Origin of the sequence: Methanobacterium subterraneum, assembly GCF_002813695.1 — an archaeon.
Taxonomy (GTDB): Archaea; Methanobacteriota; Methanobacteria; order Methanobacteriales; family Methanobacteriaceae; genus Methanobacterium; species Methanobacterium subterraneum.
The window spans coordinates 2,402,594-2,515,817 of record NZ_CP017768.1; the positions used below are offsets into that span (position 1 = coordinate 2,402,594).

The window sequence follows — 113,224 nt, forward strand, 5'->3', positions numbered from 1 at the left end:
CTTCCACTTCTTTCCGGGTTTTACTAATTTCATCCATCTTAGCACCCTTGTAAGTGATGAAGATTTTTTTGGAGGTTTCATCCATGACCTTCCTTATTCTGAGGGCCTCATCAGTTTTGGCGAAGTCCCGGTGTGGAGCGTTAAAATAAAGATCTTCCTGAAATTCCTCTTTAACTCTGCGTGCACCAATTTCAATCAGTTTTTCTTCCAGAACACCCTTATCTTGAGGTACATGGGCTTTAACTTCCACTTCGATCATGTTAAACTCCTTTTTGTGGTGCTTAAAAATTTAATTGATTATATAAATCCAAAATTATCCTACTCTTCTTTCTATTGAATTTCGTATATAAATTCGGGCATCTTCAATTTGAGTTAAATAATTATCTACCATAGTCTCGATAATTTCATAAGACTTTATTTTGGTGTTTCTCTTTTTTAAAATGGATTTTTTCTTTTTAATTCTCTTTTGAACTTCTTTTGAACTTCTTTTGGAGGTTTCTTCTGGTGAAGGTTCCAATTCCTTTATCAAAAGCAGATATTCTTTTCTAATATTCCTTATATCGGTGCGAATGTTATGCCGCATCTTTTTTAAAATATTTTCATACTCTTCCAATTCATTAAGGGTTTGCATGGCCTCTTCAATGGTTGAAACATCTATTTCCATTCCGTCAATTCCAATTTCATCGAGTTGTTGTTGGTATACTTTGGGACCAAACATAATTACTCCTCACCACAGGGATGAATCCAATAAAAATATATATCAATTCTTAGATGGTATTATATCCAATATTATTTAATATGTTTAGTTTGGCTAGGGGACCATAGGTTTATTAATGTGAATTATTTTACACATGTTTAAGAAAAACTTATTAATTCTATTCTGTCCAAGCTTTACAGCAGAGAATTGAGCTATGAATTTTCAGGGGTAAAATATATCATCAATAGAATTTTTCAATAACCAAAATCAGGAAACTAATATATATAGTCATGAACAAATCTAGATGATAAGTGAGATTAATGAGTCTTTTTATAAAAAATTGGTAGTATAAAACTAACTATTTTTATGTCCAATTCACGGTCATTTATATAATTTATATAAAGCCTTTTATAAAAGAATAAAAAGCACATGGTTATACAAACAACCATGGGAGGATGTTAGATGACAAAAGTTGAAATCAAAGTGGAGAACATAGTGGCTTCCGCAACGCTCGGAAAGTCCGTAGACCTTCCCCAAGTCGCACCAGCGCTGGAAGGTGTAGAATATAATCTTGAACAATTCCCAGGATTAGTCTACAAACTTAAAGAACCTAAAACCGCAGCCCTCATATTCGGATCCGGTAAATTGGTGTGCACCGGAGCCAAGTCCATAGAGGACTCTAAGAAGGCTATACACATAGCAGTAGACAAGATGCGCACCCTTGACCCTGATATACCCCACGAATTCGAAATAAAAGTCCAAAACATAGTTGCTTCTGCAAATTTAGAAAAAACTCTCAATTTGGAGGCAGTAGCCCTGGACTTAGAAAACACAGAGTACGAACCTGAACAATTCCCTGGATTGGTTTACCGATTGGGTGAACCTAAAGTAGTATTACTATTATTCGGGTCTGGAAAGGTAGTATGTACCGGTGCAAAAACAATAACAGACGCACAACTTGGTGTAGAAAAAACGAAAGAAAGGTTATCTGAATTAGATTTATTATAATTCATCTTTTTAAGTAGTATTTGGTGATCTTTTGATTAAACTTATCGCATTTGATCTTGATAACGTCCTAATTGACGGTGAAGTCATAGACGAGATGGCAAAATTGACTGGAGTAGAAGAAGAAATTTCCAAAATAACCAGTCAAGCAATGGAAGGAAAAATAGATTTTGGAACAGCCCTGAAACAAAGAGTTTCACTCTTGAAAGGAGCACCTGTTGAAGATATCAACAAGGTAATGCTGGAAATTCCCCTTATGGAAGGGGCAAAAGACAGCGTTAAAGAGCTCAAAAAGAGGGGTTACAAAATAGCAACCATAACTGGCAGTTTTGATTGTATTGCCCAGCGCATGAAAGACGAACTTGACCTGGACTATGTGTATTCCAACACACTCCAGGAAGAAGATGGTGTTTTAACCGGTGAAGTAACCGGTCCGCTGATAGATGGCTCTAAAAAAGAAATTCTTCAGGAACTGATGAAACTGGAAAAACTATCAGCTGAAGAATGTGCTGCAGTGGGTGATGGTGCCAATGATGTTTCCATGCTGGAAGAAGCAGGTCTAGGAATAGCATTCAACGCTAAACCAGTCCTAAAAGAAATAGCCGACGTCATCGTTGAGAAAAAGGACCTAAAAGAGTTACTGGAAATATTTGATGAAGGTTCAGAAAAAGCTTCCAAAAAGGCAGAAGAAGAGCCTAAGGAGAGCTTCCCTGAACTTTTATCCAAGAAAAAGGATCTGGAAAAGACCCTCAAAGAACTCACAACTAAAAGGGACAAGCTAAATGATGAGGCTAAAGTCTTCCGTCAGGAACGTGACGAACTTAACTCCCAAATAAGAGGAAACCTGGATAATGCCCTGAAATACAGGGATGAAAGGGATCAGATTAACCAGGAAGTTAAGAAGTACAAAAAACTACGGGATGAAGCCCATCAGGCCTACAAGAAAATGGAATGGACTTCCGGAAGAAGGGAAGCTGTCCAGATTGAGGATGAAATAAAACGTCTGGAAAAAACCATTGAAACCCGAGTTCTGGACATCCGAAAAGAAAATGAACTGGTTAAAAAGGTTACGGATCTTCGTAAAAAGCTTCAAGGTATGCAAGAAGACGAAGAAAGTCGTAGTGAAGCTTTAAAACACAAAGAAGTTTCTGAAGGCCATCATGCTAAAGTGGTGGAGTTATCGGACCAGGCACAGGAAACCCACGAGAAAATGCTGGAATACTTCCGCAACATCGATGAAATCCGTAACCAGGCAGATGCCGCCCACCAAAAGTTCATAGAAACCCGGGAAAACGCAAACAAAGTCCATGACGAGGTTAAAGCCACCTTTGGTAAAATAAGGAAAGCCAACAAAGGTATGGACCGAGTTAAAGCCAAGGAACGAAGTGCCGAAGATGAAATCGTGCGTAAGAAAAACTCTGAGGAAAAGGAGAAAGCCGAGGAAATCTACCGTAAGTTCCTAGAGGGTAAAAAAGTTTCCACCGAGGAATTACTCCTCTTACAGAAACACAACATTGTCTGAGTTTGCCTCAGACACATCCTCCCCTATTTTTTTTTTATTTTTTTGTGAATTTTTTTTATTAATACTTATCTACCAGTTTAAAACAATTAGTATTATTATTTATTAATCCAAATTTATAATGGATTTTTAGAAATATAAGGTCTGGTGAATTAATGACCCCTAATGTTAGCACCCCTATAGTTAGTAATGATATTAAAATCGCTGCACTTTTAGCAGCTACCATAGCTTCATTTTTCACACCTTTCATGGGTTCATCAGTGAACATAGCCCTGCCCTCCATTGGACTGGACTTCGGTGCAGATGCTATAATCTTGAACTGGGTAACTAACGGATTCTTGCTGGCAGCAGCCATATTCGCAGTACCATTCGGCCGAGTGGCGGATATCCATGGTATGAAGAAGATATTCACTTATGGTATCATCCTGTTTACTGTGGCTTCACTGTTATGCGCACTATCTCCCACTGCTTATACTCTGATTGGTTCAAGGATACTTCAGGGTATTGGTTCGGCAATGATCTTTGTAACTGGACTGGCCATAATCAGTTCAGTCTACCCGCCCCATCACCGTGGAAAGGCCATTGGAATTAACGTAGCCGCAGTTTACGTTGGATTATCATTCGGCCCAGTTTTAGGGGGGTTGATGACCCAGTACTTAGGTTGGAGAAGTCTATTTTTATTGATGATACCATTCGGGCTGCTGGTTACCGCCATTGTATTCTGGAAACTCAATGATGAATGGGCTGCATCCCGGGGAGAAAAATTTGACTATGTGGGTTCCATACTCTACAGTTTAATGCTGTTCCTGGTGATGTACGGGTTCTCTAGCTTACCACAGATAGACGGATGGGCCATGCTAATACTGGGAATCGTGGGATTTGTTGCATTTATTAGATGGGAACTCAAGGCTAAAAGTCCAGTATTCAATGTCAGATTGTTCAAAAACACTGCATTCACCTTCTCCAGCTTAGCAGCACTTATAAATTACAGTGCCACGTTCGCTGTAACTTTACTTCTGAGTTACTACTTGCAATTCATTAAAGGGCTGGAACCACAGGCCGCCGGACTTATCCTGGTGGCTCAGCCCATAATCATGGCCATTACCGCTCCAATTGCCGGTAGGATGTCGGACCGTTTCGATGCCCGGCTCATTGCCACCACGGGTATGGCCACTGTTACCTTGGCCCTCTTCACCTTAACCTTCATCGACGGTAACACTCCCCTCAATGATATAATCATAGGATTGGGAGTTCTGGGACTGGGATTCGGACTCTTCTCATCCCCCAACACCAACGTGATCATGGGATCAGTGGAGCGCAGATTCTACGGAGTGGCCTCAGCCACAGTGAGCACTATGAGACTCATAGGCCAGACCATGAGTATTGGAATAGCCACCCTGGTCTTTTCATTATTTATTGGAAGGGTTCAGCTAACTCCTGACCAGTACCCCGCGTTACTGGAAAGTATACAGCTCTGTTTCGTTGTATTCACTGCCCTGTGTTTTATAGGGGTCTTTGTATCCTGGTGGAGAGGGGAAAAGAAAGATGTGGAGAATGGTGGCTGAAGATGACCAAACATCTTCCCCACTTTTTTTATCAAATCCAATAAGACCAAAAATTGTATTTACCTATTCTCTCAAATCCCCCTTTTAACATGAAAATTAACTACTCTAAAATTGGACTAACCTTAAACCTAATTGGAGTTGCCCTTTTCATTATCAATGCATTAGATGTTTACTTAGGACATGGCTGGACACATGGAAAAGGATTCCAGATATTGGGGCTGGGGTTAAGGTTATAGGGGGAGTAATGTGGGTGAAATTCTGTTGAAATAAATTCCAAATTAAAAAAACCAAATTAAATAATGGAGAATGTTTAAGATTCCGCCAGAAATGAATTACCCTCTTCTTTTTCGATCTTCATGATGTTATCAGCAGCATCCTCCAGATCCGCATCATGGGTAACAATAATCATCTGGGGTATAATGGACATTCTTTTCAATAGATCAATCAGTTCCTGCCGACGATAGGCATCAAGGTGGATGGTGGGTTCATCCAGCATGATCATCTCTAAACTACCTCCAGAGAGTACCTGGGTTATCCCCAACCTCAGAGCAAGGGCCACTGCTATTTTTTCACCCCCACTGATCATGTCCAGACTGCTTTCACCACCAGGACCATAGATAGTCACATCGTAATCCTCATCCAGTCTTACATCGGAGTATTCGAAGTTGAACTTCTCAAACAACTCCCGCGTTTTCTCTTCAATAAGCGGTCTGGATAGGTTTCTCAAATCCTTCTGAACACCATCCTTACCATAAATATCCCGGATAAGATTTAAAAGTTTCAAAAAATCCTTCAAATTCTTTAATTCTGTTTCATATTCCTGGAGGGAGTTCAGTTTCTCTTTTATGGTTTGGATAGAATCTGATAGTTGGTGGAGTTGGCCAACTAGTAACTGCTTCTGGCCACTGAGATCCATCAACTCCTCGTTTTTCAACTCCCATTCCTTCTTAACCCTTTCATGGGATTCTTTATTGTACTTGGAATCTTCAACCACTTTTTGGACTTCTTTCAACTCTTCAAGGGTATCTAGTATTAGCCTCTGGTTTTCATCCATCCGTCGGAGGAGTGAGTCTTTCTGGCTGATTTCACCCATTAAGTGCTGGTATTTTTTACTCAAATCTTCCAGGTAAGCTATTTCTCCAGGGAGGTTTTCCATACTGTCCCCGGCAATTTCCATGAGAATGCTGATCTTCTTCTTCAACTCTCTTATGGATGCTTTAATTTCATCTAAACCGGACAAATGTTCTTCATAATCTCCAAGGGATTCCAGAGAACCACGAGCAGCTAGATACTTCTCATAATTTCCTTTAATATCCTGAAGTTTAGATTTATTCTGGGCAATATCCTTTTCAATTTTCTCCAGGATAACCATCTTCTCATCCAGTTCCTTGAGATTGGAATTAATGTTTTTAATTTCCTGCCGGTTTTCATCCACGGATTTCAGATATTCATTCAAGATCCCAAGATTTATACTTTGAATCCGGAAATGCTGGGTGTCCAAGTTCTTTTTTTTATCCTCAATTCCTTTCAATTTTTCCTTCAAAATCTCAGATCTTTGATGGTTGTTTTCTAGTTCCGACTGGTAATCTGTTATCAGTTCATCTCTCTTCTGAGGAGTGATGGTAGATTTACAGATTGGACAAAGCTCTTTAACCCGTTCCAGTTCCTTTATAGGTTTATCCAGGTTCTCACTTTTAACTTGCAGGTTTGATAATTCCCTTTTTAACTCCTGAATAGATTCAGAAGCATCCTGGATTTCCTCCTCTAATTGAGGTTTGAAGGTGGATAAATGATCCTGGAATTCTTCCACAGATTCAAATTCAGTACTCAGGATCTGGTTGTTTTTTTCTAGAACACGATTTATCTTCTCCAGGGACTGGTTGATTTTAACCTCAACTTTGGACCTTCTTTCTCTGTACTGCTGAATAAGTACGCGGCTTCCTTCAAACTGGTCCTTGGCATACTGCAAATTATTAATTTCATCGTCTAAACGAGAGTAATCATTGTAATACTGTTCATTTTCATTCAAAATATCTCTAAAATGTTCAATGTCATCCTGGATCTTAACTATTTTTTTTTCATCTTTTTGCAGATCCTTTAACTCTTTAATCCTATCCTGAAGATTTTTTAAAACTTCAAGTTTCTTTAAACGTGGTTTCACACGATTAATTTCCTCTTCTTTAATGATAATTTCACTTAACTGGTTATCCAGATCTTTTTTGGTTTTTTCAAGCTGTTCAAGGAAGTCTGTCTTGGATTTCAGGATGGTGGTGGATTTTTCAAATTCTAGACTCCTTCTATCTAGAATTTCCTTCTTTTCCCTGAGCAGATCAGATTCAATGATATTTTCCTCTCTTTTAAGATTGATATCTTTAATTTGGATGGATAATTCCTTTTGCTTATGTTTTTTGGTCTGAAATTCATCCTTCAAGCCTTCAGAGGATTCTATCCTGCCCTCTAGTCGGATTTTTTCTTCTTTGTATCTGTCCAGGATGATTTTTATATTTTTCCAGGCCTTTTCCAGGGAATCAATACCCAAAAGCCTTCCAATCATTTGCTTCTTTTCTGATGAAGTTTTCTCAATGAGATCAGCTATCTCTCCCTGCCGAACATAGACTGCGTTGAGGAACAGATCTCCATCCATATCCAAAAGGTTTTGAACTTCCATTGTCACCTGCCTATCTCCTGAAACTAGTGACTGGAATCTTCCACCCTCTTTAATCTTCATAATGGCTTTAGATGATGTTTTACTCCGTTCCCGCAGTACCCGGTAGGTTCGACCATGGCTAGTGAACTGGATCTCTACGGACATCCTTTTCTGGCCAATGGTTATAAGTTGTTCAATTTTTTTACTGGTGTATTGTTTAAAGAGTCCAAAACTCACTGCTTCCAGGATACTGGACTTACCCGCACCATTTCCACCTAATATTATTGATATGCCAGTATCAAAATCGATACTGGTATCCTGGTGAGATTTGAAGTTCTTCATATGGAGACTTTCAATGATCATATAACTCCTCGTAGAAATTCCGGACCATATCTTCTGCAGTCTTTAGATCACCATCAGATAACTCTCTCAAGAGTCCGGTTGCCAGTTCATTAATCTGCTGGTTGTTAAAATCCTTGAGATTATATTCAATCATCTTTTTAATATCCAGAGCTTCTTTCCCATCTTCAAAAGGATTTTTTTCATCTTCAACTATAGTGGGCCGGTAGTTAGACCTCAGTGCCAGGCATGAATCTGATAAAGCCTGATTTAAAGTTTCATAAATCTCGGAACGGCTGAAATTTCCCCCTTCCACAGTCACCATTAGCATGGGCTTCTTTTGAAGGCTGTTGATATATTCATTAATTCGTGATAGCTCATCCTGGAGCCGGCTGTACTTGATGGTTTCTTTTATAAATTCCCTGGGAAGTTTAAGGTCAATATTTTCGATTTCAGGCATATCTCCATTGATATCCACCAGATAAAATCCTTTACCGTTCTTTTTATAACCTTCAACCTCGTTGGATCGCCATATCTCTGTGGAACCAGGGTATGCCAATTTCCCCTCCCCAAAGTCATCCACCACCCTTTCGTGGATGTGGCCAAAGGCACAGTAGTTGAAACTCTGAGGCACATCCCCAATTTTAAGCTCATATTCATAGGGAATGTAACGATCGATTCCCTGATGAAGCACCAGAATTCGCTTTTCATATGTTTTGGAGGACTTTTCAATATCTTCCAGGCGTTCAATTAATTGTTTGGAATGGTACTTGGATGTGTAGGGTGCACCCCCAATGAAAACATCCTTTTCGATATAATATGGGTTACGGGGACTTATGAGATTCAAACCAAAGTCTTTAAATAAAATTTGGGGGGAAGGGCATTTTTACGCATCACAACATCATGGTTACCGGCAATGGCATATATTGGAATTTTTGCTTCTTTCAACCTTAAAATACCCTTTTGTGCAGTTAACAGGGCCCTGGTTGGGGGTCTTGAATACTCGAATAGATCACCAGAGTGAATGGCAAAATCAGGCCTTTCACTTACTACTTCCTCAATAGCCTGATCAAAAACCTCAAAAAAGTCATTTTCCCGTTCTGCAAGTCCATACTGGCGGTAACCCATATGAGTATCAGCTAAATGGGCAAATTGCATCAGTAATCTCCTCCCAAATCCTCATATTCCATTTTCTGTTCTTCAAGGAGTTTTTCCTCTTTTTTATGGGATTTTGACCATTCCTCCACAATGTTAAGGTCTCCACCTGTGATTTTCCCCTGGAATTCATCTATCTTAATCAGGGTGGGGATGCGAGTCATTAAACCCAGCACTATGGCCTCCCCAATATTCAGGGAGGGAAGTTGAGCTATCAGGTCATCACTCAAACTTTCACTGGCCCGTTGCACATGGCTCTGGTCAGTGGGCTCCACCAGGCGCAGAATTATCATATTATTAGCTTGGGAAAGGGCATCGGAATCCAAGGATTTAGGGCTCTGGCTCACCAGACACAGTCCCACTGAAAACTTACGCCCCTCACGGGCAATTCTACTTATCCACAGTTTAGATTCTGTTTTCCTATTCTGAGGAGCCAGAATATGGGCTTCTTCCAGGATCAAAAATATGGGAAACTCCAAACCCTCCCCACTTCTTAAAAACTCTTTACGGCTCTTTAAAACGTTTCGGAGAATATGGCTAACCACCACATCCGAGGCAAACTCATCCACCGAACCCAGATCCAGAATATTAGCCTTCCCCACCTTCAAACTGCCAATAATATCCTTTGCCTCCAGACTGAGTATGTTCCCGTATTTATCCCGCATATGGTCCAGTTTGTTTAAGACATCGGCTATTGATTTTTTATCCCCGGAATTAGTGGATTTAGCCTCGGGATCCTCGGATTCAGCTAACCATCCTTCTAATTTACTTATGATTAGGGTAATGAAATCTTTACCAGTAGTTGAACTCTGTATTAGGCTGTTACGCGCGGATTTATATGCTTTTAAAAAGTACCTTTCCTGGACATAGGCATTGGGGGGTATGTTGGCTAACTTTTTAATCTCACCAAAGGAGAGGTAGAGGGGGTTGATCTGGGGATGCATTACATTAACCTTATCCTTCCCAAAATCAGTGTTCACATACTCGGAGTGCATGTCAAATATCAGAACACTCCCATTAACCTTCAGGAGGCCATCTACAATGACTGAAACTGTATTTGACTTCCCGGCACCGGTCATGGCCAGGACTGCCAGGTGTCTGGTCACCATTTTGTTGATATCCACTTCTATACCCACTTCTTTCTGGGTTATGAGGTTTCCAAGTTTCAAACCATACCGGTCCACCTTGAATATCCTCTTCAGTATCTGTGAATCAGCAACCTGTATCTCGGTTCCTGGTGGTGCTGGTGTACGGGGAATGCGAAGATCATCATTAATATCTCCCAGTATCTTAACTGTTCCCTTTACGTAATGGTCGTCACCTTCAATTGCCTTAATTTTTTCAATGGTTAAAGGGTCGTAGATTTGATCATTAATGGAAACACTACCTCTTACCAGTGATTCAATCATCCCCAGCACGTTTTTACCATCATATTTAAGGGAGACGTATGCACCCACCCTGGGCATTTTCTTGGACACGAAACTCAAATCCACCAGTGAGGTTTCACCTATGCATCTTCCAATAACTTCATTCATTTAACATTTCCCTCCCACTCTTCTCCAGGAACCCAATTATCTTTGAAAGGTTCATAAGATCATTTTTACGGATAACCACGTCATTATGAGCTTTTTTTAATAATAAAGGATATCCTTCGGCGCTGATCTTCTTTATACTTTTCAGCAACTCTTTTATATCCTCTTCAGTAGCGTAGTACGGTAATTCAAACTTCAGAATGTTTTTATGATCCTCCAGTCTGGCATAGAAAATAGTAAAGATCAAACTCTTCAGAAAATCATTTCTAACTGGGAAATCCCTTTTAACCCCGGAGACATTGGAATGTCGGGGTTGGGAATATCCCTGTTTCTTACTGTGCATATCAAATATAGCCATGTCCGGTATTTTCGAACCAAAGTATTCAGTACTGGTAGATGTTTTGGAGATTGCCACTATTTTTTGTTTTTGTTCCATTAGCGTGCTGATAACCAGCAGGTTCTCCAGGTTTTCCAGATAGATCATTGGTTCTGGGTTGTCTTTAAATTCTGATGCAATCAAATCCTCAAGTTTTGAGGAGGTTATTTTCACATCAGAACTCCTTATCTCTTCTTCGAGGATGGGTAGATATTTTTCCCTTATCCTCTCTTTCACCTGTTCTTTGAGTTCTCTTTCAATGGGGAATGGTCTGATGAGGTTCCCTAAGATGGATCCATCAAAGAGGAATAAATCAACATCATATTCTGCAAACATCCTCAGGGCATTTTTAATTTCAAATATGCCCATGTAACTCCTTAAACGGTCATCAACATATTTATGATGGGATATGATATCGATCTCAGAGCTTTCAATCCTTCCAAGGCCATGGGGGGTGTGTATTATGCCTTCTGCATCAATGGCATAGAATATGAATGGTAAAAATTTACGTTTATTTATGCTACCATCACCGGCAGCAATACTCACCTCCTGAGTATTTTCTTCCAGGGGGTGATCAACCCATTGCCTGGAAGCATCTACTTGGGAGTATCCAATTTCCTCTACTTTTTGTTGGATGTCATCTCTCTTTTTCAAGGCCTTTTCATAAAGTGAATCCAGCATTTAATCCTCCAAAATAAATATAAAAGGTTTTTTGTAAGTTTTTGGGATAAATAAGCAGGTAATAGTAATTGAGCATCACCAATTATATGTAACTCCTTAATTTAAAACTTTATTTATTTAATAGGGAGGAACCAAACTATAGATATGAACATCCTCACATCCCAACAGAAAAGGGTCTTAAACGGCATCAAATACTTCAGTGCAGAATACCATGGAGGAGTTCCCTACAAAATCCTGAAACTGGACCTGGACACAACTGAAGAAGACCTTAACCCCATTTTAGAATACTTGGAGAAGGGAAATTACATATCCCTCCAGGATGGTGTAATTCTCCTGGAAGAAAACAGGGGCAGTGGTGAAGGCGGAGCTGTTCAAGGAGAGACACAGTTAAAGGAAATCCCTATAGTGGATTCTTCAAAGGTAACCGTTGAAGATACAAGTTCACCAGACAGTGATCAATGGGCCATGGACAATGCCCTAACTTCAAATACTGAGGACATGGGTATTGGTACTCCTGATGTGGAAAATAGGGATGATAATGATCAGCCGGCGGTTGGTGTAGAAACTCCTGAGGGTATTGTAGAAATAGAAAAGGTTCTCCCTAAGGAAGGAGAAGCTAACCTCAGCAACGACAAGGATGATGAGTTAACAGATGCTCATGAAGAAGCAGTAGAAGTTGAACTGGAGGAACAGTTCTCGGAAAAGGAACTGAAGGCCATGGAGTTAATTCAAAAATTGGTGGATGAATCCGGGAACATTTCCAGGACATTGCTGGAGGGCACTTTCCTCTACGCGGAATTGGAGTTAAGCAGCATCGGCATGTACAATCTGGTAACCTCCCTGGAAAATAAGGGAATTATAAAGAAAATTAAGCTTACTGATGGGGAGTACTATAGGTTCACTCCTTAATTATCATATTATAAACTAATTCAGATTTTTTTTCTTCATAATCCCTTATTTTTGATATTATTAAGGATTATAATCTAATTCCAACGCTATACATCCTATTTTGATATATAAATTCTATTTTAATTTATGGTATGCTTTCTAAACTATAATTAAATTACAAATACACTTAATCAATATTATTAGGGGCATAATGGTAGTTTATTCAATTATTATGTCCATTTATAAGGATTGAACTCCGATGGGGGAATATACATCACCTCAGCATAACCCTTCTTCAAGAGCTCCTGGTTGAGGTTCACACCACCCACGTAGACCACGGCCAGTGTACGGTCATACTTGTCCTTGTTCTTAGCATCATCAATATCCAGGCCCACGGTTTTACCCAGACACATATTTTTAACGTATTCCTTGGCTTCCTGATAACCGGAATCTCCCCTTTCTGGAGTGTTAACCCCTACAAAGCGCACTCTACCCACTCCCTCCACATCTATGGTATCTCCATCCACCACCTTGTAACACTTACCACTTACCTCCGCGTGGGGACTGTTGGAGTTGGATGAACTGGTGGTAGTGGTAGTGCTTGGAACTGCAGTGGAACTGGAGCTACTGTTATTGGAAGATGAAGGTGTGTAATTCAGTGGATCTAAGTCATCATGGGTGCAACCAGAAACCGACACTACTATGATACATAACATAAATAAAACGTATACTCGGCGCATATTTATCCTCTTAATACTAGTTTTTCAGAATCAATCAGTTTCTTTTTAATTAATAAGATGATTTTATAACATATAAATTTACTTCCCTTTATTTCCATTAGTAATTCTTTCATTGGTAATTCGTCCACATGTATCCATATTTCGGAGTGGAGATCCATACTCGATGCAATTAAATGCAATAATAATCTAACCATTACCCATGATACTGGTAACTGGAGGGGCAGGATACATAGGCTCCCATGCCAATAAGGAGCTTAACCTGGCAGGATACGAAACAGTGGTTCTGGATAACATGAGCTACGGACATGAGGACTTCCTGAAATGGGGAGTCTTTGAAGAAGTGGATCTTGGTGATCTGGAATCAATCCGGAATGTGTTCCGGAAGTATGAGATAGAAGCAGTGATGCACTTTGCAGCATTCACCTATGTAGGGGAATCAGTGGAAGACCCCCAGAAATACTACCTCAACAACCTCCGAAACACCCTGAACCTCCTCCAGGTGATGAATGAATTCAAGGTGAAGAAACTGGTTTTCTCTTCAACCTGCGCCACCTACGGAAACCCCCAGAAAATACCATTAACCGAGGACCACCCCCAGGACCCCATAAACCCCTACGGCCAGGGTAAACTCATGGTGGAAAAGGTCTTAAAGGACTACAGCTCTGCATATGGGCTTCGTTATGTTTCCCTCCGTTACTTCAACGCTGCCGGTGCGGATCCAGAATGTGAAGTGGGGGAAAGACATGACCCGGAAACCCACCTCATACCACTCATACTGGACGCTGCCATGGGTAAAAGAGAAGATATTAAGATATTTGGAACTGACTACCCCACACCGGACGGTACCTGCATCAGGGATTACATACATGTCACTGATCTAGCTGATGCCCATATAAAAGCCCTTAAATACTTAGAATCCGGGGGAAGTAGTGAAGTATTCAACCTGGGAAACGGTAATGGATTCTCAGTCCGGGAAGTAATAGAAGAAGCCAGAAAAGTCACCGGAAAAGAGATAAAATCCACTGAAACTGATAGGCGACCGGGTGATCCTCCTGTCCTGGTTGGAAGTTCTCAGAAAGCCCGAAACATTCTTAAATGGCAACCCCAATGTGATGACTTGACTAAAATCATCAGCACGGCCTGGGAGTGGCATAAAAAGGATAATTAAAATGAATAAATGATTTTGATTAATTAAATGATTTTGGCAAATTATAATAAGATATCTGGATATTAAAGATTTTTTAAGGATTCCTTAATTCCAAGGATTCCTTAAAATGGTATTCATTTTATAATATTCTTCAAATACTCCCTTAGCTCCTCACTAACTGCAGGATCCTGCAATGCAATTTCCAGGGAGCTTTTAAGCCATTCCACATTGTTCCCAATATCATACATTTTCCCATCAAATATATGGCCGTATATATTGTCCAACTGTCTCATGGCATCAGTTAACTGTATCTCCCCACCCACACCTGGTGGCACTTCCTCAATATGGTCGAATATCTCTGATTCCAGCACGTAACGTCCGGTTATGGCTAGATCAGATGGGGCATCCTCAGGGCGGGGTTTTTCCACCATATCCTCGATTTTATAAACAGAATCTTCAACCTTTTGGCCCTTAATTATTCCATAACGTTCAATCTTATCATAGGGTACTCTTTCAATGGCAATGGCAGATGCATTATACTTTTCATGCACGTCCAGTAATTGTTTGGTGCAGGGAACTTTTGACTGGCTAATGGTATCTCCTAAAAGCACGGCAAAAGGCTGTCCATCAATATGTTTCTTGGCGCAGAGTATGGCATCCCCCAATCCCTTCTGTTTCTTCTGCCTCACATAATAAATATCAGCCATTTCAGATATGGCTTCCACTTCCACCAGGTAATCCATTTTTCCACAGTTACGTAGGGAGTACTCCAGTTCAAAAGAACGGTCGAAGTGATCCTCAATGGATCGTTTTCCTTTACCGGTGATAATCAGTATGTCATCAATTCCAGAGGCCACAGCCTCTTCCACCACGTACTGAATGGTTGGTTTATTGTAAACTGGTAACATTTCTTTGGGCTGGGCCTTGGTAGCCGGTAAAAACCGGGTTCCAAGTCCTGCAGCAGGTATAACCGCTTTCATAATCTTGCCTCCTTATTCTCAGGTATGCCCAGCATCCAATCCTGAATTATTTTACTGGGACTTGTAATTAGATAATGATGAAGTTTTGAGTGTAATTATAAAACTATTCCAATTTATTCCAAAATAACCTTTGCGCATTTAACATTGTTTTCCACATAGTAAATATCCGGAAATTAGTCTTCCTATGATTTTGATGATGATGGGATGAGTCTTGACTCCTACGATATTGGTATGGGGCCTTGAATTTCATTCTCCTCACCTTACTAGAAGACCATCAATAGTAATGGTTAATAAGAGAGAGATATATAAAACTTTCCAAGAAGAATTAACGGTGTATTTATGATTGACGGCGTAAAAATAAAGAATCTCAAAGTCATCCCTGATGAAAGGGGCTGGCTCATGGAAATATTAAGATGTGACGATGATATCTATCAGGAATTCGGACAGGTTTACCTGACCACAGCCTATCCCGGAGTGGTGAAGGCCTGGCATTTACACAAAAAACAGACTGACAACTTCACCTGTGTTCACGGTATGATGAAGGTGGCACTCTATGATAGCAGGGAAGACTCACCCACCTATGGGGAAATAAACGAATTTTTCATAGGGGACAGGAATCCAATGCTAATAAGCGTACCTCCACTGGTTTACCATGGGTTTAAATCAGTGGGTGATGAAACCGCCTTCTTTGTAAGTGTTCCCACGTTGGCCTTCAACTACGATGAACCGGATGAATACCGCCTTGATCCAGACACTGATGAAATCCCCTATGATTGGATACTGGATGAAAACAAAAAACACGGATAAAATTGGTGGTTTAATGAAGATTCTAATTACCGGTGGTGCAGGATTCATTGGATCCAACTTCGTGCACCATCTATGTGAAAATGATGACTATGAAATAGTGGTCCTGGACAAGTTAACCTATGCTGGTGACCTGGAAAACCTCAATGGAATCCGTGACAAAATCGAATTTGTCAAGGGAGCCATAGAAGATGAGGAGCTGGTCTCCCACTTAATGAGGGATTGTGATATGGTGGTGAACTTCGCTGCCGAAACCCACGTGGACCGATCCATTGAGGATCCTGGAGTATTCGTTAAAACCGATGTTATCGGAACCTACAACCTACTGGAAAATGTTCGAAAATACGATGTGGAACGTTACCTGCAGATATCCACCGATGAAGTCTACGGAAGCATAGAATCAGGTTCATTCACAGAGGAAAGTAATCTGGACCCTTCCAGTCCCTACTCAGCCAGTAAAGCTGGTGGAGACCTCCTGGTAGGGGCCTACTGGAAAACATACGACACCCCAGTGATCACCACCCGGAGCAGTAACAACTTCGGACCCCGCCAGTACCCGGAAAAACTGATACCACTATTTATCCTAAACGCAATGCAGAATAAATCCCTACCAGTCTATGGTGATGGGAAAAATGTCCGGGACTGGATATACGTAATGGACAACTGCAAAGGAATAGAAACTGCCCTCCTTAAGGGTAAACTGGGAGAAGTCTACAACATTGGTGGGGGAAACGAGAAGAACAACCTGGAAATAACCCGCCTCATACTGGAACTACTGGACAAACCAGAAAGTCTGATAACCTTTGTGGAAGACCGTTTGGGTCATGACCGGCGTTACTCACTGGACTCAGCCAAGGTAATGAAACTGGGCTGGAAGCCAGAGTATTCATTTGAAGATGCATTAAAAGAAACTGTCAAATGGTATAAAGAGAACTACTCCCGTTACTTAGAGTAAATATGTGCTATTTAAAAAGCACAACACATTTTTTTTTAATTTCACTCTTTTGATAAGAATTTTTCAAGAATAAATATAATGTTCTAAAATTTAATAAAATTCTCTAAAAGTTTGTGAAAATCTTCTTCATCCATATCATATATTAAAATGGTCTTCTGCCGGCTTTTATGTCCGGCAACAATGTCGGTTTCATGGCCGGTAAGGCTTGAGAATTCTTTCATGAGTTCCTTGTTGGCTTTACCCTTGGTGGGGGGTGATTTGAGTTTCACTTCCAGGGTTTTCCTCCACTCATTGTAACCGGCTATCTGGAATTTATCCGACTTAGGGGACACTTCTATCATCACTGTTATCCCCTGGGGAGTGGTTTGAACTGCCTGCATAAAATAACATCCTGTATAAATCAAACGATTTTATGTATCCTATTCTAATTTCTATTATTTAATTACTTAAAACCATTAAAATAATTCTCAAATACTGGGAATACCTCGGTAATAATTATTAGTTTATTCTCACTTTAAAAAGGTGCTTTTAAACCATTTAAATAGGGTTCCACTCACTAACGGTAACCTTTAAATAGGGTAAGTGAGAGAAGATGGTATGCTTCACTCTCTTGTGTGAGAATTAGCACAGCAGGGGTGGTCGAGCGGTCAAAGGCGCTAGGTTGAGGGCCTAGTGGGTGAGTCCCTTCGCGGGTTCGAATCCCGTCCCCTGCACTTCAAATAAACTAATTTTTATAGGTTGGATATATTTTCTAAACATTTTTTAGACTTTTATGGTTACTTTTAATGATTTTCCATCTGCCAGATCCCTTACCAGATCCTGATCCAGATCCAGGGCTGCCTTATCAGCGTGTATCATCAGGGTTCGGCTGCAGGTGTAATCACTTTTCCGACAAACCATGTCGGTGGGATGATCCAGGGAGAGTTTGGGATGCCCGTATCCGGTTATAACATCCTTTGAATTTTCAGTTTCCAGTATAACCTGAATCTTGGTATCTTCGTCCTGGATGGCCTCTTTCATCTGTGAGGGAAGGTCATTTAAGGATACTTTTGATGACACTCCCACAATACAATCCGCTGCCAATCCTATTTCCTCATCCTGGGTCACTTCGAATGTGGTTCTGTGTTTGGAAGTTACGTTATGATGTCCATGTGCTTTGAATGTGTATTCCATTTCTTCACCGTGATTTTTTTTTTATTGATGTTTTAGGTTTTTATAGGTTTTTTTTAGTTGGGATTTAATGATTTTAACTATTTGCAGTCAATGAATAATTGCTTAATTGATAGTGATACCTTAATGATAATTGATTAGTGTGAAGATTATAATAATTAAGAATGAGTTAAATAATCCAAATAATATGTTTCAGGTGTTCCCATGAAGATCAGATGTGTAGTCGATAACAGGGCAGGATTCAAATCAAGTTTATATGCAGAGCACGGATTTTCCTTACTAATAGCGAAAGAGGGTAAAAATCTCATGGTAGATACCGGGAAGACTCCCTCAGTTTTAAAACACAACATGGACCTCATGGGAATCAACTCCGTGGATAAAGTGTTGATCAGCCACGGGCACAACGACCACACTGGGGGCATATCTGCCATTATGGATAGTAAAATCAATGTTAAAGCTGATGAAACCAAATTCTTCATCCATCCCGAGGCAATGGGTCCTAAATACGCTGTGGAACCTGGTAACCAACGTTACATTGGCTTTCCTCAAAATATTAACCCGGAAACTCTTAACCTGGAATGGGTCACTGAGAATACCCGAATAAATGAGGATATGTGGATATTCAACCAGGTGGAAGATCATTCTGGTTTTGAACCCATACCAGAATATCTGAGGGTTAGGGAAGATGGGAAATGTTTACCAGATAAGTTTAAGGATGAATTGAATCTGGTGATTAAAACAGATAATGGACTGGTTGTAATTTCAGGCTGTGCCCATAGGGGTATAATCAACATTCTCTATTCGGTTAGGGAATACTTCCAGGATGATATATATGGTGTTATTGGAGGATCACACCTAATGGACGCTCCTGGGGAGAGGATAGAAAAGACAGTGGAATCATTCAAAAAACTGGACCCCGAAATCATTGCCCTAGGTCATTGCACAGGTTTTGAAGGTTTATGCAGGTTTAAAGGGGAATTTGGTGAGAAATTCATCCCACTGGACTCTGGTGCTGAAATCATGATCTAAAGCCTGAAATCATGATCTGGATTTATGGATGAGAGTCGTTATATGGTCAGAAAAACTATTTTAAAGGGAACTTACTGTCTTTTAATAGACTTAAATAGAAATGAGTCTATAGGGATTGGTAAAAAGGGAGAAATCCAATTTAAAAAGGGAGTTTATGTCTATGTGGGTTCGGCCCTCAACTCGTTGGAGGGAAGGATCAGAAGACACCTCCGGAAGAATAAAAAGATGCATTGGCATGTGGACTACCTGTTGGATAATTCAAGTTCCGGAATAATTGACGTCTTCTACAATGCCGATGGTGTTAAACACGAATGTGAACTGGCCAAGGAGATATCAATTAATGGGGGAAAGATTGAGGGTTTTGGTTGTTCTGATTGTAAATGTCCGGCGCATCTATTCTATTTTCAAAATGAGTCCCAGGCTACTTTAAACTGCCTGGAAGGGTTTAAAAAATTAAAATTAGAGGTTAAAACACTTGAAGATCTCGATTAAATATTTCTTTTTGAAATTATCGATTAAATGTTTTTCTTACTGAAATCCCCGGAAAAATTCATCAAATTCATCAGCATCCATTGGCTGGGGGATCACGAAGTCATCATTTTCTAAAACGGCCTTTGATAGTTCTCTGTATTTTTGGGCCTGTTCAGATTCTGGGAACTTCTCCAGGACGGTCTTGGCATGGATTTCACTCTGCTGAACCAGTTCGCTACGGGGAATAACACCTATAACCTTACTACCAATCTGGTGGGCGAATTCTTCCACAATCTCCAGTTCCCTGTGAATACCTCTGCAGTTACAGATAATACCTCCGAGATTGCTTTTAAGTTTCTTTATACCTTTGGAGATGTTGTTTGCTGCGTAGAGGGCCATGTATTCGCCGGAGGTGACGATGTACACTTCATCGGCATAGTCCTCCCTGAGGGGTACTGCAAATCCTCCGCAGACCACGTCACCTAGTACATCGTAGATTATGACGTCTGGGTCCCGGCTGAAGACTTCCAAGTTCTCCAGGAGTTTCATGGCTACAATAACTCCCCTTCCTGCGCAGCCAACTCCCGGTTCGGGTCCTCCGCTTTCCACGCACATCACTCCACCGTATCCTGGGAAGAGAACATCCTCTTCCTGGGCATCCCTTTTTTCTTTCAGGATATCTAGGATGGTGGGGATCCTTCGCCCCACCAGGGTACGGGTGGTGTCTGCTTTTGGGTCGCATCCAATAACCAGAACATCCTTATCAGCGGAGTAGGATGCTGCCAGGTTGGAGACAGTGGTGGATTTTCCAATGCCTCCCTTACCATAAATAGCTATGTGCTTGCTCTTACTCATCCCCTCACCATGGCTCCGATAATGTCTCCCCTGGTGACGATGCCCACCATGTTCCCCTCGGCATCCACCACTGGCAGTCGTTTAACATCATGGGTGTCCATGAGCTGGGCAGCATCGGAAATATCATCCTCAGGTTTGATGGTTATGACTTTTTTGGTCATAATTTCCCCGATGAGTAGGGATGCGGCTTTGTTCATGTCTTCGGCTATTTCATCCATTTCGTATTTCATACGTACTGGTAGTTCGATTAAGTCGAGGGGTGATGGTAGGATCAGTCTGATGTGGGGGGAGTGAACCTCCAGGAGTCGCATGATATCACCTTCACTGATGATTCCCACTACTTTGCCTTCCTTATTCACCACTGGTGCTCCGCTGATCTTGTTTTCACGTAGGCTTCCAGCCACGTCAATGATGCGATCGTCTGTTTGGAATTTGATTACTTCTTTTTCCATGGCGTCCTGAATTTTCACTTATATCAACTCCTTTTCCATGAACAATTCTCAATTTATTACCATAAACCTATGCTTTTTATTTTAACACACATCTCTATTAGTATGACCTTACTTGGGATATAATTTTTCTATTTTTTCACCTCAGTTTAGATTTGATTATTTCTGGTTTTCATCAACTCATCCGATATCTCCTACTTGGATGTGTATGTTCCCTCCCAATTTACAGGCTAACCTTCATCCATTCCCAATATTTTCAAGGAAGCTTTCAGATATTTGGGTCTATAAGGTGATCTCTATGTTAAGTCCTGCATCCGTTGTATTTAATTAACTCATCCGGGTGATGTAAAATTTACTAGCGAATGATTTAAAAAAAATTCGGTGAGAGATAGGGGTGCAACTTTAAAATAGTTTAACTGATGTTTGATGGTAACCCCACTAAGGAATTTTTTTTTATGAGGCGTGAATTAACCTTTTAATGGGTAGTGAATTAATCTTGCAATGATTGGGTAGTGTAACCCTTAAAGTGAAAAATCACAAAAAAATAGTTGTGGTGAATATTCTATTTATTCCTTTTAATTCTCCGGTAAATGATATCTCCAGGGCGGACCTTCCTGGTAAGCAGAATTCCCACATTCTGTCCCTTCTGGGCTTCAAATATGTCCCGGTGATCTATTTGCATTGATTCCACCCTTTGAATGATGGATCCCGTGGTAGGTCCCTGTACTATAATCTCATCCCCTACTTTCAGGGGATTCCAGAGCCTTGTTTCCGCAGCATTAACCTGTGAATAATAATTAACCACCTCTCCCACATCCTGCTTGGTGTGGGTGGCCTGGTTGTAGCTACTGGTCTGGTAAGGTGTCTGGAAGTAGAATCCAGTGTCAAACCCACGATTGTAAACCTTTTGAAGATCATTTAACCAGTGATCCTGGAATTCCCAATCACCACTCTGGTATGAATCTATAGCTTCCCGGTAAACCCGGGTTACAGTGGCCACGTAATCCGCAGGCCGGGCCCTGCCCTCAATCTTAAAGGAAGATATGCCAGCCTCCATGAGTTGGGGTATGTGCTCTATCATGCAGAGATCACGGGGACTTAAAATATGGCCCTTAAATCCATTGATCTTATCTACTCTTCCTTTACTATCACATGGACTATTACTCTCATCCAAACTTGCCCCATCCCCTTCCAAACTCTTATTTTCATCCAACCCCTTATTTCCTGCTAATCCAAGGGATAATACATCCCCATCATCTGAAACCAATTTCCATTCCTTCCTGCAGGGCTGCAGACATTCTCCGCAGTTGGCATTCTTCTGGTAAAGATAGGAGCTTAAAAAACATCTTCCAGAAATAGCCAGACACATGGCTCCGTGGATAAAGACCTCCACTTCAAGGGGGCTGTCTTCAGTCATTGCTCTAATATCCTCTAAATGTAATTCTCGAGAGAGAACCACTCTCTTAACCCCCAGTTCATGGAGGAGTTTCAAAGATTCAGAATTGGATACATTGGCCTGGACACTGAGGTGAACATCAATACCAACATCCCTGGCGATTTTAAGAACCCCCAGATCAGAGGCGATTATGGCATCAGCTCCGGCAGATTTAATTTCAGGTAAAACAGTTTTAAGATGTTCTATATCCTTATTTCGCATCACGGTGTTGGTGCAGACATAGAGTTTAACTCGGTGATGGTGGCAGCGTTCTGCAGCCTGATTAAGGTTTTCCATGGAGAAGTTGGCAGCGTGGGCGCGCATGTTATAACCATCTAACCCTATATAAACTGCGTTAGCCCCGTTATTGAGGGCTGACTCCATAGCAGCAAAGTCCCGGGCAGGGGATAGTAATTCTACCATTAAAAAACCACCATATCCATAAAAAATCAGCATTTATAATAATTTATAATATCCCTATTAGATTTGTTTTAATCAATAATTTAATAAATATTTGAATAATTTATCCTGTTTATTCATCATTAAATTAAATATAATTGAACCTCAAATACCAGTCCCCAGAACCCAGTTTAAAAAAATCTAAGTCTGCAGGGTTTAACACCTGCAGGATTCGTATTCGGCAATATCTGCTGGTAATTCTGTGGGGTATTCTCCGGTGAGGCATCCCAGACACAGTTCGTTCCTGTTGATCCCTATGCATTCCACCAGGGAGTCTACGCTGAGGTATCCCAGTGAATCAACACCCAGAGTTTGTCTTATTTTTTCCACAGCTTTATCTGAAGCTATGAGTTCTTTGTGGGTGGCCATGGCAATACCGTAGTAACAGGGGGAAGTTATGGGTGGTGATCCTACACGTAAATGAATTTCCTTCACACCTGCTTCACGAAGCACCTTCACCAGGGATTTGGAGGTTGTACCTCTAACTATACTATCATCCACCAGTACTATGCGTTTACCTTCCAGTTCTGATCGTATGGGATTCATTTTCAGTTTGACTGACATTTCCCGTTCTTCCTGGGTGGGCATGATGAAAGTACGTCCAATGTAACGGTTTTTGATCAACCCCTCCCCGTAGGGGATGCCTGAGGCACGTGAGTAACCTATGGCTGCGGTGATGGCTGAGTCCGGCACGGGCATAACCACATCCGCATCCACCGGGTGTTCCTTACAGAGATATTTTCCGATGTTCTTTCTAACATTGTATACAACTCTCCCATCCAGTATACTATCTGGACGGGCGAAGTAGACGTATTCAAACATGCAATGGGCTCGGGGTGTGCCTGGATTTTGGGGGATTTTAAAACTGTTCACATCATCGTTGATGATCAGTATTTCCCCGGGGTCAACGTCACGAACATACTGGGCACCTACCACGTCAAAGGCAACTGTTTCCGAGGCTACCATGGTAATTCCATCTTTTTGTCCCAGTGATAATGGTTTGATGCCGATTGGGTCTCTTACCACCATCAGATCATCGTTAACCAGTAGAACCAGTGAATAGGAACCAATCAATTTTTGGGAAACAGTTTTAATGGATTCCACCATGTCCTGGTTTTTGGAGTATTCCCGGGTTAAGAGGTGACAGATAACTTCAGAGTCAGTGGAGGATTGGAATTTTATTCCTTCATTCTCCAGGTCTTTCCTGAGTTCCATTGAGTTGATAATGTCTCCGTTATGAGCTATAGCAATGCTTCCCATGTCGAATTTATTTATAAACGGTTGGGAATTTTGAATTTGTGATTCGCCTGTTGTAGAGTAACGTACATGGCCTATTCCCACATTCCCATCCAGCCCTTCAATGTTACCATTGTTGAACACGTCACAGACCAAACCCATACCTCTATAGGTGCGCATTTCTTCACCATTATGGGCGGATATGCCGGCAGACTCTTGTCCACGGTGTTGTAAAGCGTATAGGCCGTAATATATTTCTCTGGAAATGTTGTGGGACTTATTATGGGAATAAGCACCTACAATACCACATTTATCCTGCACTTAGAATTCTCCCTTTATTATCTTGGGTATAGGTAATTTTCTAAAAAGAGATTGAAAAATCCATAATTAATACACTACTCTTTGAGTAAGTGTGGGCTGAATCTTTCATCACCTATTTCTTCCTTAAGATCTTCAATTTTTGAATCGTAAAAAATGAGCACCGTTCGAATAACTTTTAACCAGTCCGCTGCATCCTTCCGAGAGGGGGCAGCTATGAATCCCTGCCCTAAAACGATGTTTTCTGGTTTAAATTCGCTGGTAATAAAAGTAATATTTTCTTCTTCATTTAAGGTTTCATTAAAGGTTTCCTTCCACAGTTCACTGAGGGAGAATCTTTCGTAAAGAGTTTTATTAATTAAAATTCCGTACTGATTCTTCACATCAGCGTAACGCTGTTTAGTAACCTTAAACTCTTCCTGGAGACTCTGCTGCTTCAATTTGAGTCTTTCTTCTGAATCAGCAAGTTCCTGGTTTTTGTTAACCAGTGTATCCCGTTCGGAAGAGAGATCCTGAATTTCCTTATTTAATTCTTTAATTTTATCTTCAGAGTCTTTAAGTCTATTCTTGATTTCTCTGAAGCGTCCCAGATTGGCGATGGATAATAATCCAGAACGAATAATGGCATTTTTAATTTCCCTTCTGATAAGAACCGGGTCAATATACTCCACGTCATGTCCGAAGGGGAGTTTCATTCTTTCTATGTGACCCACTTCTTTTTTGAGAACTTTTTGGTATTTTTCAGCCAGTTCTCTTCCAGGGGCATCCACATCAGTGGCTATTAGAACAATATCTGCACCGTTAACTGCTTTTTTAGCTATTTCGGTGTTGGTGGTGGGAATAATGGAGGAGATGGTTATATGGTACTCCGCTCCCAGGGCAATGTTCTGTAAAGCCCGGGAAACGTTTTCCACGTCTGAAGCTCCTTCCACGATGATGCGCACATCGATGGGATTTCTCATTTCCATCTACTTCAACCTGTAACCATTAAGCTTTTTGTTCTGCCAGCTGTAGGTCCTGACCCTTTTGGATCTTCCAAATCCACAGGCTGCACAGTAGCGCTTCCTGGCATTGTATGAGTTCTTCCCACATCTCCTACAACGGATATGGGTTTTTTTATTACGTTTACCAAATGATGGTGTACCTTTCAATTTAATATCCTCCTAATACTATCTCCCGGTTAATTCAACCGGTACTTAAATTCATCCTGGTGATATGTATACAATGTTATCCCCACGTATGAGGACCACACCTAATCTCCTTGATGATTCGCCGCTTTCTAATTCTTCGGCGTCGTTTAGAACTAAATTCATATGCATATCAAAGCTTTCAAGAACTCCGCGGAATTCTCTGCCACCTTTAAGTTTAATTAACACTTGAGAGTTAAGGGCTCGACCTAATACGTCTAATGGTCGGGATGTATTTACATTCTTCTGTACACTCACTATTATCACCTTTCCTATACCATGAATGTTGGTAAGATTTATATTTAAATGTACCGCCATCAAAAATATAAAAGTGAGAATGGAAACTAGAGTTAAGGGTGAATTGTAATTGAAAATTAAAAAAAGATACCATCTGAAAAAAAAGAAACTAAAGGAGTTTCAGGCTAAACTAGGTCCTTACAGTTCATTAATACCTGCCAAATCCAAGGTAGAAATTTTAGAAAGTGATCTGCCGGATTTGATTCTGGTAGATGGTGATCCGCTCATCATAATCCTGGATGGGGAGCCATTCCCCACCCTGAAAGGGGCCCTAAAGAACCCCATTGAAAGTCATATGGTGGTGGTGGATATGGGGGCAGTGAAGTTCATGGCCAGTGGGGCTGATGTGATGTCTCCCGGTGTTGTGGAAGCTGATTCCCAGATCCAGGAAGGTGATACAGTCATCGTAGTGGATGAAAACCATCTTAAACCCCTGGCCATGGGAACTGCCATCATATCTGGAAAAGAAATGGTGAATAAGGATAAAGGTAAGGCGGTGAAGACCTTACACTTTATTGGGGATAAGATCTGGAATTTCGATGTTTAAGGCAGGATTATGTCAGATTAATGGCATGGATAACCTGTTATCATTTGATTCAGCATAGTTAGCTACTGATTAAAGGTCATGAACATTTTATAATAAATAAGGGGGTAATACAATAGAAATGTGGTATATATTCACAGGGGTGCCTCTTTTAAGTGCGTTAATACATTTTTTCTTAAGTAAAAAACCTAAATCAATAAACCGAATAACCGAATTGTTACTATTATGGTATTTAGGTGTGGGTATTGGTATAGGATCCCTTTTCAGTGGCCTGGTACAGGTTTTAAGCCCTGAAATAGTGGCTCAGTCTACCGGATGGGGTTATTCGCCATTCCTGCGTGAGGTTGGATTCGCAAACATTTCTTATGCTGTTTTAGGGCTTTTAGCAGTACGTTTCAGGAATTTCTGGACACCAGCCATTATTGCTTATGCTATATTCATGTGGGGTGCAGCCGCAGGTCACATATATGAAATACAGCAGACTGGCAACCTTTCCTCGGGTAATGCGGGTGCAGTTCTATACATGGATATTCTAATGCCTGTATTCCTGATAATATTACTGATAATTTACCATAAAACTCAAAAAAATAATAAATCCTCTTAAATCGTAGTATAACAGATGGATAACATGTATTAGGGAGTATATTCATTCAGTAAGGGGAAGATATTCATAAAAATAGGAGTCAGTGAATGATAGAACTTAGATACTCCTCTGGTAAGCTACTTTCACCAGAGGTTCATAAAATAGGCATCATGGCCATTGGTTCCCATCTGGAAAACCATGGAGCAGCACTCCCCATTGACACAGATTCTAAAATAGCATCTTATCTAGCATTCCAGGCTTCTATTCGTACTGGTGCCAAGTTTATAGGAATCTTATATGCTGCAACTGAGTATGACTATGTGAAACATGGAGTTCACATGTCTGCTGATGATCTGGTGAAAAAAGAACTTATCCCTACCCTAAACAGTGCCAGGAATAATCTAAATCTTGAAGCAGTGGTTCTGGTTAATGGACACGGTGGTAATATGCCAATCAAAGATTATCTGGCTGATATTGAAAAAGAACTTGGTATTAGGATCATCTTTAACAATCGTATTGTGGAAATTGAGGGACCACACGCTGGAACCGGAGAACTTTCCATGGGGGTGGTTCTGGGAATGGCCGATGAATCCCGTCTTAATGAACACTGCCAGTTTGAGGAATACCCTGAAGTGGGAATGGTTGGCCTTCCGGAGGCACGTCAGCAGAATAAGGGTATTGATGATGGGGCCTGCCAGGTTGAAAATGAGGGTATTGTCGTGGACCTGGAAGTAGGGGAAAACCTGCTTGAAACTGCTATAACTGACATTGTTAAGGACGTTCAAAGTATACTAAATTAAGCTGGTGGCTTAGGATATTGTCTGCCAGTAAAAACTCCAGTTAAATTGATTTATATCCAACAACACCAATACATTACTATAATAAGGATTTACTCTAAGTGACAATTGATTGAATTTGGAAGAGGTGTTAAGATGTTTTGCCCCAACTGTGGAACTGAAGTTAATGGAAAATTTTGCCCAAATTGTGGAGAAGCAATGGAAACAGTAGTTGAAGAACCTGTTCAAAGCCCCGAAATACAGCCATCACCAGCCACTGCACCAGCAGCTGGTTCGACCAGTAAGTACTCGGTAAACGATTTCATCAACAAAACCATGGAAAAAAATGGTTCTGGTGAAACATTCGAGATTGAAAACAACTATCTGCTGAACATAAACCTCAATGGTCAGGCCTGGTCAAAAAAAGGAGCAATGGTTGCCTACACAGGGGATGTGAAGTTTAAAAGAGAGGGAACTCTCGAACATGGATTAAACCGTTTCGTTAAAAAAGCAGTGACTGGAGAGTCAAGCACCTTAATGAAAATGAACGGCCAGGGTAAGGTTTACCTGGCAGATCAGGGAAAGGAAATCGTTGTTTTGAACCTTCAAAATGAAAGGATCTACGTTAACGGGAATGATTTACTGGCCTTTGAAGAGCAGATTGACTGGGACATAACCATGATGAGTTCTGGTGTGGGAATGTCTGCAGGGGGTCTCTTCCATGTGAAACTGGAAGGAACCGGTATGGTAGCTATAACCACCCATTTCACACCAATCACTCTGGTGGTAACTCCAGACCAGCCAGTGTACACGGATCCCAATGCCACTGTAGCCTGGTCTGGTGGCTTAAGCCCATCAGTTAAGGCTGATGTGGACTTTAAAACCCTCCTGGGAAAAGATAGTGGTGAAACATTCCAGTTAAAATTCCAGGGTCAGGGCTTTGTGATAGTACAACCCTTCGAGGAGTTTTAGGGATAAAATTCCTTTTTCTATTTTTTTGTGATTCAACTTTTTTTTTTTAAGGTGGTAATGAGGGCAGGGGATTAAGGGTTGTATAGAGATCAGGAAACCCCTATAAAATTTAAGAAAATTATAACTATAATATAAAACGTATAATTATTCGGGGAGAAAATGAAAAAATCCCAAAATCGAATTAATCCACGTTTCAATGCTTTTAAAATAGCTTTTATTTATTTTGTTATTAGCATAGCTTGGATTATTGCTTCTGATCAGATCCTAGTTATGACTACGGCTAACAGTCAACTATTCACGACCCTGGCCATATTCAAAGGGAGTTTTTTTGTTATTCTCACTGCTATTTTGATATATTTATTAGTTTACCGGAATCTGGTTTCTATTAAGCGTTCTGAAAAAGATTTAAAGGAAAGTGAAAGGAAATTTCGTGAAATCTTCAACAAGGCCAATGACATGATCTCGGTTAATGTCATGAATGAAGACGGAATTCCGGGGAAGTTCCTGGAAGTTAATGAGGTGGTCAGTAAGAGACTGGGATACACAAATGAGGAGTTACTAAGTATGACTCCATCGGACCTAGTTTCCCCTGAAAAATCAGATCTCATCCAAGTAAACGCTGAAAAACTTTTTAAAAAGGGACAAAACACCTTTGAAATAGTGTTGGTGACTAAAGATGGAAAAGAAATACCGGTAGAGGTTAACAACCACTTCATTGATTATAATGGGAAAAGAGTTAGTCTGGCAGTTTCTCGTGATATAACTGATCGTAAAAAATCAGAAGAACAATTAAAAGCATCTTTAGGAGAAAAAATTGTTTTACTACGTGAAATTCATCATCGGGTTAACAATAACCTGCAAATCATCTCCAGTTTGTTCAATCTCCAATCTAACTATGTTGATGAAAATTCTAAGGATATCCTGATGGCCAGTCAGAGTAGGGTTAAGTCCATGGCCATGATCCATGAAAAACTATACCAATCACCGGATATGACCCGTATAAATATGAAAGATTACATAGAAAGCTTTGTTTCAGGATTATTCTCATTATATATGGCGGAAACCACGGCCATTCATCTTCAAACAGATCTGGAAGACATTGAAATGGGTATTGATACTGCAATACCCGTAGGATTAATCATCAACGAACTGGTTACCAACTCCTTGAAACATGCTTTTCCCGCTGGAAATGAAGGAGGGATAATTGAAATTAGTTTTAGAAAAGAGGGTGAACTATTAACCCTGAAAATAGCGGATAATGGTATAGGGCTACCTGAAAGAAGAAAAATCGAAACTAAAAAAAGTCTTGGCTTACAACTTGTATCTAATCTTGTTAATCAGTTAGATGGTACAATGATGGTTAGCGGAGAAAATGGAACTGAAGTAAAACTTCAATTTGAAGAATTAAAATATAAAAAAAGACTTTGAATTATTAATAAAAATTTACAATATAAAAATATTAACCAAATGAATTTTATTTATATAAAAAAGAGGTGTGTTTATATGGCCAAGGTAATCAAAAAGAAAGGTTCCATTGAACCATTTAATCCGAATAAAATTAAAGGTTCACTTCAGAAGGCAACAATCGATGCAGGATACAGTCTGGAAGAAAAAAAGGACATTATTAACCAGGTATTTACCAATATTAATAAAAAGATCGATGAAACTGAAGAAATTAAAAGTGAAACCATTAAAATGTGCCTATTGACTGAATTAGATAAATGCGAGCCATATATAGCTAAATCATGGCGCAGATTTGATGATAAATACAAATCAAGATAACTTAGACGCAACTAAATTTTCCAATCATAATTCTGAAAATAGGGGTGGAAAAACTTGGGGATGGTTGATTTATATCCGCAAATATTCAAGAGGAAGTCCATTAGAAATTATGATCTCACCCCACTAGAAGACAGTGTTCTAGGGCCAGTTGTTGAATCTATTAACAAATTGGAACCTTTATATGATGATATTAAAGTAGATCTGAAGATCATAACCTCTGATAATGTTAACCCAAGGATGATGAAGAAGGCACCTTATTATATTGCAGGGTTTTCAGAAGATAAAGAGGGTTATAAAACCAATTTAGGTTACATGCTTCAACAGATGGATCTATTCTTTTCAGCCAATGGTTGGGGCAGTTGCTGGCAGGGGATCCCCAAGCCTAAGAAAAATATTTTAGAAAGTTCAGATCTCAAATTCGTTATTTTAATGGCATTCGGAAAGGCAAATGTACCCTTACACCGAACCAGCACTATGGAGTTCAAGAGAAAACCTCTCAACAAAGTAAGTAACATTAAAAATGAAGGATATCTTGGGGCAATATTGGAAGCAGCACGCCTGGCTCCATCTGCAACTAACAGTCAGCCCTGGTTTTTCAAAGGTGATAATCATGTAATTCATGTTTATTCATTTAAACCAAGTATTCTAAGGGCTATCATACTAAAAAAATATATCCCCATTGATATTGGAATTGTGCTTTATCATTTGAAGAGTGCAGCTGAACATTTTGGTAAGAACCCTGAGATTATTTTCGATGAAACTGGAAATGAAAACTCTCCCCATGGATACGAATATGTAACCAGTATGATAATTGATTAATTCCATAAATTAGTTCAACAATTACCCAACTTATTATCAAGAAAAATATTAAAATAAGAAATTATTCTCCCTTTAACAGGGATTTCCGTGGTTTAGGTTGTCTTAAAATCTAAATAACCCTTATGATCTGGTTTGTCAATCCACATTCCAAAAGGTTTTAACTTCTCCGGCTATTTTTCTACCTTGTTTACGCCCCGCTTCAGCAGATGCTGCTCTAAAATCAGCATCAAGGGGATTTGGTCCTTTAGATTCCAGGGTTTCTTCATCGGGGGTGATAACCATTACTTGGGAACCAGATTGCTTTAGCTGAGTCAGTTCCTCTTCAAAGGTAATGCGGTGCATGGTGGGTCCCATTGCCGGTGCAGTCATACTCGGTTCAGCCACAAGGATAATCACCAGATGGTAACCCTGGGCTACATCGGCGTTGGTACCAGAACTCATACCTCCATCAATGTACCGGTGACCATTGATAGTGGTGGGGGGATAAATACCAGGGACCGCTGAACTGGCGGATACAGCTAGAAGGAGCGGAACACCTGAATTTCTATCAAAATTAACCCATTCTCCAGTTTCAGCATCAACAGCATTTATTATAAGTTTTATTTCTGGGTTCCATTCGTGAACTGGAAGTCGAGAAGCCATCATTTCCAATCTTTCTTCTTCACTCATGGTGGGTGTGGCCAGTGCGGCTTCTCCAATGCGTGCTCGTGCAGTTTGAGAGTTCGGCGAGCTCATAATTGCTGCCGCCATCATTTGTCTGAATTTATGCCCATCGAAATCCAATGGTCTTTCCAGGGTTTCATGGATTGGTACCAGTTGGAGATTGTAGAGTTCTTCTAGGCTGAGACCGCTGGCGATTTGAGCCCCTACACTGGAACCAGCTGATGTTCCCACGACAAGTTCCACATCAGTCACATCCACACCACTTTCTTCAAGCCCGAATAGAACGCCTAATTCCCAGGCTGTTCCGGTGATTCCTCCTCCACTTAGAACCAGTGCTTTTGATGTTTTCTTATTGGTATCATTCATCATTCTAACCCCTTAACATTTATTTCACACATTTAATGGATTGGTATGATCACAATTTTTCTCCATCTAACTGGAATAAACCAACGTTCCGAGTCTGTCTGAAATTAACCTACAATTCTATTACCAACAAATTATTCTTATTATTTAAGTAAACCACTTTCGTTCAATGTAAATCATAATTTGCCATCATATACTAACTAAACCAACTTCATAGTGTAAATCGCAATTTCCCATTATAAAACTGGGTTAATCTCCTATTTCCCGGTATTTGTCTGCAATTTCAGCAAATGAATGTGCAATGTAATGTACCTGTTCCTGGCTGAAACCATAGACACTGCACTTGAACCACTGGGTCTGGCCCCTTTTGATCCCCACAATGTTCCTCTTTTTCAGTTCTTCATAAAGATAAAAACCTTTACGTGGATGTTTATCTGCTATACTATGGAAAAATGGGGTTTCAAATCTTACCAAGTCATGTTCAGTTGGGCGCACACCAATTTGCCGTACTCCACTTATTTTTTCCATTTCTGAAACAAAATAGCGTGTTTTTTCAACTTCAACATCCCATTTATCGACACGGTCTATTAAGTGGGGTAAGGATGCCATTAAAGTTGCAATTGGAGCTCCACGGGTGGTGCATCCCAACATCTCCAGTTCCTTCACCTCATGCCGGTTGGATCTTTTCAAAATCAGATCCGCCCATTCATCCTGTACTCCCAGAATGCCTATGGGTCCAGAGGCAGCCATACTTTTATGACCACTTCCCACCACGAAATCCACATTCCACCCCTTAGAATCAATAGGCATCCTCCCCATGGAATAAGCACAGTTTAAAAGGAATGGGATACCTGCATCATGTGCAACTTTACCAACACCCCTGGCATCAGTAACATTACCATAATCCCCATCCACATGGGTTAAAAGAACCAGACTAACCTCCTCACCCATATCATAAAGTTCATCCAGGGTTTCCCGGTATCCTTCCGGACTTATACGATGTTCAGGATAACCACTGCTGGGGACTTCCACGATGTTAAGCCCATTACGTTCTGCTGCCAGGTGACTGGTGTAATGGGCATTACCATCAACTAATACGGTGTCTCCGGGCTGGCAAATGGCATGCATAACTGCAAATTTACCTTCCCTTGCACCGTGAACAGTTCGAACATGATCCACATTAATAAAGCAAGCCATATCCTCCAGAAAACCACTAATGGAGGGTCTTGGCACTTGATCCAGACGACCTGCACAGTAATCACAGACACTGTAACCATCGGAAAATTCGTATAATGCTTGGCGTGATTCAGGTGGAAGCACCCCCCCACGCTGAAGGGGGTTTAGATTTAGATTTTCTCTTTCTGTTTGGCGATTAAGGGAGTAATTCTGACATTTCATATGAATTCACCATTTTTATTTAAGATAAAAAATTGATTACAACTTAATTGAGGCTGAACTTGATATGTTATACTATTTTTTATCTCAATTTAACATTTCATTAACCCATTGTGAACATAACTTTAACTTATACTCATTCTCTTTTTTGGTTCTCATAATATTTTCCCAGAAAAAGAAAATATATATGGGGGGGGGTCTCCAAAAATAAATTAGGAGAAGAGTGGTTAAAGAAAAAAGTATGGGGTCTATTTTTTGTTAAAAGTTTTTTTAATCTTAAAGAGTACTCCGCCAGGTTTTTACCATCTTGGTAACTACCAGTTTAACTAGGGATGATTTTTTTCCGAAAACAGTTAAATCCCCTTTGATGAGTGCTTCTCTCACGTTTTCTTCACAAGTGATGATCCCTGCATTGCCAATTTCACTGGCAAAATGAGCGTCACTACCTGCAACCATAGTTAAACCATTTGCGTTGGCAAATTGACTGGCTTTATTATTGTATTTTTGACGTAAACAACGTGAATTGAAGGTTTCCACACAGTCTACCAATTTAATATCCTTTTTCCCAGGATTAATACCATTCCTTCGAATACCATCAAAGGGGTGGGGAAGAACTGTAATCCCGCCCTGCTCCTTAATCTCCTCCACCACTTCCTGGAATATATGGGATCTAATCTCATCAGACAAAAATAGGCCAATAACTTCCCCACGTTCTGTACTTATTTCTGATCCAACAATAACCTCAAGGTCATCAGTTTTGTATTCCTTTGCCCTTAAAGATCCATTAAGGGTGTCATGGTCAGTGATGGCTATTCCAGATAATCCTCTTTTTATAGCAGTTTTAACTAACTTTTCAGGTTCTATAATTCCATCAGAAGAGTATTTGGTATGGGTGTGGAGGTCAAATTTCATTTGCATAGCCACCGGTTAATAACTGTGATTCATATTAGTTTTTTTATTTTGAATTATTATAAAATGGAATAAAACTAGTGAAAATACTAATTTAATTAATTAAAATTAAAAAAATGAGAAAATATGGTGGAATTGAGAGTTATACCATTATTCCCATATTTTTATTGGTTTTTTCAATGGATTTAGCCGGGTCTTCTTCCATCTCCAGCATGGCACGGATACAGTCCACATTCTCAGGGACCACATCTGATTCTTGATGTATGGCCTGCATGTAGAAGAGTTCACCGTCCTTGACATTTAGAGACTCTTTCCACACCGCTATTTCGAATAAGTCACTTCTTGACCTACCTAAATCCCGTGCACATTCCATTATCTCCGCAGTTGAACCTAATCCTTTCTCGGCTTCCACTAAAATGACTCTGGGGGTTGCTTCCAGGGTATCGATTACATCATCCACCGAGGGTGTATTTTCCAGTTCCACCATGAGGTTGTGCTGGTGCATGAGGGTGGTGGGTACCAGTAGAGCCATGGTGGTTATGTCCAGGTCGTACATCACGGTCTGCACATCTGGGCCGTGGTGACTGGGCACAGTTGGAGGGTTGGGAACGATGGCGTTTATAGGGCCAGATTTAACCTGTCCAGGGTCAGCTCCACGGCGTACCATAACTGCCCTAACCTTTTTAATACCACAAAGATCATCTATTGGTTTTAATGTTCGGCAGAGACCAGTGGTGTTGCAGCTAACCACCCTTACGTAGTCTGCACCCCAGTTATCCTGGTAGTTGGCAAATGAGTTGAAAGATTTCCCAATCTGCTCGTGTTTTTCACCGCCCTGGAATATACCCTTAACTCCTTTTTCAGCATAAACTTCTTTGTTTTTAGCACCTATTCCTCCAGGCGTGCAGTCTACCATAACATCCACTTTATCATAGAGATCATCAATGGTTCCAGTTACTTTTATTCCTGCATCTTCAAATAATCCTTCTCTCTCCGGTGCACTTATATAGAGTGGGAATCCCTTTTCCACTGCCATCTGGGCTTCAAAGTTAGGAGTTCTCTTGGTTACTCCCACGATCTGCATATCATCCTGACAGGCGACTGCATCTGCTACTCTTTTTCCAATAGTACCGTATCCGTTTATCCCTACGCTTTTCATAATAAAATCCCCGTTATAGTATTATATTAATTCTATCTTTCTTTTTTGGAATATAATAAATTTTATGATATTAATTTTGAAAATATACAAGGACCATAGGGATTATTCGTCAATTAAAATAACTATAATCTATTATTGTAGTAATATAAAGCTTTAAATTAATTTAAAGATTGAAAACAGAATAAATTCCTGGGAAAAAGAAAAAAAATTTAGTATCAGCCTTTTTTTATTAAAAGACTGATTTGATTTGGAGTGTTTATTCCATTGCATCGAGTTTTTCAGGTAGGTATGTGTCAACCACGTACTCCAGTCCGTACTTAGAGAAGGACTGCTGTTCTGCTTTTTTCCCGATCTTGAGCATCTTCTTGATCTCCACCTGCCAGTGTTCATCCTTGTAACGGGGGTCCTTGGAGAGTTCTTTAAGCCTTAAAACATCAATATCTTTAAGGGGGTCGGTGGGAAGATCGTAGTTGATGATATCCGAGGCGGTAACCCCTAGGAACCGGGCATCTGGTGTTGCCAGCTGGTGGTTCACATGGGCCAGTTTGGCACTCCCACTGATGATAACCATGGCGATGTGGAATCCCCATGGGTCTCCGTCGTTACAAATGTAAACTGGGAGGTTAAGCTCTTCATTAACCCTTTTAAGAAAACGACGAGTTGCACGTGCGGCCTGGCCTTTCAAACCCACGATGAGAGTGTCAAATTTTTTGTAAGCATTTTCCTGTACCAGCCTGTGGAACATCCCCATGGTTTCCACGGCAATAACTCTTCGCACATCATGGTCAACGAATTGCACATCATCTATGGTGGGTGATATGGTGTAACCGGATTTACCAGATCTCAGGGCGTTGATCTCCACATCATCTTCCTGCATAGTGATTTTACCGTATACTGATGCCCCGTCTTCTTCAGGCATGAGGCCCAGATCTTCACGGGTCATTCCCAGGGTAACTTCCAAGTCTTCGCCCACGATGTTGGATTCCTGCTGGTCTCCAAAATCTACGTCCCATCCTTCAGAGACGTAGTACATCTCCCTTAAAGTGGCGGTTTTGTTACGGCGGACCAGGTCCTTGCAGAAGTTGGCAACGTAAACCATCTGGGCTATTTTAGTGATTTGTTTAACATTACCCAGGGATCGTTTCCCGTAACGATCTCCCAGTACGTAGTAACGTTTTTCAGTATCGTAGACTATGTTGGATGTTCCTCGGGAGGGAACTTTAATTGCTGGGACGTTGTTCTGTTGGACATCTTCCAGTATTATATCGCCCAGGCTTTTGAGTTTGTTAACGGCAATATCTTTCTTATTCATCTTGAACCACGCCTTCGTATTTTGATCTGCGTGTAACTTTAGCTAGCACTACATCGTATTCTGGAACATCTTTCTCGGCAAGCACTGCTGCCTCACGGATTATAACTGGAACCAGGTTTTCAAAGATCTTTGAACGCATTTCTTCTTCTTTTGCAGCTTTTTTAGCACGTATATATTTCTGCATGCTCCTGGCTATCTTCATGGTGGCTTGACGGACCTCATGGAGAATATCTGGCTCTGGGGCCACACTCTGCTTACCAGTGGAAAGGTAAGGTACGTTAGTGGAAACGATATTCACAAAAACAGTTATCGGGGCGTTATCCAAGTCTCTAATACCGTAACGTTTCCAGTCCACACTTTTAAGGGCTTCGGTAATGGCACAGCTACCCTGGTCAAAGGCCAGTGGAACCCGGTTGGCGAATCGCATGATCTCTGCCTTTCTCTGATCACCAACCATTCTTCCAGAATCTCCACCATAGCTAATACCTGCTTCTATGATGAAGGAAACACCTCCACGGAATGTTTTTGGCTTCCGGGTGGTGGTGGCCACGAATTCCGGATTTAAAATCTCCCTAATTCCCTTTTCTATCTGTTCTTTACCTATGGGTATGAGACCAGAGGTGGGTGGTGCCATGAAATCCATTTTGGCGAAGGTTTCCACGATCTGTTCGGCTTCCTCCCATTTCATGTCCTTGGGACGTTTGTTAAGGTCAATACCAGTGATCTCCTGGATCTCATTCACCCGTTTGGTGGACATCCTGGACAAATTACTGGTTAAAAGACTTCTGAAACGGCGTTTATCCGTATGTTTGGCCATGAATATCAAGTCATCAGCAGTAACTCCTTTAGGGTGGGGGAGTACTTCCTTAGGTAAAGGTGGGATGATGTCTGCGGCACGATTGAAGATGTATTTATGTCCGGTGGGGTCTCGGAAGGTGATTTTGGTATGGGGGTTGGCGATCATGGTCCGGCGGATGTACTCGTAGGCTCCCTGTTCTGAGAGGGAATAGGAGACATCTTTAAAGTGCAGTTCAAGGGAAACCCCGGTGGATTGCACTTCCACATCTTTCCTTTCTAAGACCAGCCCTTTGTTAGTTTTTACATCCATCTTAAAGGTCATTTCAACTCCTTTAAGCCGGTCACCCTCTTGATAACCAGATATAACCTTGGCTGGTTTACCAGTGGTCATTTGTGATAATAAAACACATCCACTGCACCCTAATCCCTGTTGACCACGCGACTGGATGTTCCTGAACTTGGAACCGGCGAACATGGTACTGAATACCTTGGTAATGAATGGCTCGGGGATTCCAGGTCCATTATCGGTGTGTCTAAGTATGTAATGATCTTTATCTAAACGTTTGAGGTCTATTTTTATTTCAGGGAGTATTCCTGCCTCTTCTGCAGCATCCAGGCTGTTGGTGATGAGTTCGTGGAATACCATAGTCAGGGACCGGATTTTACCGGAGAAACCCAGCATCTGTTTGTTTCTTCTGAAAAATTCTGATGCAGTAAGTTCTTTAAATTCCTCAAATAGTTCAGCTGCTTCTCGCTCCAAACTATGCCTCCTTTAAAATTTATTAATAATCCATCCTGATTTTGAATGGATTTTATTTTAGTTGTTATGTCTGTTGATTATCAACGTGGTGTATATTTTAATATTAAATGGGTGGGCCCATTTTTATTTCTCTTAATTTCATTTCCTGTTTTTTACGTTCCAGGAATGAGTAAACTGTTTTGTGACGGGCACCATCCAGGATCATCTCCACGGCTTCCTTGGCAATTTGCAAGTGTTCCATCTCTCCAATTAGGGAAACAGTTTTACCATAGATGGAAACATAGGTCCCGGTCATTTCAGTGATGATGTCTCTGGTTTTACCGTCTTTACCAATAATACGGCCTTTTTGCCTTAAAATAGCCTTTTTAGATTTCCCTACATAATCGGGTAGGTTGATGATTTCCAGCATCACATCATCATCAGTTAGTTTAAGGGCTATCTCGGGGTTAAAACCCCTACCAATGGCTTTAACCATGAAGCGAGCTTTCCATACTGCTAATGGGTCTTTAGCATCATCTTGTGGGGATATGGCTATGCTTCCGGCTTCGCTGTCCACATCAATACATGTTTCGGTGGTTTTTTCAATGATCTCTTTGGTTTTTCCGTGTGGTCCAATAAGTACTCCCACTCTTTCCTTTGGGATTTTCAGATATTCTGTGTTGGGCAAAATTTCACCTCGATTCCTAATGATATTACGTTATCCTTTAAGATATACTTTTCTATCCTCATAAATCCATAATCTTTCTTTTAATCTCATCATGGGATATTTCAATACCCATTTTTTTAAAATCTTTAATTAAGTTCTCTATATCCCGGTTTAGAAGCTCCAATGATATGGGATGATCAACCACTAAACCTTGGGACAAGTCTATTATCACTGGTTCATTTTCCTGCATAAGGATGTTAAAACCAGACAGGTCCCCATGAACCAGTTCTGCATCATTATAAAGCTTTTTAACATAATCTATTATTTTGTCAGCAACGTATTGCGGGTTGGAAATTTTTGACTGCCTCATTAAGCGTGAAGGGCTACCATTATCATCACCAATGAATTCCATAACCAGTACATTGTTTTTGGCAACTATTGGTTTAGGAACCCGTACTCCTGCCTCAGCTGCCCGGTTAAGGTTTTTAAATTCCTTTAAAACCCAGTTATTAATTAGCTGACGTTTACTATTGCTTCTAACATTGAAACGTGGGTCTCCCTGGATGTAGTACTGCATTTTCTTAAAATCCGATGTGGTGACCCGGTAGATTTTAACTGCAACTATTTTACCTTCAGAATCGGTGCCTTTAAAAACATTCGCCTCTTTCCCGGTGCTTATAGCACCATTTAAAAGGTGGATATACCCTTGATTAGCCAGTTTATACAGGGTTTTGAGGGTAATCCTATCAAAAACTTCACTACCCACTCGTTTATCTTCCACACTCTTCAGGCGTTTAACTTCTCTCATCTTCTGAAGGTTGATGTCTGATTTGGTTATTGGAGATTCCATAAAGAACACATCATTATATTCATTTAGAGTTGTTATTTCAAAGTTTCGAATCAATGGATGTATAACTGTGCTTTATGTGTCAAATGGAATAAAATAATGAAATAAATTCATAACTTTCGTAAAAGCTAAAAATTCATTTCGCAGTTAATCCTTCTAAAAATACGATTCAAGTTACAATGGAAGTCTTTTTCCTTTTGAAAAATGAGTATGTTCATTTTTAATGAACATTGGATTATAGTTTGAGGAATCCGCGACGTTCCAAGTAGTTTGACTCAGTTCTGGTATATCTCCAGATAACATCAGCTTTTTCATCACTCTGAAAAGCCCATGGTTTAATTAAAACAACGTCTCCTTCCCTTATCCATATTCTTTTTTTCATTTTTCCAGGAATACGGCAAAGCCTTATTTTACCATCGGCACAGCGCACTTTAAGTTTACCATGCCCCATGATCTGTTCAACTACTCCTGGTATTTCTCCCCTTCTAGGAGACCTTACCCTTCGTACTTCATGTGTTTGTGGACCGCGATTATTTCCTCTACTCAAATACTCTCCTCCTTTTATTAAGAATGATAATAGATAAAAGATCAATATCTGATTATAATTAGTATCACTGAATTTATTTTGATATGTGTTGGAAATTTTCCAATTTTTGATTATATCTAAATACTGGTTACTAATTGGCATTACTAAATGATCATTTAACCTTCTTTTTTATATTAGTGTTTTGATGTATATAAAAAAGAGCATTTTGGTTTTTTTTGAAAAGAAATCTTAAATGAATTGAATGTTAATCATATCCCACTAATGGAATATAATATGTTTGATGATTTAATAATTAATATAAATCATTTATTTAAATATTAAATTCAATTTTTCAACTAAAAATAATGTTTAATTAAGATATGATTTTTATAGAATAAAAAGACAGTGTAAACTGTGAAATTCCGGTGAATTTAATTCGAATATTAAATTAATACATTAAACGAAAAAAATATCCATGGAAAATTACTTTAATGGAAGAATTGAGAACTTATATAAGTTATATTAATTAGATACCAAAAAAAATATCTGTTAATCTGGATATTAATTGGCATAAATTAAGTTAACTTGTATACTAATCTTCTAATTAGTAAAAACCTTATAATGTTAAAATTGATTTAAGAAAAATTAGAGTTGAGTTGAGAAAATGGCAAAAGTGAAAGGAACTAAAAAAAGAACTAGAGCAAAACATGCAAAACCCGGAAACAAAAGAGGAAGAGGAGTTAAACATTAAAATTAAATAATATTAACCGTCAGAGTATTAATCCACTGCATATGGGTAAGTTCATATGGAAGTCTCGCAACGGTTTTTTGAATTTTTCTAAAGTTACTCCTAATTCTATTAATGTAAGTTTGCCGTGAGAGACAGTGATCTCTCCATTAACTTACATGAACCTGAAAAATCCTTATTTTATTGTAATATTAAATAATTTCCTTATTTTATTTAAAAGCATTAAAATTTTCTGATTGAATTTTAAGTATAGGCTGATTCATTTATAAAATTCGCCCAAAAAAATTTATTTTTAGCCATTAAATTCATAATTCCTTTTAATTAATTGATTCAGATTATGCCCTTTTAATGAGTAATGAATTATACTAATCTAGGGATGGGTTTATCTATAAAAAAAATAATATAAATGACAGAAATACTTTCAAATCCAGTTATGAGGTTGTGTCATGGGTAAAGAATTTTTAGATCTAATGGATCCAGATGATGTGAAACAAATTATAGGCTCCCTGAACATTGGACGAAGGGTTGAAACAGTTAATCTGGGTGATGCTCATCAACGAGTACTGGCGGGGGATGTTTACTCCACCATTGATCTGCCTCCCTTTGACCGAGCATCAATGGATGGATATGCTGTCCGTGCCCAGGATACATTCGGAGCTTCCGAGGATGACCCAATTACTTTAACATTGATCGAGAAGATCAGAGCAGGAGATGTGCCTTCTAAAAAAATAAAAAAGGGAACTTGCAGTGAAGTGGGTACCGGTGCGCCTATGCCAGAAGGCTCTGATGCTGTGGTAATGGTTGAAGTAACTGATATCCGGGAAAACAGAGTGGAAATACTGGAAGCAGTTACTCCCGGAACCAACCGGGCCCTCAGGGGATCTGACATTGAAAAGGGAAAATTCTTACTATCACTGGGCACCCTTCTAACCGCGGATAAAATAGGGGCTTTAAGTGCAATGGGGTTGAAAGAAATTCCAGTTTTTGCAAAACCAACTGTTGCAGTAATTTCCACGGGGAATGAACTGATAAAGCCTGATGAAGATCTTCGACATGGGAAGTTATACGACATTAACTCAGAATCCTTAGCTAACGCAGTTAAATCATGCGGATGCGTACCATTAGCTTCCAATATAGTTAAAGATGATTATAAGTCTTTAAAAAATAAAATTAATGCATATAAAAATGCTGATATTATAATAACTTCGGGAGGAACATCAGCTGGTGCAGGGGATGTGTTAAGTCAGGTGGTTGAAGATATGGGGGAAGTTCTGGTCCATGGAATTTCAGTAAAGCCTGGTAAACCCACCTTGATTGGAACTTTACCTGGCGAAAATGTTGATGTGGTTCTTTTTGGACTTCCAGGATACCCAGTATCTGCTTTAATGATCTTCCACGGATTCGTAGCCCCCTTTTTAAGGGAGATTGCCGGTGTTAAAGAACTCATGGAAAAAAGAGATGGATTCCTGCTCCCATTATCCCGGAGATATCACTCTGCCCGGGGAAGAAGCCATTATGTCCTGGTGAAAATAGAAGAAGATATTGCAGATCCCATATTAAAGGATTCTGGTGCAATAACTGCCCTGGCTGAGGCTGATGGTTACTTTGAAGTTCCCAAGAATGTGGAAATTATTGAAAAAGGTGAACAAATAAAAGTCATGCCTTTATCTGGTCTTTAGAAATCACATTAAGTTCAATTTTTGGCTCCTAGCAAAATCTGGATCCAAGACGGAATTTATACTTACCATAGCTCCCTATATTTTTCCCTTAAAATTAATGAAAATAATTTCTTCTCAATTTTAGTGTATTTTCTAATTTTAGGTTAAATCTAATTTTAATATAAAATCAATAAACATCGAAAAGATCCCCTAAAACTACTTTTTTATCAGTTTCCACCAGATCCGGGATTTTACCAACTGTCCCTGCTGATTCTCCCACTACCACCAGAACACCCCTAAGGTGCTCCCGAAATTCTTCGGCTTTAGCCAGGCAATTCTCTACCAACTCAACCTCCCCCTGGCCAGTGGCCCCATTGGCAATGGATGTAGCCAGGGCATCGGCAACACTGGCCGAAGAAGCAAACACAGTAACGGAATCTGCCTGGCCAAAACTAATTGAATGCCCCACTGTCCCGGATGAGGTGCAAATTCCCATAGCTTTTTTTCGGGGTTTGATCTTAAAACCGATCCTCCCAGAAAGGGATGAACTACCAGCATATAATCCCATTATCACTTCTTTATTAATTTTAAGGGCAATATCTCCCCCATTATCCACTATGGCATGTTGGGCATCGTGATTCAGTAGAAAATTCAGGGTGAGTTGGGATATTGTCCCCGCCACAGCAGCCATAGGTCCTACGCCAGCTTTACTTGCCGCATCTCCCATCATCTTCACTATTAAAGGAGTTTCAACAATTTTTAAGGGTTCCAGGCTTGTTTGGAATCCTGGATTCATTCGAATGTAACTTTTCAGTTCTTCCCTACACTTAGTGATAAAACTAAGTAGATATGGGGGTTCAACATCGGCTGTAAGTAATATGTTGGTTTCCTGGATCAGGATCCTTTTCTTTATCATTACCTAACCATTAGTTCCCGAATACAGATAAACTATTTAGATTGTGAAGTTTATACTACCCTAAAAAGTATTTATGATAGTTGTAAAGATGAAAAAAGTTTTCATGGAATGGTGGTATAAATACAATGTTTAACCGAAAGAATAATTCAAATCCAGGGGAGAGGGTAGTATTCCAGACCCGACCCAGATTTTTGGCCAACCTGAAATCAACCATTCTTAAATTAATAATCATATTACTGATATTTTACTTTTTCAGGAGTATAATGGCAGTAGCAATAAATCTACAAGAATATTTAGTGCAGATGGTGCAACTCCCCCTGATTCAAGCTACTTTCTACATTCTTGTGCTGATTATGATTCTGTTAATGTTATCCATAATCCTGGATGTGGTTTTGTGGAAGAAGAAGAAGTATCAGCTCACCAACCAAAGAGTGATCATTAAAAAAGGATTGATCAGGCGGAAAAAATCATACATACATTACAATAAGATCCAGGATATTGATGTCTATCAGGGTATCATGGACCGGATATTCTCAGCGGGAGACATAGAAATTTATGGAGGTCATGAACACACTAATATCCTCCTGGAAGATGTTCCCAATCCACGGGAAGTGGAAGACATAATTGACCGGCTTATGGGGGGTGAAGAAGTGGATTTCAAACCCCTACGAAGTAAAACATCCCAAAAATCCATTATTGAAGAATACGACCAAAAGTTTAAAAGATAGTCTGGTGAATATTGGAGTGATATGCCCAGGAATAGGTGTAGAATTCTGATTATTCCCAATTTTTCATAATTTTAATTTTACCTATTTTGAATTACAGAAATAAACTCTAAATAAAACTCATAATCTAAGATTGACATGAAAAACTATGACGTGGCAGTGGTAGGTGCCGGGCCAGTGGGCTCAACATTCGCCAGAATAATGGCTGAAAAAGGCTTTGAAGTAGCCATCCTTGAGAAAAAGAAGGAAATTGGTGTTCCACTTCAGTGCGCAGGCCTGGTGGGTAAAAGAATCAAAGAAGTAAATGTTTTGCCCAATGAATTCATCATTAACCCAGTTCACGGAGGATTTCTCCACTCGCCGGAAGATACGGTACTTTCGGTTAGTAAAGGAAAACCAGAAGCATACGTTCTGGACAGAGTAAAATATGATCAGTTTTTAGCTCATCTTGCAGAAGATTCTGGAGCGGAAATCCTCCTAAATCATGGGGTTGAGAAGATAGATTCAGTTAATGGGGTTATAAATCTTAAAAATAAGGAAAAAACCAAAATATCAGCAGGAGTTGTGGTTGGTGCCGATGGACATTCATCAATTGTTTCAAGTACCTTTAACCCCCTAGCAGAGTCTTTCCAGGCCGCCCAATACCTAATTGATGTGGGTGAAAAATGGTTTCAGACAAATTTTGTCCATCTTTATGTTGATTCTAGATTATCCCCCGGGTTTTTATGGGTTATACCCTTATCTGAAAGCACAGCCAGGGTGGGACTATTTGCTGATGCCAATTATCAGCAATTAACCATAATTCTCAACGAACTATTGAACAAACGCTCTGAACTTAGAGGAGCAACCATTTTAAAGAAGTATTATGGAGTTATACCCCGACATGATCCTCACAAGCAGTTGGTTAAAGATAGGGTTATTCTACTGGGTGATGCGGCATCCCAGGTTAAACCTACCACTGGCGGTGGTCTTATTATGGGATTTACCAGTGCAGAAATAGCATCAAGGGCAGTTTCAAAGGCACTGGAAGTTGATAATGTGGAAATACTTACTGATTATAATAAACAGTACCAGGAACGATTCAAAAAAGAGTTGAAAGTACAGTTAATGGTACACAAGATATTCAAATCCCTCAATGATGATAATTTGGAATATATGTTCCAAAAACTGAAACAGGAAGGTGCAGAAGATATTATCTCCCATTATGGGGATATAGACACCCAATCCACTCTGGTTAAGGAAATGTTCAAGAGGGGTATTATTTTTTCTATTCTGCCTAAAATGCTATCCTGGAGGATATCCAGCCTATGGAAATAGCTCTATTACTATCCAAGGAACACCCCACTCTTCCCCTGGCAGAGGTGAGAGCAGTTTTAGAATGCGAGGGGATAAAATACTACATTAAAGAAAAACAGGAAGGACTTTTAATCCTGGAAATTCCATTAGAATCTCCAGAAAACATGTCAGGGATAATTAAAAGACTCTCTTTTACTCATGAAGTATTTCAAATTCTTATAGAGGTTGATGAAGAGCAGTTATTGGGCAAAACTAAAGAATATCCATGGGATAATATTGTTAAATCGGATTATGCAGTCCGTGTTAAAAAAATGGATAAAAAATCCCACTTCAACACTTCAAAACTAGAATGGGAAATGGGAAGTATTATCAAAGACAATGTGGCCTCAGAAATAAGGGTAAATCTGGAGAATCCTTCCACTTTCATTAGAACTGTTTTAATAAATGGCAAAGCCTTTGTGGGACAACGCATGGGTCAAATATCTAAAAAACACTTCTTTGACCTAAAACCCCATAAAAGACCATTTTTTTATCCGGGATCAATGAGTCCTAAACTGGCCCGGGGCATGGTAAATTTAACCAGAATAAGAATGGGTGAAACATTGCTGGACCCCTTCTGTGGAACGGGTGGAATACTTATTGAAGCAGGAATCATCGGAGCCCGGGTCATAGGGACTGACATAGATTATAAAATGGTAAAAGGAAGTATAGAAAACCTTCAGCACTGTGGAATTCATGATTATCAGGTTTTCCAGGAAGATGCCCGGAAACTGGAACTTCCCAGTAAGGTTGATGCCATAGTAACCGATCCTCCCTATGGTATATCTGCATCAACCCGTGGAGAGAAAAGTCAGGATCTATATCAACAATCAATGCAATCTTTACAGGAATTACTTAAGGAAGATGGCCATATGTGCCTGGCTACCCCTCATTATCTGGATCTGGATGGGGTGCTGGAGGGTACAAAATTTAAAATAATAGAACAGCACCACATAAGAATGCATAAAAGTTTAACCAGAGTCATATCAGTCCTGGCTAAAATTTAATACAAATTTATCTCATAAATTTTAAAACAGATCTTCCAAACAAAGGTCTGGTACATAAAACTCTAATTTAATATAAAAATCTCTAATTACACATTTTTTAAATCACTTATGAATTGGTGATCCTTATGAAAGCCAGAATATTTGATACCACCCTTCGTGATGGTGAACAAACCCCGGGAATATCCTTAACACCGGATGAAAAGCGTTTAATAGCTAGAAAGCTGGATGAATTAGGAGTTGATGTTATTGAGGCTGGTTCGGCTATTACATCTGAAGGGGAGAGGGAAGGTATTAAAAAGGTAACTTCTGAGGGTCTTTCAGCGGAAATATGCAGTTTTGCACGGCCAGTTCAGGCCGATATTGATGCTGCACTGGAATGTAATGTGGATAGCATCCACCTGGTGATTCCCACCTCAGACCTCCACCTGGAATACAAGCTGCGTAAATCAAGGGAGGAAGTGAAGACCATGGCTGTGGAATCAACCCAATACGCCATGGATCATGGTTTATTGGTAGAATTATCAGCAGAAGATTCTACCCGTAGTGATATGGACTATCTCAAAGAAATATTCAATGCAGGCATAGATGCCGGGGCAGAACGTATCTGTGCCTGTGACACGGTGGGAATGCTCACTCCTGAACGTTCCTATGAATTCTACAGCCAACTGGCAGAATTAAAAGCCCCATTAAGCGTACATTGCCACAATGACTTTGGACTGGCTGTTGCAAATTCATTAAGTGGGTTAAGGGCTGGTGCAACCCAGGCCCATGTAACTGTAAATGGAATAGGGGAAAGGGCTGGTAACGCATCCCTTGAAGAACTTGTGGTTTCCCTGTATTCATTGTACGATGTTAAAACCCAAGTGAAACTCCAGATGTTATATGAAGTTTCTAAAATGGTGGCCAGAATAACCGGAATATATTTACAGCCCAATAAGGCCATTGTTGGTGAAAACGCATTTGCACATGAATCAGGAATCCATGCCGATGGTGTGATGAAGAAAGCGGAAACTTATGAACCCATAACGCCCGAACTCGTGGGGCACAAACGTCGTTTCGTTATGGGTAAACATGTGGGCTCCCATATAATAAAAGAACGGATCAATGAGATGGGATTCCGGGTTGACCAGGAAAGATTCTCCCAAATATTCAATCGAATAAAAGCACTGGGAGACATGGGAAAATGCGTCACTGATGTGGATTTACAGGCCATATCTGAGGATGTAATGGGAGTAATGGCAGAAAAACCAGTGGAACTCCAGGAATTAACCATAGTATCTGGAAACAAGGTGATTCCCACGGCATCGGTAAAACTAAAAATCGGGGATGTAGAAAAATTAGAGGCTGGAGTAGGTGTGGGGCCGGTGGATGCTGCCATTGTTGCCATCAAAAAATCCATAGCTGATGTTGCCAATATAGAATTTGAAGAATATCACGTGGATGCCATAACCGGAGGAACTGATGCACTTATTGATGTGGTGGTAAAACTTAAACACGAGGGTAAAGTGGTAAGCGCCAGAAGCACCCAACCCGACATTATAAACGCCAGTGTAGAAGCATTCCTTGCTGGAATAAACAAAGTTTTAACTGATAAAAAGCTTAAAGAGTCTGGGAAGGATTAAATAATCTGAATATTAATTATTCCCATTAACTTATTTTTTTTAGGGTGAAAAGTTCATTTTAAAGGAGATTCATTTTAACTATTTACATGTTTAGTAACATATCCTGGAGAATTAGAATGGACAATGCAATAAATCAACACAATTTCATGAACCATAATATACAGATATCTGGTTTTAAAGGGGAAATAACCGACACAAAAGAGATAATGGATTATTTAATGGATATTAGTGTAGAATGTAACAGTGGGAAGTGTACCATTCAACTAATAAATGCTCGGGGCATAGCTGGGGAGAAACATATCTTACAGGCAACATTACAGGCAATTAAAGCCTTTGAAAGGAATAAAAACATGGCAAAAGACCTGGGACTTGAGATATGCGTCCGAGCATCTGCTCAGAGGCAGATATCCAGAGCGCTTAAGATTTTAGGTATAGGCAATGGAAAAATGGATATATGTATGGTGGCAGTGGACTGTGATGAACAGGTCCAAAAGAAGGTGGGAGAAATTCTGGGTGAAAGAAACCACCAAGTTCTAAAGCCGGATGTAAATTCACTGCAGGAATTGTATGAGATTTCCCCCGAGGAAATAGAAAGCGCAGGAAATATTGAACGGGTTATGCTGGAAAGAACCGCTCTTTTAAATCTTGAAATATAGATTTTTTTGGAAAAATTCATTTCTTACCATTCAATATCATATATTATTCATTATTGAATGGATTATCAAGGATATTTGCTATGATTCCCGCTATTTCCAAGAGATTATCCTTTTTAAGACATTGAATATCCAAATTTTTAATTTCTAAACATACGCCCGGCTGATTCATCCGATCGTAACGGGGGCAAGTGCTGATCATACCTCCGCCTTCCACTTTTAGGGTTGATCGCAGTGCCTGGCCAATTTTTTTAGGGTCATCATGGGGAATAGCAATGTTAATTCCCCTCTTATCAGGGTGTAAAACAGTTTCAATTTTCTTTTTCAGAAATTCACAAGCCTCAATGGTTTTAATCAAATTCAGAGGGGCTTTTTTAATCTCTTCTACCAGGCCAGCACAGGTCACTGGGCTGCTTTGGAGGGTTTTTAGGATGAAACTAGCATCATTAAAGATTCTGGGATTATTGGTGGATATGAAACCACCATTACCCAGGTTAATTATCTTTGGGGATCCAGTGGATGCCACAATGATATGGGAATGATCACCACAGGCCAGATTCCTTTCAGGATCGCCCACTGAACCAGAAGCATCTTCCACCAGAATTATCCCATTATCTTCACAGATTTCATAGATATCCTTAACTGGTTGTTCAACCATGTAACCCGCAAAACTGGTTAAGAAAAGAGATTCAGGGCTCTTAGTTTTTAAATGTTCTTCCAGTGTTTCTGGTTGGATAACTCCCATCACTGTAGGTATATGAACAACTTCAAGCCCGTAAAATTCTGCTATCTTCTGAAATCCACTCCAACCCCCCTGGTCTGGAATCATAACTGACCCCTTCATAGTGCTCATGGCTGCCATAATGGCTGCATTACCACTACCCAGTACCCGGGCGTGTTCATGGTTTGTAATCTTTTTTATACTTTCTTCGGCAGTTTTTTTAAACTCATTACTCCTGACCCGGTTTCCAAGCTCTAGAGAGGCATCACACATGGCCTTCCTGGCTTCTGTTGATGGCATTTTAAAGAAGAGTTCCATTTAATCACTTTAAATCTTCAAATATTGAACATAACCGATAAATTATAATTTTACCAGTGTATTTATTATTTTTTAATCATTTAAATCCTTATTATAATTACTTAAATTCACCAATATTAACACCAATACTAAATTAAATCTTTAAATTCCGTTATAATTCAGGTTTTCCTATAATCTCTTATTAAACTATCTCTCATCATGATTTAAAGTAAGAATCCAGGGTGGTCTGTCTGGACCGGAGAATATCTTGCAATAGATCACTTCTTTTTATGAAACTATTAATCGGAAGTTTCAAACGGGTGTCAATATAGGTAAGAGCACTCTTCATATCCTCAAATTCCAGATAAGGTTGTGCCATGGCATTTCTAACATTTTCCCTAACATTAAACACACCAAGGGGCACATATCCTGAGTAAGCCTCCCTAAGCACAATCACTCCTGCCTGGTGTTTCTCATGGGCTAACGCCTCTAAAACTGCCATTTTGCAAGTGTAATAACATCCTCCGACCCTAGAATACTCTTTTTTACCATTATAGTTTTCATAATCTGAGAATATGAGTTTTTCCTTCCCTAAAACTTCTAGAAATGCTTCCATCCATTCATATTGCCAGGGTGTGGGGAGTAAGAGCACTGCATAATAATTCTGCAGGCTCTGGAATTGGTAAACCCGATGAACATCCACTAAATCGTAGTGTTTCACTTCCTTAAGTAACTGATTCCCAATGGTACTGTCACAGGCAGTGATGGACCATCTGGTGGGAACCAGGCGTCTGCACTTATCCACACCCATAGTACCCACAGAGAAGGCCTTTTGCATATGGGAAAAAGGCACATCTTTTCGGTGCAAATCCATAAGTGCCTCCCGAGCCCGGAGATCAGTATCATAAAATACCTTCTCCAGTTCACGATCCCAGCGGACGTTATCAATCTCAAACTTCTCTAAAATAGCACTTGGTCCATGTGGGGCCTGATATTCGCTAAATGAAACACCCCTTGGTTTTTTCCAGAACTCAGCTTCACTATCAATGGATCCTGAAGCCAAAGAGATTTCCTGAAGCTTTTCCACCATCCGATTATCCAGATCAGTGATTCCAATCATCTTCTTTCCCCGAACCAGACTCATACGGTAGGAAATAATATCCTTCTGGCTTTTATCACCAGGAATCCATGCTTCAGGGGTGTCCATGATGGCCGTGTCACCGGATACTGGGGAGATCATGGGCCCTGCGTATACTTTAGGATAATTCCAGCTACCTATAAATACCGAGGGTGGTGTGCTTCCCTCCAATTCCTTACCCACCTCAACTGAGGGTATCTGGAACTTGGAAGTCAGCTTTTTAAGGTAACTTTTCTTACCCATCATAATATTTAGATCATCTCCCCTTTTTAAAAAGATTTTAGTCAGCAGATGAGAACTAATAATCAAACACTGGCATATAACCAGCTAAATCAGTAATAACATAATCTTATTAATTCAATTAAACTCACCTTCAGGGATATCCACAAAAATATTCACTTACTATAATGAATGTTCAATGTTTTTATCCCATGTTTGCGTGTAAGCTATAATGAATTATTATTTAACCTTTCGCCGGACAAGGTTAAGTGAAGCAGAATTCATGCAATAACGCAGACCAGTGGGTGCCGGACCATCATCAAACACATGGCCAAGATGAGCTAAGCAACGGGCACAAAGAACCTCAGTACGCACCATAAACAGGCTACGGTCGGTTTTGGTGGGGATGTTTTCAGGGGCCACTGGTGTCCAGAAACTAGGCCAACCAGTCCCTGAATCGAATTTGCTCTGGGAATCAAACAGATCAGTGCCACAACATACGCACTGGTAAATCCCATCTTCCTGACAATCATGGTATTTACCGGCGAAGGCCAGTTCAGTTCCATTTTTCCTGGCAACATCAAACTGTTCAGGAGTTAAAATATCTTCCCATTCTTCATCAGTCTTCACAACTCTTTCAACAAGTTTTATCTCCTTGGAACTTGCAAAATAGATAGGGATAACATCTTTTTTATGGGTTTCTTTTTTCATAAGTTGCCTCATAATCCTATATGATTTATAAACTGATAATCAATGGATTTTATAATGATATTATATTATTATTCTATAACTTTAAAGACTTAAACTAAACGAAACACTAAATTTTCATGAAATTTTTTGGAACTTGAAATATTACTTATCCTTAATTCTAATTTAAGGGCTTTTTCCAAAAAAAATTGAAATCCCCGAATTAACAGATGTATTAAAGTCGGTGTAGATCTTCATGGATGCTAATGAAAAAAGAAAGAAGGATAGGGAGAAAAGGGGGAAGATATCCCTGAAAGACACCTTACCCAATGTTGATTATTCAACGGAATCTTTAATTGAAATGTTAAAGGCAGATAATTCCCAGGAGAGAACTATTTCTGCAGTTATACTAAGGGATAGAATGGATAAAACCGCAATAAATCCCCTATGCATAGCACTGGAAAATGAAAAATCTCTTTATTCCCGGATTGCAATATCTGAAGCTTTATCTAATATGGGAGAACCCGCTGTGCCTTCCTTGATAAAACTTTTGGGAAAAATTGGTAATAATCAAGAAACAGAGCTCCCCACTAAATATTTTAAAAAAAAGAGCTTTCCACTAGTAAGAGACATGGCAGCCAGGACTCTGGTGAACCTTGGCAAACCGGCAACTCCATATCTAATAACTGTTCTGGACTATGGTAATGAATTCAAAGCTCAACAAGCCATTGATGCTTTAGGGGGAATTGCAGCCAAAACTGATGATAAAAGAGCATTACCCGTCCTGATAAAGGCTATTGATACGCATCATGATGAGAAAATCACATTTTGGAAAATAGTCAGGTCTTTAAGTGGTTTTAAAAATGATAATGGAGTAATAAAACCCCTAATCTTGGTTTTAAGAGGGGATCATGATCCTCCGATTATATGGGAAGCCCTGAGAAGTTTGGGTCAGATTAAAATTACAACCCCTGAGATTGTAAGCATTGCTGAATCATTTACCCATGACGAACACTCTGAAATAAATATAGCTGCTGAAAATACATTAAATATCTTAAAACGTTGCGAATAGATGGAGGCACTGTTCAAAGAATTTTATTAACATTTATTACAGGATAAATCTCCACATCACACCTTCTGTTCATGAATTATATTTTGGGGAATATAATTAAATACATTCTTGGTCTTGGCAGCAATAGGAATCGTTTTACCTTTTTTGACCGATGTAATAAAAACCATTGGATCTATTACCATTCATGGTGTTAAAAATAGTTTTTTCGAAATAAAGTTTTTTATAATCTTTGGTTAATCTTAAAATATGTTCAGTGGTGTGATGTCTTAAAACGACACCTTCTGGAAGTTTAAAAACTCCATAAACTCCATATCTATCTTCATATTTTTGGTAACGATTTAGATTTCTCTCATCATTATTTAGGAGAAAATCACTAATATACAAGATCCCATGGTCATTTAAAACCCTTGAAATTTCCAGAATCAATTCTTGCTGATGTTCGGTTTGGATATTACTGGTTAAAACTCCAATAAGGAGCACTGCATCAAATGTGTTATCTGGGAATGGTAGATCATCTCCGTTATTCTTGACCAGGTTAAGATAGGGGTGCAATTTTAAACCTCTCTTAATCATGCCCTGGGAGAAATCCACACCAGTCAAATTATTAAAACCATTTTCATGAAGTTCTTTTAGGGTTCTCCCGTAACCGCAACCCACATCCAGTATATCCATTTCCAGGGCTGCATATTTTTTAAACTTTTCCATGGGGAAAGGGGTGGGGAACTCTTTTTCCTCTGCCATTTCATCCCAGTATTTTTCCTGATGAGAAATTTTCTTATCACTCATATCATCCAGCCACCTTCAATTAGTTACCAGAGTTAGATTCAAAAAATATATCATATTCTAAACATGGTAGCAATCACCCTGTTCTAAAATTAACTATCTATTTTTTAATCTAAATCAACTCATTTTAAATCTTAATTACTCCTTTAAGTTCTAAGTTAATTAATTACAGATAAATTCATATTTGATTCTTGATATTTTTTTTAATCTATTTATGGGGCTAAATTAATATAAATTAAAAAATAAGAATGAACTATTTAAAAGGGATATTGGGGTTAAAATCTTTTTTTATATTCCAGCTCTTTGAATTTAACGATGAACCGGGTCCCATTATTAGTGTGCATTTCGATTTCACCATCTAATTGATTAACCAGATTATTTATCAGCTGAAATCCAAGAGTATCTGCTTTTTCAAAATCAACGTTTTCAGGAATTCCAATGCCATCATCACTTATCTTCAAAATGAATGAATCACCATCCCTCTTTAGATCCACAATGATCTCTCCTTCCTGGTGATGGGGGAAGGCATGGTTAACTGAATTGGCCACAATTTCATTAATAAGAAGGCCCAGGGGGATGGCGGTTTCCAGTTCCATGTTAATATCTTCCAAATTAACTGTAAGTTGCACACGTCCAGGATCACCAATATGGGAGGTTAGAAGCTCTTTGGTAAGATTCCGGATATATTCTGATAGATTAATGTGGGTGAAGTCCTGTGAACTGTAAAGTTCTTCATGGATGAGGGACATGGTTTTAACCCGGTTCTGGCTGCTTTCAAAAATCTCCATATCCCTTTTATCCTTAATATGTTGACTTTGCAGGCTCAGGAGGCTGGAAATGATCTGCATGTTGTTTTTCACCCTGTGGTGAAGTTCCCGTAATAGGAGCTCCTTCTCTTCCAGGGATGTTTTTAAATTTTCTTCAGCAGCCTTAAGGGAATGAATATTGGTCATACTAAATACCACACCATTATACTGATTTTCATCATCGAATAATGGATTTCCCAACGATTCAACCCATATGTAATTACCATCAGCCCTTCTGAATCTATGCTTCACTTCCCCTGGTAAATGGGAGATAGTAGCCTCCATGAACGCTGAGCTAACTTTAATCTGATCATCGGGATGGGTTAAATTAATAAATTGGTGTACGTTTTTACCCAGTATTTCACTGGGATCGTAGCCCAGAATAGTTTTAATGGAGGGACTGATATACTGAAATGTTCCATCTGAATCGATCTGCCCCACCACATTCAGCATGTTATTGGTGACAAGACTCAGGAGCTTTTCTCGTTTTTTAAGCTCTTTTTCAGCAATTTTATTCTGTAAAACAACAGAAGCGACGTTGAGGATGGGTTCTACAGTGTTGATGTTCAGTGGGTTACCTTTTTTTTTGGTTATTATGTTAACACTACCGAACATCTCACCCTTAAGGGAAAAACCCATTACATAGGTTTCATCTATACCAAATGCTTTTTCAAGCATATTATATGTTTTCTGTGGTAATTTACCTGCGGTGATGTAATATAAGCCATCATCCACCTTCTGCAACTTACCATTGGATAAGAAATTTTTAGCTTCCTGATCTAAAGTGTCTCTGGGAAAATGGAGATCTTTAATTTTCACCCCTGTTAACTTCTCAGCAAGGTCAACCATTCGATTCGTGGTTCCTATCACTTTATATACTTTTAGACTATCAGAATTTTCATCATAGGTAGAAATAATGATATAGGCATCTTTAACCACTTCCTGGAGTTTTTCCAGTATGTAATCGTAGATTTCTGATTCAGTGGGGAGACTCAATAGTTCCATCACCAGGGGTGATAAAAATTTTAAAGCATCCTGAAAAGGTTTATTTTCAGGTTTCAACAAATTAAAATCAGCCATATTCTCTTCTAATTCAGAATATAAATTCCTATATTTCTTTATTTCATCAATCAGTTGTTCTTTAGATCTTTCTTCATCATTCATGGATGATCATTGTGGGGGGAGATTTGTCAATAAAAATCTATAATAATTATATAATCTCTTAATATTATAATTATCGCCATCTCCCGGGAGATTCATTTAAAAATAGAATATAATATGGATTTATTAATTCCAAATCTCAGTGAAATGTGATAAATCCATTCAAAGGTAAAAATCTTATCTAAAACCCACGATTAATTAAAAATTATTTTAATCAACAGCGTTTTCTCCTCTTTCTGTTGTTCTGATTCGTATAACATCTTCTACTGGTGTGATGAATAATTTTTCGCTGACATCATCTGTTTTCACTACTTCCAGGGCCTGAATAGCATACTCAATTTCGTCCTGTTTAATGATCATCATCATCTCTACTTTTGGGGGTAATTCCATTTCATAAGTACTGCAACGGTAGGTTTCCATTTTCTGGTCACCTTTGTCATGATATTTAATATCGATAGTTGTTAGATTGGAAAAACCGAACTTTGCCATGGAATTTTTCACATTATCCAGTTCAATTGGGTGGAAAAAGAATCTTAATCTGTAGAAATCTGTTTCTAACGGTGTAGGGTTATCGTATTCAAGGGTTGTGTTGTTTTTGTGGGGTTCATTTTCGTAAATTTTGTTAACAAAGTTTACATTGTCTTCATCAGCTTGGAGGTCATTGTTGGTTTCTCTGGTTTGGTAATTCTCTAGTTTTTCATTTTCTTTTTTATAAGTGTCAATTAGTTTCAATAACATTTTCAGGCCGTCTCTTATACCTATTCCTTCCCGTGCAATGGTAGGGATAATTAAAACACCTTCAACATGAGTATCCATTTCAAATTCACTGAAATTATCTCTATTGGCGAATAAAACATGGGATATGTTCTCACCAGCAATTAAATCAATTATTTCCAGGTCAGCTTCAAAAATACCAATACTGCTTTCTACAAAAACAATAACCCCATCCACTTCTGATAATACCTGTTTTAGGGACACGAAATCAGGATAGCCTGGTGAATTGAATAAATAATTTTTCCCACCATCAATGCGAATTCTTCGATAATTAAAAATAGATAACTCAACTTCTTTGGGGGAGGAGTTATCACTAAAATAACTTATTATGGTTTCAGAGTTTTTGATGGAATTATAATTACATAAAATTACTATATTTTTAGCATTTCTTTGAGGTTCATTTTCCAATTAGGTCACCTTATCATGATTAATGTGTTAAAAATTTAAGAGGGCATTCAATTTTATGGGGCAAATATTATGGGGCTATTTTTAAGGATTAAACTTAGTTAAGGGCCTGTTAGACTTTAAATAAGCATGGGGGAACTAAAATCAAAAAATGGATGGAAAATATTAGCAGCCCTAATTGCTTTTTTTAAATGATTATTCCGGTTCCATTAACTCCTTAATAAGGTTATGATTTCAGGATTGTTTTTTTACTAGGATCTGACTTTCTACCACTCATTTTCATTGGTTCCAGGAAATCAACCCCCTAATGGAATACGGAAGCATACTTCCGATCAAACTGTTTGGATTTTTTTCCTTATAAACTTATCCTAACATTCATTCAAAAATCCAGAAAAATCACAATATGCTCGATAAAATATTATTTTCATTAAAATTAAGACATATTGAATATGAGGGTGTTACATTATTAGTTTTAGGGGTTAATTAAAAATAAAAATATTAGAAAAGAAAAAATTAGGGATTAAAGTCATGGAATATGATAAATTGGAGGGGATATGTTGTTAAGCAAGTTCAATGGTGCTAGGTGGCTTATCACTCACTGAAAGAGACACGTGGGTGACTTCTGGAATTTCAGCGGTTATTCTCCGGGATATTGTTTTCACCATTTCCCATGGAAGTTCTGGAACATCAGCAGTCATAGCATCCAGGGATTCAACCATCCTAAGGATTACCAGATATCCATAGTCCCTTATATCTCCCTTAACTCCTGTAACTTTGGTGTTGGTGAGGACTGCGAAGTACTGCCACAGTGTCTTATCCAAACCCTCCTTCTGCACTTCATCTTCCACAATGGCGTTGGCTTTGCGGGATATCTGAATTTTCTGAGGGGTTATCTTCCCAGCTATGCGTACGGCCAGGCCCGGGCCAGGGTAGGGTTGCCGGTTCACCATCTCCACAGGTAAACCCATTTCAGCCCCTATAATTCTTACTTCGTCCTTGTAAAGCTCCCTTATAGGTTCAACAACTTCCAAGACCATTCCGTGGGGCAGGGCAACGTTGTGATGAGATTTAATATCACCGTGGCTTTCGATCCAGTCCGGGGCAATGGTACCCTGCACCAAATATTCAGCACCTACCTTCTCAGCTTCCCTTTCAAAAACCCGGATGAAAACTTCCCCAATGATCTTTCTTTTCTCCTCGGGGTCTTCCACTCCTTCCAGTCTGCCCAGGAACTCTTCACTTGCATTGACGTATTTCAAGTTAAGCCTATCATGGAAAGTTTTTTGAACATAATCAGCTTCCCCCTCACGGAGGAGACCATGGTCAACGAATACTGCGGTTAAATTTTCTCCAATAGCGTTTGAAACCAGAACTGATGCTACTGAACTGTCAACACCACCGGATAAAGCAATTATTGCTTTTTTATCCCCGATAGTTTTTTTGATTTCATCTATGGATTCTTTAATAAAAGAAGACGGATCTAACATGTTTACCACTTATTCTCTGAATAATCTATACATTTTTTTTTAATCAATTTTTTGAAATTAAGCAACATACCCACTTTATTTCCTTACTTTAATTAATATTCCATTTAATTAGTACTTTTTTATAGGCATTGGATAATGAAATGAATTAAGCATTGTTTAAGAGATGATTTGGGAACTAAAACGAGGGTGATGGGTTAATCCCAGTTTTATGATTAGGAATTGCACATCACTTATGTTTAACGGGTTTTGGAATAATTCTGGCAAACCTCATAAAAATTCTCAAAAAGCCTTGGCCCTTCAGGGGTATGATATACTTCAGGGTGGAATTGTATCCCGTACAATGGTTTTTCCTGATGTTTCATGGCTTCAATATCACAGATGGGTGATGATGCCAGAATTTTAAATTCAGGAGGGAGTTTGGTAACTTCATCTTTATGGGAAGCCCATACATCCAGTTGAGGTCCCAGTCCCTTGAAGATGTCGTTTTCATCCTGAATGTTAATCTGAATCTGAGCGTAACTTTCCGAGCCAGCAGAACCAATCTCGCCTCCATAAGCCTGGGCTATAATTTGATGCCCAAGGCAGATGCCTAAAATGGGGTAATCCAGCTTTTTGACGTATTCTATGCTATTTGCAGATCTTTCCACCGAGGGTCCGCCTCCCAGAATCAAGCCCAGAGGTTTTTTATCCTCAATTTCCTCCAGACTGATGGTATTGGGCACCAGCTCGGATGGTATTTTCAAGTAGTGCAGGGTCCGGTGAATACGATGATTGTACTGTCCGTGATTATTAACCACTAATATCATTTTATTTATCCTCTTATTAATTATTTAATTAATTTAATTCCTATTTTGGCCTTATAATCTGATTTAGGGCACATTCATTGAAACTTCATATAATATTATATGCTCCTAATTCTATTATATTTAAATTACAAATAGGTGGTATACCAGCTTTTTTTAATTAATTAACCATTTTCCAGCCGGGCAATTCTTATATGGAAATATTTTTATGTTAAAATGGCAATATAGAAAAATATGGAACTTCGAGATATCTTACTCATACTGGTGGCCCTGGTGCTGGCAGTGGTTTTCTTCTACTTATTCATATGGTTACTTCCAGTTATAATTATACTGGTGATAGCCTATGTCATATATATATTTTTGAAGGGATCCTGAGATTATAATGAGCATTTCGCTTTAAATGTCCTTGAATTTCAGAATCTAGTGTTTACTTTTATTAATTTTCTAATAAACCCATTTATATTTCAAATGGGTATACCGGTGATACAATGAGAGAAACAGAAAAATTCAGAGGATTAAATGGAAACCTGATGGCTTTCAAGAAAGAAGTAGAAGACGCAGACAAAGTAACCTTTGTAGGAATTCCAGGTGTTTGCAGCCCCTTTGCAGAACTTTTTGCCTATGTAATCAGAGATAAAGAATCTGTTTTCGTGTCCAAAACTGATCTGGATACAACTCGCAAAATTGAACGCACCCCCTTGGGTATGCAGTTCACAGAAGAAGCAAATCCAAGTAGCAGTGTGGTGGCTCTTTTAGGTGGGCTTTCAATGCCACAGTACGAGGTAAATCTTGCCGATGTACAGGACATGGTTAAGGAAATCCTCAAACCAGGTGGAAAACTCATAGGGCTATGTTATATGAATATGTTTGAGAAAGCAGGTTGGGATGAGAAAATAGACTTTGACTGTATAATTAACGGTGTTCTTAACGGGGAGATATATAAAAGGGATTAATGGGCATTGTAGATAAATAAATTAAGACAAGATACAATACAATTCAATTAACATCTTTTTATTCAACATATTCTTAAATTGGATTAAATTTTTATTGAATGAAGGGATGACTAAAAAAGGATTTGATTAACATGTTAGGTCTTTATTCACTGGATATGGAGAAAGGTCTCCTTTATGAGACTATAGTCACCACCAAAAACCCGGATGGAACTCCCAACGCAGCACCAATTGGAGTCATCTGTAAAGCGGATGATGAGATCGTTTTCTATCTCCATAAGGGATCCAAAACCTTTGACAATGTGCAACATGAAAAGAACTTCCACGTGAACATACTAAATGATCCCATGGTTTTTGTAGAATCCACCATAGGAAATCTGGAAATTGCCGAATTCCAGGCTGATGATGGAGGATTCTTTATTAAAAGTGCTGAGGCCTTTTTCAGGGCTGAAGTCACCCATGAAAAACTGGTTCAACATAAGGATCATCTGGGAACCTCCATCACCAACGTGATTAGGGCCAGGGTTAGGGATGTTGTAAAAAACCAGGAACATGTCCAACCATTAAACCGGGCCATTTACGGGATAATCGAAGCCCTAGTGTATCTCAGCAGAATAGATATTGTATCTGAAGATGAAAAAAAGGCATACCTGGATCAGATAAGTGAAATCTCCCGGGTTGTGAACAAGGTTGGTTCTGAAGATCATAAACAAGCCATGAAGAAGATTTTAGAATCCCTTGAATAATAGTATATTTTAAATCCATTTATTATTTGGATGGAATTATCTTTGGATGGATATATGGGAATAAATTACAAGTACGCCCAATATTTATCTGATGTCTTTATTGAATTAAAAATAAAATTCCTTTCGTCTTGCTTCCAGTAAATATGGTTCTTTACCCAGAAGCTCCGATGCTACTAATATTTCACCCATTGATTCTTCCTTCACAGTCTTTATAAAATCAAAACAGCGAAGATCCCTTAAAAGATGATGATCAACTACTACCTTTGGAATTTCCTGGCATATTTCAATCAGATTTTTCTGTGCAAATTCCACATCCTCTTTTTCCAGGGCAAAACCCTCCAGATAAATTGGTGGACCGCTTAAAATTAGAGTATCCGGGTTTTCATTGAGTATAATTTCCTTTGCTATTTCTGACATAGGCCCCTGCACATCAGAGGCGTGCATTAACTTCTGGTTTTCCCATTCAATGGTGGTAGTTATAACAAAGCCCAAACGGCTTCCTTCAACACCGTGGGGGATGGCTTCTGAAAATCTAAGGTGAGTATCCCCTACTTGGAATGAATTACCATCGGCATAATGGATGTCCCGAGCTCCTAAATGTTTCAAATTCTTCAAAAAGTCCCTGGCCCGTTTTTGTTGACTTTTATTTATATGGGATGTGGGGTGTTTTATGAATAATTTTTTCCCCTGGTACATCTCCTCAGCATACTGGGGTGATGAGTCCAGGTATCTTCCTAAACTAAAGGGAGTGAAATGATCATGATGGTAGTGGCTGGTAGTCAAAATATTTGCCTTTGCAGCGTATTCCTGCACCCTGGCTCTGGTTTCATGGAGTGCGTCGAATTCATCCTTCCAGGGAGGGAATCCAAACCTTTTGGGGGCTATGGATGTCCCGGGGTCAATGAGTGTCCTCTGGTCAGTTTCCACGAAGGTGGCCATGGACCTCACACCCATACTTTCAAAGGCCAGTGGTACAATATTCATTCAAAATACCCCTTTTTGCACTGTTCTGTTGATTTTCATTATTAATTTGAAATCTACATTTTTCATTATTAATTTAACTTCGGCTGATTCATTTAATAACATCCACAAACTGGAAACTTCCCACATCGAATAATCCCTGATCACTGATTTTAAGTTGTGGAATCACCAGTAGTGCCATGAAGGACATGGTCCTGAATGGTGAAACCAGTTTACAGCCCATATCCTTAACCACTTCATGTAACAGGTTCATCTGGAGAGATACCTCATCTGCACTCATGGTGCTCATGAGACCGGCTACTGGCAGTTTAAGAGAATGAATATCATCATCACAAACTGCAACCAGCCCGCCTCTGTTATTTTTAAGGGTGTTAACTGCCAAAGCCATATCTTCACTACTGGTACCAACCACGATGATATTATGGGAGTCATGGGCCACACTGGATGCAATAGCACCTTTATCAAGACTGAAACCATTCACAAATCCATTGGCCACGTGATTATTTCCGTATCTTTCCACCACTCCAATTTTCAGAACATCCTGTTCAGGGTCTGCTTTTAAGGCACCATCCACAATCTCTAAATTAGCTTCAGATTCCTCGGTGAGAAGCTGGCCCTCCATCACTTTAATAACTCTCACTGTGGCATTCCCAGTTCTCATGGGATTTATTTCAAAATCAGATGGTTTTAATGTCTTTAAATGGAATGTATTTTCTATGGGGAGTGGTTTGACATTGAAAAGAGCCTTACCTTCACGAGCAACCAGTTCACCATTGATAAAAACCTTTTTAACATTGAAATTTTCCAGATCATTCACCAATATCAGATCTGCTCTTTTACCAGGACTTAACAAACCAGTATCCAGATTATAATGGGTTGAAGGGTTCACAGTGACCATACGGATGGCTTCTACAGGATCAATTCCCAGTTGCACTGCCTTTTTAAGGGTATGGTTGAGATGTCCCTTTAGTAGGTCTTCTGGGTGGCGGTCATCAGATACCAGGAAATCACCACCCACTTTCCACAGTTCTTCCAGGTTCTTGGCTGATGATCCTTCCCGGATCATTATCTTCATCCCTAACCGTTTCTTCTCCATGGCCTCCTCCATCACGCTGCACTCGTGATCAGTGGATATGCCAGTACCTATGTACTTACATAGATCATCACCGGAAAGGAGGGGTGCATGGCCATCAACAGGTTTTGAATATTGGTGGGCGATTTTGATCTTCTCCAGAACAGTTGGGTCTTCCCCCACCACTCCTGGGAAGTTCATCATCTCCCCCAGTGCCACCACATCATCCAACTGGAGGAGTTCATCAATTTCTCTAGGTCCTAAAACTGCTCCAGAGGTTTCAAAGGGTGTTGCAGGTACACAGGAGGGTGCGGTGAAAAAGAAACGGAGGGGAACGGTACTGGCATCATTCATCATGTATTTGATCCCGGATATTCCCAGGACATTGGCAATTTCATGGGGATCCGCCACTACGGCGGTGGTTCCATGGGGCACCACGGCCTCTGCAAAACGGGAGGGAGTGAGCATGGAACTTTCAATATGGATGTGGGCATCAATAAAACCTGGGAGGATGTAGTTTTTAAACTCCTCATCCACTTCCCGTATGCATTTAATCAGACCACCCTGAATTTCCACCTCTGCCGGGTAGATCTCTTCTGTGAAAAGGTTTAATAGGTTTCCTTTAAGCATGTACATCCCCTCGTGGGTTTAACCTCGTGTTGAGCTATTTTTTCAGGTAATACCTAGTATCAATCTTTGGTTAATATCATTTTACATATATATTGTAATTTTTAAAAAAAAGAATTAAATGTGTATTTTTTTATCATCATCCATATGATTAATTTCATGATAAAGCATGGGCAAGAAGGCCCCAACATCGGTAACAATACCCAGTACTTGGGCACTGCCACGATCACCAAGTTTGGTCACGGTTGCTGGGTTGATATCCACACAGATGCTCTTAACCTGGGAGGGGAGCATGTTTCCAACGGCTATGGAGTGGAGCATGGTGGCGATCATGATCACCATATCCACACCAGGAACATACTTCCTCATTTCATCCTGGGCCTCAATAACATCGGTTATAACATCGGGGAGGGGTCCATCATCCCGTATGGAGCCGGCCAGTACAAATGGTACATCATTCTTCACACATTCATACATAACTCCCTTTTTAAGCACACCCTGCTCCACGGCATCTCGTATGGAGCCCGCCTGGTTGATCTGGTTGATGGCGTAGATGTGGTGGCGGTGTCCCCGTGCCACAGCTTCACCAGTCTTCACACAGATTCCAAGGGATGTTCCGTAGAGTGCGCTTTCAATATCGTGGGTGGCTAGGGCGTTACCAGCAAATATAACATCAATTAATCCTTCTTTAATCATTTTAGCCAGCACTGGACCGGAACCAGTGTGGATAATGGCTGGCCCTCCAACCACTGCGATCTTACCTCCACGACTTTTAACTTCCCGTACTTCCTTGGCAATGCTTTTAATGAGTGTTCTGAGGGGTTTTTCAGAGGATGCTCCACTCCCCATGAATTCAAACATTCCCTTTTTACCCCTGGGTCTTTGGGGGGCCATAACCTTAATTCCTTCACGGCCCACCACCACCAGGTCACCTTTTTCTATCCTTCCAATGGGTTTAATTATGGCTTGGGGTGTTTCAGGGTCAACCACAATCATACAATCCATTTCAATGTTTTCTACAGGTATCCATTCGTTCTGGAAGCGGATGAAGGTTGGATGGTTGGTGGTTGAATAAAAATCTGCAGGCAGGGTTTTATCCTTGCTGGCTGCCTCTAGATTAACTTCACGAATCTCCACTACCATGGCCCCAATTTCAGCCAGTTCATCTAAAATTTCACCCAAAAGAGATTCACTATCTGCTGAAACTTTAATCCTGGCCAGGCTGGTGTCTTTTTTACGTTTACCCACTTCAAATTCCAGTATCTGGAAGTCACCCCCATGTCCATAATAAGGTCCAGGGCCCGGGGAAGGGTAAGTGAGTCAATAATGTGTCCAGTAAGCTTAACTTCACGGTTGTACATTTACATCCTCCTATTTTACAAAACCAAGGATCATTTATTCTTCATATCTTGGGAATAATCTCTGGTTCAAATTTATCAGTTGAATCTCAATTTTTACCTATGAACTAAAAATGTAATCATCTTTAAATTCTATTATCTCTAAATATTTGGCTGGATATCTATAAATATTTATACGATATTTGAAAAAAGACCATATCCTAAAAAATAAATCAATTAAACACGTAAAATTTTGTTTTATATTTTATTGCAAGAATAAGAAATCTAAAATTGTTTTAGCAGCATTAATTGAGGTGGTATCTCCAATAGAGTTTGATGAAACCTCAACCACGTCAAATCCAATGACTTTTTTCCCTTCCAGTGCAAAGATAAGTTTTTCCAGATCACGGGGATTCAATCCCCCTGGTGTGGGAGTACCAACAGTAGGGGCATAGGCCGGGTCAAGTACATCTATGTCCACGGTAACGTAGATGGGACCTTTTATCTGGTTGATGGTTTTTTCCATTCCTGAAATATTATCCTGGGCTGTGTGATAATCTATTCCATTATCCCGGGCAAAATCTCTTTCTTCCTCGGAAGCAGAACGTATCCCCATTTGAATTATATTTCGGGGTTCAAGGTCATGTATCCGTCGCATAACCGTGGCATGGGAATATTTCTCCCCCATATAATCGTCCCTGAGATCCATATGGGCATCCAAATGGAGAATAGTAATATCCTGCATATTATGGGTCACGGTAGTGTCATATGACTTCAAAACACCATAAGTGATGCTATGTTCTCCTCCAATGGTTATGGGGGTGATATTATCTTCTAAAATGGATGATACTACTGATTCCAGATTTGTACAAGTTTTCTGGAAGTTTCCGGGAACAGATTCCAGGTTTCCAATATCCTGAACAGTGACGTTCAAAGTCTTATCCAAAAATAGGTTATGTCTTTCAAAGTTGTAGGAGGCTTCCCTCACAAAGAGAGGCCCGTAACGTGCTCCTGGTTGGTAAGTGGTGGTGCTGTCAAATGGCACACCCAAAATACCAAAAAGGGGTTTATCATTTGAAGGGGAGTAATCAGGCTCTGCCTGTGAAAAAGCAAATTTAAGAGGATTTTCAGTATGTAAATACATTATCTGAATCCTCATTAATATCTTTAAAAATCAATATAAATTTCTCATGAGGTTTATTTAATCCTCATGAGTTTTTTGTTACCCATGGCTACAATGTAACCTACTTCTGCCCCTTCAATCAGTTTGTCACTGAGATCGTCTGGTATTGGGACTTCGAAGGTCTCGTAGGTCTCCAGGTCCATGAGCTGGATATCGCTACCCATCAAGGCCAGTACCTGGGCAGTTCGTTTATCAATTATAGGGACTTCTATTTTAGCATCTACTGGTTTTACCAGACCTCTTTTTTGATTGTCAAATACGCCAATAGCATCCACCCGTGCCTTTGCTGCTCCGTGTTTTCCAGGGGATGAAGTCTGAATACTCACTACTTTAGATGCTTCACCATCCAGTACCACATATTTACCTACTTTAAGAGTTTTAACTTCCACTACCTTAGTTGACATGCTATTTACCTCCGTATTATCATGTATAAATTTCTGATCCATTAGGGGATCCATAAATTTTTAGAACCTAGAAATAGAATCTATTACATTAGTATAACTCTGCTATTATTATAACTCTACTTGCAGGGTATAAATATATTTATAGATACCTCTCTCTGATATAGAAATGCCTATATTTTTTTCCCTATTTAAATTTTTAAGTGAATTTTAAAGTGATATGATGAAAGTTTCAATAACATCTGGAAAATCAGAAGGACCCAGCAGACTAAACGCCTTTGACAACGCCCTATTACAGGCAGGCATAGGTGATGTGAACCTCATACCAGTATCCAGCATCCTTCCTAGAGATACGGAGATAGTAGAACTCCCTTACATTAAAGAGGGGGAAATGGTGAATTGTGTCCTATCTTGTGCACATTCAAACCAGTCCGGAGATTTAATAACTGCTGTGGTGGCAGTGGCTACCTCTGATAAATTTGGATGTGTGGTGGAACACTCTGGAGTGAATCAGGACCCTGACTTGATCAAAGAGGAAGCAGAGAACATGGTACGGTATATGATGCAGGTAAGGGATCTTACCATCAGGGAAATTATCATAGCACATGAAAGTCATAAAGTTAAAAAGGAAGGGGTGGCACTGGCTGCAGTGGTATATCTGGGATAATCTTTGACTACTTACAAATCAAATTAATAGTTTAACGTGTTTTATTTAGTTAGGGCCCTTAATTCAAGGGCTGAAGGAGGAGGGTATCATGGATGGAGAAGATCAGAAATTTTGGGGTGAAGTGTGTCAGGATTTAATTGAAGAATCTCAAAGGGCAATTTCTCCCTTAATTGGGTCTCAGAAGGGTGGGGAAATAGTTAAAATGGGTGCTGATGGAACTCCTACTACTCTTATTGATTTGGTGGCAGAAAACAAGGTTTTGGAAGTTCTGGAAGGAGTTGGCAGACCTCTGACTCTCATCAGTGAAGAAATTGGTGAAGTTAACATTGGTGAAGGTCCTCCTGAAGCAGTACTGGTCTTAGATCCATTGGATGGTACCAGCAATGCCGTAAAGAATATACCGGCCTACGGTATTTCCGTAGCAGTGGCACCCATCCCTCCCGGCCATAAGGGACCTCTAACTATTAAAGATATCCAGATGGGTGTGGTTAAAAATTACGCCACTGGTGATATTTACAGTGCAGTGAGGGGCAAAGGAGCTTTTAATAACGGTAAAAGTCTCAAACCCTCTCCTAAACAGGATTTATCACACATATCTTTAGGGGCTTACGTTTACAGGATGGACATGGGGAAAATAGAGGTTCTATGTAAAAGTGTAAGGCGAATGAGAATTATGGGGGCAGTAGCCATTGAAATCTCTTACGTTGCTGATGGAACCTACGATGCATTTGTTGATGTAAGGAATAACTTGAGAGTGGTGGATGTTGCCGCAGCCAAGCTTATCCTGGAAGAAAGTGGGGGGATCGTTACTGATTCTGATGGAAAATCCCTTAATGGGACGTTGAACGTTATGGAGAAAACTTCCCTTGTAGCTACTTGTAATACAGTTATTCATGAAGAAATAATGAAAATACTGGAGGGGATTTAATGATCATGGGTTTGGTTGCTCGTAGTGATGTGAAGGGGGCAGTGGAGCTTGCTTTGAAAATTGCTGACTTTTTAACAGAAAAAAAGGTAGATATTTTATTGGACATGCCCCTAGCAATGGAACTGGAAAAATACCAGGATCAAAGGTGTGAACTGGAAGAAATGGATGTGGATATGGTAATTGCTATAGGGGGGGATGGAACCATACTCCGCACCCAGAGCTTCATCAGCCACAAAAAAATCCCCTTAATTGGAATTAATATGGGAACAGTGGGATTTTTAACAGAAATAGATCCTGAAAATGCTTTTACTGCCATCGAGGAAATCCTTGCCGGAAATTATTTTGTGGAAAGGCGAAACCAGCTTCTGGTGTGGCACAACCATGAGTTACCTCCCGCCCTAAACGAGGTGGTGCTCATGACCCGCAAACCCGCCAAAATGCTCCACATCCAGATCAGTGTGGATGATGAGATAATGGAGGAGCTTCGTGCTGATGGATTGATAATTGCCACACCAAGTGGATCCACAGCGTATTCTATGTCGGCAGGCGGCCCAATTATTGATCCAAAGGTCAAAGCATTTATAATAGTCCCCATATGCCCATTTAAGTTAGGGGCTCGACCCACAGTTGTTTCCGATGAAAGTATCATCAAGGTCAAACTCCTCCGCGAAGGTAAAAAGGCCGTAGCAGTTATTGATGGGCAGTTCGAGGAGGAAATAAACTACATGGACGAGATCATCTTCCGCAAATCAGATAACTGTGCATACTTCGTCCGCCTCACCAAAGATTTCTACCGAAAAGTTCGAGAAAAGTTGACCCAGGGTGGAATCAGTTAATGAACGTTCTCATAGTGGACATGACCCATGGGGGGACCATACTGGCCCATGAATTTTCAAAAAAACAGAACTGTAATGTCTTTGCATGGGATATTTACCACACTCTAACTGAAGAAGATATATCCCAACTTGAAATCCAAGGAATTGAACTGGTTGATGAATCATTTTACCACCAACTGTTCAATGAAAAACTTCCTTCTGCTGATGATAAATCGGAAATACTGGTTGTAGCACCGGTGCACTGTAGATTACTTCACCCTCCTCACATGACCCATCACCAGGCAGTGGGATACCTCCTGAAAGATGACATAAAGGTACCGATTATCGAGATTACTGGAGTTAAGGGTAAAACCAGTACAGCAGCCATGCTTAAGGAGATATACTGTGATAAAAATCCTCTGATACTCAGCAGTCTGGGTGTGGAAGTGGTGAAGGATGCCAAAGGGATCACTCTGAAGAAGGACATCAGCATAACTCCGGCCAGTATTGTAACTGCATGGAGAATGGCACAGGAATTCTATAATGATAAAATTCCAGGGGTGGGCGTCTGTATATTTGAAAGTTCCCTGGGGGGCACCGGAATGGCAGATGTGGGAATCATCACTAACATTGCCGAGGATTATACCATTGCCCATGGAAGTAGTAGTGCCAGTAAAGCCAAACTCCAGATGTTTGAAAGCAAAATAGTGGTCTGTGATATTGATTCTTACCATGAAATTTATTATCCTCATTCTTCAGCATCCCAACCGTCTTCAGCATCCCAACAATCTTTTCATCAATCTTCCCCATTTTCTCGATCTCAATTAGCTCATGGTTCTTCACCATCTCTCCATTTACCTGTAAAAACAGCTAACACATTCTCCATTGAAGAGGGGGAAAATGATAATGCTAATGTTAAGGCACACCACATCCATTATGAACTCCATAAAACCTCATTTTTCGTGGAAGTAACTGATCTTAAAATGGCCGATGGGGAATTATTAAACACTTCATTTGAAGTTTCCACATTTGCACCAGCCCAGCATCACCTGGAAAACACACTTTCTGCAATAACCGCCAGTTTATCACTGGGAACTCCCATAGAATCCATAGTCAAAGGTCTGGAAAACTTCAGAGGGTTACCTGGTAGAACTTCCCTTCTTAAAATTAGGAAAATGACAATTATTGAAGAAATTAATCCTGGTATTAATGTTACCGCAGTGAAAAAAGCAGTTGACATGGTAAAAAATTATGAAAAACCGGCCCTGATCCTGGGGGGAAGTTACGGAGTAACCTGTGAAGAAATTGATGAAGAATCCCTCTCAAACTTCTTAGATCATCTAGATGATGTCTTCTTAATATTAACCGGGGACTTGGGCCTTAGTTTACGAGAAAAAATGGTAAAAAGTCCTGTTTATCATGATAAGATAGAAATGGCAATTAATCATGTAAAAGATGAGGGATTGGAAAATATATTGCTCATATACCGTTCCAATTTTAGAGAATTAAGCAGAAGATAACAGATGATAGGATAACTTTAAATCTTTCCACGATAAACAGAGTAGATGGTTAATTTTTCCCATGACAACATTTATTAAAGATCATAGGAAATCAATCAACTAAGGATTCTTATACTGTCTGCTCTTAGGCAGCAGCTTTTAAATGACAAACTTTCATGACTCAAATTCAGTAAATTCGCCACACTCGGAGATGATGCATTGCAGGTAGGTACAAGGGGAAGCAGTCTGGCCATGGTTCAAACTAAAAACATAATCAGTTCTTTAAGAAATATAACCGATGAAAAAATAGATATAAAAATAATAAAAAGTACCGGGGACAAAATAAAGGACTCTCAACTTTACAATATAGATGTGAAGGGAATATTCACCAAAGAACTTGATAAAGCAGTGCTTGAGGAAGAGGTTGATTTTGCGGTGCACAGTTTGAAAGACCTTCCCAGTGAATTAAATGATGATCTGGAGATTATGGCAGTCCCCCCACGAGAATCACCACATGATGCACTGGTATCATCCTACAAATGGGAAGAACTTCCAGAAGGAGCAACACTAGGGACCAGTAGTATCCGAAGAGAAGCTTTCTGCAAGTATCATCAGAAAGATGTGGATATACAGCCAATCCGGGGTAACGTAGAAACTCGCATAAGAAAAGTGGAGGCTGGTGAATATCAGGCCACACTTATAGCTGAAGCGGGTCTAAAAAGATTGGGACTTACTGATCACATTCAGCAAAGATTTTCATTGGATTATATAACCCCTGCTGCCGGTCAGGGGGCACTGGCAGTTGTCGCTCGAAAGGACACTGATAAAAAAAAGGTATTAAATGCATTGAACCACAAGAAATCTTATCTAGAAATCACAGCCGAAAAGAAAGTATTAGAAGTACTCGGTGTAGGTTGCCAATGGCCTCTGGGAGTTTGTGCCCAGGCACAGGGAGATGAACTGGAGCTTCAGACAATTTTACTCACCAAAGAAGGCGAACTCGTCTCTAAACATCGTATGAGAGGCCCAATAAGTCAGGCGGAAAACATAGGTCTTGAAATTGCCAATCGCATGGGAGATGATTGCCAGTGAAAAAGTTAAACGTGGGAGTTGTTGGTGTAGGGGCCATGGGCCACAACCACGTAAGGGTGTACACCCGACTGAAAAACGCCAACCTTCTAGCAGTCTCTGACCTCATGAAAGGCACCCTTGCGGAGGTATCAAAGAAATACAATACTGTAGGGTTTGTTGATTATGATAATGTGCTTAAAATGCCAGAAATAGATGCAGTGAGTGTTTGTGTCCCCACCACCTACCACTACGAAGTAGTGATGAGTGCCATAGAACAGGGAAAACACGTTCTGGTGGAAAAACCAATAGCATTCACCCTTAAAGAGGCCAAGGACATGGTACGGGCCGCCAGAAAAGAGGGAGTTAAACTGGCAACAGGCCATGTGGAACGGTTCAACCCGGCAGTTCTAGAGGCTAAAAAGCTCTTAAGGGACAAACTTATAGGTGAAGTGGTTTCAGTATCTGCAAAAAGAGTGGGACCATTCCCCCCAAGGATAAAGGATGTGGGGGTAACCATAGATCTGGCCATCCATGAGGTGGATGTAATGGCCTACCTATTGGATAGCCCGGTTTCCAAGGTTTACGCCCATGTAGGCAGCCGACTGGAAAAATGTGAATATGAAGACCACGCCGAGATCATGATGGAATTCTACAACAACGCCATTGGTATGCTGGAAGTCAACTGGCTCACACCATACAAAAAACGGCAACTGGAAGTCACGGGAACCGATGGAATAATCTCCCTGGACTACATAGACCAGACTGTAGAGATTTTCGGTAAAAACGCCAGAAATGTCAGGGTACCCCACCACGAACCCCTCATGGAAGAATTGGATTCATTCTTAAATGCAATTATGCTGGATGAAAAACCAAAAATAACCGGGGAAGATGGAATACATGCTCTTAAAACAGTTCTAGCAGCAATGAAATCCGCCAAAGAGAAAATTCCAGTTAAAATTGATATTGATTAAATATTCACAAAAATATTGGTAATAAAAATATAGGTAATACATAAATTCAGATTTCACCATTTTATCATTCTATAAAAATGCAATATATATTTATGTTGGAGGGGTATAATGAACCAGAAACTCATTGAAAAGGCTCATGAACTTAGAAGCAGGGGTTTTACCACTGGAGAAATAGCTGACGAATTAAATGTCTCCAAAGACACTGCTCGGTGGCTTATACTCCAGGGAACCGATAAAACCAAAGAAAAATCTGAGGAAAAAGCACCAGTGGACTTTGCCATTAACTGGAAGAGTCTGGGAGGTAGTTCCACCCGGATGTCCTATGTTTCCGCAGCCATGGCTGACATGGCACTGCAGCATGGTGATGTGGAGGTAGTGGTGGGAATCACTGTGAGTGGGATCCCCTTCGCTACCATGATGGCCGAGTTTTTGGATGCCGACATGGCAGTGTTCCACCCTATTAAACACCGCAAAGAAGAAGATGCCCGGGGAGCAGTTAGCAGTAACTTCGCATCGGTAGAGGGAAAAAGAGTGGTAATAGTGGATGATGTCATCACCAGTGGTGGAACCATTGGAGAAGCCATAAAAGTCTTCCGCAGCCTGGGAGCAGAACCATTGGCAGCAGTGGTACTCATAGACAAGAAAGGACTCACAGAAGTGGAAAAAGTCCCTGTAGAATCACTGATACGTGTCAGCAGACTGGGATAATTCTTAGATAATTTAAATTATTATTTTCTTTTTTTTCCTTTTATTTAGATCGATAATTACAATTTTTTAATATTTTTCTAATATATTCCCCAATATTTCTAATATTTTAATATTTCTAATATCTTCCTATTGTCCGAAAATGATGGCTTGTACAAATAGAATGCCATTTTTTTGATTTATATTCCTAATTTAGGCATATTTGGTTGTAAGGTAGATATTAGTTAAAATAAGAAAAAACAGGAAATATTAAGATTACAGGAAAATTAAGGGGGATAGGATTAGAGTCCCTACACCCTGTACCTCAATATGGCTCCGATACCTCCGAATGCGCGGAGTAGTTGCATTCCTTCCTCAGTTTCAGTGGATATGATCTCCACTTCAGAGCCTACTTCTTCAGCCAGGGTAACAAAGTCACCAATAACATCTTCAGAAGAAGAAACCTTCATGGTTTCACCACAATTTTCACAGGATTTATCCTTAACTTCACCCTCATTTTTAATGGTCTTCTCTACTTGATTTCCGCAGGAATGACACTGGAAGGTGTATCGTTTAGATTTGATATCCTCTGAGAGTAATAGAACTTCAACTGCACCGTTAATCAGGTTCTGCCGTACTTCAGCTTCCCCATATGATGCCAGGCCATTTTCATCCACCAGTTCCGTCAGGAAACGTTGAACCAGTTTTTTCTCACGCATGATGTCTATTTCCGTGAGGACATCCATGGATTTATCAATAACCTCACGAATACCAAAGTCACCTGTGTAGGAGGTGTCCACGGTGGTTATGATTTTTTGTTTGATTTCATGGTGCAAATAATCTCCATTAATAAAATCCTCTTTTGTATGGCCCGGACCTCCAATAATAATTCCTTTTAGACCTTCTAATTCTAAAAATGCTTCGTTCATATGTTCCCCAATCCTTTTAAGGAACTCATGGGCTGCCAGTTCGATTAACCGGTCGAAACGTCTCTGAGATTGCCCACCGGCTTTGTGTTTTCCAGGAACACCGCTGGTAAGGGTTTTAACTATGTCCACTCTTTTTCCTTTCATAATGGCTATAGTAGCTTCTTTACGGTCGACAACTGCCAGTCCATAGATCTCCTTATCCTCCAGGATTTCCTGAAGTGGTTCCAAGAAGAACTGGGAGTCACAGTGGTAAGTGTAGGTCTGAACTGGTTCTGGTGGTTCGAAGACATAGGTCTCCATCTTCTCGGTGCCTGGACCTCCCTTGGGGATCATCCCCACAAAAAGAACTAGCCCCCTCTCAGGTGGTTTTGGGAAAAGTCGCATACGTTGCATTATAACTTCAATAGCGGACTGGACATTTTTCTTGGTCTGCTTACTTTTAATATTAGCACTCTGGCTGAGTTCTTCTCGCATGTGCTTTACCACATCGCTGATCTGCTTATTTGGAGGTATGTAAACAGACACCAACTCGGTACCTCTCCCTTTTTTATCAGAGAGTTCTTTCAGGGTGCGTTTAACCTCATAAAGTTCGGTTGATGATGGTTCTGACATTTAATATTGCTCCTAAACTGATAAAATTCATAAAAGTACGCTTATTTTAAGGATTCATTAAATATTTTCATTATTTTTTTTATCATATTGTTAATAATGACACGGAATCCTTGTAAACATTAGTTCCAATAATCATTTAATCTTTATCTTAACCTTATATTATATTTTTTCAGAGTTTGGAGAATACATTCATATTGAATAACCATAGATTTCAATGATTTGTGTTTATTTAATTTTTTGGTAATATTTATTCATGTTTATCTGGATATGAATGGATAGTAGGGTTATAGTTTATATATGGTAGAGTTCAATTACAAATTATACTATGGAAATTGTTTAATAAAGTTGAATTTTTTTTGATGATACTATTCTACAGAAACTGCATGGATTTATTGATGATCAAACGGTTCCAATCTTTCGGATTCAATGTATTATCCATTTTTTTGTTATCTGTCTGTCCCAGTACGGATTTAGATATATAAAAAGATTAATGTAGGTCGTTACCGGGGTTTGTCCTGTTTTTAGTGTATCAATGAACAATAATGTCAAATGCTCAAAATAAGCGGTTTTTAATGAATATCCGCTTGCTCACAAATATTTATGGATTGGTTAAGTCATGTCTTTGGTAAATAAAATTAAAAAAACTAATACAAAAAATGAAATTTTATCAGGTGCTACAGTTGCTTTGGCTCTGGTTCCAGAAGCCATAGCTTTTTCTATAATTGCCAATGTAAATCCCCTGGTTGGCCTTTACTCGGCATTCATCATTGGATTGATAACGGCTATAATTGGGGGTAGGCCAGGGATGATCTCTGGAGCCACCGGGGCGGTGGCAATAGTGGTGGTTGCTTTGGTGGCCAGGCACGGTGTTGAATATTTATTTGTAGCGGTAATCCTAATGGGCCTTATACAAATGGCCATTGGCTTTTTGAAATTGGGGAAATTCATTCGCCTGGTTCCCAAAGCAGTGATGTTTGGATTTTTAAATGGACTGGCAATTGTTATTTTCGTTTCACAGTTTCCACAGTTCCAAACTGCTGATGGAAGCTGGATAACTGGATCTGCCCTGTGGATAATGTTGGGATTCGTAGCCCTGACCATGGCCATCATCCAGTTCCTTCCCAGGATTACCAAAGTAGTTCCTGCTTCTTTAGCGGCTATTGTCGCGGTTTCGGCCATAACCATAGGTCTCCAGATACCAACCAGAACAGTGGGTGATCTGGCCTCAATTTCAGGGGGCTTACCTGCATTTCACATACCAATGGTGCCATTAACCATGGAAACTATTATCATTGTACTGCCTTATGCTATTGTAATGGCATTGGTAGGTTTGATTGAAAGTTTACTCACTTTAAATGTGATTGATGAGATGACAGAAACACAGGGAGACGGGAATAAAGAAAGTGTGGCCCAGGGAGTGGCTAATACTGTTTGCGGATTCTTCGGAGGTATGGGTGGCTGTGCCATGATCGGTCAAAGCATCATCAATGTTAGTTCCGGAGGAAGAACTCGAATTTCAGGTATTGTAGCGGCTTTAGGATTACTGGCAATCGTTTTGGTGGGTTCGTCCCTGGTGGAAATAATACCCATGGCTGCATTGGTGGGTTTAATGTTCATGGTGGCCATAGGAACCTTTGAATGGGCTTCATTTAGGATTATTAAAAAAGTACCAGCCACTGATGTAATAGTAATGGTAATTGTGGCTTCAGTAACTGTAATCTTCCATAACCTGGCAGTGGCAGTAATAATTGGGGTTATAATATCTGCCCTGGTTTTTGCATGGGAAAGTGCAAAGAAGATACACGCCCACACTTTCACTGATGAAAATGGTATAAAACACTACGAAATTACTGGCCCATTATTTTTTGGTTCAATAACCGTATTCAAGGAAATATTTGATTACACTAATGATCCTGACGAAATTATCATTGACTTCAGTAAGTCTTCAGTGAGGGATCATTCAGCAATTGAGGCGCTCCATGATATGACTGAAAAATACGCTAAACAAGGGAAAAAAGTTCATTTAAGACATTTAAGTGAGGATTGTCGCCTGCTTTTGGATAATGCTTCAGAAATAATTGATGTAAACCACTGGGAGGATGTTCGATATAATTTATCAGACAACCAGGCAAAGTGATATTCAAAGTTTGGTAATTCACTAAAATGTGATAAATTTATAATTATAATGTTCTGTTTAAATAATAGTATTAATGAATTCCTACAAAACAGGATATGGAACTTTTAAAAACTTGGACATTAAACAGAATATTTAGCTCTAATTATTTATTGGTGATGAGATGCGAGTAGTGATCACAGTAGGTGGATCCATAATAATCAAGGACCACGATTATAAGAAATTTCAGGATTATGCAAGTGTATTGAAGAGTATGGCCCAGGAACACCAGATCATGGTGGTAGTGGGTGGTGGCAGGACCGCCAGGGACTACATTGGAATAGCCAGGGATCTGGGAGCATCTGAAGCCCTATGTGATGATATTGGAATTGAAGTCACCCGACTCAACGCAAGAATCCTTATAACTGCCCTGGGAGATGATGCTTATCCACGGGTACCCCATAACTTTGCCCAGGCTCTGGAATTTTCCACCACCGGCAAGATTGTGGTAATGGGTGGCACTGAACCGGCCCACAGTACTGATGCAGTGGGAAGTATTCTGGCAGAATTTGTGGGGGCTGATTTACTCTTAAACGCCACATCAGTTGATGGTTTGTATGATAAGGATCCCAACAAACATATTGATGCAAGGATGTTCCCGGAGATCACCCCACAAGAGATGTTGGGAATGCTGGCCGATAAGGAGATGAAGGCCGGTACCTATGAATTCATGGATAAAACCGCCATACAGATCATTGGCAGATCAATGATTAAAACAGTGATCTTCAATGGAGAAAATCCTGAAAACCTTAAAAAGGCAGTGAAAGATGAATTGGGCACAGTGATAATGCCCAATAAATAATAAATCATTTTTCCCGAATTATATGGTAAAATTTCTTTCAATTAAGGTTTAATATATCTAATAATTCAAAGTATTGAAATCTTTAAAAAATTAAAGAGGTAATTATTCATGATTGAACAACACAAGCACTGTCCTATTTGTGGGACACCAATACCGCTTAATGAAAGGTTTTGCTCACCTAACTGTGAGCAGGTAGCCCTGGCCAACCAGAAGAAAGTACAAAAAACTAAAAGAATGCTTTACGTCTTATTCGCACTCTTCATACTGGTATGGTTGTTTTTCATGTTAAGGGGTCAGTTCGGATTTTAAAAAATTATTTTAAAAATGAATTATATTGTCCGAAAGGTTTTTTAAGATTTGGACATAAAACCCCTTTTTAGTGGGTCAATTCTTTTTTTTTAATTTTGAACTATTTGGTTTCGTATTTTCGCAATTAGTTATTCTCTTTCCTAGTTATTCCCTGATATTCAGTATTCCATAGATTAGCAGCCCAATCCCGGTTATAAATCCTAGAATATTAGGGTTCAAGTTGTAAAAGCCCACAATAATAAAAAGGAACCCGAATAGCAATCCGAATATCCCAGCATATACCTTGTAAGTTTTTCTCTCACCCACCAGCAGGGCGATGATTCCGGTAATCAGCAACAGTATCCCGGTAATTATGTATGCCCATAAACCGAGATTTATTAGCCATGAAGTGTTAAACAGGAATGTTATCCCCATTATTATTCCAACTATTCCCACTAAAAAAGGGAATAACCATAGATCATTGGATGTTCTTTCACTGAAGCCTAAAATGGTTAACCATACACCCATTCCCAGTATTAACAGTCCAGATATGAGGCCAAGGGTGGCAAGTCCCACTACCGGGGCGGTTATCATTATAATTGCCACTATTATTGCAATAATTCCCACTATTGTGTTTTTCATTTGTAAACATCCTCATTGATTTATTTACAGCTATCTAATCCAAATTCAAATTGTTATTTGAACTAAACAAGTTATTTAAACCTTTGCAACCTATTTCCATTGGAAAGAAACTAAGTATTAGTATTATCTTTTGTCCTTGGGTTATAATAAATTTAATGATAATTAAATCCGGTTTTTATTGGACACTGTCAAAAACTTGGGGGTTTTTGAAATTTGTGTTTTGATAAACAATTTGGTTATCCTTGTTTAAACTCATTATTTCCTGAAATAAAAAACTAAAAACTTTTATAATAAGGGGAGCATAGTATTTTCTATGCTAAACAGAAAAATACTTGCTCCAATTGATAGTTTGTTTGATCAGAGTTATAAACTTTCCTATTTTTGTGAAGATTTATCGAAATATGAGGAAAATCATTTAAAATCGATTGAAAGAGATGATAATGTATTTAATTCGTTGAATACTTGGTATAAAAAGGATATTTTTCATATTGAGGTGCTGGTTTCTTTTTGTCCGGAGTGTTTCAGTAAATCTGTGATTAAAAATGGAGTTAAAGAAAGAAAACTTTATTTTTATGATGAAGGAGTTGTTAACGCTGAAATTCAAATGTACAAGTGTAAAAAATGTGGTAAAAAGTTTAAAACAGATATATCAGACATTGTAGATGATAATAGTAACTTTTCAAATGAATTCAAAAAAATGCGTTGAATTAGCTGGTTTATTCTTGGGATCAATCCGTAAAATTGCTTATAAAATTAAAAAAGACACGGGGATCAGTGTTTCAAGGCAAACAATTGAAAACTGGATACTTGGATATGAAATCCCTAAAAAAGAAGTAAAAAATCTTTATAGTGGTTATTACATTTTTGACGTGGGGTGGATTAAGCTTAACGGCTTTTGGAATTACCGTTTCGCTTTATTCGACAGTAAACAGAATATTATCGTTGCTGATGAAATATACTCCAAAGAGAATTCCACGAACATACAAAAGTTTTTAGAGGAATCCACCAGAAATCAAAAGAAAATAGCAATAACAAGCGATTTAGATGAAAAATATAAACCCATAATTGAAGGATTAGAGTTTACGCATCAGTGGTGTTTATTTCATGTGTTTAAAAACATAAATAAGAAAATAAAAGAATACATAAGAGATAATGAATTGTCTGATGATGAATTAGAGAATATAAGGCAAGAAAAACTAGAAATATTCAGTTTATTTAACAGTAAATCATTTAAAGAAGCTAGAACTCGAATGGATGAAATATTAAATCAAATAAAAGATTATTCAAAGGTTATTCAATCAATTATCATGGATTCGTTAATGCCTTACTTCAAAACATACTTTTCGTACCTTTTAGATGAAAATATTGAACGAACTTCAAATAAATTGGAAAACCAATTCCAAAAAACCTTTCCTAAAAGTATTAAAAGAATAATGAAGATTAAAAAAGGTGCAATGTCGCGAATAAATATCAGAATAGAAATCCTAAACCAGATAAAGGTTTTTGACTCTTAACCCCCAAGTTTTTGACAGAGCCTTTTATTGGAACTCTAGAAATGCCTTTTATAACTTAACTCAAATAATTAGAGAACTTTATTAGTACTATAAAAAGATTAATATTATAAACTTAGATATGGGAGAAAATCTAGTTGGGAGATTTAGAAAAATGCTTGTTTTAACCACACCGTCCATAGAGGGGAAGAAGATCGTTGAATATTATGGGTTAGTCACTGGAGAGTCCCTTTTAGGGGCAAATGTATATAAAGACATGTTTTCAGGTGTGAGGGATGTGGTGGGCGGTAGGACCTCTGCCTATGAAGAAGAACTTAAAAAAGCCAGAGAAGTGGCTTTAGAAAGTATGAAAGACAAAGCCACAGATAAAGGGGCAAATGCGGTTATTGGCACACGTCTGGCTTATCATAATCTGGGTGGGACCATGGGCAACACCATAATGGTCACTGTCTTTGGAACTGCAGTTTCCTATGAGGTATAAAATCTAATGGAGCATGAAAAGGCAATTAGTAAAAAACTGATCACTTAAATTTTATTTCATTGAACTTCAGCATGTTTAGGAAGGGATAGGCTTGTTTGTATCGGTATTAAATTTTTTAAAAGATAAACGCTGGGCTTTTTTTGCTATACTCATAGGATTCGCTGCCGGATTTTTATCCGCCTTGATCTGCGTGGTATGGGAACTTAAAATCTTCGGGTTTAACATACTGTTCATTGTATCTCCACTAATAGCTGGGTTTGTGGAAACCTACATAGCTCAACGAACATACGGTAAGAGCACTGGGGCAATCAGTGCACTTTTAATATTTCTATTTATAAATGCCTATGCTTGGCTTTTCCCCCAGGACCCAATTGTGCTCAACTTCTTTACACTGGGAGGTCTGGCACTGATGATACAGGCAGCATTCCCCATACTCATTAATTATCTCATCTTCGTGGTTTTTTTGGGAGTTTTAACCTATGCCATTGGTTATTTGGGGAACCTGTTATCCAAGGCCACCAACAAGGTCCGTAGGAAAACTCCTGAAGGAGAATTAACAGATATTCCTGAGGATGAATCAGAAAATTTGTTAAACAGCCCACAATTGAGTTTTATGGATGATCTGGAGGTTCCACTGGTATCATTACCTCATCTGGATGGTGGGAAGATCACCAAGCATGTTGGTCTGGTAGTTGGAGAAGCCTTTGTGAAAGAAAATTCAGAAGGTACTTCTAAATTGTCTAAAAAACCACAGTTAAATGGCATGAGTTTAAATGAAGCTAAAGAATCTGCTTTGCTTGAAATGCTCGATAATGCTTATGCAATGGGTGCTAACTCTGTGGTCGAAGTTTTAATTGATTATAATGCAATTGGGGGTTTTAAAGGTAGCTCAATTATAGTTACTGCCACTGGAACTGCGGTGGTTTGCCAGTGAGACTTATGATTTACTCTCAGATGAATAAAGTTCGATTATTCCGTATTCCAGCCTATAAGCCTCCTTAAAGAATTCATGGAATGAATTTTGGCTGCTGGTCATAAGAATGGTGATGGTTTCCATTTTTTCTAAAAGTTCTAAGAAATTCTCAGTTGCCTTTAGATCCAGTTCTGCGGTGGGCTCATCAGCGAGTAAGATGGAGGGATTGTTTACCAGGGAACGGGCCAGTGCAACTTTTTGTTCTTCCTCAATGGATAGATTATCAGGGAACCGGTTCCAATTATCCACTTCCACTTTTTCCAGTAATTCCATGGCCCTATTTCTATCAGATGATACCATGGGAAGCAACACATTTTCAAGAATCGTAAGGTGAGGTAGAAGATTAGCTCTGCGAAAAATAAATCCAACTTCATTTCTAATCAGTTTTGAACGTTGATCTTCACTCAAATCAAGGGTTGAAATTCCTTTAACCCTAATATCCCCTGCACTGGGTCTTTTGATAAGGCCTGCCAGATGGATCAGGGATGTTTTACCTGCTCCGGAGGGACCATATACCAGGGTATGGGTGCCGGAGGTAAGTGTAAATGATAAACCTTTAAGGGCCGACACTTCCATCCCACCCTTCTCATACACCTTATTAACATCTTTAAATGTTAAAATTTCCTCAGTAGCCACAGAGAAAAGCCTCCTCCACTGTTATTTGGGAGGTAAACCATGCGGGATAAAGTCCAAGAATAAGACTGAGCAGGGTGGTAATAATGATGGTGCTTAGGACTAACCAAAATGGTAGTAGCGTGTTAAACAAACCCGGCTCGAAAAAGGTGGATAATACCCAGATACCTACACTTCCAATGATAACTCCAATTATGGATCCAATTAACCCTAGTAATCCTGCTTCAAGGGTGGAACTTATAAGAATTTGTCTTTTTGTAAATCCCATACATTTAAGAAGACCAATCTCTCGCTTTCTCTCTGAAAGGTTGAAGCCCATGGTGTTCATAATTCCCAAAACACCAATCAAAAGGGCAACACTGGCTAATCCATCTAAAATATAAACTACATTAAGAAGAAGATTTTCTAAACGAATTACCAGTTGGTTTTCTGTAAATGAGGTTCCTAAAAAAGAGTTTAAATAATCAATTGCTGTTAAAGCTAAGTTGGTCTGGTTGTTAGTTCCTGATGTCTGGTTGGTTTCCCCTATTATTTCCCCAGTGGTTGTTCCTGATTTTTCAATAAAACTACTAATCCCCAACCCTGAACTTACCAGAATAAGTAATATTATAACTCCCAGTGAGATTCTCAAAACAGTGGAAAGATTACGCAAACGATTACGCCGTAAATTTTTCCAGGATAAGGCATATATTCCCATTTAATCAGCTCGTTGTGTGTTAAATTCACCAGATTATCTATTTGAGTTTGGTTTTAAGAAATATCATTAGGAGAGTTTAAAAAAATACCTTGAAGCATTCTGTTTTTTTAAAAGACATAAATGGAAATTAAGTGTTGAGGCTTGTTTAAGCTGGTTTTTTTATTCTAATGTATCGGTACTAATTTCTGCTGCAGGTTTAAATATTTCAAATATTCCACTGATTATTAGCCAGATACCAATTAAGGCTGCTAAATAGAATGGATTCCAGGCGTATAATCCTAAAATTATGTATATAATACCCATTAAAATTCCCAGAACACCTACTCCTTTGGCAGATCCTCCTTCTCCGGAAAACAGGGTAATCACACCAGACATAAATAGGAAAAACCCGGCTAAATACAGTATAAAGCTAGCTAAGAAACTTAATTCAACTATGTTTCCTACCAGTCCTATTCCAGCAATTATGGCAATAATTCCCAGGATTAAATTGAGAATACTAGTTCCTTTGTTGATTTTCCACCCGGAAAATCCTTGAACCAGGAACCAGATGCCTAAAGCAAGTACTCCGAGTCCTGCTAGGATGCTAACTGTGAAAATACTTATCATTGGAAACGCAATTACTATAAAACCTAAGATAATTGCTACAACTCCTAATAAAAGATTTTTGTTTTCAGCCATTTTTATCAAACCTCCCACAAGTTCATAACAAGCCCCATACGCCTTTCTTTTTATAGTTAATGTTATAAGTTTTTTTCATAAGAATAGCTGGTAATATCAGATATTATCATCATTTACTGGTTTTACAAAAAAATGTATACTATCAATCTTAAAATAACGCTATTAATTGGTAAAAATTATCGTATTAATAACATATTCTGGTTGAATTTTAAAATTTAATTAAATGTACAACATTTATCTTTAATCCAGAAGAACCACAGCCATCAGAAAATAATAATTCGAGTAAGGGATATTAATCTGATAGAATGCCATTTTTTATTTAAATAACAGATTATAGAGTTATTTTTTTAATTAAACCTTATTTCATATTTTTATATTGAGTTTTAAAGATTATTGATGGTTTTTTTATTGGATGTTAATAGTAAATAACAATATTTTTATACATTCAAAGATAAATTTTCTATGGTTAAATATGGATTTAACCAAAAATTAATGGAGGAGTTTGATGAAAAACCCTGTATTAGGTATTTTAGCAATAGTTCTTGGTTTAATTGTGTTAGCGTTTCCACTGGCAGGCCTTGTGGCCGCAAGTGTGTTGACGGGCTTTGTAGTATTGATGATTGCTATCTGGCTTTTAGTTGTAGGTGGATCCCAGATGGAGGTAAGTAAAAGTGCGGGGATAATGAACCTTATCCTGGGTATAATAGTCCTTATCGTAGGAATCGGCCTTATATTCAGCCCAGCGCTGTTCGCATTCTTAGCAGGATTCTTATTATACTTGGCAGGAATTTTCCTGATACTTGCAGGAATAATATCCCTGGCATCCCGTAGTGAATTCAAAAACGCCACATGGGCGGGTATCCTTGGAATAATACTGGGTATCATCTACATAATTCTGGGAACATTCGCCTTTGACCCCATATACCTGGGGGCTTTAATTGGTGTCTGGTTAGTAATAAACGGTATATTTTCTCTACTTGAGTAAATCTGTTACTTATTAACAACTAAAATACAAGAAATAGGCCCTTTAAAAAAAGTGGAAATTAGTTACCCTATATAAATTCTTCATTTTTCTATTTTTCTTTTTTATTCAGGAGCTCTTTAATTTCATTTATTTCTGACTTGATATCATCCAAATCAGTTTCAATGCCTTTAACCTGTTCTTCTTTAACAATTTTTGATTCCAAGTTGTTTACTTGGGTTTCTAATTTTTTAACGTAATCAACACTTTTTTTGGCAAGTTTTTCCCGGTCTTCGCGTAGTTTATCCATTAAAGAAGAAGTAGTAGCTGCCGTTAACAGGCTAGAAATACCGATGGCACTAACCATGGCAATCACCCCAATTAAACGTCCCCAATGGGTGATGGGAACCACATCCCCGTAACCAACAGTGGTGATGGTTTGGATAACATACCATAATGAATCCTCATAGGTGCTAACTTCGGGATTAACTCCAGTTTCCAGTAAGAAAAATGATATTGAGCAGACTAAAAGCACAACTACAAAGAATGCAAATCCATAAACCAGTTTACTTTTAGAAACAAACTTATCTACGGCTTTACCTACCTGACGAGCGGCCATCAGCAAGGTCACTACTTTAATCAATGCGAGAATATTAAGAAGGATTGAAGATGAATCCAGATTTAAAATAATTATTCCAAGAAAATAAAATGGTATAATTGCTATAATGCCATTCCAGTTCCTTTTCAAATATCCTTCTTTTGATTTACTTCTACGGCGCTGGACCCAGTATCCGAATAAAAGCAGAGCACTGGTTACTAAATCAAAATAAGCAATATATGTATATGAATCTATTCTAATTGGCAGAAAAACACTGATAAATAGTAGTAAACTGTCTAAGAATACGAAGGCCAGGAGAATTACTTCCATGACCAGTTCCAGTTTACGACTAAGGTCATAATTCATGATTTCACTTGTTAGTACCATCAAATATTTTTTTCTATTACCCTTTTTGCAACCTATTTCAAAACTTGGAAGACTAGAGCCCTAAAAAATATTAAGTCAGTATTTATTTTTTGCTTGATATTTCTAATCTTCCCAACATTAATTCAATTCATTTCCCGGTATCTTTTTAAGGCACCGGTTTTAAGGCCCAATTCCACTCCTTCCTGGATGAATTTAACATCGCTAATGATCCAGTCCAGATAGTTTTCCAGATAGAGTGGAACACCCTCAACACCGTGATATTTATCAACATTTGCGTGGGGAAGTACCACACTTTTATCCACTGAAAGAGCCAGTTCATTCAATGCATCCATTAACTGTTCTTTAAAACGGGAAATATTTGGTAAAGAAACTCCTGATTCAATTAAAGTTGCCAGGGCAGAAATATCAGCGGCTAACTTCCGGTTGGTTGCCCCGAGTTCATTGTAAAATGACACATCATCGCCCACATCGTTAAAGGTGTCATTCACTTTTTTAATTGCAGATTCTAGGTTTTTATCTTCTAACATGTATTTCCTGAAAGTGGTAACCGCATGCTCATGATTGTAAACCACATCTTCACTGGGAATAACTGCATTCACATATTCCCGGTTGGCACCAATGGTTCTGGCAATCTGCCCTGGCAGATCCACGGTCATCCGGCTGGGTAAGATTAGGTATGCACAAATGAATGCTAAAATCGCCCCTATGGATATGTCAATTATTCTGGCAACTGCATTTTCAAATACGGTTCCAGTGGGCCAGACCAGTACTACAAAGATGGTCATGGCCATTACTGAAAGTCCCATATAGGTGGGATAGAATGCCCGGAATAAGAATAGCATTATAAACGCTATCCAAACTAACATCTGGTGGGGGAAGAAGAACCCAAGGGCAATAGCAAGGAGAATTGCTGTAAAATTAAATGAAACTCTGGAAATCATATTGTTTAAGGTACTGGTCACGTCTGGCTTAATGATAATGAGAATACCCATGGTTACCCATATAGCACTTCGCTCATGAGTTAAGTACACTACCATGAGTCCCAGGGTCATGGCCAGGGTGAAACGCAGAGCATGACGTATGTACATATTACGAAGATTGAAGTTAGCCTTTAAAACTTCCTGAAGAGAGTTCCGGGGTGATTCTATTCTCAGTTTATTGGAAGATGTCTCTTCTTCAGCCAGTAACTCTTTCACCCTTCTAAACAAGCTACTCATGTCCTGAGCCACATCTAAAACAGCATTCATACTTTGATCATTGGCAGTTTCCTGTAGTTTCAATATTTTTTCATCTACAGGTTCCAGATCAAACTCATTTTCATGATTAGTAATACTCCTGGCAATTTTCAAACTGTTTTGGCTGGCAATTTCCATGAAACTCTGGAAAATGTCTTTCGATTCACCTGATAAGCGGGATAAAATTAGTTCTCCATATCCTCGGAATCCATTAAGATAAGTTCCCATCCTGAAAAGTTCATAACTTCTCCTAGAAAGAGGAACACCAGATAATGCATATCTTGTTAATAAAACTTTTTCCAGGGGTGTTCTGGGGTTATAAGGGGATGCTACCATTTTTAAAATATCATCTTTCCGGTGAATTAACTTGGGAATAAATAGAATAGATGCAACCAGGTAGGCTAAGACTATGTAAAGTCCCCAGTCAAGGGGTGGGGCGTTTTTGTTCACCAGCAAAACTGACATGAAGTAACCGGTGAATACCATAAATCCAAATAAACCTGCAGTTTCGCTAAAGATATACAGGGAAATACTAAAGAACGCCCAGACTACTGTAAAAAATAAGAAAACAGGCAGACTTGAAAGTGCAAGGGAAGAACTTACAAATGCCAATAACGTCATTAGAAAGCCTGCCAAAGCTAGGGGGATGATCTTACGTAAAGGTAGTGGCAGATCTATTATTATAGTTGCCATAAGGGTGATGAACATAACTGCCAGTAAACCCTCATCAAAACCTAAATATCGGGCTATTAATACAGCTAAAACCATTAAAATGATGGATCTAGCTGCTAGTTTCCATTGGGGACTACCAGTAGGTTTTGAAAGTATCTTTAACTTGCCCATGAAACCCTTCTTTTCCATTTGCACACTCGAACTTGATTATATGGGAAAATTTACAGTTTATTGTTAAATCTTGGTTTATAGTTTAATTATTTTTATTTTTCATTCAATTCTTATTAAATGTTAGATTTATTGTTCATTACAGATAGTAAGAAAATGTCTAAAGTAAATAGACTTATTCTTAAAAAATACTTCATTAATCAGTTAAAATAAGTTAATCACCTTAAAAATCAGTCTTCTTGGCGAATACTTTTTAAGTGATGGAAAATAAAATTTAAGTTATGGGCTTAAAAAATGATGAAAGGCCAATAATAATTCGTAAACCTCAAATAGGGGATGGATTTCACATCCACAATCTAGTTCAAAAATGTAAACCATTGGATATTAATTCTTTATACAGTTATCTATTGGTATGCAGTCATTTTGATCAGACCAGCGTTATATCAGTATTAAATAATGAAATAGTTGGTTATATATCTGCTTACATTAATCCGAACCAAAATAAAACTCTTTTTATATGGCAAGTAGCAGTACATCCTGATATGCGTGGTTATGGTCTGGCCACCAAAATGATAATGGATATCCTTAATAGAAAACAGACTAAATCAGTTGAATTCATTGAAACAACAGTAACTCCTTCAAATCAAGCTTCAATGTCTTTATTTGAGGAAATAGCTTCTCAATTGAATGCTAATCTTAAAAAATCCCCACTTTTTACCAGTGATCTATTTGGCAAATTGAATCATGAAGAGGAATTACTTTTCCGGATAGGCCCCTTAACTAAATAGGAGAAATTAATTGATTAGAAATGAGAATAGTGTTATGAACGTAGTGATTAGATGAAAACATTCAAACAGCATGAATCAGAAGTACGCAGTTATATAAGGAGTTTTCCAGCAATATTTAAGAAAGCAAAGGGTTCAATCCTATATGACGAACAAGGAAAGGAATATATTGACTTTTTTGCAGGTGCAGGGACTTTAAACTATGGACATAACAATCCCCTGGTTTCAGAAGCTCTTATAAAATATATACAGGACGATGGTATTATCCATGGCCTGGATAAAGCTACTACGGCCAAAAAAATATTTTTAGAGAAATTCTACGATATAGTCCTACACCCCAGGCATATGGAATATAAAATACAATTTACTGGGCCTACTGGTACTAATGCAGTTGAAACAGCTTTGAAATTAGTTAGAATGGTTAAAGGTAGGAGTAATATCATTGCATTTACCAATGCATTTCACGGGCTGACATTGGGGTCTATGGCAGTAACAGCAAATTCATTTTACCGAGATGAAGCATTTATCAACCGAACCAATGTAAGTTTCATGCCATTTGATGGATACTTCGGCGAGGATGTTAATACCGCAGATTATCTTAGGAAATACTTGGAAGATCAAAGCAGTGGAGTGGATCTGCCAGCGGCAATAATTCTTGAATGCATTCAGGCTGAGGGTGGTATCAATGTGGCTAGTGATGAATGGCTTAGGGATATCGAACAAATATGTAAAGATTTTGACATATTACTAATTGTGGATGATATTCAAGTAGGTAACGGCCGTACTGGAAGTTTTTTTAGTTTTGAAAGTTCAGGAATCAACCCAGATATTATAACACTTTCTAAATCTATTGGAGGGGGTTTACCATTATCCATGGTACTACTGAAAACAGAATTAGATCAGTGGAAGCCGGGGGAACATACTGGAACATTTAGAGGGAATAACCTAGCTTTCATAGCATCTGTAGAACTTTTAAGTTACTGGGAGAACGACAATATACCCAACACTGTTAAGAGCAAAGAAAAAATACTCAAAGAAAGGTTAATGGAAATAAAAAATGAATATCCAAGTATTCAGGCGGAAGTACGTGGCAAAGGATTAATATACGGGCTTAAAATTCCCCTAAGAGGGTTTTGCACTGAAGTATCAGAAGAAGCATTTTCAAGAGGTCTTTTGATAGAATTGGCAGGTGCAGAAGATAATGTCCTTAAATTTCTGCCTCCATTAACTATTGAACCTGATCTATTAAATGAGGGTTTGCAAATAATTGAAGATTCTATTAAATCTGTTCTGGAAAAAAGAGAAGCCATGATTGAGGATTTAAATAATGATAGTTAGAACCTTAGAAGAAATTGAGGGAACCCGCCGTGAAATTTTTGCTGAAAATAATAACTGGGTTAGTAAACGTTTTATTTTAGCAGAAGATAACATGGGGTTTTCCTTCAATGAAACCATAATCTATGCCAACACTGAAACTTTAATTTGGTATAAAAATCATTTAGAGGCGGTTTATTGTGTAGAAGGTGAAGGTGAAATAGAAACTACAGAAGATAGCATTGTTTATCCTATTAAACCAGGAACACTGTATGCTCTAGACAAACATGACCGTCACTATCTTCGAGCTTATGGAAAGGATGTTCGTTTGCTATGTGTCTTTAATCCACCACTGGTGGGTGATGAGGACCATGATGAAGAAGGTGCCTATGTTAAATCAGGTAAATAATCTAACCTCTGAAAGTGAAGATCTTCTGATGGTATAACAATTTCTAGAAATACCAAAAACCTCCTGAAGATACTATTCTAGGGCTTCAGGAGGTTAAGTCATCTATTTAACCTAATTTATGTTTTTTGTAGGTTTTGCTACGCATGAAAACATTTTAAAAAAATTTTACTTATGCATTATTTAATAAGCCCTCTAAAATCTTTGTTTATTTATTCTTAAGAAAGAGTAATATGCCTATTCCAACTCCTTAAAGATAAAGAATACCCTTAAGGACCATCTAATATTGCAAAATAAATTTTAATTTGTATGTAAAAGTTATAGATATAAATATATAAAATGGGGAGATTAACAGATGAGCTATTTAAATCCTAATCCGAAAGATATGAGTCCATTGCAGAGGAATTTGTTGAGAATAATGAGGATATTCCTTTTAGTTGCCGGTATTTACATCACCATCTTTGGAGGGGTGAATGGAGAGGAGCGAATATTCGGGATCCTGATCCTGGTGGCACTGGCCATAATCAACGCCCCGGCACTGGTCACTGGAAACCGAGTTCGTGTCCTTCCTGTGGAAATTGAACTCCTACTCCTGGCCATGGTATTATTTGAACTGGTGGGAGGGGATGCACTGGGATTATACGTTAGACTTCCCCACTATGATAACTTCATGCACTTCATGCTACCCTTGTACATTGCTCTCATGGGGATGATGGTAGTATACACCATGTACTACTACGGGAGGTTAAAAGCATCATTGGCTGAGATGGCCATCCTCATTGTTATTCTAACAATAGGATTTGGGGGTATACTGGAAATGGGTGAATACACCTATGATACATACTTCTCCAAGGGACCAATCGGTCAGATCACAGGAAACACACAGATGCAGGGTTCACCAACCCAGGACCCCTTGGATGACACCATGAATGACTTATTCACCGACACCGCTGGAGGAATTGTGGGAGCCATTTTAGGAGTGCTACTCATAAGAAGATCAGAACTGGAAGGTGGGCACTGGAAAGTAGCTGATGAAATAGAGCATATGGGTAATTAATGATAAAGTAACCAAAAAAATTCCTTTCTCTATTTTTTGCACCGATAATTAATACCTATTTTTCCCCCAAAAACGGGTTTATGGGTTTAAAATCATTTAAAAAATTTTATATAAGTTAATTGTTATAATGTCATTGTGTAAAATTTATTCAATCCTACAAAATTATTAGTTTGCAGTTATTTGGTTGGGTAGTGAATCTCATAAGGAATCGGTTTTAAATGAAAGAAAAGGATCCCAATGCCCTGAAATATAGGCAGAAGTTACAGAGGGGAATGACGCACTGGCGTCATAAAATAGGAAACCCTGAATTCAACCATAAAGATTTCCAAGTGGAACAGGTTGAAGTCATAGTACCCAACCTTGATCCGGTTTTCCACAATTACCGCCTGCTGAACCTCTCGGACATACATCTCGGACAATGGATCACACCAAAACATCTGGAAGGTGTGGTGCAGATGGTAAATGATGAAAAACCAGATTCTATTACTATAACTGGTGATTTTGTTTCTTACATACTGGACGATGTGGCTTGGGATCTGGAAAACTCCTTAAAGAAGCTAAAACCTAAAGAATTCTCATTAGCAGTTTTGGGAAACCATGATCACTGGTTAAGTGCAGATAAGATACGGGAAATATTACACCGGTCTAATATTATCGATGTCAGTAACAGTTTCCACACTATCACTCATGATGAAGCTCATCTGCACATTGCAGGAGTGGATAGTGTGATGTTGGGTAAACACCGCCTTGATTTGGTACTGGAGAAACTCCCTGCAGAAGGACCAGCCATACTTCTGGCCCATGAACCTGATTTTGCTGATATAAGTTCTATTACTGGACGTTTCAGTCTGCAAATATCCGGACACTCTCATGGGGGGCAATTCTTAATACCGGGGCTGGGCACATTCATTCGGGGTCCTCACTTCCTGAAATACCCTGCTGGGAAATATATGGTGGGGGATATGGTTCAATATACCAGCAGAGGATTGGGGACAAATGTATTCTGGTTTAGAATTAACTGCACCCCTGAAATCACGGTATTAACACTGAAATGCTCAAAAGATGTGATTTAAGGGTGGCTATACCTAATTACAATGATCTGAATGGTTAAAATTTAATAGACTATAAAAATATTATTTAAGTGGATTAAAATTAAAATGATGAGTTAAGAGGAAGAAGCCTGTATTGGGGATAATCTGGATGGGAGATGGGGAAAAACATTCATTAGATTGGCATAGTCAGATCCAGGGCCATTCTCGTTTCTACTGGTTAGGTAGAACCCTGGTTATGTGGCTGGGGGGATTTCTGGGATTTGTGATTATTGATTATTTGTCAGTGGGGCTGCATTTTGATGATTGGTACACTGCGTTTATAGCTGCAGGGGTGGTGGGCATTCTAAATGCGATGTTCTGGCCAGTGTTAACCAGAATATTATTGCCCTTTATGGTGTTTACCGTGGGAATAGGGGCATTGCTGTTAAATGCATTTTTATTATGGCTGGCCAGTGACTTAGTGGCTGGATTTACCATTGAAGGACCTGCCCTGATATTAACGCCCATTGCCATGGCTGCAGTAACTGCAGTGTTATCTGCTATTTTAACCATTGATGATGATGCCACCTATTATCGGAGTGTTATCAGAAAGTTTAAAAAGGGCAAAATTAAATTTGATGAAAAACCAGGTGTAATCTTTTTGGAGATAGATGGTCTTGCCTTTAACATTCTTAGTGAGGCTCTGGAGAAGGGAGCCATGCCCACCCTTAAGAAATGGCTGGAAAATGGCACTCATAGGGTGATGCCATGGGAAACTGACTTATCCAGTCAAACCGGGGCCAGCCAAGCAGGAATACTCCATGGGAATAACCACAATATTCCCGCATTCAGATGGGTGGAGAAGGATAAAAACAATAAGATCATGGTATCCACAGGATTAGCTGATGCCCCAGTTATTGAAAAAAGGATTTCCGATGGTAACGGGCTTTTAGCCTGTCATGGTGCCAGCAGAACTAACCTTTTCTCAGGTGATGCAGGTGATGTTATTTTTACCTACAGTCAGCTTAAAGACCTGGGAAGATTTTATAGCCGGGCATGGTACTATGTTTATTCTTATCCATCTAACTTCGCCCGTATCGTAGCACTATTCCTGTGGGATGTGCTGCTGGACTTGGCATCCCAAATAGTCCACTGGATAAAAAATATTCAACCTCGTATAAAGCGAGGTTTAATTTATCCATTTATAAGAGCAGGAGCTAATGTGTTCCTCCGTGAAGTTACCACAGCTGTAGTTATTGGAGACATGCTGGACGGTAAAATTGACGTGGCCTACGTAACCTACCTTGGATATGATGAAATAGCCCATCATTCTGGAACTCGGGATTGGGATGCCTTCCACGCCCTTAAAAAGTTGGATATGCAGTTTCATCGTTTGGATAACGCCCGTAAATACTCACCACGCCCCTACCATCTGGTGGTTCAATCAGACCATGGTCAGACCAATGGAGCCACTTTCCTGCAAAGATATGGTTTGAGTCTGGAGGATCTGGTCCGGGATTTAATGCCTCCAGAAACTCGTATCTACAGTGAACTCTCTTCCAATGAAGACCACTTTGGCCAGGCAATCCAGAATCCCATTGAAGATAGTAAAAAATATATAATGGGCAGAAGTGAACCAGTGGTGGACGAAAGCAGGTATATCTTTGATACAACAGTAAAAAAGGCTGATGAAACTCCTGTTATTAAGGGAAAAGTATTAGGCTACTTGCAACGTCACCAAATCGGAGAACTGCATTCAAAAGTATCTTCTGCGAATGCTCAGGTTATTGTCCTGGCATCTGGAAATCTGGGTCTAATATACCTAACCGAACATGTTGATCGGTTAACATTTGAACAGATAAAAACCATTTACCCTGATCTTATCCCTGGCCTGGTTCAACACGAGGGAGTGGGATTTGTAATGGTCAGTTCCAAGGAACATGGGCCAATGGCCATGGGAAGGGAAGGAATCCACTATCTTAAAGATGGAACTATAGAAGGAGAAGACCCATTAACTCCTTTCGGACCAAGAGCACATGAACACCTCCTTCGCACTGACAGTTTCCAATACGCCCCGGATATTCTGGTTAATAGTTTTTATGATGAGGAAAAAAATGAAGTGGCTGCATTTGAAGAACTGGTGGGTAGTCACGGTGGTTTGGGCGGTGAACAAACACAGCCATTTATCTTATATCCTTCACAATGGTCTATGGGTTCTGAAGAGATAGTTGGGGCTGAAAAATTATACAAAGTTCTTAAAAAACAGTTGGAGCAATTATAAAACAGGTTTACAAGCATATCCTCTGTTATATTAGGAATTGAAAGTTCAACATATTAGGATATTTTAAAATTAAGATTTAAGTTGTAAAACTTTGAGATGGAAACTATGAGTCAAAAGAATGGTAAAAACAGGAAGAATGTAAAGATTGGATCTGAAGTTTACATTGTGCTCAAAAAGGATCAGCGTAGTGGTAAAAGAACTAAAGGTGTGGTTAAAGATTTATTAACCCGCTCCGCATTCCATCCCCATGGGATAAAAGTACGGCTTGAGGATGGCAGAATTGGAAGGGTTCAAGAAATAATTCAAGTAAAAGAATAGAAGTTAGCAAATTCATAATTTCCGATTAATTGAAAAACATTAATTAAACTACTATTAAGAGCATTAATATTGATAAAAATGTAGTATTTATAAAAATAAGGAATTAATTAAATAGGGGTTAAAAATTTTTAAATAAATTTTAAAAAGGTTAAAAAAAGGTTAGTTATATTTATTTCTCATCCTGGGTGACTGGGATCTTCCAGAGATAACCTACTTTTTTACCGCTTAATTGTTTATTTTTACCTTTCTTCTTGGTTAATTGGGCTTCACTGCCTTCCCATGATTCAACGTGTTCATCTAGGTATCTGGCTATTTCTTCACTGTATTTTTTGGTTCCAATGGTGTAATTATCACTTTTATTACGGATATAACTGATTCCGTCACCTTTTTCTTCCATTACCTTGGATATTTCCATTATTTTTTTATAAAAATCTACTGACATAATGAGGTCTCCTTAACTTTATTTGGTTAAAAAAATATTCATGAGTTTGTTAGGTATTTTATTCATTTTTTAATTCGATCCATATAATTGTATGGTTTAATAGAAAAATAATAAAAATTGGTGGGAATAAATAGAGAAAAATTTTTTATAATCTTTTTCTCTAAATCTCTTCCAAACCACTAGAGTGTAACACCCATGTCTAACTGTTCTGTGAGTTCTTTGTACCTGTTACGAATGGTAACTTCGGTAACTCCTGCTATGTCGGCCACGTCACGTTGGGTTTTCCTTTCACCGAGTAATACTGATGCGATGTAAAGGGCAGCGGCAGCAACTCCTGTAGGCCCCCTTCCGGAGGTCAAACCTTTTTCCATGGCTTTTTCTATGATTTCTATGGCTTTGGATTGAACTTCTCCTGATAGGTTCAGTTCACTGGCAAAACGGGGCACGTAATCCACAGGACTGGTTGGTGGTAGTTTGATGTTCAGTTCCCTGGTAAGGAAACGGTAGGTTCTACCCACTTCTTTCTTGCTTACACGGGATACTTCGGCTATCTCATCCAGGGTTCGGGGAACATTACACCTTCTGCAAGCAGCGTAAAGTGATGCTGCAACCACTCCCTCTATGCTTCTTCCTCTGATGAGTTTGTTCTCCACAGCGTTACGGTATACTACTGATGCAGCTTCTCGCACACTTCTGGGGAGTCCCAGTCGTGATGAGTCACGGTCCAGTTCTGAGAGGGCAAAGGCTAGGTTACGTTCAGTTGCACCTGAAATCCTGATTTTTCTCTGCCATTTCCTGAGCCGGTACCACTGGGCCCGGTTCCTGGCGGGGATGTCACGGCCGTAGATGTCCTTGTTTCTCCAGTCGATCATGGTGGAAAGACCCTTATCGTGGATGGTGTAGGTGATAGGTGCACCTACCCTGGTCCTTTTATCACGTTGTTCATGGTCGAAGGCCCTCCATTCAGGACCCATATCCACCAGGTTGTCGTCAATTACCAGACCACAGGAACCACAAACGATTTCTCCACGTTCATGATCATTTATAAGTTTTTCAGACTGACATTCAGGACATTTAGTCTCGATTTTTTCAATCTCAGACATATCCTGTTTCATCTGTTCTTTCCCTGAAACTTCTACCTTCTCTTTAGCAGTTTCTGGAATTTTTTCAACTAATTCTTGCTTCGTTTCCGTCGCCCCCATTTCTTCTTGGCTTGTTTTGGCACATAAAGTGTCTCTCCAACTCGGTTTTCAAAGTTTTCAGAAATTGATGCAAGGATCTTCACAGATATGTATGGATCCTTAGTAGGTCCGAAGACATCATGAATAAACCCTACTTTCTTACGACGAGAGTTAAAAACAGACAATCCTAAAGCAGGTGTTTGGTTCGATCGGAGTATAATTCGTCCTCTGTTTGACAAATGTAGTATGCTTCCAAGTTTCTTCATGCACTAAACCGAAAATTTTATATACTCTATGTTCTTCAATTTCTAGTATATAAATCTTTCGATAGCTTTATAAAAAAGATCACTAAATGTATCCTAATTTTCACTAATCTGCGCGCTATGAATCGGCTGATGGTGAGTTAACACTTTTATTCTTAATCTTGCGCCCATAGTAGAGTGCTGCCAGCGCACCAATTATGGTGGGAACGAAATAACTGGCCAAACGATCAATGAGGCTGGCGGCCATTACCACATCAGCTGAAACACCAACCACTGCAAAGAGGCCAATTAAAGTAGCTTCCCTTATTCCCCAAGCACCTGGAAGTAATGGTAAGAGACTAATCAGAATTCCAATGGTGTAAATTATTACCAGGGGTAATACTGGGGGGTATACTCCTAAAGCCCCAAAACATACATACATTCTTAACATGTCAAAGCCCCACATGGCAAATGATAGAATAAAGGCCAATAAGAATATTTTCCGGTCTTTCAGTGCAGTGATAAAACCAGTTGAAAACCGGTTGATATAGAAGATTATTCTGTCACTAATCTCATTAAATGAAATTTCTTTTTTGGTTAGGCGGACTGCAGTGGGATAAATGGATCTGGCAATTGATATAATTACCCGTTGAGTGATTTCTTTTCTGAGACCAGCATAGATCAGTATTCCAAATAGGGTTATAGATGCAATAATCATGGCTATTACAAATATTCTGGTTACTGGAGGTATATTCCAGCTTAGCAAAAACAGGGCAGCGATAATTGATATCAAAACGAATGGTAGGAATTCAAATACCCTATCTGCAGTCGAAGATGCAAATCCTATTTCAAATGGTGTTCCTTCCACCTCCTTTAACAGGTACGCCCTCAGAGGCTCTCCACCTGCAGCACTGGGCGTGACATTGTTCCCGAATAAACTGGCCAATAGTAACATTAGAAGGGTGGTGAATTTAGGGGAGGTGTCTACCACATCCAGAATCAGCTTCCACCTTAAGGTCCAGACCACATTTATTCCTATTTCTAATACTATATTAAATAGAACCCATTCCCATTTGGCTTTTCCAAGGGCTGAAACTACATCATTAAAGCCGATAAGAAAAGTCATTACGAAAATCAAAAAAGCAGCGACAGCAAAGGAAACAAGAATCTTCCATTTATGTTTTCGTAAAACTTGGTAAGTGTCCTGCATCAAACACCTCTATTAAAAAAACCTTACTCAAAAAAATCTTTGGAAATGGGATGTAAAAATAATCCACATCCAAAATAATTATGTACAACAATTTTAAAGGTTATTAATATTTAATTACAATCAAATTCCTAAAATATCAGATAAAGATACACCTTCTTCAAGTTCACGAAGTATTTTATCCTCATTATTTTTAATCTGCATTGACTTTTTGATCACATTATCCAAAAGTACTTCAGCCACCACCACTACTCCACAGTCATCACCAAAGATCCAGTCTCCAGTTTTAACTTTAACCCCTCCACAATCTAGGGGAATGTTAATTTTCCCCTCGGCCCGTGGTGTTCCAGCATGGGGGACTACAGAACTTGAAAAAACAGGGTAATTCAGTTCTCGGACTGCAGATACATCCCGCATTGCACCATAGATCACCGTGGCTTGAATACCTTTTTTCTGGGCGTATTTACTAAATAATTCACCCCATACTCCAATTTTATCCCCGTCACAACATATAAAAACTATTTCGCCCTTTTTGGCAGTTTCAATAGCTTTTAATGAAGTTCCCCAATCGTCCTGTTGGGTTTTAACCGTGACTACCCTACCACTTATCTTTAGATCATCCTTGATAGGTTTTACACCGGGAATAACTCCGTACTCCCCAGTCAAATTTTTTAGGGAATCTGAAATCTGAGACGTGCTTACTCCTAGGTTTTCCAGGCTAAAATCATTGTGTTTTCCTTTTTTTGGGGATGAAAATTGTCCTAATAAAAAATCAGCGGAAATTTCCATTTTATTACCCATAAAATCAGTCCTGAGGGGTGGTTACTTCTTCAACCATGGTCCTACCAGCCACAACTTCGTCAACACTGTGTATGGAACCACCGTACTGTTCAATGGCCTTACTTATTTCCTCAAAGTCCAGGTCGTTACCCTGCATGGTGACCTTTATGTTTTCAGTCTCCTTATCAATTTCCATGAGAGTAACGTTAACACCTTCCACACCACTTACTTCGCTTATAAACTTGGCAAAATAGGGTAATGTTGGTTCATGGGGTTTTAATACATCTAGCACGATTCTAATGAGACCTTTTGCCAATTTAGGCCCTCCAATTGTCTGTAATCAATGTTTTCATTTTAAATTCTATGTGTAATTCCATGTATAAATTCTTTATTGGGAATATTATAAAACTTTATGCACAAATACACCCCAAAATTCACATGAGAAAATTAAACATGCTATTAAAGTTTTAAAGAACTTTAAATTAATAAAACAATCGTTGTTAAGCACAGGGAGTCCTATAATCCTATTTAAACAATTTTAGTGGGAAAGAAGTATTGTTGATTACTTCAATTTTATATAGGAGATGGTTTATATTATTCTGTAGATACTTATTAGCACCATCAAAAGGGCTTTAACATGAGTTTTATAAAGTTGTCCAATTTAATCGAAGAGCTTAAGATCATTGGGGAACAGGGAATACCAGTTCTAATTGAAGGTCAAAAAGATGAAAGGGCCTTGAGAGAACTAGGGGTCAACGGTAATTTCATAAAAGTTTCCGGTTCAGGACTTAAACTCTTTGAGATAGCGGAGATAGCAGCTCAATCATCATCAAGAGTAGTTATATTAACTGACTTTGATCGAAAAGGCAATCAACTTGCCAAAAGATTATCAGAGGATATTCAAAGCCTCGGTTCTCATCCGGACCTCCGATTAAGGAGAACCATAATGGGTATAACCCGTCGTTTTATTAAGGATATCGAGAGCCTCCCTCGGCATATGGAACAACTGGAACTTGAAGAAAACCCATCTGGTGGGCAATGGTATTACTATCACTAGTAGTATTATCCAGATACTGATACTTCAGGCTGCATGACTACGCCTCATTATCAGCAGTATCTATACATTGATGGAGGCCCAAAAAATGGGAAAAGAAGAAATCAGTACAACTAAATATCTTATTCACGCTCAAATAAATGCTAACGGAATTGTGGAGAAACCAGATGTGGTTGGTGCCATATTCGGACAAACAGAAGGACTTTTAAGTAATGATTTGGATTTAAGGGAACTACAAAAAACCGGCAGAATCGGCAGGATCAAAGTGAATATCAACTCAAAAGCAGGCCGATCCAAAGGGGAAATAGTTATTCCCTCCAGTCTCGACCGGGTGGAAACCGCCATCCTGGCTGCATCCCTGGAAACCATAAACCGGGTAGGTCCCTGCGAAGCCTACATACAGGTTAACAAAGTGGAAGATGTAAGGGCAGTTAAAAGAAGGAAAGTAGTGGACCGTGCCAAAGAGCTCTATAAGGGGATGATGGAAGAAGTCACCCCGGAAAGCCTCAAAATGATTGAAGAGGTTAAAGAAGCCATGCGTATCCACGAAATCACTGATTTCGGTCATGATAAACTTCCTGCAGGACCCAATGTAGCATCATCCGACGCAATCCTGGTGGTGGAAGGCCGTGCCGATGTTTTAAACCTACTCCGCTACGGTGTGAAGAATGCCATAGCAGTGGAGGGAGTCAGCGTACCCAAAACCGTGGCCGAACTCACCAAGAAAAAAACCGTAACTGCCTTCTTAGATGGAGACCGGGGCGGTGACTTAATTCTCAAGGAACTTCTCCAGGTAGGGGAACTGGACTATGTAACCCGTGCCCCTCGCGGTAAAGAAGTGGAAGATCTCACCAAAGATGAAGTAATGGTAGCTTTACGGGATAAAATACCGGTAGAACAGATATATCATGACCTGGGAATAAAACTGGATAAACCAGAAAAGAAACCAGCAGACAAAACCCCTGATAAAATCAAATTACTCAAAGGAATACTCAAAGATGTGGAAGGCTCAGGGAACGCAGAAATCCTGGATGATGCTTTAAACATCCTCAAAGAAGTGAAAGTAGAATCCCTCTACGATGAAATAAAAGGTTTACAGAATGAGGGTGCCTACGCTGTGGTTTTTGATGGAGTGGTAAGTCAGAGACTGGTTGACATCGCCAAGGAAAAAGGATTAAAACAGATTGTGGCAGTACGAATGAGTGAAGTTGTTAAAAAACCAAGTCCACTGAAGATCATTACCCGATAGAATATTTGGGATGAATAGTGATAATTTACTCTTTCGAGCAATCTAAACTTACTAGATTACCGATGATAGTTGCAGTGGCCTGTAACTATCAAAACATTTTATTTTCATTTATTATACAATTTTTTTAATTTATCCACCAGGATTTCATACAAAACCCTAAAATAGGGGGTAAAAAATTTTTGAGGTGTTATTATGTATATTAACATGAAAAATGAATCTTTAAGAGATTTCCAGAGTACTGCTGATATTCAAATACCTCAAGATCCGCTTGAAAGGGTTATTGGGCATGATGATATTATAAAATTTGTTAAAATAGCTGCTAAACAGCGTAGAAATCTCCTTTTGGTTGGACCTCCTGGGATAGGAAAATCTCTCATAGCTAAAGCCATCTCAGTACACCTAACTAAACCACAAGAAGAAATCACGGTTGTTCAAAATCCAGAAAGACCAGAACGGCCCTTTGTAGAAATTAAAACCCGTAAAGAAATAGAAAGTGAAATCAAAGAGTTAAGGAGAGCTGAGGGGGAATTGGTCAGTCCCCAGGATGTTCCAGAATTGGTGGCAGAACGACTTGGATTCCGCTGCCCGAACTGTGAAAGCTACACCAGCGCCTATCAAAGTATCTGCCCTCAATGTGGGGCAGACAAATATTCCCATATTAACGCCCGTCGGAAAAACCTGGGGGATCTTTTGGGAATGTTTGAGATGAACAGTGGTCCAGTGAGCATTCCCCAGGACAGGGTTACCACCACCCGCATGAATCAGGGTAGGGAAGAGGTGGTGATTTACCAGCGATCAGATGGGGATAAAATTAAAATACTGGACCAGCACGCCCTGGAAAAGAGAAGGGAAATGGTTGAGGAAAAACCCAAAAACATAATTGTCCCCCTGGAAAGAAAAAGTTTCATCCAGGCAACCGGGGCCAGTGAAACAGAATTACTGGGTGATGTCCGCCATGATCCATATGGAGGACATCCTGATCTTGGAACACAGCCATACGAACGGGTTGTTCCCGGTGCAGTTCATGAGGCACATGAAGGAGTGCTTTTCATTGATGAAATAGTTCATATAGCATCTCTGCAGCGTTATATCTTGAGTGCCATGCAGGATAAGGTGTTTCCCATTGTGGGCCGAAACCCCCAAAGCGCAGGAAGTTCAGTGAAAGTGGAAGATGTTCCCTGTGATTTCATCTTCGTAGCGGCCTGCAACATCCGGGATATACAGTACATATTACCTCCGTTACGCTCCCGTATCCAGGGAGAAGGGTATGAAATACTAATGCGCACCACTATGCCGGATAACATGGAAAACCAGGCTAAAATGGCACAGTTCGTGGCCCAGGAGATTGAACTGGATGGGAAAATACCCCATGCCACCAGGAGTGCAGTTGAAATAATTGTGGAAGAGGCCCGGAGAAGAGCACGTGTTATAGATGACCAGAGTGATGCCCTGACTTTAAGACTTCGTGATCTGGGTGGTCTAGTGCGAATGGCCGGTGATATGGCAGTTATGGATGGAAGTTCTTTAATTGGAGATAAACACATAAAATTCGCTGTTAAAAATGCCATATCCATTGAGGACCAAATTCTGGAACGTTACCAATCCTTTGAACAGGCCATGGATCGTGATCTTTCCAGTTCACAGAAAATGCATTCTGTTGGAAAAGGCACACCCAACGACCATGTGGACCGTAGCTACCTTTAAAGACCCATTATTCTTTGGGTTTATTTTTTTTGTTTTTAATTTGAAGTTGTACTATTAATCCAATATTAATTTGGAAAATGAAAAGATTTAATTATTTCAAGTGGGATACTGTTATAAAGATAGCTTGTATTTTAGTTTAACCAATAAAAAAATTTATTATTGATACTATGAACCATTATTCCAACGGAAACTGGAAATCATCACAGGGGGATCCCACCCAAATCAAAAGATTCATGGGAACTGCTTCTGAATACCCTCAGGAAAAGAACTTTTTAGAAGCCTTTGACCTTCCGGAAATGATGGAAGACTATCTATTTGAACTGGAAATACGTAACTACTCACGTAACACTATTAAAACATACAGATCCATCATCAACAATTTCTACAAGTTCCTAAGGGGCGAAAAGGAATTATATGATGAAAGGCAGGTTTTAAGGGGTTTTAAACGTTACATACGTTATCTGAAGCGAGAGAAAAATGTTTCACAGAATTATATTTACCTGGTTACGGTGGTGGTCAAGAAATTCTTTGAGTTCGGTGGGATACACATCCTGGAGGAGGTTAAGACTCCTAAAAGAACCAAATCTCTTCCTAAATCCCTTAATGAGGAGGAGGTTAAAAGTCTAATTAACGCTCTGGATACTCATGATCCTTTGGATTCAGCATCTATTACATCAGAATCTCTAAAAATTAGGAATAAGCTATTATTAGCCTTGTTATACTCTTCAGGTCTGCGCGTGTCGGAGCTGGTGACTATTCAAACTAACCATGTGGATTTGGATGAGAGAACCATCCGGATCAGGGGAAAAGGTGAAAAAGACAGAATAGTTCTTTTTGATGACGCCACCAAATTAATGATTGAGGATTTCCTGGAAAAAAGAACCTGTGAGAGTGAATACCTTTTTGTGAATCGTTCTGGAAATCATCTCACACCCCGCTATGTGCAGATGATGATAAAGGATTATGCACGGGTAGCAGGTATTAAAAAGAAAGTAACTCCTCATATATTACGGCATTCATTTGCCACACACCTATTAAAAAATGGTGTGGATATCAGGGCAATTCAACAGCTTTTAGGGCACTCTAACTTGTCTACAACTCAAATATATACTAGTGTGGATATGGAGACGCTTAAAAATGTCTATGACCGTGCTAAATTGCGTTGAATATTTATCATCTCAACATTTCATATTATTCTTTTAAAGATTCGTAATGGATTTACTGATTTTCCTGAAATTCAATCTTAATAAATGGTGATGATCTTAATTAATAGATGTTATTTAATAACTTTTAATACTATTTTAATAATATTCAATGGTACATACTGGAATAGGTTAGCTTGGATGGTAAATTTATTCTATTTGTATCCCTCAGATCAATTTTTGATATTAATTCTATTTTCTATTCTTTTTTCTTGGAGAATTTTCGAAAAAATTTTGGAAAAATATTTAATCAATAAAATCGATAAACGATATTGGAATAAGATATTGATATTAGATATCGAATATCGATATTAATGGATAGATGTACTAATGGGTAAATCAGTACCAAAGAGGTATAAAATGACATTAAATCGAAAATTCTTCCTGGGTTTTATCCGGATACACATACTATACCATGCCAGTAAAGAAGAGATATACGGGGTTCAAATGATACAGGAACTTAAAAATCACGGTTATGATGTTAGTCCTGGAACAATGTATCCTATTCTGCACTCACTGGAGGGTGAAGGTTTTTTAAAATGTAGAAAAGTAAATGTGCAGGGTAAAATCAGGAAATATTATAAAATAACATCCAAAGGACAGAAAATCCTCAAGGAATCCCGTCAGAAAACAGTTGAACTCATCAATGAAGTTATGAAATAAAAAAAATTGAATTGTCATGAAGATATTTTAGGGCGAAAATGTTTAGGAATGAAATCCAACTAAGTTTAATCTGGAGATCCAACTATGTTAATCTGGAGTTTTAACTAAGTTAATCTGGAAAATATGGGGTAAATCTATGTTAAACATCAAATTTAAGCTATCTAAAGACATGGTGAAGGATAATGCACTTAAATTTATAGTTCTCCTGGGCTTTGTAAGCTTACTGGGGGATATGACCTATGAAGGTGCTAGAAGCATTACCGGGCCATACTTGTCTTTACTGGGGGCCAGTGCCGCTGCGGTAGGTTTTGTATCCGGGTTTGGTGAACTAGTGGGTTATTCTCTCCGGTTTGCTTCTGGTTATCTGGCAGATAAAAGCAGGCAATACTGGGCCCTGACCATAATTGGCTATGCTGTGAATCTCCTGGCAGTGCCTCTTCTTGCTCTTGCCGGGAACTGGCCAATGGCAGCCCTACTATTGATCGCTGAAAGAATGGGTAAGGCTATCAGAACTCCTCCCCGGGATGTGATGTTATCCCATGCCACCTCACAGGTGGGTCGTGGTTGGGGATTTGGCCTGCACGAGGCCATGGATCAAATTGGAGCAATATTGGGGCCCCTGATAGTTGCGATTATCTTATATGTCTATGGTAATTACCAGACTGGTTTTGCATTTCTCCTATTACCAGCAATTCTAGCATTAGCTGTCCTGGTTACCTCTAAATTCCTCTACCCCCATCCACATGACTTGGAAGTTCAAGTACCAAAACTAAAAACCAAGGGTTTAATGAAGGTTTACTGGATATACATCGTTGCGGTGGTTTTTATTGCCCTAGGATTTGCTGATTTTCCACTGGTGGCCTACCACTTCCAGAAGGTTCAACTGGTTGCCCCGGTGATGATCCCCATTTTCTACTCGGTAGCAATGGGTGTGGATGCCCTGGCAGCCCTTCTGTTCGGAAGATTATTTGATAAGATGGGGATGTGGGCCCTGATAATGGCAGTTATGTGTTCTGCTTTTTTTGCACCCATGGTATTCTGGGGTGACTTTAACTTGGCGTTACTGGGGATGGCACTATGGGGCGTGGGTATGGGGGCTCAAGAATCCATAATGAGAGCCGCAGTGGCTGAAATGTCCCCAGTTAAGGTAAGAGGTTCAGCATATGGGGTTTTCAGTATTATCTATGGTTTTTCATGGTTTGCAGGCAGTTTCATCCTTGGCCTACTATATGATTTTTCATTCACTGCCATGGTGATGTTTTCACTGGGCGCACAGCTTTTATCGGTGATGCCCCTATTTGTAATCCGGAATTATCGTCCTTAGAATGATATTGACACTGTCAAAAACTTGGGGGTTTTTGAAATTTGTGTTTTGATAAACAATTTGGTTATCCTTGTTTAAACTCATTATTTCCTGAAATAAAAAACTAAAAACTTTTATAATAAGGGGAGCATAGTATTTTCTATGCTAAACAGAAAAATACTTGCTCCAATTGATAGTTTGTTTGATCAGAGTTATAAACTTTCCTATTTTTGTGAAGATTTATCGAAATATGAGGAAAATCATTTAAAATCGATTGAAAGAGATGATAATGTATTTAATTCGTTGAATACTTGGTATAAAAAGGATATTTTTCATATTGAGGTGCTGGTTTCTTTTTGTCCGGAGTGTTTCAGTAAATCTGTGATTAAAAATGGAGTTAAAGAAAGAAAACTTTATTTTTATGATGAAGGAGTTGTTAACGCTGAAATTCAAATGTACAAGTGTAAAAAATGTGGTAAAAAGTTTAAAACAGATATATCAGACATTGTAGATGATAATAGTAACTTTTCAAATGAATTCAAAGAAAAATGCGTTGAATTAGCTGGTTTATTCTTGGGATCAATCCGTAAAATTGCTTATAAAATTAAAAAAGACACGGGGATCAGTGTTTCAAGGCAAACAATTGAAAACTGGATACTTGGATATGAAATCCCTAAAAAAGAAGTAAAAAATCTTTATAGTGGTTATTACATTTTTGACGTGGAGTGGATTAAGCTTAACGGCTTTTGGAATTACCGTTTCGCTTTATTCGACAGTAAACAGAATATTATCGTTGCTGATGAAATATACTCCAAAGAGAATTCCACGAACATACAAAAGTTTTTAGAGGAATCCACCAGAAATCAAAAGAAAATAGCAATAACAAGCGATTTAGATGAAAAATATAAACCCATAATTGAAGGATTAGAGTTTACGCATCAGTGGTGTTTATTTCATGTGTTTAAAAACATAAATAAGAAAATAAAAGAATACATAAGAGATAATGAATTGTCTGATGATGAATTAGAGAATATAAGGCAAGAAAAACTAGAAATATTCAGTTTATTTAACAGTAAATCATTTAAAGAAGCTAGAACTCGAATGGATGAAATATTAAATCAAATAAAAGATTATTCAAAGGTTATTCAATCAATTATCATGGATTCGTTAATGCCTTACTTCAAAACATACTTTTCGTACCTTTTAGATGAAAATATTGAACGAACTTCAAATAAATTGGAAAACCAATTCCAAAAAACCTTTCCTAAAAGTATTAAAAGAATAATGAAGATTAAAAAAGGTGGGTGTTGACCCTTCAAAATACTGAAGTTTTATATAGTAGTTAGGACCATATTTATACTTAAGGGGATGTGTTTTTATGGGTGTTCGTGGTCCTAAACCTGGTTTTGTGGATGTGGCTTGTCCTAACAAGAGCTGTGCAGATTACGGGAAAACTGAAAACGGTAATATTGTGGGTAATGGAACCTACCAGACAAAAAATGGTCCTGTTCACAAATTTATTTGTCGAACATGCTCTAAAAGTTTCACTTCACATTCAAATACAATATTACACGATTTAAGAACAAATGAAGAGACAGTTTTTTTGGCTTTGAAAATGATTTTAAAAGGCATGAGTTTACGGAGCACAGCAGAAGTTTTAGGTGTTAAACTGGATACTGTGCGCAGATGGCTGCGCATAGCTTCTGAACACAGCGAAGAAATAAACAAAGTCCTTATGAAAGACATAAAAGTTGATAAAGTGGAGTTAGATGAGTTGTGGACTTTTGTTAAAAAAAAACAGTTCCGAGAATGGAGCATGAATCAGAAGATGAAAGATGGATCTGGTTAAGCTTCGCACCTGAACACAGACTAATCCTAGCAGCCTACGCAGGTGCCATGACTCAAGATGCGGCTGATGAGATTGTTAAACAAACATGTGATCGAATAAACGAAGAGGAATTACCTTTATTTGTCACCGACGGAAGAAAATACTACGCACAAGCACTATTGGACAGATACAGCTATACAAAGGAGTTTTCAAGGACCGATAAACGAGGACGTCCACGAAAACCGAAACAAATGCCATTGCCTGAGTTAAAATATGCTCAAGTAGTGAAGGAGCGAGAGGGAAGTAAAGTGGTTAATATTGAAAAACGCATTATATATGGTATGGAAGAAGATATTGACTTTAGTTTCATCTCTACTTCTTACATAGAACGAGAAAATTTGACTTTAAGACAAGATAACAACAGATTAACAAGAAAAACATTAGGATATTCCAAAAAAGACGAATGGCTCCAACACCACGCCACACTACAAATGACAGACCATAACTTCGTACGAACACACGATTCCCTGAAAAAACCTTGCAAAACACATTTAAATGGTAAATTGTGGAGAAAATATCAAAAAAGAACACCTATGATGTCCGTAGGAATCACAGACCATATCTGGACCCTGGAAGAATTACTAACATTCCCATACCACAAAAACATCAACACATAAAAGGGTCAACACCAAAAGGTGCAATGTCGCGAATAAATATCAGAATAGAAATCCTAAACCAGATAAAGGTTTTTGACTCTTAACCCCCAAGTTTTTGACAGAGCCATGATATTGGTTTTTTATAATAATATAAAGATTAAATTATATATCTAATAAGAGATTACAGTTCAGATTATCAAAATAATCCAAACAGCGGATAACCAGTCTATAAATTAGTATGAGATGGTAAAGAATTAATCGTGGATAGGGGGTGCTTTTTTGTCTTTGAGAAAATTCTCACGACCATACCTGGTTTCAAGTAGATGCATTGAATTTGAGGCTTGCCGTTACAACGGCCTTATTATAAGAAGTAGTATGGTGGAAAAGCTTAAAAAGCACGCTGACTTCGCCCCAGTATGTCCAGAGGTGGAAATTGGGCTGGGAATACCCCGAAAACCTATTCACCTGGAAAAGGACCATGAACAGATAGAACTGGTTCAACCAGCCACTGGATACAATTGCACAGATAAAATGTTAGAATTTTCAGATTCATTTTTAAAGTCCCTTGAGGGTGTTGATGGTTTTATATTGAAAAATAAATCCCCATCATGTGGAGTAAAGGCAGTTAAAGTATATCCTAAAGGTGGAATGTCAAGACCCTGGACAGATGGGATTGGATTATTCGCTGCAGCAGTTTTTAGATGCTACCCACTCACCCCAGTGGAGGATGAGGGACGGTTGCGTAATTATCACCTTCGGGAAAATTTCCTCACCCGTATTTACACCCTGGCAGATTTCAGGCAGAATGTCTCCAATGGTGATTTTAGTAATATACTCGATTTTCACCGTAAAAATAAGCTCTTATTTTCATCATTCAGTCAAATACACTCCCAGAAACTGGGAAGATTGGTATCCAACTCAAAAAAAATACCATTTCCGGAATTGGTTCAAAAATATGGGACTGTTATGAAAGAGATGCTTAAGAATGATCCCCTGCCTCCGGCTAATATTAATGTATTGATGCATGCATTTGGTCATTTTTCCAGGGATCTCACCCCTCCTGAGAAATCATTCTTCCTGGATTCTCTGGAAAAATATCGCCAGGGAAGAGTTCCCCTTCTGGTGAACCAAAACTTACTTAAATCATGGATTATCCGTTTTAACAATGAATATTTGATGGATCAAACTTTTTTCGAACCTTACCCTGAGGAGTTAATGGAAATAACATTCATTTAATCAACTAGTCCTTCAATTTAATCAAAAATTCCCATATATTCAAAAATTACATTGTAAATCACTCAACACTAAACAAGATCCTAATTAAGTGATTTACCGGGATGATAATGGGATTAGATGAGTCCATTAACAGCAGGGTGAATTAATGATCAATCAAGGGGATGAAATATGATCCATACTGAACGTATAAAAAAACTAAACCAGAAACCGTTGAAGGAGGGTGATTATGTTTTATACTGGATGCAGGCTTCTCCCCGGGCACACTGTAACCATGCACTGGAATACGGTATAAAAAAGGCCAACCGCCTTAAAAAACCTTTAGTAGTATTTTTTGGGATAACTAAACAATTTCCGGAGGCCAATAACCGGCATTACACTTTTCTTCTCCAGGGACTTCAGCATGTTCAAAATTCACTGGATAAAAGGGGAATAAAAATGGCTATTCAGATAGTCTCCCCACCGAAAGGTGCAATTGAACTGGCCGAAAATGCTTCAGTGGTGGTTGTGGATAAAGGCTACCTTACTATACAACGTGAATGGGTCAAAAAAGCCATAGATTGGTTAAAATGTTCGTTAATACAGGTGGAAACCAATGTGGTAGTTCCCGTGGAAACTGCATCAGCCAAGGAAGAGTATTCTGCTGCCACTTTCCGCAGAAAGATCAATAAAAAACTGGATGAATTTTTAGTACCCCTTAAAATGGAAAAACTAATTACACATTCTAGTGATATTAACATGGATTCGTATTCATTTGATGATTTACATTCCATTATTTCTCAGTTAGGATTAAAATCTAAAGTGGCCCCTGTTAGTAAATACAAGGGTGGGACTTTGAATGCCATTAAACTACTGGGTACTTTCATTAAACATAAGCTGGATCATTTTCCAGATAGAAATGATCCCAGTACCGACTATCTATCCCATATGAGTCCCTACCTCCACTTCGGCCAAGTATCCCCGTTACATATAGCACTGGAAATTTTGAAAACTAAAAGTCCGGGTAAATCCACCTACCTGGAAGAACTCATCGTCCGCAGAGAATTGGCTGTGAATTTCGTTTATCATAACCCTGAATATGATAATTTGAAATGTCTCCCTGATTGGGCTTACAAAACACTTAGTAAACATCAGAACGATAAACGGGAATATACTTATTCCTTTAAAGAATTTGAAAATGCAGGAACCCATGATCCATACTGGAATGCAGCTCAACTGGAAATGGTCCATACTGGTAAGATGCATGGATACATGCGCATGTACTGGGGTAAAAAAATCCTGGAATGGACTCACGATCCCGAAGAAGCCTACCAAATAGCTCTTAAACTTAACAACAAGTATGAATTAGATGGCCGTGACCCCAATGCTTATGCAGGAGTAGCCTGGTGTTTTGGTAAACATGATCGGGCCTGGAAAGAGCGGGAGATATTTGGGAAGGTACGCTACATGAATGACCGAGGTTTACGCCGAAAATTTAAAATAGATAGTTATGTAGGTGCAGTGAATAACTTGGTAAGTTAAATGGTGGGTTAATTTTATCCATTTAATGTTTTAAAGTTGTAAAAGTCCCCCTTGTTGTATTCGAAAATAATCATGAAGATAACTTTATATTACTAATTGAATCTAATAATTAAAGGAGCTTCATTGGAGCTTTACCTAACTTTCTGAAGATTTTTTAAAATATTAGTATGTGCAGATAAGAACTAAGCAATATCTGCCCTATGAATGTTTAAGTACTTACATATCTCAAAATTCATACATAAAGAGTGATAAAAATGGAAATCAGCATTGATAATTATTTCAGGAAGAGGTATTCGCTTTTCGCATGGCGTTCGAATACTTCTCTGGTAAACAAAGTGATAATGGCTTTTTTCATGGCCTGCATCACTGGAATAATGGCTCAAGTGATAATACCTCTTCCCTGGACTCCTGTCCCAATAACTGCCCAAACTTTCGCCGTTTTAATGGCAGGAGTAGTATTGGGTCGTTGGTGGGGTGGAATTAGTCAGGTAATGTATTTGGCAGTGGGACTACTGGGAGTGCCCTGGTTTGCAGGACTCACTGGTGGTTACGAGATCCTTTTAGGTGCCACTGGAGGGTATTTCCTGGGTTTCATTTTAACCGCATTTGTGATGGGTTACGTCACTGATAATTATGTCCAGTCTCGAAACTTCCGTCCCATGCTGGGTTTGACGTTTTTGGTGAACTTCACCCTTATCTACATACCCGGTCTTTTGGGATTGGGATTGTGGATGTACCTGGTCAAAGGGACCTTCCCCACCTTCTTAACCCTGATAAGTATGGGTCTTCTACCATTCATTCTTGGAGACCTGGTAAAGATAGGTGGTGCAGCAGCACTTACCAAGGTTATAACTCCTAAAGAAAAATATTAAACCCTAAAACAGATTTTAAACAATTAATAAAGTCTATATGGATTTTTTCCTATGTTGATAGATCAGAAGGAGGATGGTTCTGAACCAATAAAGATCAGAGCCCACCATATCCTTTGCATGCAAGGATTCCAGGGACTTGGTTACAGTGAAGAATTCATCATCAACATGGCCCGGATTACTGAAAAAATCCAGAAAAACCCCTCTTTTTTTATTAAAGTTATTACTGAAGCAGATTCTATTTGTAAACACTGCCCTCATCTTCAAAAGGATGTGTGTAATATGGGAACCGACTCAGGGGAAGGTATTAGGGCTATGGATATATCCGTACTGAAAGAATTAGATATGGAGTCAGGATCTTTAATTTCATCCGCCCAACTCACTATTTTTACCGATAATCTCTCTCCAAAGATAGTTAAAACTATTTGTGGAAAATGTCGTTGGCAGAAGGATTGCCTCTACTTTCTGGAAAAATGTTTAATTTACTATTAATGTTTCATTAAGGAAAATCAATTGAACATAATATGCTTCCTAAAACCACAATGGGCTCCTAATTATGCTTCCTAAAAACTCTAATAGGCTTTTTAGATAATAGTTTCCTAAAACCATACTATACTCCCTGTAATATAATAGGGGCTTAAACATAATGGGGTTTTTAAATATTACTATTTCCCTATGTAGTAAGGAATTGTATAAATATTAAAGAAGAAGGGATAAAC

114 protein-coding genes, 1 tRNA gene and 1 pseudogene (1 of these 116 only partly in view) are annotated in these 113,224 nt (G+C 39.1%); 62 read left to right on the forward strand and 54 right to left on the reverse strand.

The genetic code is table 11. The features are described 5' to 3' along the window. On the reverse strand, positions 1 to 259 hold the 5' portion of the coding sequence (cyaB, locus tag BK009_RS11715) for a class IV adenylate cyclase (RefSeq protein WP_100904868.1). 284 nt of this gene lie to the left of the window's left edge; 259 of the gene's 543 nt are visible here — the first part of the coding sequence; the start codon lies at positions 257 to 259; its stop codon lies off the left edge, out of view. A gap of 54 nt (positions 260 to 313) precedes the next feature. After that, the gene (locus tag BK009_RS11720; protein WP_100904867.1) at positions 314 to 718 is read right to left on the reverse strand and encodes a hypothetical protein; all 405 of its coding nucleotides are present in this window, start codon (positions 716 to 718) and stop codon (positions 314 to 316) included. A gap of 441 nt (positions 719 to 1,159) precedes the next feature. On the opposite strand from BK009_RS11720, the gene BK009_RS11725 reads away from it, so the two are divergent. The 3 genes from BK009_RS11725 (at position 1,160) to BK009_RS11735 (ending at position 4,786) form a co-directional block, all read left to right on the forward strand. Further along, on the forward strand, positions 1,160 to 1,705 hold the full coding sequence (locus BK009_RS11725) for a TATA-box-binding protein (RefSeq protein ID WP_100904866.1): 546 nt from the start codon (positions 1,160 to 1,162) through the stop codon (positions 1,703 to 1,705). Positions 1,706 to 1,736: 31 nt separating this feature from the next. Next, a complete protein-coding gene (gene serB / locus BK009_RS11730) occupies positions 1,737 to 3,224 on the forward strand; it encodes a phosphoserine phosphatase SerB (protein ID WP_100909641.1) in 1,488 nt (495 codons plus the stop codon). Between the two features lie 152 nt (positions 3,225 to 3,376). Further along, the gene (locus BK009_RS11735) at positions 3,377 to 4,786 is read left to right on the forward strand and encodes an MFS transporter (RefSeq protein ID WP_100904864.1); all 1,410 of its coding nucleotides are present in this window, start codon (positions 3,377 to 3,379) and stop codon (positions 4,784 to 4,786) included. Positions 4,787 to 5,096: 310 nt separating this feature from the next. Here BK009_RS11735 and BK009_RS11740 read toward each other — a convergent pair whose 3' ends face one another. From BK009_RS11740 to BK009_RS11755, 5 genes are read right to left on the reverse strand one after another with little or no spacing between them, the layout of a single operon-like run. Next, on the reverse strand, positions 5,097 to 7,796 hold the full coding sequence (locus BK009_RS11740; protein ID WP_100909642.1) for an AAA family ATPase: 2,700 nt from the start codon (positions 7,794 to 7,796) through the stop codon (positions 5,097 to 5,099). Beyond that, positions 7,786 to 8,619, reverse strand: a complete 834-nt coding sequence (locus BK009_RS11745; RefSeq protein WP_236950991.1) for a metallophosphoesterase family protein — start codon at positions 8,617 to 8,619, stop codon at positions 7,786 to 7,788. The genes BK009_RS11740 and BK009_RS11745 overlap by 11 nt, the downstream gene beginning before the upstream one ends. Then, positions 8,616 to 8,930 carry a DNA repair exonuclease gene (locus tag BK009_RS12745; protein WP_236950992.1) on the reverse strand — a complete coding sequence of 105 codons (315 nt, stop codon included), beginning with the start codon at positions 8,928 to 8,930 and terminating at the stop codon, positions 8,616 to 8,618. Before BK009_RS12745 ends, BK009_RS11745 begins: the two co-directional genes overlap by 4 nt. Further along, positions 8,930 to 10,462 (reverse strand): helicase HerA domain-containing protein, encoded by a 1,533-nt coding sequence (locus BK009_RS11750; RefSeq protein ID WP_100909643.1) that lies wholly within the window; start codon positions 10,460 to 10,462, stop codon positions 8,930 to 8,932. The genes BK009_RS12745 and BK009_RS11750 overlap by 1 nt, the downstream gene beginning before the upstream one ends. Beyond that, entirely contained in the window at positions 10,455 to 11,516 is a 1,062-nt protein-coding gene (locus tag BK009_RS11755) for a DNA double-strand break repair nuclease NurA (protein ID WP_100909644.1), read from the reverse strand. The genes BK009_RS11750 and BK009_RS11755 overlap by 8 nt, the downstream gene beginning before the upstream one ends. Before the next feature lie 144 nt (positions 11,517 to 11,660). Here BK009_RS11755 and BK009_RS11760 point away from each other — a divergent pair, with 144 nt between their 5' ends. Further along, a complete protein-coding gene (locus BK009_RS11760) occupies positions 11,661 to 12,425 on the forward strand; it encodes a hypothetical protein (RefSeq protein ID WP_100909645.1) in 765 nt (254 codons plus the stop codon). 209 nt (positions 12,426 to 12,634) lie between these two features. Here the strand turns inward: BK009_RS11760 and BK009_RS11765 are convergent, their stop codons facing one another. Further along, on the reverse strand, positions 12,635 to 13,144 hold the full coding sequence (locus BK009_RS11765) for a thermonuclease family protein (RefSeq protein ID WP_100909646.1): 510 nt from the start codon (positions 13,142 to 13,144) through the stop codon (positions 12,635 to 12,637). Positions 13,145 to 13,343: 199 nt separating this feature from the next. Between BK009_RS11765 and galE the strand changes: the two genes are divergently transcribed. Then, positions 13,344 to 14,312, forward strand: coding sequence for a UDP-glucose 4-epimerase GalE (galE, locus tag BK009_RS11770; protein WP_100909647.1), 969 nt, complete (start codon positions 13,344 to 13,346; stop codon positions 14,310 to 14,312). Between the two features lie 113 nt (positions 14,313 to 14,425). Here galE and galU read toward each other — a convergent pair whose 3' ends face one another. Next, positions 14,426 to 15,271, reverse strand: a complete 846-nt coding sequence (galU, locus tag BK009_RS11775) for a UTP--glucose-1-phosphate uridylyltransferase GalU (RefSeq protein ID WP_100909648.1) — start codon at positions 15,269 to 15,271, stop codon at positions 14,426 to 14,428. A gap of 339 nt (positions 15,272 to 15,610) precedes the next feature. Here galU and BK009_RS11780 point away from each other — a divergent pair, with 339 nt between their 5' ends. Then, a complete protein-coding gene (locus BK009_RS11780; RefSeq protein WP_100909649.1) occupies positions 15,611 to 16,078 on the forward strand; it encodes a dTDP-4-dehydrorhamnose 3,5-epimerase family protein in 468 nt (155 codons plus the stop codon). 13 nt (positions 16,079 to 16,091) lie between these two features. Next, the gene (gene rfbB / locus BK009_RS11785; RefSeq protein ID WP_100906673.1) at positions 16,092 to 17,030 is read left to right on the forward strand and encodes a dTDP-glucose 4,6-dehydratase; all 939 of its coding nucleotides are present in this window, start codon (positions 16,092 to 16,094) and stop codon (positions 17,028 to 17,030) included. 83 nt (positions 17,031 to 17,113) lie between these two features. Here the strand turns inward: rfbB and BK009_RS11790 are convergent, their stop codons facing one another. Further along, on the reverse strand, positions 17,114 to 17,410 hold the full coding sequence (locus BK009_RS11790; protein ID WP_100904847.1) for a DUF167 family protein: 297 nt from the start codon (positions 17,408 to 17,410) through the stop codon (positions 17,114 to 17,116). Positions 17,411 to 17,659: 249 nt separating this feature from the next. Here BK009_RS11790 and BK009_RS11795 point away from each other — a divergent pair. Then, a tRNA-Leu gene (locus BK009_RS11795) sits at positions 17,660 to 17,743 on the forward strand. A gap of 49 nt (positions 17,744 to 17,792) precedes the next feature. Here BK009_RS11795 and BK009_RS11800 read toward each other — a convergent pair. Continuing rightward, positions 17,793 to 18,203, reverse strand: coding sequence for a DUF371 domain-containing protein (locus BK009_RS11800; protein ID WP_100909650.1), 411 nt, complete (start codon positions 18,201 to 18,203; stop codon positions 17,793 to 17,795). A 201-nt stretch (positions 18,204 to 18,404) separates the two neighbouring features. On the opposite strand from BK009_RS11800, the gene BK009_RS11805 reads away from it, so the two are divergent. Beyond that, positions 18,405 to 19,229, forward strand: coding sequence for an MBL fold metallo-hydrolase (locus BK009_RS11805; protein ID WP_100909651.1), 825 nt, complete (start codon positions 18,405 to 18,407; stop codon positions 19,227 to 19,229). Positions 19,230 to 19,271: 42 nt separating this feature from the next. Beyond that, a complete protein-coding gene (locus BK009_RS11810; RefSeq protein WP_100909652.1) occupies positions 19,272 to 19,721 on the forward strand; it encodes a GIY-YIG nuclease family protein in 450 nt (149 codons plus the stop codon). A 36-nt stretch (positions 19,722 to 19,757) separates the two neighbouring features. Here BK009_RS11810 and cfbC read toward each other — a convergent pair whose 3' ends face one another. The 7 genes from cfbC to BK009_RS11845 form a co-directional block, all read right to left on the reverse strand. After that, positions 19,758 to 20,555, reverse strand: a complete 798-nt coding sequence (gene cfbC, locus BK009_RS11815) for a Ni-sirohydrochlorin a,c-diamide reductive cyclase ATP-dependent reductase subunit (protein WP_100904843.1) — start codon at positions 20,553 to 20,555, stop codon at positions 19,758 to 19,760. Beyond that, a complete protein-coding gene (locus BK009_RS11820; RefSeq protein WP_100904842.1) occupies positions 20,552 to 21,025 on the reverse strand; it encodes a CBS domain-containing protein in 474 nt (157 codons plus the stop codon). The genes cfbC and BK009_RS11820 overlap by 4 nt, the downstream gene beginning before the upstream one ends. A gap of 541 nt (positions 21,026 to 21,566) precedes the next feature. Next, on the reverse strand, positions 21,567 to 22,862 hold the full coding sequence (locus tag BK009_RS11825; RefSeq protein WP_100909653.1) for a U32 family peptidase: 1,296 nt from the start codon (positions 22,860 to 22,862) through the stop codon (positions 21,567 to 21,569). 192 nt (positions 22,863 to 23,054) lie between these two features. After that, a complete protein-coding gene (purF, locus tag BK009_RS11830) occupies positions 23,055 to 24,455 on the reverse strand; it encodes an amidophosphoribosyltransferase (protein WP_100909654.1) in 1,401 nt (466 codons plus the stop codon). A 74-nt stretch (positions 24,456 to 24,529) separates the two neighbouring features. After that, complete coding sequence (locus tag BK009_RS11835; protein WP_100909655.1) at positions 24,530 to 25,420, reverse strand: toprim domain-containing protein; 891 nt, start codon at positions 25,418 to 25,420, stop codon at positions 24,530 to 24,532. Further along, a complete protein-coding gene (locus tag BK009_RS11840; protein ID WP_008511958.1) occupies positions 25,421 to 25,603 on the reverse strand; it encodes a 50S ribosomal protein L37e in 183 nt (60 codons plus the stop codon). It lies immediately after the preceding gene. A 51-nt stretch (positions 25,604 to 25,654) separates the two neighbouring features. Further along, complete coding sequence (locus tag BK009_RS11845; RefSeq protein ID WP_004030252.1) at positions 25,655 to 25,897, reverse strand: LSm family protein; 243 nt, start codon at positions 25,895 to 25,897, stop codon at positions 25,655 to 25,657. A 109-nt stretch (positions 25,898 to 26,006) separates the two neighbouring features. Between BK009_RS11845 and BK009_RS11850 the strand changes: the two genes are divergently transcribed. The 7 genes from BK009_RS11850 to BK009_RS11880 all read left to right on the forward strand — a co-directional run bounded on the left by BK009_RS11850 (position 26,007) and on the right by BK009_RS11880 (position 31,412). Continuing rightward, entirely contained in the window at positions 26,007 to 26,483 is a 477-nt protein-coding gene (locus BK009_RS11850) for a DUF1947 domain-containing protein (RefSeq protein WP_100909656.1), read from the forward strand. 118 nt (positions 26,484 to 26,601) lie between these two features. Next, on the forward strand, positions 26,602 to 27,084 hold the full coding sequence (locus BK009_RS11855; protein WP_100909657.1) for a DUF6790 family protein: 483 nt from the start codon (positions 26,602 to 26,604) through the stop codon (positions 27,082 to 27,084). 86 nt (positions 27,085 to 27,170) lie between these two features. After that, positions 27,171 to 27,863 (forward strand): 2-amino-5-formylamino-6-ribosylaminopyrimidin-4(3H)-one 5'-monophosphate deformylase, encoded by a 693-nt coding sequence (gene arfB, locus BK009_RS11860; protein WP_100909658.1) that lies wholly within the window; start codon positions 27,171 to 27,173, stop codon positions 27,861 to 27,863. Positions 27,864 to 28,058: 195 nt separating this feature from the next. Beyond that, positions 28,059 to 28,811: an AIM24 family protein gene (locus BK009_RS11865; RefSeq protein WP_236950993.1), complete on the forward strand. Its 753-nt coding sequence runs from the start codon at positions 28,059 to 28,061 to the stop codon at positions 28,809 to 28,811. A 159-nt stretch (positions 28,812 to 28,970) separates the two neighbouring features. Then, entirely contained in the window at positions 28,971 to 30,239 is a 1,269-nt protein-coding gene (locus tag BK009_RS11870; RefSeq protein WP_100909659.1) for a sensor histidine kinase, read from the forward strand. Between the two features lie 75 nt (positions 30,240 to 30,314). Then, positions 30,315 to 30,593, forward strand: coding sequence for an ATP cone domain-containing protein (locus BK009_RS11875; RefSeq protein WP_100904834.1), 279 nt, complete (start codon positions 30,315 to 30,317; stop codon positions 30,591 to 30,593). Between the two features lie 60 nt (positions 30,594 to 30,653). Continuing rightward, positions 30,654 to 31,412, forward strand: coding sequence for a nitroreductase family protein (locus tag BK009_RS11880; RefSeq protein ID WP_232727974.1), 759 nt, complete (start codon positions 30,654 to 30,656; stop codon positions 31,410 to 31,412). 135 nt (positions 31,413 to 31,547) lie between these two features. Here the strand turns inward: BK009_RS11880 and BK009_RS11885 are convergent, their stop codons facing one another. From BK009_RS11885 to eif1A, 9 genes are all read right to left on the reverse strand, one after another. Further along, positions 31,548 to 32,441: a patatin-like phospholipase family protein gene (locus BK009_RS11885; RefSeq protein WP_100909660.1), complete on the reverse strand. Its 894-nt coding sequence runs from the start codon at positions 32,439 to 32,441 to the stop codon at positions 31,548 to 31,550. A gap of 246 nt (positions 32,442 to 32,687) precedes the next feature. Continuing rightward, positions 32,688 to 33,836, reverse strand: coding sequence for an O-phospho-L-seryl-tRNA:Cys-tRNA synthase (pscS, locus tag BK009_RS11890; RefSeq protein ID WP_100904831.1), 1,149 nt, complete (start codon positions 33,834 to 33,836; stop codon positions 32,688 to 32,690). Between the two features lie 273 nt (positions 33,837 to 34,109). Continuing rightward, positions 34,110 to 34,745 (reverse strand): PHP domain-containing protein, encoded by a 636-nt coding sequence (locus BK009_RS11895; protein ID WP_100904830.1) that lies wholly within the window; start codon positions 34,743 to 34,745, stop codon positions 34,110 to 34,112. 139 nt (positions 34,746 to 34,884) lie between these two features. Next, complete coding sequence (locus tag BK009_RS11900; RefSeq protein WP_100904829.1) at positions 34,885 to 35,901, reverse strand: phosphorylating glyceraldehyde-3-phosphate dehydrogenase; 1,017 nt, start codon at positions 35,899 to 35,901, stop codon at positions 34,885 to 34,887. A gap of 256 nt (positions 35,902 to 36,157) precedes the next feature. Beyond that, positions 36,158 to 37,213, reverse strand: a complete 1,056-nt coding sequence (locus BK009_RS11905) for a DNA topoisomerase IV subunit A (protein WP_100904828.1) — start codon at positions 37,211 to 37,213, stop codon at positions 36,158 to 36,160. Next, a complete protein-coding gene (gene top6B, locus BK009_RS11910) occupies positions 37,206 to 38,771 on the reverse strand; it encodes a DNA topoisomerase VI subunit B (protein ID WP_100904827.1) in 1,566 nt (521 codons plus the stop codon). Before top6B ends, BK009_RS11905 begins: the two co-directional genes overlap by 8 nt. Before the next feature lie 103 nt (positions 38,772 to 38,874). Then, positions 38,875 to 39,438, reverse strand: a complete 564-nt coding sequence (locus BK009_RS11915) for a KH domain-containing protein (RefSeq protein ID WP_100904826.1) — start codon at positions 39,436 to 39,438, stop codon at positions 38,875 to 38,877. A 58-nt stretch (positions 39,439 to 39,496) separates the two neighbouring features. Continuing rightward, entirely contained in the window at positions 39,497 to 40,267 is a 771-nt protein-coding gene (locus BK009_RS11920) for a serine protein kinase RIO (protein WP_100907447.1), read from the reverse strand. 232 nt (positions 40,268 to 40,499) lie between these two features. Next, a complete protein-coding gene (eif1A, locus tag BK009_RS11925; protein WP_100904824.1) occupies positions 40,500 to 40,811 on the reverse strand; it encodes a translation initiation factor eIF-1A in 312 nt (103 codons plus the stop codon). 1,173 nt (positions 40,812 to 41,984) lie between these two features. Here eif1A and BK009_RS11930 point away from each other — a divergent pair. Next, complete coding sequence (locus tag BK009_RS11930) at positions 41,985 to 43,217, forward strand: molybdopterin-binding protein (protein ID WP_100909661.1); 1,233 nt, start codon at positions 41,985 to 41,987, stop codon at positions 43,215 to 43,217. Between the two features lie 166 nt (positions 43,218 to 43,383). On the opposite strand, the gene BK009_RS11935 is transcribed toward BK009_RS11930, so the two are convergent. Continuing rightward, a complete protein-coding gene (locus BK009_RS11935; RefSeq protein ID WP_100904822.1) occupies positions 43,384 to 44,112 on the reverse strand; it encodes a UPF0280 family protein in 729 nt (242 codons plus the stop codon). Between the two features lie 125 nt (positions 44,113 to 44,237). Here BK009_RS11935 and BK009_RS11940 point away from each other — a divergent pair, with 125 nt between their 5' ends. The 5 genes from BK009_RS11940 (at position 44,238) to cgi121 (ending at position 49,457) form a co-directional block, all read left to right on the forward strand. Beyond that, entirely contained in the window at positions 44,238 to 44,840 is a 603-nt protein-coding gene (locus BK009_RS11940) for a PH domain-containing protein (protein ID WP_100907448.1), read from the forward strand. A 135-nt stretch (positions 44,841 to 44,975) separates the two neighbouring features. After that, the gene (locus tag BK009_RS11945) at positions 44,976 to 46,154 is read left to right on the forward strand and encodes a geranylgeranyl reductase family protein (RefSeq protein ID WP_100909662.1); all 1,179 of its coding nucleotides are present in this window, start codon (positions 44,976 to 44,978) and stop codon (positions 46,152 to 46,154) included. Next, the gene (locus tag BK009_RS11950; protein WP_100909663.1) at positions 46,145 to 47,179 is read left to right on the forward strand and encodes a TIGR01177 family methyltransferase; all 1,035 of its coding nucleotides are present in this window, start codon (positions 46,145 to 46,147) and stop codon (positions 47,177 to 47,179) included. Before BK009_RS11945 ends, BK009_RS11950 begins: the two co-directional genes overlap by 10 nt. Positions 47,180 to 47,304: 125 nt before the next feature. Next, positions 47,305 to 48,801, forward strand: a complete 1,497-nt coding sequence (locus BK009_RS11955; RefSeq protein WP_100904818.1) for a (R)-citramalate synthase — start codon at positions 47,305 to 47,307, stop codon at positions 48,799 to 48,801. Positions 48,802 to 48,917: 116 nt separating this feature from the next. Further along, on the forward strand, positions 48,918 to 49,457 hold the full coding sequence (gene cgi121 / locus BK009_RS11960) for a KEOPS complex subunit Cgi121 (protein WP_205835895.1): 540 nt from the start codon (positions 48,918 to 48,920) through the stop codon (positions 49,455 to 49,457). A gap of 43 nt (positions 49,458 to 49,500) precedes the next feature. Here the strand turns inward: cgi121 and BK009_RS11965 are convergent, their stop codons facing one another. From BK009_RS11965 to msrB, 3 genes are all read right to left on the reverse strand, one after another. Continuing rightward, positions 49,501 to 50,493, reverse strand: coding sequence for a DegT/DnrJ/EryC1/StrS family aminotransferase (locus tag BK009_RS11965; RefSeq protein ID WP_100909664.1), 993 nt, complete (start codon positions 50,491 to 50,493; stop codon positions 49,501 to 49,503). Between the two features lie 196 nt (positions 50,494 to 50,689). Then, positions 50,690 to 51,856, reverse strand: coding sequence for an Nre family DNA repair protein (locus tag BK009_RS11970; protein ID WP_100909665.1), 1,167 nt, complete (start codon positions 51,854 to 51,856; stop codon positions 50,690 to 50,692). Positions 51,857 to 52,069: 213 nt separating this feature from the next. Beyond that, a complete protein-coding gene (msrB, locus tag BK009_RS11975) occupies positions 52,070 to 52,540 on the reverse strand; it encodes a peptide-methionine (R)-S-oxide reductase MsrB (protein WP_100909666.1) in 471 nt (156 codons plus the stop codon). Between the two features lie 232 nt (positions 52,541 to 52,772). Here msrB and BK009_RS11980 point away from each other — a divergent pair, with 232 nt between their 5' ends. After that, the gene (locus tag BK009_RS11980) at positions 52,773 to 53,588 is read left to right on the forward strand and encodes a HEAT repeat domain-containing protein (RefSeq protein ID WP_100907454.1); all 816 of its coding nucleotides are present in this window, start codon (positions 52,773 to 52,775) and stop codon (positions 53,586 to 53,588) included. 135 nt (positions 53,589 to 53,723) lie between these two features. On the opposite strand, the gene BK009_RS11985 is transcribed toward BK009_RS11980, so the two are convergent. The 5 genes from BK009_RS11985 to BK009_RS12005 all read right to left on the reverse strand — a co-directional run bounded on the left by BK009_RS11985 (position 53,724) and on the right by BK009_RS12005 (position 59,810). Beyond that, the gene (locus tag BK009_RS11985) at positions 53,724 to 54,374 is read right to left on the reverse strand and encodes a class I SAM-dependent methyltransferase (protein ID WP_100909667.1); all 651 of its coding nucleotides are present in this window, start codon (positions 54,372 to 54,374) and stop codon (positions 53,724 to 53,726) included. A 272-nt stretch (positions 54,375 to 54,646) separates the two neighbouring features. After that, entirely contained in the window at positions 54,647 to 56,341 is a 1,695-nt protein-coding gene (locus BK009_RS11990; RefSeq protein ID WP_100909668.1) for a sensor histidine kinase, read from the reverse strand. Positions 56,342 to 56,548: 207 nt separating this feature from the next. Then, positions 56,549 to 57,520: a P-II family nitrogen regulator gene (locus BK009_RS11995; protein ID WP_100909669.1), complete on the reverse strand. Its 972-nt coding sequence runs from the start codon at positions 57,518 to 57,520 to the stop codon at positions 56,549 to 56,551. A gap of 557 nt (positions 57,521 to 58,077) precedes the next feature. Continuing rightward, entirely contained in the window at positions 58,078 to 59,004 is a 927-nt protein-coding gene (gene guaA / locus BK009_RS12000) for a glutamine-hydrolyzing GMP synthase (protein WP_100909670.1), read from the reverse strand. A gap of 236 nt (positions 59,005 to 59,240) precedes the next feature. Further along, positions 59,241 to 59,810 carry a GMP synthase subunit A gene (locus BK009_RS12005; protein ID WP_100904809.1) on the reverse strand — a complete coding sequence of 190 codons (570 nt, stop codon included), beginning with the start codon at positions 59,808 to 59,810 and terminating at the stop codon, positions 59,241 to 59,243. A 231-nt stretch (positions 59,811 to 60,041) separates the two neighbouring features. Between BK009_RS12005 and BK009_RS12525 the strand changes: the two genes are divergently transcribed. From BK009_RS12525 to BK009_RS12015, 3 genes are all read left to right on the forward strand, one after another. Continuing rightward, positions 60,042 to 60,182 carry a hypothetical protein gene (locus BK009_RS12525; RefSeq protein ID WP_169032624.1) on the forward strand — a complete coding sequence of 47 codons (141 nt, stop codon included), beginning with the start codon at positions 60,042 to 60,044 and terminating at the stop codon, positions 60,180 to 60,182. 113 nt (positions 60,183 to 60,295) lie between these two features. After that, positions 60,296 to 60,760, forward strand: coding sequence for a DUF2124 domain-containing protein (locus BK009_RS12010; RefSeq protein WP_100909671.1), 465 nt, complete (start codon positions 60,296 to 60,298; stop codon positions 60,758 to 60,760). A gap of 131 nt (positions 60,761 to 60,891) precedes the next feature. Next, positions 60,892 to 61,503, forward strand: a complete 612-nt coding sequence (locus BK009_RS12015) for a DUF447 domain-containing protein (protein WP_100909672.1) — start codon at positions 60,892 to 60,894, stop codon at positions 61,501 to 61,503. 105 nt (positions 61,504 to 61,608) lie between these two features. On the opposite strand, the gene BK009_RS12020 is transcribed toward BK009_RS12015, so the two are convergent. The 5 genes and pseudogenes from BK009_RS12020 to BK009_RS12040 form a co-directional block, all read right to left on the reverse strand. Beyond that, a complete protein-coding gene (locus tag BK009_RS12020) occupies positions 61,609 to 62,487 on the reverse strand; it encodes an MBL fold metallo-hydrolase (RefSeq protein WP_100909673.1) in 879 nt (292 codons plus the stop codon). Positions 62,488 to 62,575: 88 nt separating this feature from the next. After that, positions 62,576 to 64,192 carry an adenine deaminase gene (ade, locus tag BK009_RS12025; RefSeq protein WP_169923173.1) on the reverse strand — a complete coding sequence of 539 codons (1,617 nt, stop codon included), beginning with the start codon at positions 64,190 to 64,192 and terminating at the stop codon, positions 62,576 to 62,578. A 108-nt stretch (positions 64,193 to 64,300) separates the two neighbouring features. Beyond that, a pseudogene (locus BK009_RS12030) lies at positions 64,301 to 65,544 on the reverse strand (ornithine cyclodeaminase). 241 nt (positions 65,545 to 65,785) lie between these two features. After that, positions 65,786 to 66,664 (reverse strand): agmatinase, encoded by an 879-nt coding sequence (gene speB / locus BK009_RS12035; RefSeq protein ID WP_100909675.1) that lies wholly within the window; start codon positions 66,662 to 66,664, stop codon positions 65,786 to 65,788. Positions 66,665 to 66,717: 53 nt separating this feature from the next. Then, complete coding sequence (locus BK009_RS12040; RefSeq protein ID WP_100904802.1) at positions 66,718 to 67,107, reverse strand: translation initiation factor IF-5A; 390 nt, start codon at positions 67,105 to 67,107, stop codon at positions 66,718 to 66,720. A 220-nt stretch (positions 67,108 to 67,327) separates the two neighbouring features. On the opposite strand from BK009_RS12040, the gene BK009_RS12045 reads away from it, so the two are divergent. The 7 genes from BK009_RS12045 to BK009_RS12075 all read left to right on the forward strand — a co-directional run bounded on the left by BK009_RS12045 (position 67,328) and on the right by BK009_RS12075 (position 73,763). Continuing rightward, on the forward strand, positions 67,328 to 67,771 hold the full coding sequence (locus BK009_RS12045) for a pyruvoyl-dependent arginine decarboxylase (protein ID WP_100904801.1): 444 nt from the start codon (positions 67,328 to 67,330) through the stop codon (positions 67,769 to 67,771). An 88-nt stretch (positions 67,772 to 67,859) separates the two neighbouring features. Further along, positions 67,860 to 68,699, forward strand: coding sequence for a bifunctional fructose-bisphosphatase/inositol-phosphate phosphatase (locus tag BK009_RS12050; RefSeq protein ID WP_100907463.1), 840 nt, complete (start codon positions 67,860 to 67,862; stop codon positions 68,697 to 68,699). After that, positions 68,699 to 69,535 (forward strand): NAD(+) kinase, encoded by an 837-nt coding sequence (locus BK009_RS12055; protein ID WP_100904800.1) that lies wholly within the window; start codon positions 68,699 to 68,701, stop codon positions 69,533 to 69,535. Before BK009_RS12050 ends, BK009_RS12055 begins: the two co-directional genes overlap by 1 nt. Then, positions 69,535 to 71,034: a coenzyme F430 synthase gene (cfbE, locus tag BK009_RS12060; protein ID WP_100909676.1), complete on the forward strand. Its 1,500-nt coding sequence runs from the start codon at positions 69,535 to 69,537 to the stop codon at positions 71,032 to 71,034. Before BK009_RS12055 ends, cfbE begins: the two co-directional genes overlap by 1 nt. A 198-nt stretch (positions 71,035 to 71,232) precedes the next feature. Beyond that, a complete protein-coding gene (gene hemC, locus BK009_RS12065; protein ID WP_100909677.1) occupies positions 71,233 to 72,105 on the forward strand; it encodes a hydroxymethylbilane synthase in 873 nt (290 codons plus the stop codon). Further along, entirely contained in the window at positions 72,102 to 73,055 is a 954-nt protein-coding gene (locus BK009_RS12070; protein ID WP_100906670.1) for a Gfo/Idh/MocA family protein, read from the forward strand. The genes hemC and BK009_RS12070 overlap by 4 nt, the downstream gene beginning before the upstream one ends. A 108-nt stretch (positions 73,056 to 73,163) precedes the next feature. Further along, positions 73,164 to 73,763 carry an orotate phosphoribosyltransferase-like protein gene (locus BK009_RS12075; RefSeq protein ID WP_100904798.1) on the forward strand — a complete coding sequence of 200 codons (600 nt, stop codon included), beginning with the start codon at positions 73,164 to 73,166 and terminating at the stop codon, positions 73,761 to 73,763. Between the two features lie 287 nt (positions 73,764 to 74,050). Here BK009_RS12075 and prf1 read toward each other — a convergent pair whose 3' ends face one another. Beyond that, on the reverse strand, positions 74,051 to 75,280 hold the full coding sequence (gene prf1 / locus BK009_RS12080; RefSeq protein WP_100904796.1) for a peptide chain release factor aRF-1: 1,230 nt from the start codon (positions 75,278 to 75,280) through the stop codon (positions 74,051 to 74,053). A gap of 616 nt (positions 75,281 to 75,896) precedes the next feature. Here prf1 and BK009_RS12085 point away from each other — a divergent pair. The 3 genes from BK009_RS12085 (at position 75,897) to BK009_RS12095 (ending at position 78,564) form a co-directional block, all read left to right on the forward strand. Further along, a complete protein-coding gene (locus BK009_RS12085; RefSeq protein ID WP_100904795.1) occupies positions 75,897 to 77,417 on the forward strand; it encodes a SulP family inorganic anion transporter in 1,521 nt (506 codons plus the stop codon). 160 nt (positions 77,418 to 77,577) lie between these two features. Continuing rightward, a complete protein-coding gene (gene pyrH / locus BK009_RS12090) occupies positions 77,578 to 78,255 on the forward strand; it encodes a UMP kinase (protein ID WP_100904794.1) in 678 nt (225 codons plus the stop codon). A 108-nt stretch (positions 78,256 to 78,363) separates the two neighbouring features. Continuing rightward, positions 78,364 to 78,564: a DUF2116 family Zn-ribbon domain-containing protein gene (locus BK009_RS12095; protein ID WP_100904793.1), complete on the forward strand. Its 201-nt coding sequence runs from the start codon at positions 78,364 to 78,366 to the stop codon at positions 78,562 to 78,564. Positions 78,565 to 78,708: 144 nt separating this feature from the next. Here the strand turns inward: BK009_RS12095 and BK009_RS12100 are convergent, their stop codons facing one another. After that, positions 78,709 to 79,185: a DUF308 domain-containing protein gene (locus tag BK009_RS12100; protein ID WP_100904792.1), complete on the reverse strand. Its 477-nt coding sequence runs from the start codon at positions 79,183 to 79,185 to the stop codon at positions 78,709 to 78,711. 313 nt (positions 79,186 to 79,498) lie between these two features. Between BK009_RS12100 and BK009_RS12105 the strand changes: the two genes are divergently transcribed. From BK009_RS12105 to BK009_RS12120, 4 genes are all read left to right on the forward strand, one after another. After that, on the forward strand, positions 79,499 to 79,891 hold the full coding sequence (locus BK009_RS12105; protein WP_100909678.1) for a hypothetical protein: 393 nt from the start codon (positions 79,499 to 79,501) through the stop codon (positions 79,889 to 79,891). Positions 79,892 to 79,907: 16 nt separating this feature from the next. Then, positions 79,908 to 80,699, forward strand: coding sequence for a hypothetical protein (locus BK009_RS12110; protein WP_157809735.1), 792 nt, complete (start codon positions 79,908 to 79,910; stop codon positions 80,697 to 80,699). A 151-nt stretch (positions 80,700 to 80,850) separates the two neighbouring features. Then, on the forward strand, positions 80,851 to 81,177 hold the full coding sequence (locus BK009_RS12115; RefSeq protein ID WP_100907469.1) for a YbjQ family protein: 327 nt from the start codon (positions 80,851 to 80,853) through the stop codon (positions 81,175 to 81,177). Positions 81,178 to 81,268: 91 nt separating this feature from the next. After that, positions 81,269 to 82,111, forward strand: coding sequence for a YbjQ family protein (locus BK009_RS12120; protein ID WP_100904790.1), 843 nt, complete (start codon positions 81,269 to 81,271; stop codon positions 82,109 to 82,111). Positions 82,112 to 82,114: 3 nt separating this feature from the next. On the opposite strand, the gene BK009_RS12125 is transcribed toward BK009_RS12120, so the two are convergent. From BK009_RS12125 to BK009_RS12135, 3 genes are all read right to left on the reverse strand, one after another. Continuing rightward, complete coding sequence (locus BK009_RS12125; protein ID WP_100904789.1) at positions 82,115 to 82,786, reverse strand: ABC transporter ATP-binding protein; 672 nt, start codon at positions 82,784 to 82,786, stop codon at positions 82,115 to 82,117. Then, positions 82,776 to 83,480: an ABC transporter permease gene (locus BK009_RS12130; protein ID WP_100909680.1), complete on the reverse strand. Its 705-nt coding sequence runs from the start codon at positions 83,478 to 83,480 to the stop codon at positions 82,776 to 82,778. Before BK009_RS12130 ends, BK009_RS12125 begins: the two co-directional genes overlap by 11 nt. 159 nt (positions 83,481 to 83,639) lie before the next feature. Continuing rightward, the gene (locus BK009_RS12135) at positions 83,640 to 84,158 is read right to left on the reverse strand and encodes a DUF308 domain-containing protein (RefSeq protein WP_100904787.1); all 519 of its coding nucleotides are present in this window, start codon (positions 84,156 to 84,158) and stop codon (positions 83,640 to 83,642) included. A 505-nt stretch (positions 84,159 to 84,663) separates the two neighbouring features. Here BK009_RS12135 and BK009_RS12140 point away from each other — a divergent pair. Beyond that, complete coding sequence (locus BK009_RS12140) at positions 84,664 to 85,143, forward strand: DUF308 domain-containing protein (protein WP_100904786.1); 480 nt, start codon at positions 84,664 to 84,666, stop codon at positions 85,141 to 85,143. 88 nt (positions 85,144 to 85,231) lie between these two features. Here the strand turns inward: BK009_RS12140 and BK009_RS12145 are convergent, their stop codons facing one another. Both BK009_RS12145 and BK009_RS12150 read right to left on the reverse strand, forming a co-directional pair. Next, positions 85,232 to 86,083: a potassium channel family protein gene (locus BK009_RS12145; protein ID WP_100909681.1), complete on the reverse strand. Its 852-nt coding sequence runs from the start codon at positions 86,081 to 86,083 to the stop codon at positions 85,232 to 85,234. A 143-nt stretch (positions 86,084 to 86,226) separates the two neighbouring features. After that, a complete protein-coding gene (locus BK009_RS12150; protein WP_100909682.1) occupies positions 86,227 to 88,200 on the reverse strand; it encodes an FUSC family protein in 1,974 nt (657 codons plus the stop codon). A gap of 260 nt (positions 88,201 to 88,460) precedes the next feature. On the opposite strand from BK009_RS12150, the gene ectA reads away from it, so the two are divergent. From ectA to BK009_RS12185, 7 genes are all read left to right on the forward strand, one after another. Then, on the forward strand, positions 88,461 to 88,967 hold the full coding sequence (gene ectA, locus BK009_RS12155) for a diaminobutyrate acetyltransferase (protein ID WP_100909683.1): 507 nt from the start codon (positions 88,461 to 88,463) through the stop codon (positions 88,965 to 88,967). Between the two features lie 51 nt (positions 88,968 to 89,018). Continuing rightward, complete coding sequence (gene ectB, locus BK009_RS12160; RefSeq protein ID WP_100909684.1) at positions 89,019 to 90,302, forward strand: diaminobutyrate--2-oxoglutarate transaminase; 1,284 nt, start codon at positions 89,019 to 89,021, stop codon at positions 90,300 to 90,302. Beyond that, positions 90,292 to 90,687, forward strand: a complete 396-nt coding sequence (locus tag BK009_RS12165) for an ectoine synthase (protein WP_100904781.1) — start codon at positions 90,292 to 90,294, stop codon at positions 90,685 to 90,687. The genes ectB and BK009_RS12165 overlap by 11 nt, the downstream gene beginning before the upstream one ends. Before the next feature lie 352 nt (positions 90,688 to 91,039). Beyond that, entirely contained in the window at positions 91,040 to 91,741 is a 702-nt protein-coding gene (locus tag BK009_RS12170) for a hypothetical protein (protein WP_100909685.1), read from the forward strand. Positions 91,742 to 91,959: 218 nt separating this feature from the next. Then, complete coding sequence (locus BK009_RS12175) at positions 91,960 to 92,814, forward strand: metallophosphoesterase (protein ID WP_100907479.1); 855 nt, start codon at positions 91,960 to 91,962, stop codon at positions 92,812 to 92,814. A gap of 127 nt (positions 92,815 to 92,941) precedes the next feature. Continuing rightward, positions 92,942 to 95,053, forward strand: a complete 2,112-nt coding sequence (locus tag BK009_RS12180) for a phage holin family protein (protein ID WP_100907480.1) — start codon at positions 92,942 to 92,944, stop codon at positions 95,051 to 95,053. 105 nt (positions 95,054 to 95,158) lie between these two features. Next, positions 95,159 to 95,371 carry a YwbE family protein gene (locus BK009_RS12185; RefSeq protein ID WP_100904777.1) on the forward strand — a complete coding sequence of 71 codons (213 nt, stop codon included), beginning with the start codon at positions 95,159 to 95,161 and terminating at the stop codon, positions 95,369 to 95,371. 169 nt (positions 95,372 to 95,540) lie between these two features. Here BK009_RS12185 and BK009_RS12190 read toward each other — a convergent pair whose 3' ends face one another. The 6 genes from BK009_RS12190 to BK009_RS12215 form a co-directional block, all read right to left on the reverse strand. Further along, positions 95,541 to 95,813 (reverse strand): hypothetical protein, encoded by a 273-nt coding sequence (locus tag BK009_RS12190; protein WP_100904776.1) that lies wholly within the window; start codon positions 95,811 to 95,813, stop codon positions 95,541 to 95,543. 179 nt (positions 95,814 to 95,992) lie between these two features. Further along, positions 95,993 to 96,928, reverse strand: a complete 936-nt coding sequence (locus tag BK009_RS12195) for a transcription initiation factor IIB (protein WP_048199818.1) — start codon at positions 96,926 to 96,928, stop codon at positions 95,993 to 95,995. A gap of 56 nt (positions 96,929 to 96,984) precedes the next feature. Then, positions 96,985 to 97,260 (reverse strand): H/ACA ribonucleoprotein complex subunit GAR1, encoded by a 276-nt coding sequence (locus tag BK009_RS12200; protein ID WP_100904775.1) that lies wholly within the window; start codon positions 97,258 to 97,260, stop codon positions 96,985 to 96,987. 115 nt (positions 97,261 to 97,375) lie between these two features. Beyond that, entirely contained in the window at positions 97,376 to 98,446 is a 1,071-nt protein-coding gene (locus BK009_RS12205) for a UPF0104 family protein (RefSeq protein ID WP_100907481.1), read from the reverse strand. A 120-nt stretch (positions 98,447 to 98,566) separates the two neighbouring features. Next, on the reverse strand, positions 98,567 to 99,232 hold the full coding sequence (locus BK009_RS12210) for an RraA family protein (protein WP_236950994.1): 666 nt from the start codon (positions 99,230 to 99,232) through the stop codon (positions 98,567 to 98,569). Between the two features lie 16 nt (positions 99,233 to 99,248). Continuing rightward, a complete protein-coding gene (locus BK009_RS12215) occupies positions 99,249 to 99,539 on the reverse strand; it encodes a DUF211 domain-containing protein (RefSeq protein ID WP_100904772.1) in 291 nt (96 codons plus the stop codon). 321 nt (positions 99,540 to 99,860) lie between these two features. Here BK009_RS12215 and BK009_RS12220 point away from each other — a divergent pair, with 321 nt between their 5' ends. The 13 genes from BK009_RS12220 to BK009_RS12280 all read left to right on the forward strand — a co-directional run bounded on the left by BK009_RS12220 (position 99,861) and on the right by BK009_RS12280 (position 112,997). Beyond that, complete coding sequence (locus tag BK009_RS12220; RefSeq protein WP_100904771.1) at positions 99,861 to 100,280, forward strand: toprim domain-containing protein; 420 nt, start codon at positions 99,861 to 99,863, stop codon at positions 100,278 to 100,280. A gap of 85 nt (positions 100,281 to 100,365) precedes the next feature. Beyond that, complete coding sequence (gene dnaG / locus BK009_RS12225) at positions 100,366 to 101,526, forward strand: DNA primase DnaG (RefSeq protein ID WP_100909686.1); 1,161 nt, start codon at positions 100,366 to 100,368, stop codon at positions 101,524 to 101,526. A gap of 192 nt (positions 101,527 to 101,718) precedes the next feature. After that, entirely contained in the window at positions 101,719 to 103,230 is a 1,512-nt protein-coding gene (locus BK009_RS12230; protein ID WP_100907484.1) for an ATP-binding protein, read from the forward strand. 167 nt (positions 103,231 to 103,397) lie between these two features. After that, on the forward strand, positions 103,398 to 104,396 hold the full coding sequence (gene xerA / locus BK009_RS12235) for a site-specific tyrosine recombinase/integron integrase (protein ID WP_100909687.1): 999 nt from the start codon (positions 103,398 to 103,400) through the stop codon (positions 104,394 to 104,396). Between the two features lie 396 nt (positions 104,397 to 104,792). After that, positions 104,793 to 105,095, forward strand: a complete 303-nt coding sequence (locus BK009_RS12240; protein WP_100907486.1) for a PadR family transcriptional regulator — start codon at positions 104,793 to 104,795, stop codon at positions 105,093 to 105,095. Between the two features lie 136 nt (positions 105,096 to 105,231). Beyond that, positions 105,232 to 106,419 carry an MFS transporter gene (locus tag BK009_RS12245; protein ID WP_169923174.1) on the forward strand — a complete coding sequence of 396 codons (1,188 nt, stop codon included), beginning with the start codon at positions 105,232 to 105,234 and terminating at the stop codon, positions 106,417 to 106,419. Between the two features lie 141 nt (positions 106,420 to 106,560). Further along, positions 106,561 to 107,709 (forward strand): hypothetical protein, encoded by a 1,149-nt coding sequence (locus tag BK009_RS12250; RefSeq protein WP_100909688.1) that lies wholly within the window; start codon positions 106,561 to 106,563, stop codon positions 107,707 to 107,709. A gap of 67 nt (positions 107,710 to 107,776) precedes the next feature. Then, complete coding sequence (locus BK009_RS12255; RefSeq protein ID WP_100907200.1) at positions 107,777 to 108,247, forward strand: helix-turn-helix domain-containing protein; 471 nt, start codon at positions 107,777 to 107,779, stop codon at positions 108,245 to 108,247. Beyond that, entirely contained in the window at positions 108,208 to 108,903 is a 696-nt protein-coding gene (locus BK009_RS12260; RefSeq protein ID WP_100907199.1) for a hypothetical protein, read from the forward strand. The genes BK009_RS12255 and BK009_RS12260 overlap by 40 nt, the downstream gene beginning before the upstream one ends. 258 nt (positions 108,904 to 109,161) lie before the next feature. Further along, positions 109,162 to 110,118: a YbgA family protein gene (locus BK009_RS12265; protein WP_100909689.1), complete on the forward strand. Its 957-nt coding sequence runs from the start codon at positions 109,162 to 109,164 to the stop codon at positions 110,116 to 110,118. A 168-nt stretch (positions 110,119 to 110,286) separates the two neighbouring features. Continuing rightward, positions 110,287 to 111,636, forward strand: coding sequence for a deoxyribodipyrimidine photo-lyase (phrB, locus tag BK009_RS12270; RefSeq protein ID WP_100909690.1), 1,350 nt, complete (start codon positions 110,287 to 110,289; stop codon positions 111,634 to 111,636). 254 nt (positions 111,637 to 111,890) lie between these two features. After that, the gene (locus BK009_RS12275; RefSeq protein ID WP_100904765.1) at positions 111,891 to 112,508 is read left to right on the forward strand and encodes a biotin transporter BioY; all 618 of its coding nucleotides are present in this window, start codon (positions 111,891 to 111,893) and stop codon (positions 112,506 to 112,508) included. Between the two features lie 51 nt (positions 112,509 to 112,559). After that, positions 112,560 to 112,997 (forward strand): DUF1284 domain-containing protein, encoded by a 438-nt coding sequence (locus tag BK009_RS12280; RefSeq protein ID WP_100909691.1) that lies wholly within the window; start codon positions 112,560 to 112,562, stop codon positions 112,995 to 112,997. Positions 112,998 to 113,224: the final 227 nt, after the last annotated feature.

Bases quoted from the DNA above. Each gene is read 5' to 3' on its own strand.
- BK009_RS12040 (WP_100904802.1), bottom strand. From the start codon at position 67,107: ATGTCAACTAAGGTAGTGGAAGTTAAAACTCTTAAAGTAGGTAAATAT.
- pyrH (WP_100904794.1), top strand. From the start codon at position 77,578: ATGCGAGTAGTGATCACAGTAGGTGGATCCATAATAATCAAGGACCAC.
- BK009_RS11955 (WP_100904818.1), top strand. From the start codon at position 47,305: ATGAAAGCCAGAATATTTGATACCACCCTTCGTGATGGTGAACAAACC.
- BK009_RS12150 (WP_100909682.1), bottom strand. From the start codon at position 88,200: ATGGAAAAGAAGGGTTTCATGGGCAAGTTAAAGATACTTTCAAAACCT.
- BK009_RS12130 (WP_100909680.1), bottom strand. From the start codon at position 83,480: ATGGGAATATATGCCTTATCCTGGAAAAATTTACGGCGTAATCGTTTG.
- BK009_RS12745 (WP_236950992.1), bottom strand. From the start codon at position 8,930: ATGCAATTTGCCCATTTAGCTGATACTCATATGGGTTACCGCCAGTAT.
- BK009_RS12195 (WP_048199818.1), bottom strand. From the start codon at position 96,928: ATGAAACAGGATATGTCTGAGATTGAAAAAATCGAGACTAAATGTCCT.
- BK009_RS11835 (WP_100909655.1), bottom strand. From the start codon at position 25,420: ATGGAAATGAGAAATCCCATCGATGTGCGCATCATCGTGGAAGGAGCT.
- BK009_RS12280 (WP_100909691.1), top strand. From the start codon at position 112,560: ATGTTGATAGATCAGAAGGAGGATGGTTCTGAACCAATAAAGATCAGA.
- BK009_RS12100 (WP_100904792.1), bottom strand. From the start codon at position 79,185: ATGAAAAACACAATAGTGGGAATTATTGCAATAATAGTGGCAATTATA.
- galE (WP_100909647.1), top strand. From the start codon at position 13,344: ATGATACTGGTAACTGGAGGGGCAGGATACATAGGCTCCCATGCCAAT.
- prf1 (WP_100904796.1), bottom strand. From the start codon at position 75,280: ATGTCAGAACCATCATCAACCGAACTTTATGAGGTTAAACGCACCCTG.
- BK009_RS11870 (WP_100909659.1), top strand. From the start codon at position 28,971: ATGAAAAAATCCCAAAATCGAATTAATCCACGTTTCAATGCTTTTAAA.
- BK009_RS11805 (WP_100909651.1), top strand. From the start codon at position 18,405: ATGAAGATCAGATGTGTAGTCGATAACAGGGCAGGATTCAAATCAAGT.
- BK009_RS11865 (WP_236950993.1), top strand. From the start codon at position 28,059: ATGGAAACAGTAGTTGAAGAACCTGTTCAAAGCCCCGAAATACAGCCA.
- xerA (WP_100909687.1), top strand. From the start codon at position 103,398: ATGAACCATTATTCCAACGGAAACTGGAAATCATCACAGGGGGATCCC.
- BK009_RS11800 (WP_100909650.1), bottom strand. From the start codon at position 18,203: ATGGAATACACATTCAAAGCACATGGACATCATAACGTAACTTCCAAA.
- BK009_RS12190 (WP_100904776.1), bottom strand. From the start codon at position 95,813: ATGTCAGTAGATTTTTATAAAAAAATAATGGAAATATCCAAGGTAATG.
- BK009_RS11905 (WP_100904828.1), bottom strand. From the start codon at position 37,213: ATGAATAAGAAAGATATTGCCGTTAACAAACTCAAAAGCCTGGGCGAT.
- galU (WP_100909648.1), bottom strand. From the start codon at position 15,271: ATGAAAGCGGTTATACCTGCTGCAGGACTTGGAACCCGGTTTTTACCG.
- BK009_RS11895 (WP_100904830.1), bottom strand. From the start codon at position 34,745: ATGAAATTTGACCTCCACACCCATACCAAATACTCTTCTGATGGAATT.
- BK009_RS11950 (WP_100909663.1), top strand. From the start codon at position 46,145: ATGGAAATAGCTCTATTACTATCCAAGGAACACCCCACTCTTCCCCTG.
- BK009_RS11945 (WP_100909662.1), top strand. From the start codon at position 44,976: ATGAAAAACTATGACGTGGCAGTGGTAGGTGCCGGGCCAGTGGGCTCA.
- BK009_RS12145 (WP_100909681.1), bottom strand. From the start codon at position 86,083: ATGAATTATGACCTTAGTCGTAAACTGGAACTGGTCATGGAAGTAATT.
- BK009_RS11980 (WP_100907454.1), top strand. From the start codon at position 52,773: ATGGATGCTAATGAAAAAAGAAAGAAGGATAGGGAGAAAAGGGGGAAG.
- BK009_RS11970 (WP_100909665.1), bottom strand. From the start codon at position 51,856: ATGATGGGTAAGAAAAGTTACCTTAAAAAGCTGACTTCCAAGTTCCAG.
- BK009_RS12010 (WP_100909671.1), top strand. From the start codon at position 60,296: ATGAGAGAAACAGAAAAATTCAGAGGATTAAATGGAAACCTGATGGCT.
- BK009_RS11900 (WP_100904829.1), bottom strand. From the start codon at position 35,901: ATGAAAAGCGTAGGGATAAACGGATACGGTACTATTGGAAAAAGAGTA.
- BK009_RS12045 (WP_100904801.1), top strand. From the start codon at position 67,328: ATGAAAGTTTCAATAACATCTGGAAAATCAGAAGGACCCAGCAGACTA.
- BK009_RS12200 (WP_100904775.1), bottom strand. From the start codon at position 97,260: ATGAAGAAACTTGGAAGCATACTACATTTGTCAAACAGAGGACGAATT.
- BK009_RS12075 (WP_100904798.1), top strand. From the start codon at position 73,164: ATGAACCAGAAACTCATTGAAAAGGCTCATGAACTTAGAAGCAGGGGT.
- BK009_RS11825 (WP_100909653.1), bottom strand. From the start codon at position 22,862: ATGGTAGAATTACTATCCCCTGCCCGGGACTTTGCTGCTATGGAGTCA.
- BK009_RS11765 (WP_100909646.1), bottom strand. From the start codon at position 13,144: ATGCGCCGAGTATACGTTTTATTTATGTTATGTATCATAGTAGTGTCG.
- BK009_RS12175 (WP_100907479.1), top strand. From the start codon at position 91,960: ATGAAAGAAAAGGATCCCAATGCCCTGAAATATAGGCAGAAGTTACAG.
- BK009_RS12135 (WP_100904787.1), bottom strand. From the start codon at position 84,158: ATGGCTGAAAACAAAAATCTTTTATTAGGAGTTGTAGCAATTATCTTA.
- BK009_RS12185 (WP_100904777.1), top strand. From the start codon at position 95,159: ATGAGTCAAAAGAATGGTAAAAACAGGAAGAATGTAAAGATTGGATCT.
- BK009_RS12220 (WP_100904771.1), top strand. From the start codon at position 99,861: ATGAGTTTTATAAAGTTGTCCAATTTAATCGAAGAGCTTAAGATCATT.
- cfbE (WP_100909676.1), top strand. From the start codon at position 69,535: ATGAACGTTCTCATAGTGGACATGACCCATGGGGGGACCATACTGGCC.
- BK009_RS11755 (WP_100909644.1), bottom strand. From the start codon at position 11,516: ATGCTGGATTCACTTTATGAAAAGGCCTTGAAAAAGAGAGATGACATC.
- arfB (WP_100909658.1), top strand. From the start codon at position 27,171: ATGATAGAACTTAGATACTCCTCTGGTAAGCTACTTTCACCAGAGGTT.
- BK009_RS11740 (WP_100909642.1), bottom strand. From the start codon at position 7,796: ATGATCATTGAAAGTCTCCATATGAAGAACTTCAAATCTCACCAGGAT.
- BK009_RS12085 (WP_100904795.1), top strand. From the start codon at position 75,897: ATGTCTTTGGTAAATAAAATTAAAAAAACTAATACAAAAAATGAAATT.
- BK009_RS12240 (WP_100907486.1), top strand. From the start codon at position 104,793: ATGACATTAAATCGAAAATTCTTCCTGGGTTTTATCCGGATACACATA.
- BK009_RS11875 (WP_100904834.1), top strand. From the start codon at position 30,315: ATGGCCAAGGTAATCAAAAAGAAAGGTTCCATTGAACCATTTAATCCG.
- BK009_RS11780 (WP_100909649.1), top strand. From the start codon at position 15,611: ATGATTGACGGCGTAAAAATAAAGAATCTCAAAGTCATCCCTGATGAA.
- BK009_RS12015 (WP_100909672.1), top strand. From the start codon at position 60,892: ATGTTAGGTCTTTATTCACTGGATATGGAGAAAGGTCTCCTTTATGAG.
- BK009_RS12140 (WP_100904786.1), top strand. From the start codon at position 84,664: ATGAAAAACCCTGTATTAGGTATTTTAGCAATAGTTCTTGGTTTAATT.
- BK009_RS12260 (WP_100907199.1), top strand. From the start codon at position 108,208: ATGGAGCATGAATCAGAAGATGAAAGATGGATCTGGTTAAGCTTCGCA.
- BK009_RS11760 (WP_100909645.1), top strand. From the start codon at position 11,661: ATGAACATCCTCACATCCCAACAGAAAAGGGTCTTAAACGGCATCAAA.
- BK009_RS12210 (WP_236950994.1), bottom strand. From the start codon at position 99,232: ATGGAAATTTCCGCTGATTTTTTATTAGGACAATTTTCATCCCCAAAA.
- BK009_RS11940 (WP_100907448.1), top strand. From the start codon at position 44,238: ATGTTTAACCGAAAGAATAATTCAAATCCAGGGGAGAGGGTAGTATTC.
- BK009_RS12050 (WP_100907463.1), top strand. From the start codon at position 67,860: ATGGATGGAGAAGATCAGAAATTTTGGGGTGAAGTGTGTCAGGATTTA.
- BK009_RS12020 (WP_100909673.1), bottom strand. From the start codon at position 62,487: ATGAATATTGTACCACTGGCCTTTGAAAGTATGGGTGTGAGGTCCATG.
- BK009_RS11985 (WP_100909667.1), bottom strand. From the start codon at position 54,374: ATGAGTGATAAGAAAATTTCTCATCAGGAAAAATACTGGGATGAAATG.
- pscS (WP_100904831.1), bottom strand. From the start codon at position 33,836: ATGAAATGTCAGAATTACTCCCTTAATCGCCAAACAGAAAGAGAAAAT.
- ade (WP_169923173.1), bottom strand. From the start codon at position 64,192: ATGTACATGCTTAAAGGAAACCTATTAAACCTTTTCACAGAAGAGATC.
- cgi121 (WP_205835895.1), top strand. From the start codon at position 48,918: ATGGACAATGCAATAAATCAACACAATTTCATGAACCATAATATACAG.
- BK009_RS12105 (WP_100909678.1), top strand. From the start codon at position 79,499: ATGCTAAACAGAAAAATACTTGCTCCAATTGATAGTTTGTTTGATCAG.
- BK009_RS12170 (WP_100909685.1), top strand. From the start codon at position 91,040: ATGAGCTATTTAAATCCTAATCCGAAAGATATGAGTCCATTGCAGAGG.
- BK009_RS12165 (WP_100904781.1), top strand. From the start codon at position 90,292: ATGATAGTTAGAACCTTAGAAGAAATTGAGGGAACCCGCCGTGAAATT.
- BK009_RS12525 (WP_169032624.1), top strand. From the start codon at position 60,042: ATGGAACTTCGAGATATCTTACTCATACTGGTGGCCCTGGTGCTGGCA.
- BK009_RS11885 (WP_100909660.1), bottom strand. From the start codon at position 32,441: ATGAATGATACCAATAAGAAAACATCAAAAGCACTGGTTCTAAGTGGA.
- BK009_RS11880 (WP_232727974.1), top strand. From the start codon at position 30,654: ATGGTTGATTTATATCCGCAAATATTCAAGAGGAAGTCCATTAGAAAT.
- BK009_RS11965 (WP_100909664.1), bottom strand. From the start codon at position 50,493: ATGGAACTCTTCTTTAAAATGCCATCAACAGAAGCCAGGAAGGCCATG.
- rfbB (WP_100906673.1), top strand. From the start codon at position 16,092: ATGAAGATTCTAATTACCGGTGGTGCAGGATTCATTGGATCCAACTTC.
- msrB (WP_100909666.1), bottom strand. From the start codon at position 52,540: ATGAAAAAAGAAACCCATAAAAAAGATGTTATCCCTATCTATTTTGCA.
- BK009_RS11725 (WP_100904866.1), top strand. From the start codon at position 1,160: ATGACAAAAGTTGAAATCAAAGTGGAGAACATAGTGGCTTCCGCAACG.
- BK009_RS11810 (WP_100909652.1), top strand. From the start codon at position 19,272: ATGGTCAGAAAAACTATTTTAAAGGGAACTTACTGTCTTTTAATAGAC.
- BK009_RS11735 (WP_100904864.1), top strand. From the start codon at position 3,377: ATGACCCCTAATGTTAGCACCCCTATAGTTAGTAATGATATTAAAATC.
- BK009_RS11930 (WP_100909661.1), top strand. From the start codon at position 41,985: ATGGGTAAAGAATTTTTAGATCTAATGGATCCAGATGATGTGAAACAA.
- BK009_RS12255 (WP_100907200.1), top strand. From the start codon at position 107,777: ATGGGTGTTCGTGGTCCTAAACCTGGTTTTGTGGATGTGGCTTGTCCT.
- speB (WP_100909675.1), bottom strand. From the start codon at position 66,664: ATGTATTTACATACTGAAAATCCTCTTAAATTTGCTTTTTCACAGGCA.
- guaA (WP_100909670.1), bottom strand. From the start codon at position 59,004: ATGTTAGATCCGTCTTCTTTTATTAAAGAATCCATAGATGAAATCAAA.
- cfbC (WP_100904843.1), bottom strand. From the start codon at position 20,555: ATGAGTAAGAGCAAGCACATAGCTATTTATGGTAAGGGAGGCATTGGA.
- BK009_RS11720 (WP_100904867.1), bottom strand. From the start codon at position 718: ATGTTTGGTCCCAAAGTATACCAACAACAACTCGATGAAATTGGAATT.
- BK009_RS12180 (WP_100907480.1), top strand. From the start codon at position 92,942: ATGGGAGATGGGGAAAAACATTCATTAGATTGGCATAGTCAGATCCAG.
- BK009_RS12005 (WP_100904809.1), bottom strand. From the start codon at position 59,810: ATGATATTAGTGGTTAATAATCACGGACAGTACAATCATCGTATTCAC.
- BK009_RS12055 (WP_100904800.1), top strand. From the start codon at position 68,699: ATGATCATGGGTTTGGTTGCTCGTAGTGATGTGAAGGGGGCAGTGGAG.
- BK009_RS12275 (WP_100904765.1), top strand. From the start codon at position 111,891: ATGGAAATCAGCATTGATAATTATTTCAGGAAGAGGTATTCGCTTTTC.
- BK009_RS11990 (WP_100909668.1), bottom strand. From the start codon at position 56,341: ATGAATGATGAAGAAAGATCTAAAGAACAACTGATTGATGAAATAAAG.
- BK009_RS12250 (WP_100909688.1), top strand. From the start codon at position 106,561: ATGCTAAACAGAAAAATACTTGCTCCAATTGATAGTTTGTTTGATCAG.
- dnaG (WP_100909686.1), top strand. From the start codon at position 100,366: ATGGGAAAAGAAGAAATCAGTACAACTAAATATCTTATTCACGCTCAA.
- phrB (WP_100909690.1), top strand. From the start codon at position 110,287: ATGATCCATACTGAACGTATAAAAAAACTAAACCAGAAACCGTTGAAG.
- BK009_RS12095 (WP_100904793.1), top strand. From the start codon at position 78,364: ATGATTGAACAACACAAGCACTGTCCTATTTGTGGGACACCAATACCG.
- BK009_RS12205 (WP_100907481.1), bottom strand. From the start codon at position 98,446: ATGCAGGACACTTACCAAGTTTTACGAAAACATAAATGGAAGATTCTT.
- BK009_RS11750 (WP_100909643.1), bottom strand. From the start codon at position 10,462: ATGAATGAAGTTATTGGAAGATGCATAGGTGAAACCTCACTGGTGGAT.
- BK009_RS12115 (WP_100907469.1), top strand. From the start codon at position 80,851: ATGCTTGTTTTAACCACACCGTCCATAGAGGGGAAGAAGATCGTTGAA.
- BK009_RS11790 (WP_100904847.1), bottom strand. From the start codon at position 17,410: ATGCAGGCAGTTCAAACCACTCCCCAGGGGATAACAGTGATGATAGAA.
- ectA (WP_100909683.1), top strand. From the start codon at position 88,461: ATGGGCTTAAAAAATGATGAAAGGCCAATAATAATTCGTAAACCTCAA.
- BK009_RS11920 (WP_100907447.1), bottom strand. From the start codon at position 40,267: ATGGAATCTCCAATAACCAAATCAGACATCAACCTTCAGAAGATGAGA.
- BK009_RS11935 (WP_100904822.1), bottom strand. From the start codon at position 44,112: ATGATAAAGAAAAGGATCCTGATCCAGGAAACCAACATATTACTTACA.
- ectB (WP_100909684.1), top strand. From the start codon at position 89,019: ATGAAAACATTCAAACAGCATGAATCAGAAGTACGCAGTTATATAAGG.
- BK009_RS11855 (WP_100909657.1), top strand. From the start codon at position 26,602: ATGTGGTATATATTCACAGGGGTGCCTCTTTTAAGTGCGTTAATACAT.
- BK009_RS12245 (WP_169923174.1), top strand. From the start codon at position 105,232: ATGTTAAACATCAAATTTAAGCTATCTAAAGACATGGTGAAGGATAAT.
- BK009_RS12230 (WP_100907484.1), top strand. From the start codon at position 101,719: ATGTATATTAACATGAAAAATGAATCTTTAAGAGATTTCCAGAGTACT.